Source organism: Agromyces sp. Marseille-P2726 (genome assembly GCF_902809835.1).
In the GTDB taxonomy this organism is placed as follows: Bacteria; Actinomycetota; Actinomycetes; order Actinomycetales; family Microbacteriaceae; genus Agromyces.
This window is the reverse complement of record NZ_CADDWM010000014.1, coordinates 393135-507020: the sequence shown is the minus strand read 5'-3', so window position 1 is coordinate 507020 and position 113886 is coordinate 393135. Positions and strand designations below refer to the sequence as shown.

General features: G+C 69.8%; 112 protein-coding genes (2 of these 112 running past the window's edge). 15 read left to right on the top strand and 97 right to left on the bottom strand.

What is annotated here, in order from left to right:
* From HUS56_RS11930 to sucC, 11 genes are all read right to left on the bottom strand, one after another.
* Positions 1 to 1520, bottom strand: the 5' portion of a protein-coding gene (locus HUS56_RS11930; RefSeq protein ID WP_173923631.1) for an ABC transporter ATP-binding protein. Its footprint begins 289 nt before the window's first position; the window shows 1520 of its 1809 coding nt (coding positions 1-1520); the start codon lies at positions 1518 to 1520; the stop codon falls past the left edge of the window.
* Entirely contained in the window at positions 1517 to 3355 is a 1839-nt protein-coding gene (locus HUS56_RS11925) for an ABC transporter ATP-binding protein (protein ID WP_173923786.1), read from the bottom strand. Before HUS56_RS11925 ends, HUS56_RS11930 begins: the two co-directional genes overlap by 4 nt.
* A 427-nt stretch (positions 3356 to 3782) precedes the next feature.
* Positions 3783 to 4967 (bottom strand): dimethylargininase, encoded by a 1185-nt coding sequence (gene ddaH, locus HUS56_RS11920; protein ID WP_305792490.1) that lies wholly within the window; start codon positions 4965 to 4967, stop codon positions 3783 to 3785.
* 207 nt (positions 4968 to 5174) lie between these two features.
* Positions 5175 to 6269 (bottom strand): Glu/Leu/Phe/Val dehydrogenase family protein, encoded by a 1095-nt coding sequence (locus HUS56_RS11915; RefSeq protein ID WP_173923630.1) that lies wholly within the window; start codon positions 6267 to 6269, stop codon positions 5175 to 5177.
* Between the two features lie 237 nt (positions 6270 to 6506).
* Positions 6507 to 8117, bottom strand: coding sequence for a bifunctional phosphoribosylaminoimidazolecarboxamide formyltransferase/IMP cyclohydrolase (gene purH / locus HUS56_RS11910; protein ID WP_173923629.1), 1611 nt, complete (start codon positions 8115 to 8117; stop codon positions 6507 to 6509).
* A complete protein-coding gene (gene purN, locus HUS56_RS11905; RefSeq protein ID WP_173923628.1) occupies positions 8114 to 8707 on the bottom strand; it encodes a phosphoribosylglycinamide formyltransferase in 594 nt (197 codons plus the stop codon). The genes purH and purN overlap by 4 nt, the downstream gene beginning before the upstream one ends.
* Before the next feature lies 1 nt (position 8708).
* Positions 8709 to 9968, bottom strand: coding sequence for a DUF6350 family protein (locus HUS56_RS11900; protein ID WP_173923627.1), 1260 nt, complete (start codon positions 9966 to 9968; stop codon positions 8709 to 8711).
* A 31-nt stretch (positions 9969 to 9999) separates the two neighbouring features.
* Positions 10000 to 11436 (bottom strand): hypothetical protein, encoded by a 1437-nt coding sequence (locus HUS56_RS11895; RefSeq protein ID WP_173923626.1) that lies wholly within the window; start codon positions 11434 to 11436, stop codon positions 10000 to 10002.
* A 61-nt stretch (positions 11437 to 11497) separates the two neighbouring features.
* Positions 11498 to 12082, bottom strand: coding sequence for a hypothetical protein (locus HUS56_RS11890; protein WP_173923625.1), 585 nt, complete (start codon positions 12080 to 12082; stop codon positions 11498 to 11500).
* A gap of 67 nt (positions 12083 to 12149) precedes the next feature.
* The gene (sucD, locus tag HUS56_RS11885) at positions 12150 to 13052 is read right to left on the bottom strand and encodes a succinate--CoA ligase subunit alpha (RefSeq protein ID WP_173923624.1); all 903 of its coding nucleotides are present in this window, start codon (positions 13050 to 13052) and stop codon (positions 12150 to 12152) included.
* A 15-nt stretch (positions 13053 to 13067) separates the two neighbouring features.
* Positions 13068 to 14234 carry an ADP-forming succinate--CoA ligase subunit beta gene (sucC, locus tag HUS56_RS11880; protein WP_173923623.1) on the bottom strand — a complete coding sequence of 389 codons (1167 nt, stop codon included), beginning with the start codon at positions 14232 to 14234 and terminating at the stop codon, positions 13068 to 13070.
* A 217-nt stretch (positions 14235 to 14451) separates the two neighbouring features.
* Between sucC and HUS56_RS11875 the strand changes: the two genes are divergently transcribed.
* Together HUS56_RS11875 and HUS56_RS11870 are read left to right on the top strand one after the other, a co-directional pair.
* A complete protein-coding gene (locus HUS56_RS11875; RefSeq protein WP_173923622.1) occupies positions 14452 to 15171 on the top strand; it encodes a VIT family protein in 720 nt (239 codons plus the stop codon).
* A gap of 3 nt (positions 15172 to 15174) precedes the next feature.
* Complete coding sequence (locus tag HUS56_RS11870; RefSeq protein WP_173923621.1) at positions 15175 to 15990, top strand: DUF72 domain-containing protein; 816 nt, start codon at positions 15175 to 15177, stop codon at positions 15988 to 15990.
* Positions 15991 to 16030: 40 nt separating this feature from the next.
* Here the strand turns inward: HUS56_RS11870 and HUS56_RS11865 are convergent, their stop codons facing one another.
* Positions 16031 to 18496, bottom strand: coding sequence for an ATP-dependent helicase (locus HUS56_RS11865; protein ID WP_173923620.1), 2466 nt, complete (start codon positions 18494 to 18496; stop codon positions 16031 to 16033).
* A 59-nt stretch (positions 18497 to 18555) separates the two neighbouring features.
* Positions 18556 to 19623, bottom strand: a complete 1068-nt coding sequence (locus tag HUS56_RS11860; protein ID WP_173923619.1) for a glycerophosphodiester phosphodiesterase family protein — start codon at positions 19621 to 19623, stop codon at positions 18556 to 18558.
* A gap of 156 nt (positions 19624 to 19779) precedes the next feature.
* Here HUS56_RS11860 and HUS56_RS11855 point away from each other — a divergent pair, with 156 nt between their 5' ends.
* Complete coding sequence (locus tag HUS56_RS11855; protein ID WP_173923618.1) at positions 19780 to 20592, top strand: Bax inhibitor-1/YccA family protein; 813 nt, start codon at positions 19780 to 19782, stop codon at positions 20590 to 20592.
* Between the two features lie 210 nt (positions 20593 to 20802).
* Here HUS56_RS11855 and HUS56_RS11850 read toward each other — a convergent pair whose 3' ends face one another.
* The 9 genes from HUS56_RS11850 to HUS56_RS11810 form a co-directional block, all read right to left on the bottom strand.
* Entirely contained in the window at positions 20803 to 21651 is an 849-nt protein-coding gene (locus HUS56_RS11850) for a hypothetical protein (RefSeq protein ID WP_173923617.1), read from the bottom strand.
* 232 nt (positions 21652 to 21883) lie between these two features.
* The gene (gene guaA, locus HUS56_RS11845; RefSeq protein ID WP_305792492.1) at positions 21884 to 23482 is read right to left on the bottom strand and encodes a glutamine-hydrolyzing GMP synthase; all 1599 of its coding nucleotides are present in this window, start codon (positions 23480 to 23482) and stop codon (positions 21884 to 21886) included.
* 59 nt (positions 23483 to 23541) lie between these two features.
* Positions 23542 to 23997: a DUF3817 domain-containing protein gene (locus HUS56_RS11840; RefSeq protein WP_173923616.1), complete on the bottom strand. Its 456-nt coding sequence runs from the start codon at positions 23995 to 23997 to the stop codon at positions 23542 to 23544.
* 41 nt (positions 23998 to 24038) lie between these two features.
* The gene (locus HUS56_RS11835; protein WP_371808310.1) at positions 24039 to 24956 is read right to left on the bottom strand and encodes a S1C family serine protease; all 918 of its coding nucleotides are present in this window, start codon (positions 24954 to 24956) and stop codon (positions 24039 to 24041) included.
* Positions 24957 to 25030: 74 nt separating this feature from the next.
* Positions 25031 to 25810 carry an SURF1 family protein gene (locus tag HUS56_RS11830; protein ID WP_173923614.1) on the bottom strand — a complete coding sequence of 260 codons (780 nt, stop codon included), beginning with the start codon at positions 25808 to 25810 and terminating at the stop codon, positions 25031 to 25033.
* Positions 25810 to 26322 (bottom strand): cation:proton antiporter regulatory subunit, encoded by a 513-nt coding sequence (locus HUS56_RS11825; protein ID WP_173923613.1) that lies wholly within the window; start codon positions 26320 to 26322, stop codon positions 25810 to 25812. Before HUS56_RS11825 ends, HUS56_RS11830 begins: the two co-directional genes overlap by 1 nt.
* 54 nt (positions 26323 to 26376) lie before the next feature.
* Positions 26377 to 28107: a glycerol-3-phosphate dehydrogenase/oxidase gene (locus tag HUS56_RS11820; RefSeq protein WP_173923612.1), complete on the bottom strand. Its 1731-nt coding sequence runs from the start codon at positions 28105 to 28107 to the stop codon at positions 26377 to 26379.
* Positions 28108 to 28238: 131 nt separating this feature from the next.
* Positions 28239 to 29363, bottom strand: a complete 1125-nt coding sequence (locus tag HUS56_RS11815; protein ID WP_173923611.1) for a GuaB3 family IMP dehydrogenase-related protein — start codon at positions 29361 to 29363, stop codon at positions 28239 to 28241.
* A 40-nt stretch (positions 29364 to 29403) separates the two neighbouring features.
* Positions 29404 to 31104 carry an ABC-F family ATP-binding cassette domain-containing protein gene (locus HUS56_RS11810; protein ID WP_173923610.1) on the bottom strand — a complete coding sequence of 567 codons (1701 nt, stop codon included), beginning with the start codon at positions 31102 to 31104 and terminating at the stop codon, positions 29404 to 29406.
* A 134-nt stretch (positions 31105 to 31238) separates the two neighbouring features.
* Here HUS56_RS11810 and HUS56_RS11805 point away from each other — a divergent pair, with 134 nt between their 5' ends.
* Positions 31239 to 32390: a MalY/PatB family protein gene (locus tag HUS56_RS11805; protein WP_173923609.1), complete on the top strand. Its 1152-nt coding sequence runs from the start codon at positions 31239 to 31241 to the stop codon at positions 32388 to 32390.
* Positions 32391 to 32552: 162 nt separating this feature from the next.
* Here HUS56_RS11805 and guaB read toward each other — a convergent pair whose 3' ends face one another.
* Positions 32553 to 34055: an IMP dehydrogenase gene (guaB, locus tag HUS56_RS11800; protein WP_173923608.1), complete on the bottom strand. Its 1503-nt coding sequence runs from the start codon at positions 34053 to 34055 to the stop codon at positions 32553 to 32555.
* A 333-nt stretch (positions 34056 to 34388) separates the two neighbouring features.
* Between guaB and HUS56_RS11795 the strand changes: the two genes are divergently transcribed.
* The 4 genes from HUS56_RS11795 to HUS56_RS11780 are packed head-to-tail and all read left to right on the top strand — an operon-like array spanning position 34389 to position 38293.
* Positions 34389 to 35639, top strand: coding sequence for a branched-chain amino acid ABC transporter permease (locus HUS56_RS11795; RefSeq protein WP_173923607.1), 1251 nt, complete (start codon positions 34389 to 34391; stop codon positions 35637 to 35639).
* A gap of 15 nt (positions 35640 to 35654) precedes the next feature.
* Entirely contained in the window at positions 35655 to 36635 is a 981-nt protein-coding gene (locus HUS56_RS11790; RefSeq protein ID WP_173923783.1) for a branched-chain amino acid ABC transporter permease, read from the top strand.
* Complete coding sequence (locus HUS56_RS11785) at positions 36625 to 37539, top strand: ABC transporter ATP-binding protein (protein ID WP_173923606.1); 915 nt, start codon at positions 36625 to 36627, stop codon at positions 37537 to 37539. Before HUS56_RS11790 ends, HUS56_RS11785 begins: the two co-directional genes overlap by 11 nt.
* The gene (locus HUS56_RS11780; RefSeq protein WP_173923605.1) at positions 37526 to 38293 is read left to right on the top strand and encodes an ABC transporter ATP-binding protein; all 768 of its coding nucleotides are present in this window, start codon (positions 37526 to 37528) and stop codon (positions 38291 to 38293) included. Before HUS56_RS11785 ends, HUS56_RS11780 begins: the two co-directional genes overlap by 14 nt.
* Positions 38294 to 38702: 409 nt before the next feature.
* Here HUS56_RS11780 and HUS56_RS11775 read toward each other — a convergent pair whose 3' ends face one another.
* From HUS56_RS11775 to groES, 3 genes are all read right to left on the bottom strand, one after another.
* Positions 38703 to 39995, bottom strand: coding sequence for an ABC transporter substrate-binding protein (locus HUS56_RS11775; protein ID WP_173923604.1), 1293 nt, complete (start codon positions 39993 to 39995; stop codon positions 38703 to 38705).
* A gap of 237 nt (positions 39996 to 40232) precedes the next feature.
* Positions 40233 to 41189, bottom strand: coding sequence for an EamA family transporter RarD (gene rarD, locus HUS56_RS11770; protein ID WP_371808305.1), 957 nt, complete (start codon positions 41187 to 41189; stop codon positions 40233 to 40235).
* 83 nt (positions 41190 to 41272) lie between these two features.
* Complete coding sequence (gene groES / locus HUS56_RS11765) at positions 41273 to 41569, bottom strand: co-chaperone GroES (RefSeq protein WP_017203655.1); 297 nt, start codon at positions 41567 to 41569, stop codon at positions 41273 to 41275.
* A gap of 156 nt (positions 41570 to 41725) precedes the next feature.
* On the opposite strand from groES, the gene HUS56_RS11760 reads away from it, so the two are divergent.
* Positions 41726 to 42916 carry a class I SAM-dependent methyltransferase gene (locus tag HUS56_RS11760; protein WP_173923603.1) on the top strand — a complete coding sequence of 397 codons (1191 nt, stop codon included), beginning with the start codon at positions 41726 to 41728 and terminating at the stop codon, positions 42914 to 42916.
* A 44-nt stretch (positions 42917 to 42960) separates the two neighbouring features.
* Here the strand turns inward: HUS56_RS11760 and HUS56_RS11755 are convergent, their stop codons facing one another.
* The 10 genes from HUS56_RS11755 to glmS all read right to left on the bottom strand — a co-directional run bounded on the left by HUS56_RS11755 (position 42961) and on the right by glmS (position 50789).
* On the bottom strand, positions 42961 to 43485 hold the full coding sequence (locus HUS56_RS11755; RefSeq protein WP_173923602.1) for a DUF4190 domain-containing protein: 525 nt from the start codon (positions 43483 to 43485) through the stop codon (positions 42961 to 42963).
* Positions 43486 to 43492: 7 nt separating this feature from the next.
* On the bottom strand, positions 43493 to 43750 hold the full coding sequence (locus HUS56_RS11750; protein WP_173923601.1) for a hypothetical protein: 258 nt from the start codon (positions 43748 to 43750) through the stop codon (positions 43493 to 43495).
* A 321-nt stretch (positions 43751 to 44071) separates the two neighbouring features.
* The gene (locus HUS56_RS11745) at positions 44072 to 44491 is read right to left on the bottom strand and encodes a DUF4190 domain-containing protein (RefSeq protein WP_173923600.1); all 420 of its coding nucleotides are present in this window, start codon (positions 44489 to 44491) and stop codon (positions 44072 to 44074) included.
* Positions 44492 to 44635: 144 nt separating this feature from the next.
* On the bottom strand, positions 44636 to 45688 hold the full coding sequence (gene tsaD / locus HUS56_RS11740) for a tRNA (adenosine(37)-N6)-threonylcarbamoyltransferase complex transferase subunit TsaD (RefSeq protein WP_173923599.1): 1053 nt from the start codon (positions 45686 to 45688) through the stop codon (positions 44636 to 44638).
* Positions 45685 to 46194, bottom strand: a complete 510-nt coding sequence (gene rimI, locus HUS56_RS11735; RefSeq protein WP_254431415.1) for a ribosomal protein S18-alanine N-acetyltransferase — start codon at positions 46192 to 46194, stop codon at positions 45685 to 45687. Before rimI ends, tsaD begins: the two co-directional genes overlap by 4 nt.
* Positions 46195 to 46231: 37 nt before the next feature.
* Positions 46232 to 46867: a tRNA (adenosine(37)-N6)-threonylcarbamoyltransferase complex dimerization subunit type 1 TsaB gene (gene tsaB / locus HUS56_RS11730; protein WP_173923598.1), complete on the bottom strand. Its 636-nt coding sequence runs from the start codon at positions 46865 to 46867 to the stop codon at positions 46232 to 46234.
* Positions 46868 to 46876: 9 nt separating this feature from the next.
* A complete protein-coding gene (tsaE, locus tag HUS56_RS11725; RefSeq protein WP_173923780.1) occupies positions 46877 to 47353 on the bottom strand; it encodes a tRNA (adenosine(37)-N6)-threonylcarbamoyltransferase complex ATPase subunit type 1 TsaE in 477 nt (158 codons plus the stop codon).
* Between the two features lie 29 nt (positions 47354 to 47382).
* Complete coding sequence (gene alr, locus HUS56_RS11720; RefSeq protein WP_173923779.1) at positions 47383 to 48549, bottom strand: alanine racemase; 1167 nt, start codon at positions 48547 to 48549, stop codon at positions 47383 to 47385.
* 5 nt (positions 48550 to 48554) lie between these two features.
* Positions 48555 to 48920: a holo-ACP synthase gene (locus HUS56_RS11715; RefSeq protein WP_173923597.1), complete on the bottom strand. Its 366-nt coding sequence runs from the start codon at positions 48918 to 48920 to the stop codon at positions 48555 to 48557.
* 18 nt (positions 48921 to 48938) lie between these two features.
* Positions 48939 to 50789 carry a glutamine--fructose-6-phosphate transaminase (isomerizing) gene (glmS, locus tag HUS56_RS11710; protein ID WP_173923596.1) on the bottom strand — a complete coding sequence of 617 codons (1851 nt, stop codon included), beginning with the start codon at positions 50787 to 50789 and terminating at the stop codon, positions 48939 to 48941.
* A gap of 119 nt (positions 50790 to 50908) precedes the next feature.
* Between glmS and coaA the strand changes: the two genes are divergently transcribed.
* Entirely contained in the window at positions 50909 to 51865 is a 957-nt protein-coding gene (coaA, locus tag HUS56_RS11705) for a type I pantothenate kinase (RefSeq protein ID WP_173923595.1), read from the top strand.
* Between the two features lie 105 nt (positions 51866 to 51970).
* On the opposite strand, the gene glmM is transcribed toward coaA, so the two are convergent.
* From glmM to HUS56_RS11625, 16 genes are all read right to left on the bottom strand, one after another.
* Positions 51971 to 53332: a phosphoglucosamine mutase gene (gene glmM, locus HUS56_RS11700; protein WP_173923594.1), complete on the bottom strand. Its 1362-nt coding sequence runs from the start codon at positions 53330 to 53332 to the stop codon at positions 51971 to 51973.
* A 15-nt stretch (positions 53333 to 53347) separates the two neighbouring features.
* Positions 53348 to 53833: a 30S ribosomal protein S9 gene (gene rpsI / locus HUS56_RS11695; protein ID WP_173923593.1), complete on the bottom strand. Its 486-nt coding sequence runs from the start codon at positions 53831 to 53833 to the stop codon at positions 53348 to 53350.
* Positions 53834 to 53877: 44 nt separating this feature from the next.
* A complete protein-coding gene (rplM, locus tag HUS56_RS11690; RefSeq protein WP_173923592.1) occupies positions 53878 to 54324 on the bottom strand; it encodes a 50S ribosomal protein L13 in 447 nt (148 codons plus the stop codon).
* A 158-nt stretch (positions 54325 to 54482) separates the two neighbouring features.
* Entirely contained in the window at positions 54483 to 55406 is a 924-nt protein-coding gene (gene truA, locus HUS56_RS11685) for a tRNA pseudouridine(38-40) synthase TruA (RefSeq protein WP_173923591.1), read from the bottom strand.
* Between the two features lie 84 nt (positions 55407 to 55490).
* Positions 55491 to 56045 (bottom strand): 50S ribosomal protein L17, encoded by a 555-nt coding sequence (gene rplQ, locus HUS56_RS11680; protein WP_173923590.1) that lies wholly within the window; start codon positions 56043 to 56045, stop codon positions 55491 to 55493.
* Positions 56046 to 56091: 46 nt separating this feature from the next.
* On the bottom strand, positions 56092 to 57078 hold the full coding sequence (locus tag HUS56_RS11675; protein ID WP_148733836.1) for a DNA-directed RNA polymerase subunit alpha: 987 nt from the start codon (positions 57076 to 57078) through the stop codon (positions 56092 to 56094).
* Positions 57079 to 57248: 170 nt separating this feature from the next.
* Positions 57249 to 57647, bottom strand: coding sequence for a 30S ribosomal protein S11 (rpsK, locus tag HUS56_RS11670; protein ID WP_173923589.1), 399 nt, complete (start codon positions 57645 to 57647; stop codon positions 57249 to 57251).
* 32 nt (positions 57648 to 57679) lie between these two features.
* Positions 57680 to 58060: a 30S ribosomal protein S13 gene (gene rpsM, locus HUS56_RS11665; protein ID WP_173923588.1), complete on the bottom strand. Its 381-nt coding sequence runs from the start codon at positions 58058 to 58060 to the stop codon at positions 57680 to 57682.
* 250 nt (positions 58061 to 58310) lie between these two features.
* Entirely contained in the window at positions 58311 to 58424 is a 114-nt protein-coding gene (rpmJ, locus tag HUS56_RS11660) for a 50S ribosomal protein L36 (RefSeq protein WP_056734976.1), read from the bottom strand.
* A 68-nt stretch (positions 58425 to 58492) separates the two neighbouring features.
* Complete coding sequence (gene infA / locus HUS56_RS11655; RefSeq protein WP_011186713.1) at positions 58493 to 58714, bottom strand: translation initiation factor IF-1; 222 nt, start codon at positions 58712 to 58714, stop codon at positions 58493 to 58495.
* A gap of 206 nt (positions 58715 to 58920) precedes the next feature.
* The gene (locus HUS56_RS11650; RefSeq protein ID WP_173923587.1) at positions 58921 to 60069 is read right to left on the bottom strand and encodes a mannitol-1-phosphate 5-dehydrogenase; all 1149 of its coding nucleotides are present in this window, start codon (positions 60067 to 60069) and stop codon (positions 58921 to 58923) included.
* On the bottom strand, positions 60066 to 60506 hold the full coding sequence (locus HUS56_RS11645) for a PTS sugar transporter subunit IIA (protein WP_173923586.1): 441 nt from the start codon (positions 60504 to 60506) through the stop codon (positions 60066 to 60068). The genes HUS56_RS11650 and HUS56_RS11645 overlap by 4 nt, the downstream gene beginning before the upstream one ends.
* Positions 60507 to 60643: 137 nt before the next feature.
* Positions 60644 to 62197: a PTS mannitol transporter subunit IICB gene (locus HUS56_RS11640; RefSeq protein WP_173923585.1), complete on the bottom strand. Its 1554-nt coding sequence runs from the start codon at positions 62195 to 62197 to the stop codon at positions 60644 to 60646.
* Positions 62198 to 62221: 24 nt separating this feature from the next.
* Complete coding sequence (gene ptsP, locus HUS56_RS11635) at positions 62222 to 63904, bottom strand: phosphoenolpyruvate--protein phosphotransferase (RefSeq protein ID WP_173923584.1); 1683 nt, start codon at positions 63902 to 63904, stop codon at positions 62222 to 62224.
* A gap of 45 nt (positions 63905 to 63949) precedes the next feature.
* Complete coding sequence (locus HUS56_RS11630; RefSeq protein ID WP_173923583.1) at positions 63950 to 64216, bottom strand: HPr family phosphocarrier protein; 267 nt, start codon at positions 64214 to 64216, stop codon at positions 63950 to 63952.
* Between the two features lie 91 nt (positions 64217 to 64307).
* Positions 64308 to 64622, bottom strand: coding sequence for a PTS sugar transporter subunit IIB (locus tag HUS56_RS11625; protein WP_254431414.1), 315 nt, complete (start codon positions 64620 to 64622; stop codon positions 64308 to 64310).
* 217 nt (positions 64623 to 64839) lie between these two features.
* Between HUS56_RS11625 and HUS56_RS11620 the strand changes: the two genes are divergently transcribed.
* Positions 64840 to 66738 carry a transcription antiterminator gene (locus HUS56_RS11620; protein ID WP_173923582.1) on the top strand — a complete coding sequence of 633 codons (1899 nt, stop codon included), beginning with the start codon at positions 64840 to 64842 and terminating at the stop codon, positions 66736 to 66738.
* Positions 66739 to 66783: 45 nt separating this feature from the next.
* On the opposite strand, the gene map is transcribed toward HUS56_RS11620, so the two are convergent.
* The 23 genes from map to rpsJ form a co-directional block, all read right to left on the bottom strand.
* The gene (gene map / locus HUS56_RS11615) at positions 66784 to 67620 is read right to left on the bottom strand and encodes a type I methionyl aminopeptidase (protein WP_256368807.1); all 837 of its coding nucleotides are present in this window, start codon (positions 67618 to 67620) and stop codon (positions 66784 to 66786) included.
* 7 nt (positions 67621 to 67627) lie between these two features.
* Positions 67628 to 68278: an adenylate kinase gene (locus HUS56_RS11610; protein WP_173923581.1), complete on the bottom strand. Its 651-nt coding sequence runs from the start codon at positions 68276 to 68278 to the stop codon at positions 67628 to 67630.
* Positions 68275 to 69594 (bottom strand): preprotein translocase subunit SecY, encoded by a 1320-nt coding sequence (gene secY / locus HUS56_RS11605; RefSeq protein ID WP_173923580.1) that lies wholly within the window; start codon positions 69592 to 69594, stop codon positions 68275 to 68277. The genes HUS56_RS11610 and secY overlap by 4 nt, the downstream gene beginning before the upstream one ends.
* Positions 69595 to 69727: 133 nt before the next feature.
* Positions 69728 to 70396, bottom strand: coding sequence for a 50S ribosomal protein L15 (gene rplO, locus HUS56_RS17180; protein WP_217424004.1), 669 nt, complete (start codon positions 70394 to 70396; stop codon positions 69728 to 69730).
* Positions 70396 to 70581 (bottom strand): 50S ribosomal protein L30, encoded by a 186-nt coding sequence (gene rpmD / locus HUS56_RS11595; protein ID WP_130353506.1) that lies wholly within the window; start codon positions 70579 to 70581, stop codon positions 70396 to 70398. The genes rplO and rpmD overlap by 1 nt, the downstream gene beginning before the upstream one ends.
* Positions 70581 to 71246, bottom strand: coding sequence for a 30S ribosomal protein S5 (rpsE, locus tag HUS56_RS11590; RefSeq protein WP_256368813.1), 666 nt, complete (start codon positions 71244 to 71246; stop codon positions 70581 to 70583). Before rpsE ends, rpmD begins: the two co-directional genes overlap by 1 nt.
* 32 nt (positions 71247 to 71278) lie before the next feature.
* Positions 71279 to 71638 (bottom strand): 50S ribosomal protein L18, encoded by a 360-nt coding sequence (gene rplR / locus HUS56_RS11585; protein WP_173923578.1) that lies wholly within the window; start codon positions 71636 to 71638, stop codon positions 71279 to 71281.
* A gap of 2 nt (positions 71639 to 71640) precedes the next feature.
* Entirely contained in the window at positions 71641 to 72177 is a 537-nt protein-coding gene (rplF, locus tag HUS56_RS11580) for a 50S ribosomal protein L6 (protein ID WP_173923577.1), read from the bottom strand.
* Positions 72178 to 72181: 4 nt separating this feature from the next.
* Complete coding sequence (gene rpsH, locus HUS56_RS11575; protein ID WP_173923576.1) at positions 72182 to 72580, bottom strand: 30S ribosomal protein S8; 399 nt, start codon at positions 72578 to 72580, stop codon at positions 72182 to 72184.
* A gap of 145 nt (positions 72581 to 72725) precedes the next feature.
* A complete protein-coding gene (rplE, locus tag HUS56_RS11570) occupies positions 72726 to 73316 on the bottom strand; it encodes a 50S ribosomal protein L5 (protein ID WP_173923575.1) in 591 nt (196 codons plus the stop codon).
* Positions 73316 to 73675, bottom strand: coding sequence for a 50S ribosomal protein L24 (gene rplX / locus HUS56_RS11565; RefSeq protein WP_173923574.1), 360 nt, complete (start codon positions 73673 to 73675; stop codon positions 73316 to 73318). The genes rplE and rplX overlap by 1 nt, the downstream gene beginning before the upstream one ends.
* A 3-nt stretch (positions 73676 to 73678) precedes the next feature.
* Complete coding sequence (rplN, locus tag HUS56_RS11560) at positions 73679 to 74047, bottom strand: 50S ribosomal protein L14 (RefSeq protein ID WP_173923573.1); 369 nt, start codon at positions 74045 to 74047, stop codon at positions 73679 to 73681.
* 32 nt (positions 74048 to 74079) lie between these two features.
* On the bottom strand, positions 74080 to 74406 hold the full coding sequence (gene rpsQ / locus HUS56_RS17430; RefSeq protein WP_173923572.1) for a 30S ribosomal protein S17: 327 nt from the start codon (positions 74404 to 74406) through the stop codon (positions 74080 to 74082).
* A gap of 2 nt (positions 74407 to 74408) precedes the next feature.
* Positions 74409 to 74738 (bottom strand): 50S ribosomal protein L29, encoded by a 330-nt coding sequence (rpmC, locus tag HUS56_RS17465; RefSeq protein WP_173923571.1) that lies wholly within the window; start codon positions 74736 to 74738, stop codon positions 74409 to 74411.
* Positions 74738 to 75157 carry a 50S ribosomal protein L16 gene (gene rplP, locus HUS56_RS11545; RefSeq protein WP_173923570.1) on the bottom strand — a complete coding sequence of 140 codons (420 nt, stop codon included), beginning with the start codon at positions 75155 to 75157 and terminating at the stop codon, positions 74738 to 74740. Before rplP ends, rpmC begins: the two co-directional genes overlap by 1 nt.
* Positions 75158 to 75159: 2 nt before the next feature.
* Positions 75160 to 75912 carry a 30S ribosomal protein S3 gene (rpsC, locus tag HUS56_RS11540; protein ID WP_136708474.1) on the bottom strand — a complete coding sequence of 251 codons (753 nt, stop codon included), beginning with the start codon at positions 75910 to 75912 and terminating at the stop codon, positions 75160 to 75162.
* Complete coding sequence (gene rplV / locus HUS56_RS11535) at positions 75912 to 76277, bottom strand: 50S ribosomal protein L22 (protein ID WP_127794246.1); 366 nt, start codon at positions 76275 to 76277, stop codon at positions 75912 to 75914. Before rplV ends, rpsC begins: the two co-directional genes overlap by 1 nt.
* A 26-nt stretch (positions 76278 to 76303) precedes the next feature.
* A complete protein-coding gene (gene rpsS, locus HUS56_RS11530; RefSeq protein WP_136708473.1) occupies positions 76304 to 76585 on the bottom strand; it encodes a 30S ribosomal protein S19 in 282 nt (93 codons plus the stop codon).
* A gap of 15 nt (positions 76586 to 76600) precedes the next feature.
* On the bottom strand, positions 76601 to 77437 hold the full coding sequence (gene rplB / locus HUS56_RS11525) for a 50S ribosomal protein L2 (protein ID WP_173923569.1): 837 nt from the start codon (positions 77435 to 77437) through the stop codon (positions 76601 to 76603).
* Between the two features lie 19 nt (positions 77438 to 77456).
* A complete protein-coding gene (gene rplW, locus HUS56_RS11520; RefSeq protein ID WP_173923568.1) occupies positions 77457 to 77759 on the bottom strand; it encodes a 50S ribosomal protein L23 in 303 nt (100 codons plus the stop codon).
* Entirely contained in the window at positions 77756 to 78433 is a 678-nt protein-coding gene (gene rplD, locus HUS56_RS11515) for a 50S ribosomal protein L4 (protein WP_173923567.1), read from the bottom strand. Before rplD ends, rplW begins: the two co-directional genes overlap by 4 nt.
* A gap of 3 nt (positions 78434 to 78436) precedes the next feature.
* Complete coding sequence (rplC, locus tag HUS56_RS11510) at positions 78437 to 79093, bottom strand: 50S ribosomal protein L3 (RefSeq protein ID WP_173923566.1); 657 nt, start codon at positions 79091 to 79093, stop codon at positions 78437 to 78439.
* Positions 79094 to 79101: 8 nt separating this feature from the next.
* The gene (rpsJ, locus tag HUS56_RS11505; protein ID WP_017201594.1) at positions 79102 to 79410 is read right to left on the bottom strand and encodes a 30S ribosomal protein S10; all 309 of its coding nucleotides are present in this window, start codon (positions 79408 to 79410) and stop codon (positions 79102 to 79104) included.
* A 498-nt stretch (positions 79411 to 79908) separates the two neighbouring features.
* On the opposite strand from rpsJ, the gene HUS56_RS11500 reads away from it, so the two are divergent.
* Positions 79909 to 80385 carry an OsmC family protein gene (locus HUS56_RS11500; protein WP_254431413.1) on the top strand — a complete coding sequence of 159 codons (477 nt, stop codon included), beginning with the start codon at positions 79909 to 79911 and terminating at the stop codon, positions 80383 to 80385.
* 30 nt (positions 80386 to 80415) lie between these two features.
* Here HUS56_RS11500 and HUS56_RS11495 read toward each other — a convergent pair whose 3' ends face one another.
* The 18 genes from HUS56_RS11495 to rpoB form a co-directional block, all read right to left on the bottom strand.
* Positions 80416 to 81648 (bottom strand): acyltransferase, encoded by a 1233-nt coding sequence (locus HUS56_RS11495; protein WP_173923565.1) that lies wholly within the window; start codon positions 81646 to 81648, stop codon positions 80416 to 80418.
* Positions 81649 to 81831: 183 nt separating this feature from the next.
* Entirely contained in the window at positions 81832 to 83025 is a 1194-nt protein-coding gene (tuf, locus tag HUS56_RS11490; protein WP_173923564.1) for an elongation factor Tu, read from the bottom strand.
* A 133-nt stretch (positions 83026 to 83158) separates the two neighbouring features.
* Complete coding sequence (gene fusA / locus HUS56_RS11485) at positions 83159 to 85273, bottom strand: elongation factor G (RefSeq protein WP_173923563.1); 2115 nt, start codon at positions 85271 to 85273, stop codon at positions 83159 to 83161.
* A 123-nt stretch (positions 85274 to 85396) separates the two neighbouring features.
* Entirely contained in the window at positions 85397 to 85867 is a 471-nt protein-coding gene (rpsG, locus tag HUS56_RS11480) for a 30S ribosomal protein S7 (protein WP_092668506.1), read from the bottom strand.
* Positions 85867 to 86241, bottom strand: a complete 375-nt coding sequence (gene rpsL / locus HUS56_RS11475) for a 30S ribosomal protein S12 (RefSeq protein WP_022889720.1) — start codon at positions 86239 to 86241, stop codon at positions 85867 to 85869. Before rpsL ends, rpsG begins: the two co-directional genes overlap by 1 nt.
* 311 nt (positions 86242 to 86552) lie before the next feature.
* Positions 86553 to 87200, bottom strand: a complete 648-nt coding sequence (locus HUS56_RS11470; protein WP_173923562.1) for a spermidine/putrescine ABC transporter substrate-binding protein — start codon at positions 87198 to 87200, stop codon at positions 86553 to 86555.
* Between the two features lie 69 nt (positions 87201 to 87269).
* Positions 87270 to 87749: a DUF6121 family protein gene (locus HUS56_RS11465; RefSeq protein WP_173923561.1), complete on the bottom strand. Its 480-nt coding sequence runs from the start codon at positions 87747 to 87749 to the stop codon at positions 87270 to 87272.
* 61 nt (positions 87750 to 87810) lie between these two features.
* Positions 87811 to 88692, bottom strand: coding sequence for a hypothetical protein (locus tag HUS56_RS11460; protein WP_173923560.1), 882 nt, complete (start codon positions 88690 to 88692; stop codon positions 87811 to 87813).
* On the bottom strand, positions 88689 to 89252 hold the full coding sequence (locus HUS56_RS11455) for a hypothetical protein (protein WP_173923559.1): 564 nt from the start codon (positions 89250 to 89252) through the stop codon (positions 88689 to 88691). Before HUS56_RS11455 ends, HUS56_RS11460 begins: the two co-directional genes overlap by 4 nt.
* Positions 89249 to 89860 (bottom strand): hypothetical protein, encoded by a 612-nt coding sequence (locus HUS56_RS11450; protein ID WP_217424003.1) that lies wholly within the window; start codon positions 89858 to 89860, stop codon positions 89249 to 89251. Before HUS56_RS11450 ends, HUS56_RS11455 begins: the two co-directional genes overlap by 4 nt.
* A gap of 34 nt (positions 89861 to 89894) precedes the next feature.
* Entirely contained in the window at positions 89895 to 91247 is a 1353-nt protein-coding gene (locus HUS56_RS11445; RefSeq protein ID WP_173923557.1) for a hypothetical protein, read from the bottom strand.
* A gap of 13 nt (positions 91248 to 91260) precedes the next feature.
* Positions 91261 to 91587: a hypothetical protein gene (locus HUS56_RS11440; RefSeq protein ID WP_173923556.1), complete on the bottom strand. Its 327-nt coding sequence runs from the start codon at positions 91585 to 91587 to the stop codon at positions 91261 to 91263.
* A gap of 99 nt (positions 91588 to 91686) precedes the next feature.
* Complete coding sequence (locus HUS56_RS11435) at positions 91687 to 91974, bottom strand: WXG100 family type VII secretion target (RefSeq protein ID WP_173923555.1); 288 nt, start codon at positions 91972 to 91974, stop codon at positions 91687 to 91689.
* Between the two features lie 100 nt (positions 91975 to 92074).
* Positions 92075 to 96562, bottom strand: a complete 4488-nt coding sequence (locus HUS56_RS11430; RefSeq protein ID WP_173923554.1) for an FtsK/SpoIIIE domain-containing protein — start codon at positions 96560 to 96562, stop codon at positions 92075 to 92077.
* A complete protein-coding gene (locus HUS56_RS11425) occupies positions 96559 to 97713 on the bottom strand; it encodes an RDD family protein (RefSeq protein WP_173923553.1) in 1155 nt (384 codons plus the stop codon). Before HUS56_RS11425 ends, HUS56_RS11430 begins: the two co-directional genes overlap by 4 nt.
* Before the next feature lie 201 nt (positions 97714 to 97914).
* A complete protein-coding gene (locus HUS56_RS11420) occupies positions 97915 to 98973 on the bottom strand; it encodes a hypothetical protein (protein WP_173923552.1) in 1059 nt (352 codons plus the stop codon).
* Positions 98974 to 99232: 259 nt separating this feature from the next.
* Positions 99233 to 103129, bottom strand: coding sequence for a DNA-directed RNA polymerase subunit beta' (rpoC, locus tag HUS56_RS11415; protein WP_173923551.1), 3897 nt, complete (start codon positions 103127 to 103129; stop codon positions 99233 to 99235).
* Between the two features lie 41 nt (positions 103130 to 103170).
* Positions 103171 to 106662: a DNA-directed RNA polymerase subunit beta gene (gene rpoB, locus HUS56_RS11410; RefSeq protein WP_173923550.1), complete on the bottom strand. Its 3492-nt coding sequence runs from the start codon at positions 106660 to 106662 to the stop codon at positions 103171 to 103173.
* Positions 106663 to 106988: 326 nt separating this feature from the next.
* On the opposite strand from rpoB, the gene HUS56_RS17335 reads away from it, so the two are divergent.
* Both HUS56_RS17335 and HUS56_RS17330 read left to right on the top strand, forming a co-directional pair.
* The gene (locus HUS56_RS17335; RefSeq protein WP_173923549.1) at positions 106989 to 107750 is read left to right on the top strand and encodes a spermidine synthase; all 762 of its coding nucleotides are present in this window, start codon (positions 106989 to 106991) and stop codon (positions 107748 to 107750) included.
* A gap of 173 nt (positions 107751 to 107923) precedes the next feature.
* Positions 107924 to 108784 (top strand): spermidine synthase, encoded by an 861-nt coding sequence (locus HUS56_RS17330; protein ID WP_173923548.1) that lies wholly within the window; start codon positions 107924 to 107926, stop codon positions 108782 to 108784.
* An 89-nt stretch (positions 108785 to 108873) separates the two neighbouring features.
* Here HUS56_RS17330 and HUS56_RS11395 read toward each other — a convergent pair whose 3' ends face one another.
* The 4 genes from HUS56_RS11395 to HUS56_RS11380 form a co-directional block, all read right to left on the bottom strand.
* A complete protein-coding gene (locus HUS56_RS11395) occupies positions 108874 to 110508 on the bottom strand; it encodes a glycoside hydrolase family 10 protein (protein WP_173923547.1) in 1635 nt (544 codons plus the stop codon).
* A 114-nt stretch (positions 110509 to 110622) separates the two neighbouring features.
* A complete protein-coding gene (locus HUS56_RS11390) occupies positions 110623 to 111483 on the bottom strand; it encodes a biotin-dependent carboxyltransferase family protein (RefSeq protein WP_173923546.1) in 861 nt (286 codons plus the stop codon).
* Positions 111480 to 112112, bottom strand: coding sequence for an allophanate hydrolase subunit 1 (locus tag HUS56_RS11385; RefSeq protein WP_173923545.1), 633 nt, complete (start codon positions 112110 to 112112; stop codon positions 111480 to 111482). The genes HUS56_RS11390 and HUS56_RS11385 overlap by 4 nt, the downstream gene beginning before the upstream one ends.
* Positions 112109 to 112870 carry a LamB/YcsF family protein gene (locus HUS56_RS11380; protein ID WP_173923544.1) on the bottom strand — a complete coding sequence of 254 codons (762 nt, stop codon included), beginning with the start codon at positions 112868 to 112870 and terminating at the stop codon, positions 112109 to 112111. The genes HUS56_RS11385 and HUS56_RS11380 overlap by 4 nt, the downstream gene beginning before the upstream one ends.
* 86 nt (positions 112871 to 112956) lie before the next feature.
* Between HUS56_RS11380 and HUS56_RS11375 the strand changes: the two genes are divergently transcribed.
* Positions 112957 to 113886: the 5' portion of a sorbosone dehydrogenase family protein gene (locus HUS56_RS11375; protein ID WP_254431412.1), read on the top strand. It continues 264 nt past the right edge of the window; the window shows 930 of its 1194 coding nt (coding positions 1-930); it begins with the start codon at positions 112957 to 112959; the stop codon falls past the right edge of the window.

The following is a 113886-nucleotide window of genomic DNA, read 5'->3' as shown; positions in this document are numbered from 1 at the left end:
ATGAGCTGCCGCTGCCCCGCGCTCACCCGGCCGCCGCGCTTGTTCACGTCGGTGTCGTACCCGTTGGGCAGCGATTCGATGAACTCGTGCGCGCCGACCGCCTTCGCCGCGGCCACGATCTCGTCGAACGGCGCGTCGGGCCTGCCGAGCGCGATGTTGTCGGCCACCGATCCCGAGAAGAGGTACGCCTCCTGCGTCACCATGACGATCGCGCGCCGAAGGTCCTTCGGGTGCATGGCCCTGAGGTCGACGCCGTCGAGCTCGACCACGCCGTCGCTCGGGTCGTAGAACCGCGCGATCAGCTTGGCGAGCGTCGACTTGCCCGCACCCGTCGAACCGACGAGTGCGACCGTCTGCCCGGCCGGGATGTCGAGGTCGAACCGCGGCAGCACGACCCGATCGGGCGTGTACGCGAACTCGACGTTCTCGAACCGCACGTGGCCGTCGGCGTTCCACAGGTCTACCGGTCGCGCGGGATCGGGGACGCTCGGCTCCTCTTCGAGGACGCCCGAGATCTTCTCGAGCGCGGATGCCGCCGACTGGTACGAGTTGTAGAACATGGCGAGCTCTTCCATCGGGTCGAAGAAGCGCTTCGTGTACAGCAGCGCCGCGAGCAGCACGCCGACCTCGAGCGCACCGTCGACGACGCGGAACCCGCCGACGAGCAGCACCGCAGCGACCGCGGCGTTGCCGATGAACGCGAGCGACGGGTTGTAGACCGCGAACAGTCCGAGCACCCGTGAGTTCACGCCGCGGTAGTCCTCCACGAGTGCGGCGAACTCGCGCTCGTTGCGGCGCTCCTTGCGGAACGCCTGCACGGCTCGGATGCCGGTCATGGTCTCGACGAACTGCACGATCATGTTCGCGCTCGCCACGCGGGAGCGGCGGAACAGCCGCTGCGAACGGACCTGGAACCACCGCGTGAGCACCGCGAGGGGCACGAGGGTGGCCACGAGCACGAGACCCGAGGTCCAGTCCAGCCAGACGAGGGCCACCGCGGTGAACACCATGTACAGCACACCCATGACGAGCTGGTTGATGCCCTCGTCGAGCAGCTCGCGGATGGCGTCGAGATCGCTCGTCTGTCGGGAGATGATGCGCCCCGAGGTGTAGGACTCGTGGAACTCCAGCGACAACTTCTGCGTGTGCAGGAACACGCGGGTGCGCAGGTCGATGAGCACCGCCTGGCTGATCCGCGCCGCCTGCCGGATGTACCACCCGATCAGGAATGCGCCGATCGCACCCGTGCCGAGATACCCGATCCCGGCGAGGCCGAGCGGCATCCAGTCCTGCCGCATGAGCGCCGGCAGGCCCTGGTCGATGCCGTAGGCGATGATGGCCGGTCCGGCGACCTGCGCGGCCGTCGACAGGACGATGATGCCCATCGTGAGCCACAGCTGCGTGCGCAGGGGGTGCAGCAGCGCACCGCGCAGCCGCAGGCTTCGCGCCCGGATGTGGTGGGATTCGGCCTTCGTGTAGTCGTGACGCTCCTCGCCCTGGACGCCGGTGACGGTGCTCATCGGATCGCCTCCTCTCGTGCGGTCTCCTCGGGCGGCCGGGGAGCGGCCGAGGTCGTTGCGCTCGTATCGAGCCCCTCGGCATCGATGCGGTCGGATGCCCCGGCCTTCGCCCGGCGCTCCTCGTCCTCGAGGCTCGAGATGACGAAGCGGTAGTGCTCCGACTCGCGGAGGAGCTCCGAGTGGGTGCCCACCGCGGTGATCCGGCCGTCCTCGAGCAGGGCGACCCGGTCGGCGAGCATGACCGTCGAGGGGCGGTGCGCCACGATGAGCGCCGTCGTCGATGCGAGCACCGTGCGCAGCGCAGCCTCCACCTTCGCCTCGGTCGCGACGTCGAGTGCCGACAACGGGTCGTCGAGCACGAGCACCGCGGGCTTCGCCGCCACCGCCCGTGCGAGCGCGAGTCGCTGGCGCTGCCCGCCCGAGAGGCTCATGCCCTCCTCGCCGACCTTCGTCTCCACGCCGTCGGGGAGGTCGTAGGCGAACCCGGCCTGCGCGATGCCGAGCGCCTCGTCGAGCACGCGATCGGCCTCCTCCCTGGTCGCGGGATCGTCGCCGGCCAGCTCGGGGCGACCGAGCAGCACGTTGTCGCGCACGGACGCCGAGAACAGCGTCGCGTCCTCGAACGCCATGGCGATGTGACGGCGCAGTTCCTCGCGAGTGAGCGCGCGCACGTCGACACCGTCGAGGCTGACCGAGCCCGACGTCACGTCGTAGAGGCGGGTCGTCAGCGCAGTCAGCGTGGTCTTGCCCGAGCCGGTGAGCCCGACGAGCGCCATGGTCTCGCCCGGTTCGAGCACGAGGTCGACCCCGTCGAGCAGGTCGCCGAAGCGCTCGGGGGAATCCTGGTAGCGGAAGCGCACGTCATGGAAGGCGAGCTCCCCACGCGGCCGCTCGAGCGACACGGGTCGCTCGGGGTCGGTGACGGAGTTCTCGGTGTCCATGATGTCGAAGTACCGATCGGTCGCCGTGCGCGCGTCGAGGGTGAAGGCCAGGAGGAACCCGATCGACTCGATCGGCCAGGCGAGCACCGCCGCGGTGGCGAAGAAGGCGACGAGCTGACCGACCGAGAGCTGTCCCTGAGACGCGAGCCAGACGCCGAGCACGAGGCAGATCGCCAGGGCGACCGCGGGCACGAAGAGGATCCACACCCAGATGTTCGCGTCGAGGCGGGCCTTCTCGATCTCGGTGGATCGCAACCGCTCGGCCTGCGCGCGGAACGAACTCAGGGCATGCTTGCCGCGGCCGAAGGCCTTCAGCACACGAATGCCGGGCACCGACTCCTCGACCGCCGTGGCGAGGTCGCCCGACTGGTCCTGGCTGCGCCGCGTGACCTCGGAGTAGCGACCCTCGAAGCGATATCCGACGATCCACAGGGGGATCGAGCAGGCGAGGTAGATGAGCCCGAGCATCCAGCTCATCGAGATGAGGATCGCCGCCCCGATGAGGATGACGACGAGGTTCATGACGAGGAGCACGAGGCCGAATGCGAGCCAGCGGCGGATGAGGCCGAGATCGGTCACCGCACGCGAGAGCAACTGGCCGCTCGGCCAGCGGTCGTGGAAGCTCACCGGCAGGTCCTGCAGCTTGGCGAAGAGCGCGTTTCGCATGCGGGCCTCGACGCGGGTGGTCGGCGTGATCACGAGCCAGCGCCGCAGCGCGAACATCGCGGCCTCACCGGCGCCGAGCCCGAGCACCAGGAGCGAGAGCGGCACGACCGCCTCGCGGTCGCCATCGGCCAGGGGGCCGTCGACGATCGACTCGAGCACCTGCGGGATGGCCAGTGCGATGAGCTGGGCGAGGAGGTAGGCGACCATGCTCGCCGCGATCGGGAGCATCGCGGAACCGACGTACGTGCGAAGCCGCCAGAGCGCGCGCACGGTGCCGACGCGCGCGGTGGAGGGATCGTGGTGGAGCTGGGTGGCGTGCAAGCCGGTTCCTTCCGAGTGGCGCCGAGAGCGCGCTGCACAGGCGATCGGCGGGAAGAGGGCGAATGACGCGGGAGGCGTCGGAGAGCGGCGGAACCGCGAACGGCAGGCGGTGCCTGCGTGGGCGAGCCGGGGAGCTACCCGGCGTCGGCCTCGAACCGGGCGAGGACCTGGCGGGCAGCGCTGTCGACCGCGACCTGGCGGGCGTTGCTGTCTGTCTGCATGGGATCCTCCTGCGTCATCGTCTGCGAAGTACGTCGTGGCCCTGCATGTCACGCGGCGGCCAGCCGTCCAGACTACGGGGGCCCGGATGTCGCGTGCAAGTGTCAGTTGGTCGTCATCGCACGCGCACCGACAGGCAGGTGACGCCCCCCTCGAGCTTCTCGAACTCGCCGATGTCGACGGTGACCACCCGATAGCCCAGGGTCGACAGCATCTGCGCCGTGCGTGGCGCAGACGCCGACATGAGCAGCGACTCGGGAGACAGCTCCACGACGGCAACGCCCCCGGGCTCGGGCACCGGAAGGAACGACGGGAACAGCGTCGGCACGTCGACCAGGTCGGGATCGCCGATGATGGTGCCGTCGGGCAGCGCGGTCAGGGTGCTCTTCAGGTGCAGCGCCTTCGTGACCGGCACCGCGACGACGTCGTATCCGTGCGGGGTGACGAGGGCCCGGAGCTGGCGGATGCCCTCGGCGTTCGTGCGGCTCGACGCTCCGACATAGACCGTGGATCCGACCTTCAGCACGTCGCCCCCGTCGAGGGTGCCGGGCAGTTCGATGCGTGCGAGGGTGAGCCCGCGCACGGCGCGCACCGCGCGCTCGACCGCTTCGGTCTCGGCCCGGCGCGACTCGGCGCCAGGACTCGTGATCACCGCGAGATCCCCGAACAGCACGACCGTGTCCTCGACGAACACGGAATCGGCGAGCTCGGGAGCCGCGTCGACCTCGACCGTCTCCCACCCCTCGGCGACGAGGGCGGCGCAGTAGTTGTCCCACTGGTCGTCGGCGAGCGCCTTGTCGATCCCGCTGCGTTCGAGGTGCGTGAGCTCGCCCTCCTCGAGATTTGACGCGGGAATGCGAACGAGGGCGACTCGCCGGGGCGCCCGGCGCGGCGCGAACGCCAAGATGGCGTCGAACACGCGCGGAGCGAGGAACACCTCCGCCAGGATCACCGTGAGGATGAACACGAGGTTCAGGCTCACGAGCGAGCCGAGCACGAAGAGGAGGAGCGGGGCCGAGAACGGGTTGCCGGCCCCGCTCGCGGTGGCGGTCGTCGCGAGCAGGGCGGCGAGGCAGCCCGAGGTGAAGCCCGTGATGAGTGCGAGGAACCACGCCCTCGTGGCGCCGACGGCGTTCGCCACGCCGACGAGCACGAAGACGATGAGCGCCGCGAGGGCGAAGTGGCCGAAGAGCTGCCCGAAGACCTGCGGCGACTGGCCGTTGCCGATGAAGAACGCGAGCAGCGAGGCGACGAGCGCCGTCCCTGCGACCACCCCGGCCGAGGCCATGACCGCCAGCACGCGCCGACCCGCCGTCGGTGCCGGCCTGAATCGGGCAGGGGCGGGCGAGGACGTGGCGGCGGGTCGGCGCGTGCTGGCGGTCATGGCCTCGGCCGGGGTGGTCGCAGGGACGGCGCTCGTCGCCTCGCTGCTGCCCCTGCCCGATTCAGGCCGGCACCGACGGCGGGGGGCGTCATGACGACGAGCCTATCGGCCCGGCGCCACGCCTCAGCGGGCGTCGTCGAGGCGAGTCCGGGGCAGCCGCCCGGCTGCTGCGAGCGTCGTCGTCCCGTGCTCGGAGGCCGATCGAAGCACGGATGCCACGGTGTCGCCGATCCCCGCGATCCGCGCGTCGAGCGCGGCCTGATCGGCACCCGGCGCGCTGGCGACGTCGAGGTAGATCACGCCGCCCGCGTTGGCCACGAAATCGGGTGCCCACACGATGCGGCGCTCGGTGAGGCGTGCGGCGACGTCGCGTTCGGCGAGCTGGTTGTTCGCGGCGCCGACGACGGCACGAACGCGGAGTGCGTCGACGACCTCGTCGGTGAGCACGCCGCCGAGCCCGCACGGCACGAACACGTCGGCCTCGACGAGGTGTGCCTCGTGGGGCTCGACCCAGGTCGCACCCAGCTCGTCTGCGAGCGCGCGCTTCGTGCCCGCGACATCCGTCACCGTCAGCTTGGCGCCGGCCGCCGCGAGGCTCCGTGCCAGGCGGCCGCCGACCTGGCCGAGGCCGGCGATGACGAGGTGCCGGTTCGAGACGTCGGACGTGCCGAACACGTGCTCGAGCGTCGCGAGGATCGAGGCGTGGACGCCGGCCGCGGTGGCATCCGCAGGTTCGCCGACGCCGCCCTGCTCGGGCGGGAGGCCGCAGACGTGTTCGGTGCGTTCGGCGACGACGGCCATGAGTTCGGCGCTCGTGCCGACGTCTTCGGCGGTCATGTAGGCGCCCCCGAGCGATTCGACGGCATCGCCGAGATCGAGCATCGCGTCGCGCGTGGTCTGCTCGTCGAGGGTCGCGCCGGGAGCGATGCAGATGACCGACTTGCCGCCGCCGCGCGCGAGGCCGGCCGCCGCGTTCTTCATGGTCATGGCCTCCGAGAGCCGCAGGGCGTCGGCGAGCGCGTCCGTCCAGTGGCCGTAACGCCAGAGCCGTGCTCCGCCGAGTGCCTGGCCGAGGCGCGTCGAGTGCACCGCGACGATGATGGTGAGCCCCGACCGAGGTCCGCGGGTGATCAGGACACGCTCGTGTTCGGGGGCCTCGGTGGGAAGTGCTGCGTTGACCTCGGCGGCGGGGGAAGCCGGGGCGTGGATGATCGTCATCGATCGTTCTCCTTGTTTCAGCGTCTTGTGGGCGCGCGGGTGCTGGCGCTTCGTGGGCACCACTTCCTCCAGCCTACCTCCGCCCGGCATCCGCCCGGTCGGGCGACGCCCACCCCTCGGGGTTTGGACGCCCACCCCTCGGGGTTTGTAGGACATCTGGCGATTCCTAGGACGCGAACCGCGGCGAGCGTCCTACATCGCGCCGAAGGTCCTACAAACCCCCGGGTGGTGGGAGACTCAGTGGAAGAAGTGCCGCTCGGCCGTGAAGTACATCGTGATCCCGGCGTCGCGGGCCGCCGCCACGACCTCCTCGTCGCGCACCGACCCCCCGGGCTGCACCACAGCCCGCACGCCGCCGTCGATGAGGATCTGCAGGCCGTCGGCGAAGGGGAAGAAGGCATCGGATGCCGCGACCGACCCGACGGCCCGATTCCCCGCCCGCTCGACCGCGAGCCGGCACGAGTCGACTCGGTTGACCTGTCCCATGCCGACGCCGACCGACGCGCCACCCGACGCCAGCAGGATGGCGTTCGACTTCACCGATCGCACGGCGCGCCAGGCGAACTCGAGGTCGGCGAGGGTCGCCGCATCGGCGGGCTCCCCGGCCGCGAGCGTCCACTCCGCCGTGGGCGCGAACCGCCGGTCGGCCTGTTGCAGCAGCATCCCGCCCGAGATCTGCCGCAGTTCGACGGCGACGGGCGTGAATCCGTCGGGGAGGGTCAGCAGCCGGATGTTCTTCTTCTTCGCCAGGAGCTCGGCCGCCCCGGCCTCGAAGGACGGGGCGATCAGCACCTCGGTGAAGATCTCCGACACGCTGCGCGCCATCTCGAGCGAGACGGGCCGGTTCGCCGCGATCACGCCGCCGAACGCCGACACGGGGTCGCACTCGTGCGCGCGACGGTGCGCGTCGGCGATGGCGTCGGCGGCGCCCGGCGAGGCGACCGCGATGCCGCATGGGTTGGCGTGCTTGATGATCGCCACGGCAGGCTCGTCGAAGTCGAAGGCGGCCCGCACCGCGGCATCCGCGTCGACGTAGTTGTTGTACGACATCTCCTTGCCGTGCGACTGCACGGCCGCGGCGATGCCGGGGCGCCCGCCGTGCGACTCGTACAGCGCCGCCCGCTGATGCGAGTTCTCGCCGTAGCGGAGGTCGGCGCGCTTGGTCCACGACCCGCCCACCCACGCGGGGAACGGGGACTCGTCGATCGGCTGGTCCTGCGCCACCACGCTGCCCATCCACGAGGCGACCGCGATGTCGTACGTCGCGGTGTGCCGGAACGCCTCACGCGCGAGGGCCTTGCGCTGCGCGAGCGTCGTGCCGCCGGCGGCGATCGCCCCGATGATCTCGTCGTACCGGTCGGGCGACACGACGATCGCGACGTTGGCATGGTTCTTCGCCGCGGCACGCACCATCGCCGGTCCGCCGATGTCGATCTGCTCGACCGTGTCGACCTCGGATGCCCCGGCGGCGACCGTGGCGGCGAACGGGTACAGGTTGACGACGACGAGTTCGAAGGGAGCGATGCCGAGACGCTCGAGCTCCTGCTCGTGGTGCTCGAGGCGCAGGTCGCCGAGGAGCCCCGCGTGGATCGACGGATGAAGCGTCTTCACCCGCCCGTCGAGCATCTCGCCGGCGCCGGTGACCGCCGCGGCATCCGTCACGTCGTACCCGGCGTCGCGGATGACCTGCGCCGTCGAGCCGGTCGACACGATCTCGGCGCCGATGCCGGCGAGCGCCGATGCGAGCTCGGCCACCCGGGTCTTGTCGCTGACGGAGATGAGCGCACGGCGCACGGGCACGAGGTCGCGCTCGCGGTAGAGGCTCGGGTCGTGCGAGGGACCGCTCATCGTCGGCTCAGCTCCTTCAGGTCGAGATGCGAATTGGCGATGTCGAGCACCGCCTGGATGAGCAGGCGCCGTTCGACGGGCTTGATGCGCTCGTGCAGGGTCGACTCCGTGTCGCCCGGCAGCACGGGCACCCGCTCCTGCGCGATGATCGGCCCTCCGTCGACCGAGTCGTCGACGACGATGAGGCTCGCGCCGGTCTCGGTCACCCCGGCCGCGAGCGCGTCGCGCACCCCGTGCGGCCCCGGGAACTCGGGCAGGTGGGCCGGGTGCGTGTTGATGAGGAACGGAGAGAACGCGTCGACGACCGCCTTGGGCACGAGACGCATGAGACCCGAGAGCACGACGAGGTCGGGCTGCCAGTGCCGGACCTGCTCGACGAGGACGTCGCCCCACGCCTCGCGATCGGGATACGCCGTGAACGGCACGGTGAAGGTGGGAATGCCGAACTCCTCGCCGAGGGCCAGACCGTCGGCCTCGCGGTCGGCACCGATGGCGACGACGCGCGCCGGGAACTCGGCGTCTTCGGAGGCTTCGAGCAGGGCACGGAGGTTGGATCCCGTGCCCGAGATGAGCACGACGAGCTGCAGCACCTTACGAGCCTACCCGTGCCGCGTGGTGTGCCTCGGTCGGAAGGCGCAGGCGGGCCGCGTACCCGCCGGCGAGGGCGCCGATTCCGATCGTCGCGGCCGCCACCGCGGCGACCGGCAACGGCTCGGGACCGACCTCGGCGAGCCGGCCCGGTCCGGCGGCGCCGCCCGACCACCAGGCGAGCAGCCCGAGCACGAGCGCTGAGGATGCCGCGGCACCGGCGGCGACCGCGAGCGGCACCCACCAGCCGCTCGGACGCAGGGGTCGGTCCCGGACGGGGCCCGCATCCCGGGCGACCGCCCACGCTCCCACGAACCCGAGCAGGACGGGCGCGATGAGCCAGAGCGCGCCGAGGGCCGGTGCCCCGGTGGGAAGGGCACCCAGGATCGGGATGCCCGGCACCGGTCCGAGCAGGGTTCCACCGGTCGAGACCAGCGTGTCGGAGCCGATCGCGAATCCGGGCCCGAGGAGCCACGACGCGGCCCACACGACGATGTTCGGCAGCAGCGCCACTTCGGCCACCGTGAGCGCGATCCCTCCGTCGATCCCGGCATCGAGCGTCTGGTACAGGCCCGCGATCGTCGCGTAGTCGGGCGCGACCAGCACCGCCACGAGCACGGCGGCGAGCCCGAGCACGCCGAGGGCCGCGCCCGCGCCGACCCTCGCCGCGGCGGCCAGGCACCAGCGCAGTGAGGCGGGAATGCGCACGAGCCAACGGCGCACGTGGCTGGTCGCGGCATCCGTCGACGACTCGGTCCGCAGGGAATCGGCGGTTGCGCCCACGACGGCGCCCAGCCCGATCACGAACGCCGGGAGCGCGGCACCCTGCCACACCTCGGCACGCGCGGCATCGGCGCCCGCGGCGAGCGCGAGCGCGGCGCCGATCGCCGCGTAGAGCGCGATCGCGGCGACGACGCCCGTGAACGAGTGGCCGCCGGCGGCGGAGCGGCGTCCGATGCGCCATCCGAAGGCTGCGGTGATGAGTGCGAACCCGAGCAGGGCGATGGTGATGGGGAACGGGTCCCCGGCTCGGGGCAGGCCGATGCGGCCGGCGGTGACGGGATCGACCTGCACCATGAGATCGACACCATGGCCGAGCAGCCACACGTCGGCCGCGGCCCGGAGCAGCACGTCGCCACCGAGCGCGAGTTCGAAGTGCATGGCCCACAGCAGCATGAGGGGCACGACGATCAGGCCGAGTCCGATGAGCGCTGCAATGGATGCCTCGAGGGCGGCCAGCAGGGCGATCGTCGTGCGTCTCATTCCTCCCGGAGCCTATCCCGGGCGGCGTCGCTCAGAGGCCGCGACGTGCTGGGTCGCCCGGACTCGGACCCACGACCTCGGTGAACTGCGCCTCGTCGGGCCCTCGCACCGAGCCGACGCCGTTGCCGTCGGCATCCCCGCCAGCGCGCACCCGCGACGCGGCGACCTCGGTGGCCGGCCGACGCAGGAGCTCGACGAGGGCGACGGCGATGAGGGCGATCACGACGGTCCAGACGACGAGCGACGTCGTCACCGGACGGTTGAACAGGATGACGAGCGAGGCGACGACCGCGATCACGACGTACGCGGCCACGCGCCACCGGTCGAGGGCGACGCCGAACGCGCCCGTCGTCACGCCGTGCGCCGCGGCACTTCGCCGAACGGCCGAGAACCCCGAGTCGGCGAACCCGCGCACCGCTCGTGCCGGCCGCCACGGTCCGGACAGCCACGCGATGACGGCGACGAAGAGGGCGAGCACGAAGATCGCGAGCACCGTCGACAGCATGAGTTCCACCAGCCCGTCGTAGAGCTCCACCGCGGTGGCCTGCGGCATGATCGACGGGCTCACGGCGCCGATGAAGAAGGCCCGCCCGATGCCGACACCGCTCGCGAGGATGATCATGCTGAGCGCCAGGCCGCCCGCGGTCCACACGAGCGCCGTTGCGCGCCGTCGTGCGACCAGCACTCCCGCGACGAGCAGCGCGAGGGTGATCCACGGCAGCCACGTGCCCGCCGCCACCGCGAGGTTGTACACGGTCTGCACCAGCGCGATCGAGTCGCTGGTGGCCACCGCGATGCTCCGGTCGACCACCGGGATGGCGGAGGCGAATCCGACGCCCTGGTCCTCGAGCCGCTGCTTCACCGCCTCGATGATGGGACCGAGTTGAATGGCGATGGTGCCGTCCTCGATCGAGAGCGCGGCGTCGGGGTCGCCCTGGATCGCCGCGACGAACTGCCGGTGGCTGGCTCGGAGCGCCGCGGCCCAGATGTCCGCGAACGCGGGTGACGTCACCACTCGATCCACGATTCCCGAGACGAGCGATTGCAGGCCCTGCGTGGCCGGGCCCTCGAGCAGTCCGAGCGCCTGCTCGGCACGCGGCGGCAGGTCGAGCGCGCGGATGCCGTCGAACAGGTCGGACGTGAGCGTCGGAATGTCGACCTGCTCCTCGATCGCGGCGGTGACCTGGTCGCCGATGTAGTCCTGCACCGCCGGCTCCTCGGCGAGCGGCGCGAACGTCGCCACGAACCGGTCGGTGTCGACCAGTTCGAGTCGCGCCCACGCGCTGATCACTGCGACGGGCGCGAGGAGCAGCCCGACGACGACGAGTGCGATCGCCACGGCGGTGCGCCCCCAGCCCCGCCGCGAGCGGACCGGTTCATCGGATGACCTGACCGAGGCGCCTTCGCGCAGGCGCGTGTTCTCGGCTTCGAGCTCTGCGATCCTGGCCTCGAGTTCGGCACTCGACATGGCGACCACCCCCGCCCCTCTGGAGGAAAACTACCGCGGAGCGGACTCCTGCGCATCACCCTCAATGGATGAACGCCTTCATCAGGATCATCGCGATGCCGAACGCGGCCGTGCCGAGCGACCCGGCGATGCGGCCGAGCCACGACGACCCGCGGCGAGAGAACGCGATCCACCCGAGCACGGCGAGCACGACCACGCCGGCCCACAGGGCCGCCCAGATCGCGACCTGGTCGGGGACCGCGCGGGTGGCTCCGAGCAGGAGGATGAACGACGGGATGAGCGCCGAGGCCAGCAGCCCGAGGGAGCGCCGCAGCGACGCCCGGAATGCGTCGCCCAGGCCGCGGTCGCGCTCGTCGCCGAGGCCGCCGTGGCGGGCCACCGTGCCCGCGTAGACGTGGGCCGCCCAGAACACGATGACGGTGCCGACGACCTTCCAGAACACGGCGAACGAGTTCGACTCGGGCCCGCCCGCCACCACGATCATGCCCGACACGAGGATGACACCGTACACCGACTCCTCGGTGACGAACGTCGTGCGCACGAGCTCCGTCGCGAACGTCGGCTTCGCGCGCTCGCCCTTCTTCGCGACAACGGATGCCGCGTCGGGATCGAACGGGCCCGAGGCATCCGGTGAGGACTCGCCCATGGATTCACCATCTCACGGAAGGAGCCCCGCAGGCATCACCTGCGGGGCTCGTTCCGTGATCGCGCGCCTACAGCGCCTCGTACACCTCGCGCAGCAGCCGTGCCGTCTCGGACGGCGTCTTGCCGACCTTGACGCCGGCGGCCTCGAGCGCCTCCTTCTTCGCCTGCGCGGTGCCGGCCGATCCCGACACGATGGCGCCGGCATGGCCCATCGTCTTGCCCTCGGGTGCGGTGAAGCCGGCGACGTAGCCGACGACCGGCTTGGTCACGTTCGCCTTGATGAAGTCGGCAGCCCGCTCCTCGGCGTCGCCGCCGATCTCGCCGATCATCACGATGGCCTTGGTCTCGGGGTCGGCCTCGAACGCGGCGAGCGCGTCGATGTGCGTGGTGCCGATGATCGGGTCGCCGCCGATGCCGATGGCGGTCGAGAACCCGAGGTCGCGCAGCTCGTACATCATCTGGTAGGTCAGCGTGCCCGACTTCGAGACGAGGCCGATCGGGCCCTTGCCCGTGATGTTCGCCGGGGTGATGCCGACGAGCGACTCCCCGGGGCTGATGATGCCCGGGCAGTTCGGCCCGATGATGCGCGTCTTCTCGCCCTGCTCCTTGGCGTAGGCCCAGAACTCGGCCGAGTCCTGCACGGGCACGCCCTCGGTGATGATGACGAGCAACGGGATCTGGGCGTCGATCGCCTCGATCACGGCATCCTTCGTGTATGCCGGCGGCACGAACACGATGGAGGCATCCGCCCCCGTCTGCTCGATGGCCTCGGTGACGGAGGCGAAGACGGGCAGCTCGACCGCGTTCCCGTCCTTGTCCTTGTGCAGCACCGTGGTGCCGGCCTTGCGGGCGTTCACGCCGCCGACGACCTGAGTGCCCGCGGCGAGCATGCGAGCCGTGTGCTTGGAGCCCTCGCCGCCGGTGATGCCCTGGACGATGACCTTGTTGTCCTTGTTCAGAAAGATGGTCACGGTTCGAATCCTTCTCTACGCGGCGTTCGCCAGCTCGGCGGCCTTGTCGGCGCCCTGGTCCATGTTCTCGGCGAGGGTCACGAGCGGGTGCGCCGCCTCCTCGAGGATTCGGCGGCCCTCTTCGACCTTGTTGCCGTCGAGCCGCACGACGAGGGGCTTGTTCGCCTCCTTGCCGAGCTCGGCGAGCGCGCCCACGATGCCCTTCGCGACCTCGTCGCACGCGGTGATGCCGCCGAAGACGTTGACGAAGACCGATTCCACCTGCGGGTCGCCCAGGATGATCGACAGCCCATTGGCCATGACCTCGGCCGAGGCGCCACCGCCGATGTCGAGGAAGTTCGCGGGCTTCACACCGCCGTGGTTCTCGCCGGCGTAGGCCACGACGTCGAGGGTCGACATGACGAGGCCCGCGCCGTTGCCGATGATGCCGACCTGGCCGTCGAGCTTCACGTAGTTGAGGTCGAGCTCCTTGGCCTTCGCCTCGAGCGGGTCGGCCGCGGCCTTGTCCTCGAGGAGGGCGTGCCCGGCGTGACGGAACTCGGCGTTCTCGTCGAGGGTGACCTTGCCGTCGAGCGCGATGATCTCGCCGTCTTCGGAGAGGATGAGCGGGTTGACCTCGACGAGCGTCGCGTCCTCGGACTTGTAGACGTCGTAGAGCTTCACGAAGACGTCGGCGACCTTGTCGACGAGCTCGGCCGGGAAGTTCGCGGCCTCCGCGATCTCGCGGGCCTTGTCGGGCGTGATGCCGTCGATCGGGTCGACCTCGATGCGCGCGAGCGCCTCGGGCTTCTCGACGGCGAGCTGCTCGATCTCCATGCCGCCCTCGACGCTCGTGAGCGAGAGGTACGAGCGGTTCGCGCGGTCGAGCAGCACCGAGAAGTAGAACTCCTGGGCGATGCGGGCACCACCGGCGACCATGACCCGCTTGACGACGTGGCCCTTGATGTCGAGGCCCAGGATGTCGCGGGCCGCCGCCTCGGCCTCGTCGGGGTTCTTCGCGACCTTGACGCCGCCGGCCTTGCCGCGGCCGCCGGTCTTCACCTGCGCCTTGACCACGACGACGCCGCCGAGCTGCTCGGCCGCGGCGCGGACCTCTTCGGGGGTGTCGGCCACGATGCCCGGAAGCACCGGAACCCCGTAGCGCTCGAACAGGTCTTTGGCCTGGTACTCGTAAAGATCCACGCTCTACTTCCAATCGGTCCGCACGCGCGATCGCGCACAGGGCTGGTGGGTGAGGCCCGGCCTGTCGTGCGAACGCCGACTCTCTCGATGTCGAGACATGCGGGCCGACGACCATCGTACTCCCCCTCATCCACCCCTCCGAGCCGGCCGCGTCACACGGGCAAGGCCCAGCCTCACCATGCTGGTGAACGCTCGGGAGCGGTGCGACACTGGCCAGATGACCGCCACCGGAGAACCGATCCACCGCGCGGACCCGCATGCCGTCTCGGTGCACTCGAAGCTCAACTGGCTTCGCGCGGGCGTGCTCGGCGCGAATGACGGCATCGTCTCGGTGGCGGCCCTGGTGGTCGGCGTCGCTGCTGCGACGACGGATGTCGCGGCCATCCTGATCGCCGGTGTCGCGTCGGTGCTGGCGGGTGCGACCTCGATGGGGCTCGGCGAGTACGTCTCGGTGTCGACCCAGCGCGACACCGAGCGCGCGCTCATCGCGAAGGAGCGTCGGGAGCTCGACACGATGCCGCAGCATGAGCTGGAGGAACTCGAGCAGCTGTACCGCGAGAAGGGCCTGTCGCGCGAGACCGCCCGGGTCGTCGCACGCGAGCTCACCGAGCACGACGCCCTCGCCGCGCACCTCGAGGCGGAGCTGCACATCAACCAGGACGACGTCGTCAGCCCCTGGCACGCGGCCGGGGCATCCGCCCTCTCGTTCCTCATCGGCGCGGTGCTCCCGATGCTCGCCATCCTGCTGCCGCCTCCCGAGTGGCGGATCCCGACGACCTTCGTCGCGGTGATCGTCGCGCTCGCCGTCACGGGCTGGACGAGCGCCTGGATCGGCGGTGCTCCCCGGACACGAGCCGTGCTCCGCGTCACCATCGGCGGGGCCCTCGCACTCGCGGCGACCTGGGCCATCGGAGCGCTGCTCGGCGTGGCCGTCTGATCCATGGCCGAGGCGCGGATCGGCATCTCGGGCTGGCTGTACCGGCCCTGGCGCGGCGTCTTCTATCCGAAGGGCCTGCGCCAGGCCGACGAGCTGGCGTACGCGGCGGAACGGCTGACCTCGATCGAGGTGAACGGCTCCTTCTACTCGCTGCAGCGGCCCTCGAACTGGGCGCGGTGGCGCGACACGTCGCCCGCCGGCTTCGTGTACGCGGTGAAGGGTCCGCGCTTCGTCACGCACATCAAGCGACTCGGCGACATCGACGCGCCGCTCGCGAACTTCTTCGCGTCGGGCGTGCTCGACCTCGGCGCGAAGCTGGGGCCCATCCTGTGGCAGCTCCCGCCGACGCTCCAGTTCGACGAGGGGCTGCTCGACGCGTTCCTCCATCGGCTGCCGCGATCGCGAGCGGATGCCGCGGCGCTGGCGTCCCGGCACGACGAGCGGATGGAGGGGCGATCGTCGTTCTCGGTGGGAGTCGACGCGCCCCTCCGGCACGCGGTCGAGGTGCGGCATCCGAGCTTCGAGACGGACGCCTGGCGCCGGATGCTCGAGCGCCACCGCGCGGCATCCGTCACCGCCGACACCGCGGGCAAGTACCCGCGCATCGACTGGACCACGGCGGACTTCGCGTACGCGCGCCTGCACGGCGAGGAGGAGCTGTACGCCTCGGGCTACGACGACCCGTCGCTCGACCGCTGGGCGGCGTGGTGCCGCGCGCACCTCGACGACGGCCGCGACGTGTACGTGTACTTCGACAACGACATCAAGGTGCGGGCGCCGTTCGACGCCATGGCGCTCATCGCGCGACTCTCCACCTGAGCCCGACGGCGACCCCCGCCTCAGGTCACGGCGACCGGCGCTACAGCTTCTCGATCGGCGCGATCTTGATGAGGAGCTTCTTCTGCCCCGACGTCTCGAAGTTCACATGCGCGACGCGCTTCGTTCCCTCGCCGGTGACCTGCGTGACGCGGCCCTCGCCGAAGTCGACGTGGCGGATGCGGTCGCCGGCCTCGAGGGTGAGATCGCCGTTGTCGCGCACGGTGCCCGTGACCCGGTTGGCCCATTCCGTCTTCGGCTTCTGCGACTTCGTGACGCTGAACCGATCGAGGTCGCGGTCGCGCGTGCCCCACACCCCGCCCTGCCCGGGGCCGCGACGTGCGTTGAGCGCGCGCGGCTGCGTGCCGCCCCGGGAGGTCGCCATGCCCGGGGACTGACGCCAGTCGACGAGGTGCTCGGGGATCTCCTGCAGGTACCTCGAGGGCATCGCCACGGCGACCTCGCCGAACTGCGCCCGGCTCATGGCGAGCGAGAGGTACAGGCGCTTGCGTGCCCGCGTGATGCCGACGTAGAAGAGGCGACGCTCCTCGGCCGGGCCGCCCGGCTCGGTCGCCGACATCTGGTGGGGAAGCAGGCCCTCTTCGAGGCCGGTCAGGAACACGGCGTGGTACTCGAGTCCCTTCGCCGTGTGGAGGGTCATGAGCGACACCGTTCCGGACGCGTCGTCGATCTCGTCGGCGGCCGCGACGAGCGACACCTGGGTGAGGAAGTCGACCAGCGTCGCACCCGGGTTCTCGCGGTCGAAGTCGCGGGTCTGGGCGACGAGCTCCTCGACGTTCTCAGCGCGAGTCTCGTCTTGCGGGTCGCGGCTGGCGCGGAGCGCGGCCAGCAGGCCGGAGCGTTCGACGAGGAACACGAGCACGTCGGAGACCTTCGCCGCCCCCTCGGTGGTACCGGCGGCCACGGCATCGGCGGTCGGCACGAGCATGGCCGCGGCCTCGTCGAGCACCTTCGCGAGCCCAGTGATGGCGCCGGTGACCTTGGGCCCCAGCCCCAACGCGTCGGCGTTGCGCATGGCCTCCCGGAACGAGATGCCGTTCTGCTCGGCGAAGCTCGCGAGCGCGGTCTCGGTCGCCGGGCCGATGCCGCGCTTGGGGGTGTTCAGGATGCGCCGCAGCGCGAGCTCGTCGAGGGGGTTGGCAACCGCGGTGAGGTAGGCCATCGCGTCCTTGATCTCGGCGCGCTCGTAGAACTTGGTGCCTCCGACGACGCGGTACGGCAGCGCGGACCGCACGAAGATCTCTTCGAGCGCACGGGTCTGCGCGTTGGTGCGGTAGAACACGGCGATGTCGCGGTACGCGACACCCGAGCGGTGCAGGGCCTCGATCTCGTCGGCGACGAACTGGGCCTCGTCGTGGGCGGTGTACCCGGTGTAGCCCGTGATCTTCTCGCCGTCGCCGACCGCGGTCCACAGCTTCTTGTCTTTGCGGTCGAAGTTGTGCGAGATGACGGCGTTCGCTGCGCTCAGGATGTTCTGCGTCGAGCGGTAGTTCTGCTCGAGGAGCACGACCTTCGCGCCGGGGAAGTCGCGCTCGAACTCCACGATGTTGCGGATGTCGGCGCCGCGGAAGGCGTAGATCGACTGGTCGGAGTCGCCGACGACGGTGAGGCTGGCCCCGGGGATGCCGCCCGTGGCATCCGTCATCGCCTGCACGTTCACGCCGTGCTGCCCCATCTCGGCGACTCGGTCGGCCGGGATCGGTCGCGTGAGCTCGCGGATGAGCGCGTACTGGGCATGATTCGTGTCTTGGTACTCGTCGACGAGGATGTGCCGGAACCGCCGCTGGTAGAGCGAGGCCACCCTCGGGAACGCGCGGAAGAGGTAGACCGTCTCGGAGATGAGATCGTCGAAGTCGAGGGCGCTCGCCTCGCGCAGGCGCCGCGTGTACTGCCGGAAGATCTCGAGGAACATGACCTCTTGCGGGTCGTTCGTGTTGGCGTTGCGCGCGTACGACTCGACATCGGCGAGCTCGTTCTTCAGCTTCGAGATCTTCGCCTGGGCGCTCGCGGGCGTGAAGCCGAGGGTGTCGGCGTCGAGCTCCTTGATGATGCGCTTCAGGATGGTGCGCTGATCGGCCGAGTCGTAGATGGTGAACGTCGAGCTCAACCCGAGCGCCTGCGCTTCGCGTCGAAGGATTCGAACGCAGGCGGAGTGGAAGGTCGAGATCCACATCCCGCTCGCGCTGTCGCCGAGCAGCGCCTCGACGCGCTCGCGCATCTCGGCGGCCGCCTTGTTCGTGAACGTGATCGCGAGGATCTGGCTCGGCCATGCCTCGCGACTCTCGATGAGGCTCGCGATGCGGTGGGTGAGCACGCGGGTCTTGCCCGACCCGGCGCCGGCGACGATGAGCAGGGCCTGGCCGCGGTACTCGACGGCCTCGCGCTGCTCGGGATTCAGCCCGTCGGTGAGGCGGGAGCCGGTCGCGGATGCTGCGGGCGGCGCCTCGCGCCAGCCGGTCGGCTCGTCGGGGTCGAGGATCAGCGTCATGTCCTCACAAGTCTAGGCGCGGCATCCGACACCCCGCCCGGCCCCGAACGGCGGCGGCTTCACGAGCGGGCGGATGCCGCGGCGCGCGCCTCCAGCCCGAGATCGGGATGATCCACGAAGATGCCGTCGACGCCCGTCGAGATCACCCGCTCGAACTCGCCGAGCCAGTCGCCGAACGCGGCCCGGGCGGTGCCGCGGCGGAACGCGGGCGACAGGAATCGGTTCTCGGGGCGGAGCGTCCACGCGAAGACGCGCAGGCCGGCGGAGTGGGCGGCGTCGACCAGCTCGGAGCCCTCGAGGGGCCTCTGCTGCCGGGCACTGCCCCTGCTCCCCGAAGCGACGCCCTCGGCGGAGGGCAGCAGCCTGGCCTTGTCCACGCTCACGCCGTCGACGCGACCCGCCAGCCGCAGCAGGCCCGCCTCCGTCACGAACTCGTCGAATCTCGGTGCCGCGCGCCCGTGCTCGAGCACGAGGTCGGCGGGCGACCCGGTCGCCTCGATGAGGAAGACCCGAGCCCCATGGATGCCGCGACCGCCCAGCCGGTCGAGCACGTCGAGCTCGAACGCCTCCATGACGAGGCGCGAGTCCCCGCGCCCCCAGCCGGCGTCGTCGAGCTCCGCGGCGAACAGCTCGTCCAGGGGCAGCCCCAGCGAGGCGAAGTGCGTCGCGTGCTTGAACTCGGCGACCATGCCGATGCGTCGGCGCTGCTCGTCGGCCGCGGTGTCGATGAGCTCGAACAGGTCGCGCAGGCGCAGGATCGGGTAGCGTCCGTCGAAGCTCATGCTGGCCTGCCGCAGTGCGCCGAGCCGTTCCCGCGCACGGAGGGTCGACAGCTCGGCCCAGGTGAAGTCCTCGGTGAACCAACCGGTCAGGAGTCGGCCGTCGATGCGGCGCGTCGTGCGCCGCGAGGCGAACTCGGGGCGGCTCGCGACATCCGTCGTGCCTGAGATCTCGTTCTCGTGCCGCAGCACCAGCACGCCGTCGCGCGTGGCCACGATGTCGGGCTCGACCGCCTCGGCGCCGAGCGCGAACGCCAGCTCGTACGCCGAGCGGGTGTGCTCGGGTCGATAGCCCGGCGCGCCGCGATGCCCGATCACGAGCGGACGCGAGCCGATGTCGTGCTGCATGGGCCAAGCGTAGTGACGGGCCGCCGGCATCCTCGGGAATGAGGCGAGAACTCGCGGTGTTCCCACTGGTGAGTCCGGTAAGTTGGAACAACGAGCGGATGCATCGTCCGCGCGATTCCCCCTCTCACCGACGACAGCCGAAAGAGGAATCACAGCATGGCTCTCGACAACCCCGCATTCAAGCGGAACCCCGCCTTCTCGTCGCAGGGTGCCGTCGCCGCCGCCCAAGACGTCTCGGCGCAGCAGCTCCAGGAGATGTACGACCAGCCCGCGACGCTGCCCGACCGCGAGGTCATGACGTACGACGACGCGCTGCAGAAGTCCGCCGTCTCGTTCGGCCTGCTGCTGGTCGGCGCGGCGATCGGCTGGTTCGCCGCCGCTCCGCTGCCGTTCCTGTGGATCGGTGCCGGCATCGTCGGCTTCGTGCTCGCGCTCGTGAACATCTTCAAGAAGGAGCCGTCGCCGGCCCTCGTGCTCGCCTACGCCGGGGTCCAGGGTGTCTTCGTCGGCGGCATCTCGGCGTGGTACGAGATGGCCTTCGGCGGCGGAATCGTCGCCCAGGCGGTCATCGCCACGCTCGTCGTGGTCGGCGTCACCCTCGCGCTCTTCGCCTCGGGCAAGATCCGCGCATCGAAGAAGGCCACGAAGATCTTCCTCATCGCGATGGTCGGCTACCTGGTGTTCTCGCTCGTGAACTTCGGCCTCATCCTGTTCGGCGCGACCGACGACCCGTGGGGTCTCCGCGGCGCCGACATCTTCGGCATCCCGCTGGGCCTGATCATCGGCGTGTTCGTCGTCATCATGGCCGCGTACTCGCTCGTGCTCGACTTCGACTTCATCCAGCAGGGCGTGCGCAACCGCGCCCCGAAGAAGTACTCGTGGACCGGCGCCTTCGGCATCATGGTGACCGTCATCTGGCTGTACCTCGAGATCCTGCGGATGCTCGCGATCATGCAGTCCAGCGACTGACGTCCGCAGCGTCTCCTCTCACGTGAACGGCCGCCCGCGGGCGGCCGTTCCGCATTTCCGTCGACGGATGCCGCGAGCCGAGCCCCCGAGACGGTGGCTCCAGCGGCGCCGGCGGAGGCGGCGGAATCCCACTCGCGCGGCCGAATCCTCACCAGACGTATTCCGCCGCAAGGGGAGGATTCCACCATGACGAGCACACGCGGCTCGTCCTCAGCCGCCGTGCGACGACCGTCTCGCGTCTCCGTTCGAAGCAGCGACGCCAGGCGACGGAGTAGCACCACGCTGGATCGGCTCGGCGCTCGGTCGCCCCTGAAGAGCCATCGCCCGCATCGCGGCCAGCAGGACTGCTGCGCCCCACACCAACACGAGCACGCTCCAGTGGGCCGACGCGGTCGCCACCGGGTACGACTGCGAGACCGCCATCGCCGCACCGATGCAGGTCGCCGTCAGCGCCGTGGCCACCGCCGCGAGCGTGCGCAGGCGGCCCACCGAGGCCGCGAGCACGGCTCCGGCGGGGACCAGCACGCCGGCCGCGACGTGAATCGGCCAATGGTCGATCCCGAGCGTGATGTCCGACGGCGACTGGTCCGCCAATGTCGCCGCGTCTCGCACGAAGATGCCCCAGAGCGGGATCCCGGCAACGGCGAGCACCGCGAACGGAACATCCAGCCCGGGTCGCCAGTGCACGCCGGGGCCGAACTCACCGCCACGCATGCCGACGATGCCGGGGATCGCGATGCCGCCGCCGGTCACCGCAACTGCCGCCGCGAGCCAGAGTCCACTCGTCTCGCCGGTCAAGAGCGACCCGATGCACAGGGCGATCACCACGAGCGCGGACATGACAACGAGGTCGGCCCAGCGGACCGGCCGAACCGCGACCACCACGAACGGCATCGCCACGAAGAAGGTGACCACCGCACCCCAACTTGCCTCGAGCGGAAGGAGCGGCAGGAATTCGACATCCCAGGTCAGCATCACGGACAGGTCGACGATGCCGTACCCGAGCGCCAACCAGATGAACCCGAGCAGTATCGCGAGCACTCGGATGACCCCTGTCACGATCTCTCACCGTCCTCCCGACTCCACGGAGGCATCGGTGACCCCGGACGAATGCGGCGTGCGCACGGACAGTGCAGACGCTCCGGATCCAGGACGGTGAGCCTCGAGATCTCAAACCCGCGAACAAATCCTGTCAGACATCGCGGAGGCTTGCGTCAGTCTTCGTCGAGTACCGCACGAGAGGCGAAGCAGAACCACCATCCGCGGGCGACTGGAGTGATGACGAACCCGCCTACTCCCACTCGATGGTGCCGGGCGGCTTCGACGTGACGTCGAGCACGACCCGGTTCACCTCGCGCACCTCGTTCGTGATGCGGTTCGAGATACGCGCGAGCACGTCGTACGGCAGGCGCGTCCAGTCGGCCGTCATGGCGTCCTCCGACGACACCGGCCGCAGCACGATCGGGTGCCCGTACGTGCGCCCGTCGCCCTGCACACCCACCGATCGCACGTCGGCGAGCAGCACGACCGGACACTGCCAGATCTGCTCGTCGAGTCCGGCCGCGGTCAGCTCGGCGCGCGCGATGGCGTCGGCTTCGCGCAGCACCTCGAGGCGGTCGCGCGTCACCTCACCGACGATTCGGATGCCGAGCCCGGGTCCGGGGAACGGCTGCCGGCCGACGATCGCCTCGGGCAGCCCGAGCTCGCGACCGATGGCGCGCACCTCGTCCTTGAAGAGCGTGCGCAGCGGCTCGACGAGCTCGAACTGCAGGTCTTCGGGCAGGCCGCCGACATTGTGGTGGCTCTTGATGTTCGCGGTGCCGGTGCCGCCCCCCGATTCGACGACGTCGGGATAGAGCGTGCCCTGCACGAGGAAGCGGATCGGCTGCCCGTCGGCGGATGCCTCGGCGACGAGGTCGCGCTCGGCGCGCTCGAAGGCGCGGATGAACTCGCGCCCGATGATCTTGCGCTTCTCCTCGGGATCGGTCACCCCGGCGAGGGCGTCGAGGAAGGTGTCGACCGCATCAACGGTCACGAGCCGGATACCGGTCGCCGCGACGTAGTCCTCCTCGACCTGGCGACGCTCGTCCTTGCGCAGCAGGCCGTGGTCGACGAACACGCACACGAGCTGGTCGCCGACGGCCTCGTGCACGAGCGCGGCGGCGACGGCCGAGTCGACACCACCCGACAGGCCCGCGATGACGCGCGCCGAGCCGACCTGCTCGCGGATGCGCGCCACCTGCTCGGCGATGACGTTGCCGGGGTTCCAGTCGGCGGGGATGCCCGCCGCCCGGTGCAGGAAGTTCTCGATGACGTCCTGTCCGTACGGCGAGTGCCTCACCTCGGGATGCCATTGCACGCCGTAGATGCCCTGCTCATCGCTGGCGAAGGCCGCGACCGGGGTGGTGGCGGTCGATGCCAACACCTCGAAGCCCTGCGGTGCGACCGCGACCGAGTCGCCGTGGCTCATCCACACGGTCTGGTGCTCGGGCTGGCCCCCGAGGAGGGCGTTCTCGTCGTCGGTGCGCACCGTGACCGCGGTCGAGCCGTACTCCCGGTGCCCGGTGTGCGCCACCTCGCCGCCCAGCTGCTGCGCCATCACCTGGAACCCGTAGCAGATGCCGAGGGTCGGCACGCCGAGCCGCAGGATGCCCTCGTCGAGTGCCGGCGCGCCCGGCTCGTACACCGACGACGGCCCGCCGGACAGCACGATGCCCACGGGGTTCTTCGCGCGCACCTCGTCAACGGTGATGGTGTGCGGCACGATCTCGGAATAGACGGATGCCTCGCGCACGCGTCGCGCGATGAGCTGCGCGTACTGCGCGCCGAAGTCGACGACGAGCACGGGGCGCTGCTCGGTCAGCTGCTCCTGCTCGGTGGACTGACCCAGCTCGGTGGACTGACCCAGCTCGGTGGACTGACCCAGATCGGTGGACTGACCCAGATCGCTCACGGCTGAGCCTCCGCTTCGGCCGGCCGAGCCACGTTCGCGACCTCGGCCTCGCGCCGCTCGAGGTAGGCGCGCACCTCGCGCGCGATCCGCACCTCGAGGAAGAACGACAGGAACGGGATGACCCCGCCGAGGGCGATGAGGATGAACCGGCCGAACGGCCAGCGCATCAGGCTCCAGAGACGGAAGTCGCTGAAGAGGTACACGACATAGAACCAGCCGTGCACGATCAGGATGCCGGTCGAGAGGTTCACCGCCGTGACCGTGTCGCTCGGGACGAAGGCGAGGAAGCCCTGCGGACCACCGAGCTCGAGTTCGAGGCCGAACGCGTACTTCATCAGCATCTCGGCGCAGAGCGCGAGCAGCAGTACGCCGGTGATGATCGAGGCGACCTGGTAGAAGCGGAGCGCCCCGCGAATGCGCGGCAGATCGGCGGGTTTCGGCTCGAGGGGCATGCGTCAAGTCTACGTGTCGGCGTGACGGCGAGGGCCCGCGTTCACGCATCGACGAGTTCGCGAGGCACCACGAACACGTCGACGAGCGCGCCATTGCGCCAGACGGTCATCTCGACCTGGCGGTCGATCGCATCCTCGACCATGAGCCGCTGGATCGACGTCGACGTGACCACGTCGTTGCCGTCGAGTGAGACCACGATGTCGCCGCGGTGGATCCCGGCGAGCTCCGCCGGACTGTCGCGTGCGACTCCCGCCACCTGCAGTCCGGTCGGGGATCCGATCCTCGCCGCCAGCTCGGGGGCGAGTTGCACCTTCGCGCCGACGATGCCGAGCCAGGCACGGCGCACGCGGCCGGAGCGCGTGAGCGTGGCGATGATGTCGCGCGTGGCTCGGTTGATGGGTACCGCGAGTCCGAGTCCGATCCCGGCGACGGCGGTGTTGACGCCCACCATCCGGCCCGCGCCGTCGGCGAGCACGCCGCCCGAGTTCCCGGGATTCAGCGCGGCATCCGTCTGGATCACCTCATCGATGACGCGGCCCGACGCGGTCGGCAGCGATCGGCCGAGGTTCGAGACGATGCCGGCGGTCACGCTGCCCGCGAGGCCCATCGGATTGCCGAGCGCCACGACGAGCTGCCCGACCCGAAGGCCGGCCGCGTCGCCGAACAGCACCGGCGGCGGCACCGGCCCCTGTGCCCGGAGGACGGCGAGGTCGGAGAGCACGTCGCGGCCGATCACGTCGACGCTCGCGGAGGTGCCGTCTCCGAACGTCGCCTCGGCCGATCGCGCTCCGGCGACGACGTGCGCGCTCGTCAGCAGCACTCCGTCGTCGGAGATGACGCTCGCACTGCCGGCGCCGCCACCACGTGACGAGCGCACCGCAAGGCTCGCGACACTCGGCAGCACCGTGCTCGCGACCCGCGTGACCACCGTCGAGTAGGCGTCGAGGGGATCCACCACATCGTCCACACCACGATCATGCGCCTGCCGCGCGTGCGTGCGGGCGGGGTTCGCCCCAGGCGGAACGGGTCCGGTCAGCCCTGCGGCGTTCCCGCCGTCTCGGCCTCCGCCTCGTCGCGCTCGCGCTCGACCGCATCACGCACGAGCCGGTACCACAGGAACACCGCGAACCCCGCGAACACGACCCACTCGACGGCGTAGAAGACGTTGAGCCAGTTGAGTTCCACCGATGCCTCGGGCGGTGGTGACGAGATGGCTTCGAGTCCCGCCGCGGGTTCGGTCGACGTGACGTATCCGAAGTACACGGGCCGATCGTCGAAGTCGGCCCAGACGTTGATGAGCTGCGCCACGGCGACCGTCTGCATGGCGAACGGATCGTCGCCCTCGCCGGGCAGCACCGGAGCCTCGCTCGGCAGGAAGCGCCCCACCACGTCGGTCTCGCCGCCCGCGCCGGCGTCGAAGCGGACGGCGGCCTCGCGTGCGGTGTCGGCGTCGCGCGCCCAGCCGAGGGCGACGGGCAGGCCGCCCGGTGCGGCATCCGAGACCTCGAAGTGGGCGACCACCCAGTACCCGGTCTCGCCCTCGTTCAGTCGGCCCTCGACGATGACCGTGTCACCCCGGACGAATGAACCGGCGACCTCGACCCGCTGCCCCGTGGCGGCCTGCGTGGTGAATCCGTCGGGTTGCGCGACCTCGCCGAGCGGCCGCACCTCCTCGGTCGGCCGTTCGTCGACCACCGCCTGCTCGATCGCCCGGTCGAGCTGCCACTGGCCGAGCAGGGCGAACCCGGCCGCAACGGCGAGGGCAAGCAGCAGCGCGAGCACCCACCGGGGGCGCAGCATCATCTTCAGCATCAGGCCCCGGGCTCTTCGGCTTCGGGACCCGGGTGACCAGCGGCACGGAACGCCTCGGCGATGCGGTCGGGCGCCCCCGCGGCGACGAGCATGTCGCCCGCCTGGATGCGGAAGCTGGGCGGGGGCGTCACCTGCACCTCGTCGCCACGCACCACCGCCACGACGGTGACCGCGGAATCGTTGAGCGCCTCGACCGAGCCGAGCTCGCGTCCGTCGATGCGGTCGCCGGGATCGACGGCGACCCAGCCGATCGGCACCCCGGGCATGGCGTCGAGGTCGGCGATCGATTCGGTGATGCGCGTTCCGCCGAGGAGCTCGGCGAGGGTGCGGGCCTCGTCGGGTTCGAGCCGTGCCGTCGTCGCCTTGGCCTCGTCGTCGTCGTCTTCGGGACGCACGATGAGGTCGCTCTGGCCGGTGCGCTGCACGACGACGGAGATCTCGCGGTTGTCGCGGGTCACGAAGGAGTGCAGGACACCGACTCCGGGCAGATCCACCCGGCGGACCTCGATCATGTGCGCGGACTCCTCGGTCTCGAGTGCGTCGCGGTCAAGTCTATCGGCCCCGGTTCAGTCGACCTTGACGATGTCGGGCGCCTCCAGCCGCGCCCGGTCGGCCGATTCGTCGTCGGGCTGCTCCTGCGATGCGCGCTCGGCGGCCACGCGCTGCAGGTACCGTTCGACCTCGAGCGCCTCGCGGTCGGCATCCCAGCCGAGCACACGGCCCATGAGCTTCGCCGCGACGGGTGCCGCGGAGACGCCTCGGTCCCACGCCTCGATCGAGATGCGCGTGCGACGGGCGAGCACGTCGTCGAGGTGCAGCGCTCCCTCGTGGGATGCCGCGTACACGACCTCGGCGGCGAGGTAGTCATCGGCGCCCGGGAGCGGCTCGCCGAGCTCGGGGTCCTCGCGGATCAGGGCGAGGAGCTCATCGGTCATGGTGCCGTAGCGGGTCAGGAGGTGCTCGATGCGCACCTTGTGCACGCCGAACGCGCGGGCGATCTTGCCGCGCTTGTTCCAGGCTGCCTGGTAGCCCTCGGCGCCGAGGAGCGGGATGTCCTGTGTGGTCGACGGGGGAACCTTGCCGTCGAGTGCGTCGGCGGCCGCGTCGATGGCGTCCTTCGCCATCACGCGGTAGGTCGTCCACTTGCCGCCGGCCACGACGACGAGTCCGGGCACCGTGTGCGCGACGATGTGCTCGCGTGACAGCTTCGAGGTCTGGTCGCTCTCACCCGCGAGCAGGGGCCGCAGTCCCGCGAACACGCCCTCGACGTCTTCGCGCGTGAGGGGCACGCGCATGACCGAGTTGACGTGCTCGAGCAGGTAGTCGATGTCGGCGGCGGTCGCGGCCGGATGCGCCTTGTCGAGGTTCCAGTCGGTGTCGGTGGTGCCGATGAGCCAGTGCCGCCCCCACGGGATGATGAAGAGCACGCTCTTCTCGGTGCGGAAGATCATGCCCATGGCCGACTGGATGCGATCGCGCGGCACCACGAGGTGGATGCCCTTCGAGGCACGCACCTTGAACGTGCCGCGCTCGCCCACCATGCGCTGGGTGTCGTCGGTCCAGACGCCGGTCGCGTTCACGACCTGCTTGGCCCGCACCTCGAAGTGCTCGTCGGTCTGCAGGTCGTGGGCCTTCACGCCGACCACCCGCTCGCCCACCTTCAGGAAGCCCTCGACCTTGACGCGGCTCGCGACGTGCGCACCGTAGAAGCTCGCGGTGCGCGCGAGGCTCGCGACGTACCTGGCGTCGTCGACCTGCGCGTCGTAGTACGTGGCGCCGCCGACGAGCGCGTCGGGCGAGAGCGACGGGATGGCCCGTAGCACCTGCCGCTTCGACAGGTGACGGTGGTGCGGCACGCCGGGCGGGCGGCCGCCCGTGTAGCTGAAGATGTCGTAGAGCAGCATGCCGGCGCCGATGTAGAGGCGCTCGAAGAACCGCTTCTTCAGGGGGTAGAGGAACCGCACGGGCTTCACGAGGTGCGGTGCGATGCGCTGGAGCAGCAGCCCTCGCTCGATGAGCGCCTCGCGCACGAGGCGGAAGTCGAGCTGTTCCAGGTACCGGATGCCGCCGTGCACGAGTTTCGAGGATCGGCTCGACGTGCCCGACGCCCAGTCGCGGGCCTCGAGCAGCCCGGTCGACAGGCCGCGCGTGACGGCATCGAGCGCGGCGCCGGTGCCGACGATGCCGCCGCCCACCACGACGATGTCGAGCTCCTTCTCCTTGAGACGAGCGATCGCGGCCGCTCGTTCCTCGGATCCGAGCTTCGTCGAACGCGTCACCGACCTCTGCTTGGCCATCGTCGTAACCCCGTTTCCGCGGCCACTGGGCATGGCCGCGCGATCGCCTTCAACGCTACCCGACCTCCGATCGCTCGCGGGCTGCTGCGCTCGGTTCGGAGGTGATCGGGAGGCTCGGCCTCCGGTCGGTGCTACGCGCCGGGGTAGGGCGCGACGACGACCTCGACGCGCTGGAACTCCTTCAGGTCGGAGTACCCGGTGGTCGCCATCGAGCGTCGCAGGGCGCCGACGAGGTTCGCAGTCCCGTCGGCGGCGGGGGCCGGCCCGTACAGCACCTCCTCGAGCGAGGCGACCTGCCCGACCTGCACGCGCTGCCCGCGAGGGAGCTTCGAGTGATGCGCCTCGGGGCCCCAGTGGTAGCCACCGCCGGGAGCGTCCGTCGCGCGTGCCAGCGCGGCGCCCAGCATGACCGCGTCGGCGCCGCAGGCGATCGCCTTGACGATGTCGCCCGACTTGCCCACGCCGCCGTCGGCGATGACATGCACGTAGCGACCCCCCGACTCGTCGAGGTAGTCACGGCGCGCTCCAGCGACATCCGCCACCGCCGTGGCCATCGCGGCGTGGATGCCCAGGGTCGGGCGAGTGGTCGATGCAGCCCCTCCGCCGAAGCCGACGAGCACGCCCGCAGCTCCGGTGCGCATGAGGTGCAGCGCCGCCGTGTACGTCGCCGCGCCGCCGACGATGACCGGCACGTCGAGCTCGTAGATGAACTTCTTGAGGTTCAGCGGCTCCTGGTTCTTCGAGACGTGCTCGGCAGAGACCGTGGTGCCGCGGATGACGAACAGGTCGACGCCCGCCGCGACCACGGTCTCGTAGAGCTCCTGCGTGCGCTGCGGCGAGAGGGCCCCCGCCACGGTGACGCCCGCGGCGCGGATCTCGGCGAGTCGAGCCGTTACGAGGTCGGGCTTGACCGGCTCCGAGTAGAGCTGCTGCATACGCTCGGTCGCCCGGTCGGACGAGAGGTTGCGGATCTCGGCGAGCACCGGCTCGGGGTCTTCATAGCGGGTCCAGAGCCCCTCGAGATCGAGCACGCCGACACCGCCGAGTCGGCCCATCATGATGGCCGTCTGCGGCGAGACGACCGAGTCCATGGGCGCGGCCAGGAAGGGGATGTCGAACTGGTACGCATCGATCGACCAGGCGATCGAGACGTCTTCGGGGTCGCGGGTGCGACGGCTCGGAACGATGGCGATGTCGTCGAAGGCATAGACGCGCTGGCCCCGCTTCGAGCGGCCGATCTCGATCTCCTGGGTCACCCGTCAACCCTACCGAACCGTGCCCTCCACGGACTGCGACTCAGCGAGCGCGGACGACGCGTGCCTCGTCCCAGACGGGCGCGTCGGTCTCGACGACCTCGCCGTTGGAGCGGAACACGAGGAACCGGTCGAAGCTGCGCGTGAACCAGCGGTCGTGCGTGACCGCGAGCACCGTGCCGTCGAACCGTTCGAGCGCGTCCTCGAGCGCCTCGGCCGAGACGAGGTCGAGATTGTCGGTGGGCTCGTCGAGCAGCAGCAGCGTCGCGCCCGAGAGCTCGAGCAGCAGGATCTGCAGCCGCGCCTGCTGGCCGCCCGACAGCGATTCGAAGCGCTGCAGCGCGGAGCCCGCGAGCCCGTACCGGTCGAGCGCCGAGCTCGCCGCCTCGCGCGCCATGCCCTCGCGATCTGCATCGCCCCGATGCAGGATGTCGAGGAGTGTGCGTCCGACGAACTCGGGGTGCTCGTGGTTCTGCGCGAACCATCCCGGCACGACGCGCGCACCCAGCACGGCTCGGCCCTCGTGCGGCACGCGGGCGAGGGTCTCGCCGACGGTGGTCACATGCCCGAGCAGGCGATCGGGTTCCGTGCCGCCGCCGGCGAGCAGCCGCAGGAAGTGCGACTTGCCCGAGCCGTTCGACCCGAGCACCGCCACGCGGTCGCCGTACCAGACCTCGAGGTCGAACGGGCGCATGAGACCGGTGAGCTCGAGCCGCTCGCACACCACGGCGCGCTTGCCCGTGCGCGATCCGCGCAGTCGCATGGACACGGCCTTGTCGGGCGGGCGCTCCTCGGGCGGCCCCGCATCCTCGAACCTGCGCAGGCGCGTCACGGCAGCTTGGTATCGGGATGCCATGCCGTCGTTGTACGTCGCCTTCACCTTCAGGGTCGCGACGAGCGTCTTCAGCGCGGCGTGCTGCTCGTCCCAGCGGCGGCGCAGCTCGTCGAGCCGGGCGAAGCGCGCCTCGCGAGCCTCGTGGTAGCCCTCGAAGCTGCCGCCGTGCACCCACGCGGTGTTGCCCGCGGCCCCGAGCTCGAGCGTCACGATGCGGTCGGCGGCTCGGGCGAGCAGTTCGCGGTCGTGCGACACGAGCAGCACGGTCTTGGGCGTCGCCCGGAGCTGCGCCTCGAGCCAGCGCTTGCCCGGCACGTCCAGCGAGTTGTCGGGCTCGTCGAGCAGCAGCACCTGCTCGGGCCCGCGCAGCAGCGCCTCGAGGGCGAGGCGCTTCTGCTCGCCACCCGAAAGGCTGGCGAGGTCGCGCCACTTCGCGCGCTCGAACGGGATGCCGAGGGCTGTGACGGTGCAGTGGTCCCACACCACCTCCTGCTCGTAGCCGCCGGCTTCCGCGTACTCGGCGAGCGCCGACGCGTACCGCATCTGGGTCTCGTTGTCATCGCGCTCGATGAGTGCGTTCTCGGATGCCTCGAGCTCGAGCGCCGCCTCTCGGATGCGCCTCGGCGCCACCGACACGAGCAGCCCCGCCACCGTCTCCTCCGCCACGGGAGCCGTGCGCCCGGTGCCGACGAACTGGTCCATGACCCCGAGGCCGCCCTCGACCTGCACGCTGCCCTCGTCGGGGCGGAGGTCGCCCCGGATGATCCGGAGCAGGGTCGACTTGCCCGCGCCATTCGCGCCGATGAGCGCGGTCGTCTTCCCCTCCGTCACGCGGAAGGCGAGGTCGGCGAGCAGCGGGCGCCCGTCGGGCAGGGAGAAGGAGACGCCGTTGACGTCGATGAAGCCCATGGTGGATCCGTTCGATTCGCGACATCCGCCGCGGCGCGCTGAGGCAGCCGTTCAGACTACCGCTGCGGGGGATCCGTCGCCACCTCGCATCCTGCGGTGTTCGGGGTCCTGTCGACGGAGGGCAAGCTGGAGGCATGCAACGCATCGCCGCAGACCCGATCGACGTCCTCCGCACTCGCACCAGCGCGAAGTGGCGGGCGTTCCCGCCCGACGTGCTACCGCTACCCGTCGCCGAGATGGACTACCCGCTCGCGGAGCCCATCGCGCACGCGCTGCACGCGGCGATCGAGCGATCCGACACCGGGTATGCGGCCGGCGGGCACCACGTCGCCGAGTCGTTCCAGGCGTTCGCCGCCGCACGCCTCGGGTGGGATGTCGACCCGGCCCGCACCACGTGCACGGCCGACGTGAGCATGGGCATCGTCGAGGTGCTGCGGCGCGTCACGGATCCCGGCGACGGCATCGTCATCACACCGCCCGTCTATCCGCCGTTCTCCGCCCTGGTCGCGGAGGCCGGCGGCACCGTCGTCGAGGTGCCCATGCGCGGGGGCATCGACGAGGGCTGGTCGCTCGACCTCGCGGGCCTGGAGGCCGCCTTCGCGGCCGGTGCCCGCGCCATGGTGCTCTGCAACCCGCACAACCCCATCGGCATCAATCCGACGCCGGTCGAGCTCGCCGCGCTCGCCGATCTTGCCGCGCGCTTCGGCGTCACGATCGTCGCCGACGAGGTCCACGGCCCGCTCGCGCGACCGGCGAGCCCGTACACGCCGTTCCTCACGGTGTCGGATGCCGCGCGCGAGTGGGGCGTCGCCGTCACCGCGGCGACCAAGGCGTTCAACATCGCCGGACTGAAGGCCGCGCTCATCGTCACGGCGAGTGCCCGCGGGGATGCGGTACGTGCGGCGATGCCCGAGGAGGTCTCGTGGCGCATGAGCCAGTTCGGCGCCATTGCCACGGTCGCTGCGTTCCGCGAGAGCGGCCACTGGCTCGACGGCGTGCTCGCGAGCCTCGACGACAACCGTCGCCTACTCGCCGACCTCCTCGCCGACGAGCTGCCGGGCGTCCGCTATCGGATGCCGGATGCCACCTACCTCGCGTGGCTCGACCTGTCAGCGCTGGGCTGGGGTGACGACCCCGCGGTCTACGCGCTCGAGCACGCGAGGGTCGCGCTCACGAGCGGACCCGACTTCGGGGCATCCGTCGGCCGGGGACACGCGAGACTCAACTTCGCCTGCACGCCGGAGGTGCTGGCGGAGGCGGTGATGCGGCTCGCGGAGGCGCGCTGACCCACCCGGTCGTCGCGGAGCGCCGCGCGCCCACCGGTCGTCGAGGAGCGCCGCGCGCAGCGCGACGACCCGGTCGTCGAGTAGCGCCGCGAGCAGCGCGACGCGTATCGAGACGCGGCATCAGCCGCGTGCACCCGGGGCTGCTCCTCGCTCGGCGCCCGATCAGCGGGTGTAGTTCGGTGCCTCGACGACGAACTGCACGTCGTGCGGGTGCGACTCCTTGAGTCCGGCCGGCGTGATCCGCACGAACCTGCCCTTCTCCTTCAACTCGGAGATCGTGCGTGCGCCGACGTAGAACATCGACTGGCGAAGACCACCGACGAGCTGGTACGCCACCGCGGCGACCGGGCCTCGGAACGGCACCTGCCCCTCGATCCCCTCGGGGATGAGCTTCTCGTCGGACGGGACGTCGGCCTGGAAGTACCGGTCCTTCGAGTACGACGTCTTCTGGCCGCGCGTCTGCAGGGCTCCGAGCGAACCCATTCCGCGATACGTCTTGAACTGCTTGCCGTTCTGGAACACCAGCTCACCCGGGCTCTCGGCCGTGCCGGCGAGCAGGGAACCGAGCATCACGGTGTCGGCGCCTGCGACGAGCGCCTTGGCGATGTCGCCCGAGTACTGCAGGCCGCCGTCGGCGATGAGCGGCACTCCGGCCGGCTTCGTGGCCTTCGACGCCTCGTACACGGCGGTGATCTGGGGGACGCCGACGCCCGCGACGACGCGCGTGGTGCAGATCGAGCCCGGTCCGACGCCGACCTTGACGGCGTCGGCGCCCGCGTCGACGAGCGCCTGCGCGCCCTCGCGGGTCGCGACGTTGCCGCCGATCACATCGACGTGGGCGAACGTCGGGTCGGCCTTCAGGCGTCGGATGATGTCGAGCACACCGGCGCTCTCACCATTGGCGGTGTCGACGACGAGCACGTCGACGCCGGCGTCACGGAGTGCCTCTGCGCGCTCCCAGGCGTCACCGAAGAATCCCATCGCCGCACCGACGCGGAGACGCCCCTCGGCGTCTTTCGTGGCGTTCGGGTACTGCTCGGACTTGTCGAAGTCCTTCACGGTGATGAGTCCGGTGAGCCGGCCCGCCCCATCGACGAGCGGAAGCTTCTCGATCTTCTTCTCGGCGAAGATGGCGATCGCCTCGTCGAGGTCCATGCCGACGTGGCCGGTGATGAGCGGCATCCTCGTCATGACGTCGCGCACGTACGTCGAGCGCTTCTCGAAATCGGAGACGAACCGCATGTCCCGGTTGGTGATGATGCCGACGAGGACGCCCTCGCCGTCGACGACGGGCAGGCCGCTGACGCGGTAGGTCGCGCAGAGCTGGTCGACTTCGGCGACGGTGGCATCGGGGGTGGTCGTCACGGGGTTCGAGATCATGCCCGACTCGCTGCGCTTCACCCGGTCGACCATGTCGGCCTGCTCCTGGATGGAGAGATTGCGATGCAGGATGCCGATACCGCCCTGCCTGGCCATGGCGATCGCCATTCGCGCCTCGGTGACGGTGTCCATCGCGGCCGAGAGCAGCGGAGTCGAGACCTCGATCCGACGAGTCAGGCGCGAGGTCGTATCCGCCTCGCTCGGGATCACGTCGGTGTGGCCTGGCAGCAGCAGGACGTCGTCGTAGGTCAGTCCTGTGAGTCCGAACGGATCCGCGTGATCCATGTCTCCCCTTCGTTCCGAATCGTGGGTGCGACCAGCGAGTGAGAGGTTCGCCGGGCCTACCAAATGTTAAGCGAGTTTGCGTGTCGGGCATTCCCCGGATAACAATCGAGGGCCGTTGTGCGCAGGTGCGAAACACATGAGACATAATCGGCACGTACTGTCGACGACGTCGTCGAGAGAAACCCGGACCGGAGGCCATCAGCCGCCGCGGCCCTTGGAGGTGCAGTGGAACCCACTCAAACAGTCGCCCGACGGTCACCCGGGAGGTGGCTCATACTCCTCGGAATCCTGTTGTCCGCACTCACCCTGTCCGGCATCGCAGCGTCCCCTGCGATGGCGGAGGAAGTGAGTCCGGCCCCGGCAGCAGAGCAGACCGAGGAGCCGACAGCGCCTGCTGAGGAGGAGGAGTTCGAGAACTTCTTCACCGGCAACGTCACCTTCGAGGACGAACCGCTCGAGGGCGTTCGCATCACCGTCGAGGGCAACGGCTTCGAGGCAGAGACCGAGACCGACGCAGAGGGCAAGTGGCGCATCGGAGTGCCCGAGAGGGCCACGTACGAGGTCACGCTCGACGAGGACACCCTGCCCGAGGGTGTCGCCGTCACCGAGGGCGGCGCCACCGTGGAGGCGGAGTTCGGGCTCACCGGCATCAAGGCGGTCAACTTCTTCATCGGCGAGGGTGAACGCCAGACGACCGGGCTGTTCGCCCAGGTGCTCATCCGGCTCGTCAACGGGCTGAACTTCGGCCTGCTTCTTGCGCTCGCCGCGATCGGGCTGTCCCTCATCTTCGGCACGACCGGACTCTCGAACTTCGCGCACGCCGAGATGGTCACGTTCGGCGCCCTCATGGTGCTGACCTTCGGGGTGGACCTCGCCCTGCCGATCTGGATCGCGATCGCCATCGCCATCGTGCTGAGCGCACTCCTCGGCTGGGTGCTCGACGCGGGGCTCTGGAAACCGCTGCGCCGTCGAGGCGTCGGCCTCATCCCCCTCATGATCGTGAGCATCGGCCTCTCGCTGGCCCTTCGGTACACGTACCAGTTCATCTACGGCGGTGGCACCCAGCAGCTGCCCGGTGCCACCGCTCCGTCCGACATCCAGCTCGGACCCATCTCCCTGTCGTGGATCGACATCGCGAGCATGACGACGAGCATCGTCGTGCTCGTCGCGGTCGCCTACTTCCTGCTGCGCACCCGCATCGGCAAGGCGACGCGCGCAGTCGCCGACAACGCCAGCCTCGCCGCCGCCAGCGGCATCGACGTCGACCGGGTCATCCGGATCGTCTGGGTCTCGGGTGCGGCGCTCGCCGGCCTCGCCGGCGTCCTCTGGGCGTACTTCCGCCCGGGTGTGAGCTGGGACATGGGCTTCCAGATCCTGCTGCTGATCTTCGCGGCGGTGGTGCTCGGCGGACTCGGCACGGCGTTCGGCGCGCTCGTGGGCTCACTCATCGTGGGCCTGTTCATCGAGATGTCGACCCTCTGGATCCCGTCCGACATGAAGTACGTGGGGGCGCTCGTCGTGCTCATCGTCGTGCTGCTGTTCCGACCGCAGGGCATCCTCGGTCGCCGCGAGAGAATCGGCTAAGGAGGACCGACCATGATCGACTGGATTACGATCTTCTCCAACGCGGCACAGGAGCTCATCAGCCCCACGACCGCCGCGTATGCGCTGGCCGCACTCGGCCTGGCCATCCACTTCGGCTACACGGGCCTCCTGAACTTCGGTCAGGCGGGCTTCATGGCGCTCGGTGCGTACGGATACGCCATCTCCACCCTGAGCTTCGGGTTCCCGGTGTGGGCGGCCGTGCTCGTCGCGATCGGGGCATCCGTGATCTTCGCCCTGATCCTCGGTATCCCGACCCTGCGTCTGCGAGCCGACTACCTGGCGATCGTGACGATCGCCGCGGCCGAGATCCTGCGGCTCATCTTCACGACGAACACGTTCGACGCGATCACCGGGTCGGCGACGGGCCTCCAGGGCTACAAGACCGGTCTCGCCGCCCTCAACCCGATCCCACCGGGCACCTACGGGTTCGGGCCCTTCACCTACAACGCGTTCGACTGGTGGATCCGCATCGTCGGCTGGACGCTCGTGGTGCTGTTCGCACTGCTCACGTGGCTCATCATGCGCAGCCCCTGGGGGCGCGTCATCAAGGGCATCCGCGAGGACGAGGACGCGGTGCGCGCATTGGGCAAGAACGTCTATTCCTACAAGATGCAGAGCCTCATCCTCGGTGGGGTCTACGGCACGTTCGCGGGTATGATCTTCATCATGCCGCGCGCGGTCGTGCCGGCGAACTACCAGACGTCGCTCACGTTCTTCATCTACGCGATCCTGCTGCTCGGCGGGGCCGCCACGATCTTCGGACCCATCGTGGGATCGATGATCTTCTGGGTGCTGCTGTCCTTCTTCTCGGGCTTCGTCGCCCGAGCGGTCGAGGTGGGTTGGTTCCCGTTCATGACGCAGGTGCAGGCCGGTCAGCTCCGGTTCATCCTCGTCGGCATCGCGATCATGTTGATCGTCATATTCAGGCCTCAGGGCATCTTCGGGAACAAGAAGGAGCTGGCCTTTGTCAAGTAACGTCACTCCCACGGCCAAGCCGGTCAAGAGCACCGGCCTCCACGTCGGCGAAGCCGAGCCGGGCGTCCGCAAGGTCGACCCGATCCTCACCGCCGACGGCGTCAAGCGCACCTTCGGGGGGCTCACGGCGGTCGATGTCGACCACGTCGAGATCCCGCGTGGCGCCATCACCGCCCTCATCGGCCCGAACGGTGCCGGCAAGACCACGTTCTTCAACCTGCTCACGGGGTTCGACAAGCCCGACGAGGGCAAGTGGGAGTTCGACGGTCGATCGCTCGCCCACGTGCCTGCCTATCGGGTCGCCAGGATGGGGCTCATCCGCACCTTCCAGCTCACGAAGGCGCTCGGCCTGCTCACCGTCATGGACAACATGAAGCTGGGTGCCAAGGGGCAGACCGGTGAGAGCCTGTTCCGTTCGATCCTGCCGTTCGTCTGGCGCAAGCAGGAGGACGAGATCGAGGCCAAGGCCGAGGAACTCCTCGTGCGTTTCAAGCTCGACGCCAAGAAGGAGGATTACGCGGCGAGCCTCTCGGGCGGACAGCGCAAGCTCCTCGAGATGGCCCGAGCGCTCATGAGCGACCCGACCCTCGTCATGCTCGACGAGCCGATGGCGGGCGTGAACCCCGCCCTCACGCAGTCGCTCCTCGATCACATCCTCGATCTCAAGTCGCAGGGCATGACGGTGCTCTTCGTCGAGCACGACATGCACATGGTGCGCCACATCGCCGACTGGGTGATCGTGATGGCCGAGGGCAGGATCGTCGCAGAGGGCGATCCGCACACGGTCATGGAGGACCCGGCCGTGATCGACGCGTACCTCGGTGCGCATCACGACACCGACCTCGGCGCGACCGACACGGAGAACGTCGAGGTGTTGAAGGAGCTCATCGATGACGAACAGTGAACCCACCGCCAGCGCGGTGCTCGAAGCCGAGACCGACACGGTCGTCGAGGTCGACACCGTCACAGCGGGCTACCTGCCAGGCGTGAACATCCTGAACTCGTGCTCGCTCGTGGCGAGGCAGGGTGAGCTGATCGGCATCATCGGCCCCAACGGTGCCGGCAAGTCGACCCTCCTGAAGGCGATCTTCGGGCTCGTGAAGGTGCGCGAGGGGAAGATCCGCCTCAACGGCGAGGAGATCACGAACCTCAAGGCGAACAAGCTCGTCGCCAAGGGCGTCGGATTCGTCCCCCAGACGAACAACGTGTTCCCCTCGCTGACCATCCAGGAGAACCTCGAGATGGGCCTCTTCCAGAAGCCCAAGGGGCTCAAGGAGCGGCTCGCGTTCGTCGTCGACATCTTCCCCGAGCTCGGCAAGCGACTCACCCAGCGCGCCGGCTCACTGTCGGGCGGTGAGCGGCAGATGGTCGCGATGTCGCGAGCGCTCATGATGGGCCCCCACGTGCTGCTGCTCGACGAGCCGTCGGCCGGACTCTCACCGGTCCGCCAGGACGAGGCGTTCCTGCGCGTCAAGGAGATCAACCGAGCGGGCGTGACGACCATCATGGTGGAGCAGAACGCCCGTCGCTGCCTGCAGATCTGCGACCGCGGCTACGTGCTCGACCAGGGCCGTGATGCCTACACCGGAACGGGTCGCGACCTGCTGAACGACCCGAAGGTCATCGGCCTGTACCTGGGCACGCTCGGCCAGGACTGAGCAACCCGGTCCACGAAGGGGCGGATGCCGCGGCATCCGCCCTTCGTCATTCCATCCGGCTTCGCCCGCGACCGTTCAGGAGCCTTCGCACGTCGGCTCGCGCGTGGCGATTGCCGTGCCGGTTCCCCGAGTGTGCTCGAAACGACGTCTCCGGCCGCTGGCGACCGGCGCGGCGGCGACGTTTCGGGCACCCTCGACGATGTGGCGAGGGTCCCGGGGACCGGGGGACGGCGACGGAGAGGGACGGGCGACGGGGGACGGAGACCGGGCACGCGAAAGGGCCCCGGCCGGAGACCGGGCATGCGAAAGGGCCCCGGCCGGAGCCGGGCACGCGAAAGGGCCCCGGCCGGAGACCGGGCATGCGAAAGGGCCCCGGCCGGAGCCGGGGCCCTTCCAGGCGAGGTGCGTACTAGTTGATACGCGAGAACGTGTTGTCCTCTGCGTACTCGTAGACACCGATGCTCGCCTCGGTGGGGTCGCCGGCCTCGTCGAGCGTGATCGGGCCCGAGGGGCCGTCCCAGTCGATCTGCTGGCCCTCAGCGAGGAGCGCGGCGGCGTCGGCGAAGGTGGAGACCTTCTCGCCGTCGCCGGTGCCACCCGAGACCTGCCGGATGTACGGAGCGAAGTCAGCGGGGTCTGCGCTGTTCGCCGCGTACGCGGCTAGGGCGATGAGCATGACCGCGTCGTACGACTCGGGGCCGTAGGCGAACTCGGTCAGTGCCGGGTCGACCGCGAGCAGGCGGTCGCGGAAGTCGTCTTCCAGCTTCGGCCCGGGCAGGGTGCCCTTCGACCCGGTGATCAGGCCGGGTGCGAAGTCCGCGGTGTAGTTGAACAGGTTTCCGTCGACGAAGTAGAGCGAGTCACCAGGCTGGCCCGCGCCCACGAGGGCCGGGACGATGACCCTCGACTCGTCGAAGGTGATGACCGCGACGGCGTCGGGGTTGGCCGCGGTGATCGCGGCCACCTGTGCGTCGAAGTTCGAGTCACCGGTGTTGTAGAGCTCTTCGGCGACCACTTCGCCGCCGGCCGCCTCGAACGCCGCCTTGGTCGCTTCGGCCAGGCCGGTGCCGTAGGGGTCGTTGATGACGATGAGACCGAGGGTCGATGCGCCATCGGAGGCGATCTGGTTGCCCAGCACCTCACCCTGCAGGAGGTCGGACGGAGCGGTACGGAAGTACAGATCGTTGTCGTCGTAATCGGTGAAGTCGGGCGACGTGTTCGCCGGCGAGAACTGCACCACACCAGCCGCGGTGATCTGGTCGATGACCGTGAAGGAGACACCCGACGAGGCCGCCCCGACGATCGCCGCGACATCCTGCGAGAGGAGGTCGGTGGTCGAGACGGTCGCGATGTCGGTGGTGGTGTCACCCGAGTCGCGGTAGACGGCTTCGACGGTGATTCCCTGGGCGGCATCGTTGACGTCCTCGACGGCGGCCGCAACACCTGCCTCCTCGGGCGGTCCGAGGAACGCGAGGTTGCCGCTCTGCGGAAGCAGGGTGCCGATCTTGAGGGTGAGGTCACGTTCGCCGGCCTCGATCGGCAGGGCGTCGCCGGCGGCCTCGGTCGGTTCATCCGATTCGGCGGGGGCCGGGGCGCCCGTGCTGCACGCGGTGAGGAGGAGGGCACTGACGCCGGCGAGGGCGACCCCCGTCCATGCTGCGCGAGCCGAGCGCGAGGCCGTGGCCTTCGCGAATACGCTCATGTTGCTCCTTGGGACTGAAGGACTGGTACACAAAATCAGCGTCTGGTGACGCCGTGTGTTTGACAGTATTGCCCGCCCCAATCGGAAACAAGTCGCTGCGGTCACAACCGTGTAACACCGCACGAATCGTTACCTCTCCGACACCGTTGTGCCAGCCGACGCACAGAATCAGCGCACATGCGGGTCATCGCAGCAGATGATTGCGTGGCCCTCGTTCGGGGGCGCCATGCCGACTTCTCAGATCGGCTCCGCCGCCGCGGCCCTTCGAGACGTCCGCATGCCGCGAACGAGATCGAACGTGAGCACCAGCAGGGCCACCCAGACCAGGCCGAACCCGATCCATCGCTCGAGCGGCATGGGCTCCTGCAGCACCACCACGCCCACCAAGAACTGGATGAACGGCGCGAAGTACTGGATGAACCCCATGTAGACGAGCGGAAGGCGACGGGATGCCGCGGCGAACAGCAGCAGCGGCACGGCCGTGACGGCACCGGCGAGCAGCAGGAGCGTCGTGTGCCACGGGCTCACCGTGCCCATCGTGAGGCCCGTGGTCATCGCGACGAACACCAACTGCGCGACCGCGAGTGGAGCCAGCCATGCCGTCTCGAGCGTGAGGCCGGCGACGGCGTCGACCCGCGGACCGACCCGCTTCTTGATGAGGCCGTAGAAACCGAACGAGAACGCCAGGATGAGCGCGATCCACGGCAGCTGCCCGTACCCGACGCCGAGCACGATGACGGCGACGATGGAGATGCCGACCGCCGTCCACTGGGTGGCGTTGAGACGCTCCCGCAGCACCAGCACCCCGAGGAAGACGGTGACGATCGGGTTGATGAAGTACCCGAGGGCGGCCTCGACCACCTGCCCCGTGAGCGCCGCGAACACGTAGGTCTGCCAGTTGATGAAGATGAGCGCCCCGGCCAGCCCCATGATGAGCACGATCCGCCGATCACGGAGGAGGAGCGCGAACGGACGCCAGGCGCGAGTCGCCGCGATGAGGATCGCGCAGAAGACGAGGGAGAGGAGCACCCGCCATGCGACGATCTCGATCGGGCCGGCGGGTTCGAGCGCGATGAAGTAGATCGGCAGGAATCCCCAGAGGCCGTACGCGCTGACCGCGAATGCGAGGCCCGAGCGGCTCAGCGCGTGTCGGGGCCCGGCCGAGGGCAGGTCGGTTTCGGAACGCGATGACACCGGTTCAGACTACGCCCCGCACGAGACGCGACGAGGCCCGGATGCCGCATGGGCGTCCGGGCCTCGGAACGATGTCGTGTCGACTAGCGGACGACGACCGCGAGCACGTCGCGCGCGGAGAGGACGAGGAACTCGTCTGCGCCGAACTTCACCTCGGTGCCGCCGTACTTGGAGTACAGGACCCGGTCGCCGACGGCCACGTCGAGCGGAACGCGGTTGCCGTTGTCGTCGATGCGGCCGGGGCCGACCGCCACGACCTCACCTTCCTGCGGCTTCTCCTTGGCGGTGTCGGGGATCACGAGACCCGACGCGGTGGTCTGCTCTGCCTCGACCTGCTTGATGACGATGCGATCCTCGAGCGGCTTGATGGAAACCGACACGTTTGACCTCTTTCTTGATGAAGACTGATTAGCACCCTCACTGTGAGAGTGCTAAATCGAGTCTAGGGGCGATTTGGCACTCGTGCAACGTGAGTGCCAGCCCTGGAAGGCTCGGCTTCCGGCCGACCGCCATCGGGCCGATGCTAGCGTTGCCGGGTGGACCGCGCCGAGCTCGTCGAACTCCTCTCGCCCGAGGGACTCCGACTCCTCGACAGCCTCCCCGCATGGGATACCACGGCCGACGTGGTGAAGACCGTGGCAGACCTGCGCCGTCAGGGGCATCCGCCCGGCCTCGTCGCGACCGTGCTCAGCCAGTCGAAGCTGCGGGCGCGAGCGGCGGCGAAGTTCGGCGAGTTCGCCTCGCGCATGCTCTTCACCGAGGCGGGGCTCGAGCAGGCCACCCGCCGGCGGGTCGCGGCGCTGCATGCGGGCCGTTACGCGAGAGCCGGGATCGAGCACGTCGCCGACCTCGGGTGCGGCATCGGGGGTGACGCCCTCGCCCTCGCGGCGATCGACCTCGAGGTCACGGCGGTCGAGGCCGACGAGATCACCGCGGCCATCGCCGCCTACAACCTCACGCCCTTCCCTCGCGTCCGAGTGCTGCACGCACGAGCCGAGGACGTCTCGCTCAGCGGCATCGGCGGCGCCTTCCTCGATCCGGCGCGCCGCACGACCGCGGGCGGCACGACACGTCGCATCGCGGACGCCGCCGAGTACTCCCCCAGCCTCGACTTCGCATTCGGGCTGGCCGATCGCCTGCCCGTCGGCGTGAAGCTCGGTCCCGGCACCGATCGCCGCGTCATCCCGGCGGGGGCCGAGGCCCAGTGGATCTCGGTCGACGGAGACGTCCTGGAGCTGGGCGTCTGGCAGGGCGCGGTGGCCCGGCCCGGTGTCGGTCGTGCCGCGCTCGTCGTGCGCGGCGAGAGCGCGGCCGAGCTCACGGCGCCGGCCGACAGCGAAGATGCCCCCGTCGGCCCGATCGGCGACTACATCTACGAACCCGACGGTGCCGTCATCCGAGCTCGCCTCATCGGCGACCTCGCGCGGGCGAACGGCGCATGGATGCTCAGCCCGGGCATCGCATACCTGACCACCGACACGGAGTTCGAATCACCCTTCGCACGCGGGTTCCGCGTGCTCGAGCACCTGCCGGCCGACGAACGGCAGTTGCGCCAGGCCCTCCATGCCCGGGGGGTCGGCACGCTCGAGATCAAGAAGCGCGGCGTCGACGTCGATCCGGCGGCCCTCCGAACCCGCCTCAAGCTGCGCGGCGATGAGAGCGCCACGATCGTCCTGACGCGCGAATCGGGCCGGCACGTGGCGCTCCTCGTCGAGCGACTGGGATAGCGGCCCGTTCGGCCCCGGCCCCGGCACGGTGCGACCCCCTCGAGTCAGCGCGGGAGCGCGTCGAAGACGATCGCGTAGTAGCCGATCCACACGGCCGAGAAGACGAGACCGGTGATTCCCGTGCCGATCCCGACGAAGGCGAGCATGCGTCCCTCCTCCTCGCGTCGCAGCCCGAGCACGCCGAAGACGATCGCCGCGATCGACAGCGGCAGCATCCACCCGACGAAGAGCGACGCGATGGCGCCGATGGTGCCGACGATGGCGGCGACCCAGCTGTAGATGCGTCGCTGCGTGTCCTCCTCCTCGGCGTCGGCTGCCGCGCCCGCCTGGTCGGGCCGGTGCACGATGAGGAGCTGGCCGGTCGGCAGCCGGTGCAGCTCGCCCGTGTCGAAGGGGACGTCGAACTCGCGGGCCGACGGATCGACGTCGGCGGAAGCATCTCGCGGCTGAGGCAGCTGCGTGCCGGGCTGCGCCGTCGGCTGCGTCGGCGGGATCCCCGGTGCGGGATCTGCACCGGGGGAACGGTCGGGGGCCTCGCCGTCGGGCGAGACCCCCTCGCGGTCGGACATCGATCCCCTAGAACGTCGGGTCGGTGGAGAACGGGATGTTGGCGAAGGCGATGCTCCAGAAGATGATCGAGAGCACGGCGATGGCGAGGCCGACGAAGCCCAGGATGATGCCCGTGAGCCACATGCCCTTCGCGGCCGGTTCACGCTTGCGGCCGATGAAGCCGAGGACCACCGCGGCTGCCGGGATGATGAGCTGCATGACGCCGCCCACGATCGGGATGAACACCACGAAGAACCCGACGAGTCCGACGATGCCCGCGATCAACGAGATCAGGCTGAAGACGGGGGTCGGCCGCGCCGGTGCCGACGTGCCGTACGCCGGAGCGACGTATCCCGGTTCACCGTACCCGGGCTGGCGGGGGGCGCCGTAGGTGGGTCGGTCGGATACGCGGGACCGGGCTCGGGCTGGCTCGGGAAGGTCGGCTCTGGCTCCGACGGCACCGTCGGCTCCTCTGGTGCCGGCGGCACGACGGGCCGGTCGGGCTCGGTCGGAATGGTGGGCTCCTCGGGCACCCTCGGCTCGTCGGGGTTCCTGGGATCACTCATGGCGTTCGCCTTTCGTGTGAGAGGGGTCGACAGTCAGTGCTCAGTACGTGGTCGTGAAGTCGGTGTTCGCGAGCAGCGCGCCGAAGACGGCGAAGAAGATGATCGTGCCGATGATCGCGAGCGCAATGCCGACATACCCGAGGATGAGGCCGGCGAGGGCCATGCCGCGGCCCTGTTCGCCGGTCTTCTTGATCTGACTCAGCGAGATGTGGCCGCAGATGACACCGACGATGGGGCCGACGAACGGCAGGATCACGAAGCCCGAGATGGACGCGACGAGCGAGACGATGGCGAGCACGTTGGTCTTCGTGCCGGTGGGCTGCCCGTAGCCCGGCGCGGTCTGCCCGTAGCCCGGCGCGGTCTGCCCGTAGGCCGGTGCGGCGTTGGGCGCGCTGTACCCCGGTGCCGACGGAGGCGGCACGGGCGTGCCCGGCTGGTCGGGGCGATTGGGATCGGTCACGGTCGTTCTCCCTCGATGCTGTGGATGGGATGCTCCGTCGCGTCAGGCGGCGGGTGGTACGGATGCGCTTCTGAGCGACATCCGGCTCTTCGTGCTCACACTATCGCGGTGCGTATCACGTGCACAGCCTTCGAAGCGGCCGTGTCACCCTTGGACGTCGGTGACCGGAAGCGTCGAGTCCGCGCCGAATCCCAGGTCGGACGGCCCGTGGCCGGCCATGATCAGCTGGGCGCCGAGCGCGGCGATCATCGCGCCGTTGTCGGTGCAGAGCGACAGCGGCGGAACCCGCAGGGCGATGCCGGCGGCATCCGCTCGCTCCTCGGCCACCTCACGCAGCCGGGCGTTCGCCACCACGCCACCCCCGAGCAGGAGCCGCGGCACGCCGAGGTCGACGCACGCGCCGACGGCCTTCGACACCAGCACGTCGACGACGGCCTCGCGGAAGCTCGCGGCGACATCCGCCAGGGGGATCGGCTCGCCGGCCGCCTCCCGTTGCTCGACCCAGCGTGCGACGGCCGTCTTCAGTCCCGAGAAGCTGAAGTCGTAACGGTGCGCGGCCAGGTCCTTCGGCTGGGTGAGACCGCGGGGGAAGCGGATCGCGTCGGGATCGCCGCCGAGCGCTGCCCGGTCGATCTCGGGTCCGCCGGGGTAGGGCAGGCCGAGCAGCCTGGCCACCTTGTCGAACGCCTCGCCCGCCGCATCGTCGATCGTCTCGCCGAGCAGTTCCACGTCGGCCACGAGGTCGCGCACGAGCAGCAGCGACGTGTGCCCGCCCGAGACGAGCAGCGCGACGGTCGGCGTCTCGAGCGGTGCCTCGTCGTCGAGGAGGTCGGCGCCGACATGCCCGACGAGATGGTTCACGGCGTAGATCGGCCGGTCGAGCGCGAGCGCCAGCGCCTTGGCCGCACCCACGCCCACCATGAGCGCGCCCGCGAGTCCGGGCCCGCTGGTCACCGCGACGGCATCGACGTCGGGAAGTTCGATCTCGGCGTCGGCGAGGGCCGCGGCGATCGTCGGGCCCAGGGCCTCGAGGTGGGCGCGTGCGGCGACCTCGGGCACGACCCCTCCGAACCGGGCGTGCTCTTCCATCGACGACGCGATGACGTTCGCGAGCAGCTCGGTGCCGCGCACGATGCCCACGCCGGTCTCATCGCAGGAGGTCTCGATGCCGAGCACGAGGGGCGCAGCGCGGTTCATGCGCCGCCTCCATCGGATGCCGCGGGCCGGGTCATGGCCGCCGGCACCTCGAGCCGCATCAGCACGGCGTCGATGCCGCCCCGGTAGTACCGCGGACGCATCCCGATCTGTTCGAAGCCGAGCGACTCGTAGAGCGCGCGCGCGATGGGATTGTCGGAGCGCACCTCGAGGAACAGCTCGGCGACGCCCCGACGGCGGGCCTGCGTGATGAGCGCGTGCATGAGGCCACGGCCGAGACCCATGCCCCTGGCGAACGGCGCGACGGCGATGGTCTGGATGTCGCCCTGACCGCTGTCCTTCGGTGCGAGCAGGCCGGCGTACCCGAGCAGGCGCTCATCGGGATCGTCGGCGTCGTCGTCGACCGCGACGAGGTAGTAGCCGTGCGGATTCTCGATCTCGCGCCGCATCGCGTTCTCGGGCCATGCGTCGTCGACGAACGTCTCGCGTTCGAGGCGCATGATGGCGGTGAGGTCTTCGACCTTCGCCCGCCGCATCAGGACGCTCACCGTGTGCGCTCCGTACTCGCTGCGCTCGCCGTGGCCTTCACCGCAGGACCCGCTTGCGCTCGGCGAGCGTCACGTCGGGAGCCCTGAGGTAGATGGGCGCGTCGTCGGCGAGCGGCAACCGGCCCGCCGCGAACGCCAGCTCGGCGAGCATGCCGACGGCGCTCGCCGGCACGAGGGCGGCATCCACGCGGATGCCCCGGGCGGGCGGGACGTCGTCGCGGGGCGCGAGCCCTGGGCCGGTGCGCCGCACGGGAAGCCGGTCGGCGTCGAGGCCGTCGTACTCGGAGACCGCGACCTCACGACGACGCGCATCGGTGACGACCTGGAGCGCGCCTTCGCCGCCGTCGGCGTACCAGGACCACGCGACGGCATCGTGGCTGACCACGGGGACGAACGGGCGGCCGATTCCCAGCGCGAACGCATGCGCCGCCGCGATCCCGACCCGCAGGCCGGTGAACGGGCCGGGCCCCATGCCGGCCGCAACGCCCGACAGCTGCGCCGGCCGCACGTCGGCGGTGGCGAGCGCATCGCGGATGAAGCCGCCGATCACCTCGGCGTGGCGCATCGTGTCGTCGGTTCCGGTCTCGGCCAGGCAGCGTACCCCACCGCCGGCGCCGTCGTGATCGACGATTGAGACACTCGTGCCCGTCGACGTGTCGATCGCGAGGAGCATGGATCAAGCCTACTGGGGTGCGTCGTACACGCTTCCGGCCCAGCGCGGCCCGTAGCCGCGAACCTCGAGCGTGCGCGGCTCGTCGCCGCCGAGGTCGTCCGCGGCCGCGGCATCCGCCATCGCCTCGAGGTGCTCGCCCCTCGGTCGCTCGATGACGATCTCGAGCCGCGAATCGCTGACGTCGTCGACGAGGCCGGCGCCCCACTCGACGACCACCACGGAGCGGTCGAAGTCGAGGTCGAGGTCGTCGAGGAGCATCGCATCGCCGAGCCGGTATGCGTCGACGTGCACGAGCGGCGGGCCGTCGGCGAGACTCGGGTGCGTTCGCGCGAGCACGAACGTGGGGCTCTGCACGGGGCCACGCACCCGCATGCCCGCGCCGATCCCGCGTGTCAGCGTGGTCTTGCCCGCACCCAGCGGGCCGGTGAGCACGACCAGGTCGCCGGCGCGCAGCTGCGAGCCCAGCTCCCGGCCGAACGCCTCCATCTCGGCCGTGCCGGGGACGTCGAGCCGGATCACCCGTCGCCGCCGACGTACGTGCGCGGCACCCGAGGGCCGATGCGCGTGACGATCTCGTAGCCGATGGTGTCGGCGGCCGCGCCCCAGTCGTCGGCGGTCGGTGCGCCGGTCGCCGGGTCGCCGAAGAGCACGACCTCGTCTCCCACGGCCACGGCGGCATCACCCACGTCGACGAGGAACTGGTCCATCGCGATGCGGCCCACGACGCGACGGCGCGCGCCGGCGAGCCAGACCTCGGCACGGTCCGAGGCCTGCCGCGGCACGCCGTCGGCGTAGCCGAGGGGCACGAGCGCCAGCGTCGTCGGACGATCGGCCCGCCAGGCGTGTCCGTACGAGACCCCGGTGCCGGGGGCGATCCGACGCACGGCCGCCACTCGTGCGCGCAGGGTCATCGCGGGCCGGAGGCCGAGGTCGACCGCGGTCGTGCCGTCGCCGAACGGCGAGACGCCGTAGCATCCGATGCCGAGGCGAACGAGGTCGAGGCGCGCCTCGGGGTGGCGCACGGCCGCGGCGGTCGACGCGACGTGGCGCACCTCGGGGTTCAGTCCGGCCGCCGTGGCCGCCGCGAACGCGCGCGTGAACGCCGCGAGCTGCGCGGCGTCCTCCTCATCGGAGGTGTTCGCGAGGTGCGTGAACACGCCGCGCACGATCAGGTGCCCATCGCGCTCGAACCGCGCTGCCGCACTGACGGCGTCGGGCCAGTCCTCGGGAGGGACCCCGTTACGGCTGAGCCCGGTGTCGATCTTGAGGTGCACGGTGGCCCGACGGCCGACGGATGCCGCGGCATCCGCGACCGAGCGCAGCTGGCCGACCGAGGAGACGCCGAGCTCGACCTCGCGGGAGATCGCCCGGGCGAAGGCGGCCTCGGGATCGTGCAGCCACGCGAGGATCGGTGCCTCGATGCCCGCATCGCGAAGCGCCACCGCCTCGTCGAGGTCGGCGACGCCGAGCCATGCGGCGCCACCGGCGAGCGCAGCGCGGGCGACCGGCCCCGCTCCGTGGCCGTAGGCGTCGGCCTTCACGACCGCCATGGTGCGCGCCGGTGCCACCTGCTGGGTGAGCGCCGCGACGTTCTCGCGGATGGCGTCGAGGTCGATGACGGCCTCTCGGAACGGCCGGGATGCCGCGTGGCCGGCGTCTACCCGGGCGCCCTGCGGCGCCACGTCGTTCACGTCGGCGTCCGTTCGGTCTCGAGCACCACGAAGGCACTCGCGATGCCGGCGTCGTGGCTCATCGAGAGGTGCACGTGGCGGATGCCGAGCCGGAGAACGTGCTCGGCGAGCCCGCCCGACAGCTCGAAGTCGGGGTTGCCCTCGGCGTCCTGCACCACCTGCATCTCATGCCACCGGATGATCGCGTGACCGCCGAGCGCCTTGATGAGCGACTCCTTCGCGGCGAAGCGGGCCGCGAGCGACCGGGCCGGCCTGCCGCGTTCGCTCTCAGCGAACAACCGCTCGACGAGGGCCGGCGTCCGGGCGATGGAACGCTCGAAGCGCCGGATGTCGACCACGTCGATGCCGATCCCCACGATCACGACGTCGCCCGCCCCTCGTCACTCGACCGTCACGGACTTGGCGAGGTTGCGCGGCTGGTCGACGTCGAGGCCCTTCGCCTGGGCGAGCTCCATCGCGAACACCTGCAAGGGCACCACCGCGAGCAGGGGCTCGAAGAGGGGTGCCGCGAGCGGGATCCGGATGACCTCGTCGGCGAAGGGCAGCACGGCCGCGTCTCCGGCCTCGGCGATCGCGATGACCCGGGCGCCGCGCGCACGGATCTCCTGGATGTTGGAGACGACCTTCGGGTGGAGGTTCGCCGAGCCGCGAGGGCTGGGGACGACGACGAACACGGGCTGGCCGGGCTCGATGAGCGCGATCGGGCCGTGCTTCAGCTCACCGGCGGCGAAGCCCTCGGCATGGATGTACGCGAGCTCCTTGAGCTTCAGGGCGCCCTCCATCGCGATGGGGAAGCCGACGTGGCGACCGAGGAAGAGCACCGCTCGCGTGTCGGCCATCCAGTGCGCGAGCTGCCCGACGCGGTCGGCCTGCTCCAGCACGGTCGAGAGCTTCTCGGGCACCGCCTGCAGCTCGGCGAGCTGATCGGCCAGCTGCTCGGCATCGAGCGTGCCACGGACCCGTGCCAGGTGCAGGCCGAACAGGTAGAGGGCGGCGATCTGCGCGACGAACGCCTTCGTCGACGCCACGGCGACCTCGGGGCCGGCGTGCGTGTAGACCACGGCATCGGATTCGCGCGGGATGGTCGCGCCCTGGGTGTTGCAGATCGAGATCGTGCGTGCGCCGTTCTCGCGTGCGTACTTGACCGCCATGAGCGTGTCCATGGTCTCGCCGGACTGGCTGATCGAGATGACGAGGGTGTCGTCGCCGAGCACGGGCTCGCGATAGCGGAACTCGTGGCTGAGCTCGACCTCGACGGGCACGCGCGCCCACTGCTCGATGGCGTACTTCGCGACCATGCCGGCGTAGGCCGCCGTACCGCAGGCCACCACGGTGATGCGACGGATGCCGCGGAGCTCGTCGTCTCCGAATGCGGCGAGCTCGGGGATCACGACCTGGTTGTCGGCCACGCGGCCGAGCAGGGTGTTCGCCACGGCCTCGGGCTGCTCCGAGACCTCCTTGCGCATGAACGAGGACCAGCCGCCCTTCTCGGCGGCCGAGGCGTCCCACGCGACCTCGAACGGCTCGACCTCGACCGGGCGACCCGCGAAGTCGGTCACCGCGACGTCGTCGGCCGTGATCGTCACGATCTGGTCCTGCCCGATCGCCACGGCCCGCTTCGTGTACTCGACGAACGCCGCGACATCCGACCCGAGGAAGTTCTCGCCGTCGCCGAGTCCGATGACGAGCGGCGAGTTGCGACGCGCCCCGACGACGAGGCCCGGCTGGTCACGATGCACGGCGAGCAGGGTGAACGCGCCGTCGAGCCGCGACACCGTGTCGCGGAACGCCTCGGGCAGGTCGCCGGTCCGGCGGTACTCGCGACCGAGGAGCACCGCCGCCACCTCGGTGTCGGTCTCGCTCTCGAACTCGTAGCCCTCGGCGAGCAGTTCGTCCTTCAGCTCGGCGAAGTTCTCGATGATGCCGTTGTGGATGAGGGCCAGGCGGCCTTCGTCACCCAGGTGGGGGTGGGCATTGCGGTCGGTGGGTCCGCCGTGCGTCGCCCAGCGGGTGTGTCCGATGCCGGTCGTGCCGGTGTGCAGCGGAGATGCATCCAGGTCATCGGCGAGCACCTGGAGCTTGCCGGCGCGCTTCGCCGTCTCGATGACGCCGTCGTCGTCGACGATCGCGACTCCGGCCGAGTCGTATCCGCGATATTCGAGGCGCCGCAGGCCGCCCATGAGCACGTCGAGGCTGTTGCGCTCACCGACGTATCCGACAATTCCACACATGGAGGCGATTCTAGTGTCGCCCGACTGGGCGACTGCCGCATGCGCCGGCGCCCCCGGGCCCGCCCGGGGAGCACTGCGCTCCCCGCGGGCCCGCCCAGGCGGAACACTAGACTGACACGGTGCTGGATCCGCAGAGCCCGTCGTCGCACGTCGCGCAGATCTCGCCGTTCATCGAACTCAGCCGGGCGAACTGGGCTGCCCTCGCCCCCTCCATGGAGGCGCCGCTCCGCGAGACCGAGATCGTGCAGCTGCGGGGCCTCGGCGAGCCGCTCGACCTCCAGGAGGTCGCCGAGGTGTACCTGCCGCTGAGCCGTCTCCTGAACCTCTACGTCGGCGGCACCAAGGCGCTGCGCACCGTGACGAGCGAGTTCCTGCGCGAACGGTTCGAGCCCACGCCGTTCGTGATCGGCGTCGCCGGATCGGTCGCGGTCGGCAAGTCCACCATCGCGCGCCTGCTTCGCGAGCTCCTCGCCAGGTGGGAGCACACGCCTCGGGTCGAGCTCGTCACGACCGACGGGTTCCTGTTCCCCAATGCCGAGCTCGAGCGACGCGGTCTCATGGAGCGCAAGGGCTTCCCCGAGTCGTACGACCGCCGGTCGCTGCTGCGGTTCGTCAGCGAGGTGAAGGCGGGCGCTGCCGAGGTTCGGGCGCCGTTCTACTCCCACCTCGCCTACGACATCGTGCCCGATGCCCAGATCACGGTCCGTCGGCCCGACGTGCTCATCCTCGAGGGACTCAACGTGCTGCAGCCGCCCGGCCCCGGTCACCGCCTCGCGGTGAGCGACCTGTTCGACTTCTCGATCTACGTCGACGCGCGAACGAGCGACATCGCCCGGTGGTACGAGGAGCGGTTCCTGAAGCTGCAGCGCGGGGCCTTCTCGAACCCGCGCTCGTACTTCCACCGCTACGCGAGCCTCACCGAGGACGAGGCGCGTCAGCGCGCGCGCCAGATCTGGCACGCCATCAACGAGCCGAACCTGCTGCAGAACATCCGGCCGACGCGCTCGCGTGCCTCCCTCGTGCTGCGAAAGGGCGCCGACCACACGGTGTCGAGCGTGCTGCTGCGCAAGCTCTGAGCTCGCGTCGCCCGCCGTCGAGCACCGCAACTCGGTGCACCGCGGCATCCGTCGCTCAGGTCATCGAGTCGCCCGATCCTCGGCAGGATCGGGTGACTCGGATCGTCAGCGCGCGAGCCGTTCGCGTACGACGGCGGCCAGCGCCTGAGCGTGCCGTTCCGCGATGGCCTGCTCGGATGCCTCGACCATGACCCGCACCATCGGCTCGGTGCCCGAGGGGCGAAGCAGCACACGGCCCGAATCACCGAGTTCGGCCTCGACCCTCGACACGGCCGCGGCGATCTCGGCATCGTCACCGAGGGCATGGTGGTCGATGTCACGCACGTTCACGAGCACCTGCGGATAGACCGTCATCACTGACGCGAGCTCGGCGAGCGTCTTGCCCGTGCGAGCCATCTCGGCCGCCAGGTGCAGGCCCGTGAGCACCCCGTCACCCGTCGTCGCGAACTCCGTCATGATGACGTGCCCCGACTGCTCGCCGCCGAGGGCGAGGCCGTTGGCCGAGAGCGCCTCGAGCACGTAGCGGTCACCCACCTTCGTCTCGATCACGCGGATGCCGCGCTCGGCCATGGCGCGACGCAGGCCGAGGTTCGACATCACGGTGACGACGAGCGTGTCGTCGGTGAGCGTGCCGCGCTCGTGCATCGACACGGCGAGGATGGCCATGATCTTGTCGCCATCGACCACGTTGCCGTCGGCATCCACCGCGAGGCAGCGGTCGGCGTCGCCGTCATGGGCGATGCCGAGGTCGGCGCCGTGCTCGACGACGGCGGCCTGCAGCCGCTCGAGGTGCGTCGACCCGACGCCGTCGTTGATGTTGAGGCCGTCGGGATCGGCACCGATGACCGTCACCTCGGCGCCGGCGTTGCGGAACGTCTCGGGCGACACACCGGCCGCGGCGCCGTGGGCGCAGTCGAGCACGACGTGCAGACCGTCGAGCAGGTACGGCAGCGTGCTCAGCAGGTGCACGACGTAGCGGTCCTCGGCGTCGGAGAAGCGACGGATGCGCCCGACGCCGCCGCCGATCGGCGCGAGCTTCTCGCCGGCCAGGTGCGCCTCGATGCGATCTTCGACGACATCGGGCAGCTTCGTGCCGCCGAACGAGAAGAACTTGATGCCGTTGTCGGGTGCGGGATTGTGCGACGCCGAGATCATGACGCCGAAGTCGGCGCCGATGGAGTCGATGAGGAACGCGGTCGCGGGCGTCGGAAGCACTCCCGCGTCGAGGACGTCGACGCCGGAGCTGGCGAGACCCGCCGAGACGGCCGCGGTGAGGAACTCACCGGACACGCGGGGATCGCGCGCGACCACCGCCGTCGGGCGGCGTCCTGCCGCCCGGAGCTCGTCGGCGTGACGCCCCTGGGTGAGGACGGCAGCCGCTGCTTGGGCGAGGCCCAGGGCCAGGTCAGCCGTGAGTTCACGGTTGGCCAGGCCCCGGACCCCGTCGGTTCCGAAGAGCCGAGGCATGTGAGACGCTCGCGCTTAGCGCTTCGAGAACTGGGGCGCCTTGCGGGCCTTCTTGAGGCCGGCCTTCTTGCGCTCGATCACGCGTGCGTCGCGCGTCAGGAACCCGGCCTTCTTGAGGGTCGGACGGTTGTTCTCGCGGTCGATCTCGTTGAGTGCACGGGCGACGGCGAGGCGCAGCGCGCCTGCCTGGCCCGACGGCCCGCCGCCGGTGATGCGGGCGATCACGTCGTACGAACCCGCGAGCTCGAGCACGGTGAGCGGGTCGGTGATGAGCTGCTGGTGCAGCTTGTTCGGGAAGTAGTCCGCGAACTCGCGTCCGTTCACCGTGATGGTGCCGGCGCCGGGGACGACGCGCACGCGGGCGATGGCCTGCTTGCGGCGGCCGACGGCCGAGCCCGACACGTTGAGCACCGGACGGGGAGTGGCGGGAGCCGCCGCGGGCGCGCTCTCGGTCGTGTAGCTCTCAGGAGCCTGGTCGATCTGGTCTGCGATCTTCGCCATGGTGGTTGTGAATCCTTAGTTCGAGAAGGTCGAGTGCGCCGGGCTTACTGGGCGACCTGGGTGAGGGTGTACGGCTTCGGCTGCTGCGCGGCGTGCGGGTGCTCGGGGCCGGCGTAGACCTTCAGCTTCTTCAGCTGCTGGCGCCCGAGCGAGTTCTTCGGGAGCATGCCGCGGATCGCCTTCTCGACGGCGCGGACGGGGTTCTTCTCGAGGAGCTCGGCGTAGCCCACGGCCTTCAGCCCACCCGGGTAGCCCGAGTGACGGTACGCCTTCTTCTTCTCGAGCTTCTGGCCGGTGAGGGCCACCTTGTCGGCGTTCACGATGATCACGAAGTCGCCGGTGTCGACGTGGTTCGCGAAGATCGGCTTGTGCTTGCCGCGCAGCAGGGCTGCGGAGTGGCTCGCGAGACGACCGAGGACGATGTCGGTCGCGTCGATGACGACCCAGTCGCGCTGGATCTCGTTCGACTTGGGAGTGTAGGTGCGCGTCACGGAAGTGCTGCTTTCTGATCGAGTGAGGGGTTCGTGAATCCCGCTCCGGTGGGGTGTTCGCCCGCGATGCGTTCGAACGCCCCGGTGGAGGGCTCATCTTCGGGTGCCATCGTTCGGCCGGCTCGCAAGAGCAGCACTGGCGGCACCAAAGAGGTAGCTTAGCCGACGATGCCTTCGGCGTGCAATTCTCGGCGGGCCCGCGTCTGGGCGGCCCGAGCCTCGAGTTCATGGTCGTCGGGGTACCCGACCTCGGTGAGCACGAGTCCCTTGGCGGGCATCACCTTGAATGCGCTGGTGCGCTGCCCGGCGTGCAGCAGTGCCTCGGGGTCGCCGACACCGAGTCGCCCCTCCCCCACCGCGACGCAGGCACCGACGAGGGCCCGCACCATCGAGTGACAGAAGGCGTCGGCTTGCAGGGTCGCGACGAGCACCCCGTCGTCGTCACGGGTCCACCGGTACGCCTGCAGGGTTCGGATGGTGGTGGCGCCTTCGCGTGGCCGGCAGTACGCGGCGAAGTCGTGCAGACCCACGACCGACACGGCCGCGGCATCCATCGCCGTGTCGTCGAGGTGCCTGGGATAGGCGACGGTGCGACGGCGTTCGAGGGGATCACGCACGGCGGATGCATCGGCGACCCGGTACTCGTAGCGACGCCAGCTCGCGGAGAATCTCGCATCGAAGCCCGCCGGCGCGCGCTCCGCGTGGGTGACGACCACGTCGGCGTCGGCACCGAGGATGCCCGTGAGTCGACGCGCCAAGGCCGCCTCGCGCGTGGGGTCGGGGTCCTGCCCGCGGCGCGGGCGCGCGACCGCAGCGAGGGCGTGCTCGTCGACATCGACGTGCGCCACCTGGCCCAGGGCGTGGACGCCGGCGTCGGTGCGACCCGCCACCGTGAGCCGAGGGGAGGTGCCGGTGCGCCGGAAGAGCGTGGCGAGCGCGTCCTCGAGCACGCCCTGCACGGTGCGGAGCCCCGGCTGGCGGCTCCAGCCGCTGAAGTCGGTGCCGTCGTAGGCGATGCCGAGCCGGATTCGAACGACGGATGCCGCGGCATCCGTGTCGGTGGAGGGCTCGGTTCCTGGCATGCGACCAGCCTACGGCCGGGCACCGCCTGGGACGCAGGAGGGCCGCACTGCAGATGCAGCGCGGCCCTCGCGGAGTCCTTGCGGCTACTTGGCCTCGGCAGGCTCCTCGACCGGAGCCTCGGCCGACTCCTCCGACGCCTCGGCGCCGACGGCCTCGTCGACCGTGGCCTCGCCCTCGGTGACGACCTCTTCGGGCGTCTCCTCGGCCACGGGCTCCGCTGCAGGGGCCTCGTCGGCGGCGGGAGCGGCGGCCGGCTTGGCTGCGCGCTGCTTCGGGGTCACGGGCTCGAGCACGAGCTCGATGACCGCCATGGGCGCGTTGTCGCCCTTGCGGTTGCCGATCTTCGTGATGCGGGTGTACCCGCCCTCACGGTCGGCCACCTGCGGCGCGATCTCGGTGAACAGCTTGTGCACGACCGACTTGTCGCCGATCACCGACAGCACGCGACGGCGGGCGTGCAGGTCGCCGCGCTTCGCGAACGTGATCAGGCGCTCGGCGAGGGGCCGCAGGCGCTTGGCCTTCGTCTCGGTGGTGGTGATCCGCTCGTGCGTGTAGAGCGCGGCGGCGAGGTTGGCGAGCAGGAGCCGCTCGTGCGCGGGACCGCCTCCGAGGCGGGGACCCTTGTTGGGCTTCGGCATGGTTCGTTATCTCCAGTGGTGGGGGGTCGGTGTGGCGGGCGAGCGCCTAGTTCTCGTCGTCGAAGCCCGTGTAGAAGTGGGCGCCGTCGAATCCGGGCACGGAGTCCTTCAGGGAGAGACCCATCTCGGTGAGCTTGTCCTTGACCTCATCCACCGACTTCTGCCCGAAGTTCCGGATGTTCATGAGCTGCGATTCCGAGAGGGCGACGAGCTCGGAGACCGTGTTGATGCCCTCGCGCTTCAGGCAGTTGTAGCTGCGAACCGAAAGGTCGAGGTCTTCGATCGGGATGGACAGCTCGCTGGAGAGCACGGCGTCGACCGGCGCGGGGCCGATCTCGATGCCCTCGGCCGCGACGTTGAGCTCGCGCGCGAGCCCGAACAGCTCGGTCAGCGTGCGACCCGCCGAGGCGATGGCGTCGCGCGGGGAGATGGCGGGCTTCGTCTCGACGTCCACCACGAGGCGGTCGAAGTCGGTGCGCTCACCGGCACGAGTGGCCTCGACGCGGTACGTGACCTTGAGCACGGGCGAGTAGATCGAGTCGACCGGGATCTGACCGGCCTCGGAGTACTCGTTGCGGTTCTGGCTGGCCGACACGTAGCCGCGGCCGCGCTCGATCGTGAGCTCGAGCTCGAACTTCGCGGAGTCGTTGAGCGTCGCGATGACGAGTTCGGGGTTGTGCACCTCGACTCCGGCCGGTGCGGAGATGTCGGCCGCGGTGACCTCACCGGCGCCCTGCTTGCGCAGATAGGCCGTGATCGGCTCGTCGTGCTCGCTCGAGACGACGAGGTTCTTGATGTTGAGGATGATCTCGGTCACGTCCTCCTTCACGCCCGGGACGGTCGAGAACTCGTGCAGCACGCCGTCGATGCGGATGCTCGTCACGGCGGCGCCGGGGATGGAGGAGAGGAGGGTGCGACGGAGGGAGTTGCCCAGGGTGTAACCGAAGCCCGGCTCGAGGGGCTCGATCACGAAACGCGAACGGAACTCCGAGATGTTCTCTTCGGTGAGCGTCGGGCGCTGTGCGATCAGCACTGTTGATTCCTTTCGGCAGGGTGTCCGCTATATGACACCTGCGAGGTACGAGGATCTTGAGTTGTGAGAGAACGTGGCGCCGGTGGTCGAGTAGCGCCCGGCGTAGCCGGACGCGTATCGAGACCGAACTCGATACGGCCTTCGGCCTACTCGATCACCGGAACGGAGGACTAGACGCGGCGGCGCTTGGGCGGGCGGCAGCCGTTGTGCGCCTGGGGCGTCACGTCGTTGATGCTGCCGACCTCGAGGCCCGCGGCCTGGAGGGAGCGGATCGCGGTCTCACGGCCCGAACCGGGGCCCTTGACGAAGACGTCGACCTTCTTCATGCCGTGCTCCTGCGCCTGGCGCGCAGCGGACTCGGCGGCGAGCTGCGCGGCGAACGGCGTCGACTTGCGCGAACCCTTGAAGCCGACGCCCCCCGAGGAGGCCCAGCTGATCACGGCACCGTTGGTGTCGGTGATCGAGACGATCGTGTTGTTGAACGTCGACTTGATGTGGGCCTGGCCCACGGCGACGTTCTTCTTCTCCTTCTTGCGCGGCTTGCGAGTAGCCGACTTGGGTGCTGCCATGTGTGAAATCTCCTAGATCTGGCGACAAGCGGTTACTTGCGGCCGGCCTTCTTCTTGCCGGCGACGGTGCGCTTCGGGCCCTTGCGGGTACGAGCATTGGTCTTGGTGCGCTGACCACGGACCGGGAGGCCGCGACGGTGGCGCAGGCCCTCGTACGATCCGATCTCAACCTTGCGGCGGATGTCGGCGGCCACCTCGCGGCGGAGGTCACCCTCGACCTTGAAGTTGGCCTCGATGTAGTCGCGGAGGGCGACGAGCTGCTCGTCGCTCAGATCTCTCACGCGGATGTTGCCGTCGATGCCGGTCTCGGCGAGCGTGATGAGCGCTCGCGTGCGGCCGACGCCGTAGATGTAGGTCAGTGCGATCTCCACGCGCTTCTCGCGCGGGATGTCGACTCCTGCCAGACGTGCCATGTGTGGCTTCTCCTGATTCGAAGTGGAGGTGTGGAGCAACGCCGGTGCCCGGGCCTCCGACCCGAGGTGTCCCTCTCTGCGGGTCGAGGAGCGACGAAGTCGCGTCTCGAGACCGGTGAAGAGTTCTGACGTTGCCGATGCGGTGTTCAGTTGTGTGTGCGACTCGGATCTCGATACGCGTCGCGCTTCGCGCGGCGCTACTCGACCCTGAACCTGCGGATGAGCCTGCTTCGCAGCCTCATCCTCCGGTTCAGCCCTGACGCTGCTTGTGACGCGGGTTCTCGCAGATCACCATGACGCGGCCGTGGCGGCGGATGACCTTGCACTTGTCGCAGATGCGCTTGACGGAGGGGTTGACCTTCACAGTTGTTCCTTGGTTCTCGCTGTCCTCGTACCCACGGGATGCCGCGGGCCGTTACTTTCCAGCAGGCCTCACTTGTAGCGGTAGACGATGCGGCCGCGCGTCAGGTCGTACGGGCTCAACTCGACGATCACGCGGTCCTCGGGGAGGATGCGGATGTAGTGCTGGCGCATCTTGCCTGAGATGTGCGCGAGGACCTTGTGCCCGTTCGTGAGCTCCACCCGGAACATCGCGTTCGGGAGTGCCTCGATGACCGAGCCTTCGATCTCGATGACGCCGTCTTTCTTGGCCATAGCCTCACTATCGCTTGCGGTTTGGGATGCTGGTCGTGCGATGATGTTGCGCACGACGACGGATCCGTCTGGCGGGGCCATCGGGCATGCCGAAGCGGGCGTGCAGAAACACCAAGGGTCAACTATAGGCGATTCGGGCGCGATTCGCCAGTCGAGACGCGGATGCCGCCGGTCGGCCACGCACGAGCGGCGCGGCCGCGCGACGCTCAGTCGCCGACCTGTCTCGCCGCGACGACCTCGACCAGTCGGTCGGCGAGCGGATGCCCCGCCGAGATGCCCGTCACGTCGTCGACGAACGTCGGCGCGTCACGGCTCCGGAGCAGCTCCTGCAGCTCGACGCTCTCGGGATCCGACGGGACGTCGAACCGCAGCGCAGCCCCGATGGCGCCGAGGAGCCCGTCGACGGCGAGCCCGCGCGCCGCCAGCTCGGCTGCGGGCCCCACGAACCGCTCATGACGGCCGAGCTTGCGCAGCGGCTGGCGTCCGACCCGCTCGACCGTGTCGGGCAGCTCGGGATTGTGGAACCGCTCGAGGATCGTCGCGCGGTACTGCCGTTGTTCCGACTCGGTGAAGTCGTGCTTGGCCACGATGAGCGCGGAGGTCTCGCCAAGCGCACGCTCGACGGCCTCGGCGACCGTCGGATCGGCAAGGGCGTCGGCGATCCGCTCGTGCCCGGCGACGAAGCCGAAGTAGGCGGTCGCGGCGTGCCCGGTGTTCACGGTGAAGAGCTTCCGCTCGATGTACGGGGCGAGGTCGGCGACGAAGTGCGCGCCTGGGATCTGCGGCACGCGCGACCCGAACGGCGCCTCCTCGATCGCCCATTCGAAGAACGTCTCGACGGTGACGTCGAGCCCCGCCTCGGCCTGTCCGGGGACGATCCGATCGACGGCGGTGTTGGCGAACACCGCTCGGGAGGCGAGCGTCGGCCACTCCTCGGGACTCGACAGCGACGCCATCTCGTCACGGAGCCGGTCGGTCGCGTTGATCGCGTTCTCGCACGCCATGATGGCGAGCGGCGGGGCATCCGCGAGGCGCTCGCGCAGGGCCATGACGAGGTGCGGCGCAATGAACCGCAGGATCGTCGGGCCGACGGCCGTGGTGACGACATCGGCGGTCTTCAGCTCGTCGAGGAGCGCCGCGGCATCCGTGCTGCTGTCGATGGCGCGGTATCCGTCGACGACCCGGTCGCGGGCGCCCTCCCCCACCTCGTGGACCGTGTACCGGCCGGATGCCGCGAGCGCATCGATGAGCTCGGCGTCGACGTCGGCGAACACCACCTCGTAGCCGGCTTCGTGGAGCAGGAGCCCCACGAAGCCGCGGCCGATGTTGCCCGCGCCGAAATGGACGGCCTTCACGCGTCGTTCACCCCGGAGAGGAGGGCGTGGAGCTCGTCGCTCGAACCGGCGGCGAGCAGCGTGTTCACCTGGTCCTCGTCCGAGAACACGATGGCGATCTTCGACAGGATCTCGAGATGCTCGTCGCCGAGGCCCGCGATGCCGACGACGAACCGCGTCGGCTCGCCGCCCCAGTCGATCGGCTGCTCGTACCGCAGCAGCGAGAGCGCGGACTTCCTGATGAGGTCCTTCGCCTCGTTGGTTCCATGCGGGATCGCCAGCCAGTTCCCCATGTAGGTCGAGACGGTGGATTCGCGTTCCAGCATGGAGTCGACGTACGACGGCTCGACGGCGCCCGCCTCGACGAGCACGCGCCCCGCCTCGCGGATCGCCTCGTCGCGGGTGGCGCCGCCCGGCACGATCAGGACGTTCTCGGGTGCCAGGATCTGGTCGGTCATGGGTGATGCTCCTTCTTCGTCGGCCGTGCTGGATTCGGGTCGGGTGGGGGTGAGCGGATGACGCGACCGCCCGGGCCGCGGACGTCGCAGCGAGTGCGGTGTCGCGACCCGGGCGGCGGGTCATCCGGTGGCGATCGTCAGCGGTCCTCCCTCTGCGCCTCGATCAACTCGACGACCTCGTCGTACCGCGGCGAGTTCATGAAGTTGTCGACCGAGATGTGGACGGCGTCGGGCGTCTGGTGACGTGCCCGTTCCGTCAGCTGGTTCTGCGTGATCACGAGATCGGCCGACGAGTCGAGGTTCGCGATCGCCTTGTTGACGACCGTGACATCCTCGATGCCCGCCTTGTTGATCTTGTTGCGCAGGACGCTCGCGCCCATCGCGGATGATCCCATGCCGGCGTCGCAGGCGAACACGACGTTCTTGATCTCCCTCATCGTGCCGGTCGCGGGACCGCCGCCTCCTCCCGCCTGGGTCGCGGCGCCGCCGCGCAGGTTCGAAAGGGCATCGGAGGTCTTGCCCTTGGCCGCCTCCGTCTGGGTGATCGCGGCGCCGAAGGCGTCATCCGTGACGGCCATCGCCTCGAGGTCGCGCTTCCGTGACGCGCGGAGGATGACCGCCGAGATGGCGAACGTCACCGCCGCCGAGAGGACGACCGAGAGGATGACCGCCAAGTACGCCCCCGGCGCGGTCTGCGCGATCACCGCGATGATACTGCCCGGCGCAGCGGGTGCACGGAGGGCGCCGCCGAGGAGCATGTTCGTGGTGACCCCGGTCATGCCGCCCGCGATGAGCGCCACGATCAGGATCGGCTTCATCAGGGCGAACGGGAAGTACACCTCGTGGATGCCGCCGAAGAACTGGATCACGGCCGCCCCGGGTGCCGACGCCCTCGCCGCGCCGATGCCGAAGAACGTGAACGCCAGCAGCAGGCCGACGCCGGGGCCGGGGTTCGCCTCGAGCAGGAACAGGATCGACGAGCCGTCCTGGGCCGCCTCCGAGAGACCCAGCGGGGTGAGCACGCCGTGATTGATCGCATTGTTCAGGAACAGCACCTTGGCCGGCTCGATGATGACGCTGGTCAGTGGCAGCAGGTTCGTCTCGACGAGCCAGTTCACGGCGCCCGAGAGGGCGTTCATGATGCCGTTCACGAGCCACGCGACCGGGTAGAACCCGACGATGGCCATGACGAAGCCCCAGATGCCGGCCGAGAACATGTTCACGAGCATCTCGAAGCCCGCCCGGACCTTGCCCTCCCAGATCGAGTCGATCCGCTTCATAGTCCACGCCGCGAGCGGGCCGAGGATCATCGCCCCGATGAACATGTGGATCTGGCCGAGCTGGTTGTCCTCGGGCAGGGTCGCGTTCACCTGGGCGATCAGCAGGTCGGATCCGGCGATCGCACCGAAGGTCGCGATGCTGCCGACCACGCCGCCGCGGATGCCGTAGACCATCGAGCCGCCCGTGTAGCCGATCAGGATCGGCAGCAGGTAGTGGATGAACGGACCGACGATGGTCGCGAGGTCCGCGTTCGGCGTCCACCCGACGGCGATGAAGAACGCGGTGAAGATGCCCCACGCGATGAGCGCGGGAATGTTCGGCATGATCATGCCGCTGAGGAAGGTTCCGAATCTCTGGACGTGGACTCGGGCTCCCCCGGGTCGCTTGGCCTCAGCTGACGTCGTCGTCATGGCTGCCTCCTGTGCTGGTGTGGGTCACGACACCGTGGTGCCGCTGGCGGTGGGTGCGGATTCGGCGGCCCGACGGGCCGCCTGCTTCGCCTCGGCCGCGCCGTCGGCGGCGAGGGCTGACTCGGCGATCGCCTTCGCGTCGCCGAGGGTGTAGCGCGCGAGTGATGCGCGCACGTCCGCGAGGGCGGACGGGGACATCGACAGGCTCGTGGCGCCGAGGCCGACGAGCACGACGGCGAGCAGCGGATCGGCCGCAGCCTCGCCGCAGATGCCCACCGGCTTGCCGAGCTCCGCGCCGGCTGCGCCGACCTCGCCGATGAGGCGGAGCACGGCCGGATGCCACGAATCCTGCAGGTTCGCGACGGTGCCGAGCAGCCGGTCGGCGGCCATCGTGTACTGCGTCAGGTCGTTGGTGCCGATCGACGCGAAGTCGCAGGCGCCGAGGATACGGTCGGCGATGAGCGCCGCGGACGGGGTCTCCACCATCACGCCCGCGACCTTGATGCCGAGCTCCCTCGCGAGCGTGGTGAAGTAGCGGGTCTCGTCGACCGTCGCGACCATGGGGGCCATGACCCACAGCTCGGCGTCGGTCGCGGCATCCGCGGCCGCGAGGGCCGTCAGCTGCTCGCGCAGGATCACCTCGGAGTGCCGAAGGGCGCGGATGCCGCGGAGCCCGAGCGCCGGGTTGTCCTCGGGGGCGTCGTTCAGGAACGAGAGGGGCTTGTCGGCACCGGCATCGAGCACGCGCACGACCACCTTCCTGCCGGGGAACGCCGTGAGCAGGCGCGTGTAGTGCTCCTGCTGCTCTCGCACGCTGGGCGCGGTGTTCGCGTCGAGGAAGAGGAACTCGGTGCGGAACAGGCCCACGCCCTCGGCGCCGAGCCTGACCGCCTCGGCGGCGGCGTCAGCCGAGCCCAGGTTCGCAAGGAGCGGCACGGGCGTGCCGTCGGCCAGCGCGCCGGGCGTCACCGGCGCCGCCTCCATGGCCGCCCGCTCGGCGATGCGTGCCTCGGCGTCGGCGACCTGCGCGTCGCTCGGCCGGGCGATCACGAGGTCGTTGGCCGCGTCGACCACGACGATGTCGCCGTCGGCGAGGCTCGCGGCATCCGTCGCCCCGACCACCGCGACGATCGACTTCTCGCGGGCGAGGATCGCGGTGTGCGAGGTCGGCCCGCCGTCGACCGTCACCAGCCCGAGCACCTGGTCGAGGTCGAGCATCGCCGTGTCGGCCGGTGCCAGGTCGCGTGCGACGAGCACGAACGGGTACCCCGGGTTCGGCACGCCGGGGGCCGGCAGCTTCTGGAGGTGCGCGATGACGCGCTGCGAGATGTCGTCGAGGTCGGCGGCGCGCTCGCCCATGTACCCGCCCATGCCTGCCAGCAGGTCGCGGTACGCGGCGAAGGCCTCGTAGACGGCCCGCTCGGCGGTCTTGCCGGTTGCGAGCAGCTTCGTCACCTCGTCGATGAGGCTGGGATCCTCGGCCATCATCGCCTGCGCCTCGAGCACGTCCTGCGCCGCGCCGCCCGCCTTCGCCCCCCGATCGGCGAGCTCCGCCGCGACGACCGACATCGAGGCTCTCGCGCGCTCGGCCTCACGCTCGGGGTCGAGATGGCTCGGTCGGTCGACGGGCTCCGGCAACGGCGCGGCCATGCGCACGACCGGCCCGACGGCGACACCCTGTCCGATGCCCGTTCCCCTGATCTCCATCACTCGCCCTCCCGATTCGGTCGACTGGGTGACGGATGCCGCGAGCTACTCGTCGTGGTCGGTGCTGAGCAGCTCGACGAGGCGATCGAGCACCGCCTGCTCGTCGCCGCCGTCGACGACGAGCGTGACCTCGTCGCCGTGGTCGATGCCCTGCGCGATGACCGCGAGGATGCTCGCCGCGTTGACGGGCGAACCACCGGTCTTCTCGATGGTGACCGACGACCCCGATGCGGCGACCGCCTGGGTGAAGAGCTTGGCCGGGCGTGCGTGCAGGCCGTGGGTCGATCCGATCCGAACAGTGCGTTCCACCATGATTCCGGTTCCCGTCGCTGGCTTCCGTTCCCGAGTTCACCGTAGCCCACCGGCTCACCCGTCGATCGGGCGGCACGCGGCGCGTTCGGGCTCATGACACCGCTCCCGCGAACCCGAGGGCGATGTCGAGGGCCTCCTCGCCGTCGCCGGCCGAGGCGGCCGATTCGCTCAGTATCGCGACCGGCACGGATGCCGCAGCAGCCTGCTCGCGCAGACCGTCGAGCCGATCATTCAGGTGGGCACCGACGAGGAGCACGTCGGCATCGGCGAGCGCCCGCTCGAGCCCCGCCTCGCTCGTCGCGGTGGCGCGGACGTCGACGCCTCGAAGTGACGCGGCGCGGCGGATGCGGTGGGCGACGAACGTGCTCGACGCGCCCGCACCGCAGACCACGATGATGCGCACCACGATTCCTCCTCGGCGGGCGTCGCCCGGTCTTCATCGATCGTCCGACCGCGGCCCCCGCCGCGTTCGAGTCGATTCTGCTGGTCCCGTGCGCTCCGGCTCCACCCGAATCCGTTCCGCACCCCCGGAAACGCGCCCGCGCGATCATCCCGGCGTCCACCGATGGTTGACTGGGCTGCGACCGCACGGCGTCGCGTGGCGCCGCGAGAGCTGGAGCTGCATGACCGAGAAGTGGGAGCGACTCGTCGAATCGCTCGCGCGCGGCGACGGGTGGACCACCGCGTCGGAACTCGCAGCCCGACTCGGAGTGACCCCGCGCACGATCCGCAACTACGCGACCCGGGCGAATGCCGATGGCACGATCATCGAGTCCGGACCGAACGGCTACCGTCTCGATCGTGCCGCGTGGGCGGCGCGCCGAGCGTCGCCGCGTCGGTCGACCTCGCCTGCCGCACGGACCGTCCGCATCATCCGGTCGCTCATCGACGCCGAAGAGGGGCTCGACGTGCACGAGGAGGCCGAGGCACTCCACGTGAGCGACTCGACCTTCGAGGCCGACCTCACCCGCGTACGCGAGCGCCTGCAGGGCACCGGATTGGCACTCACCCGGCATGGCTCCCGCGTCACGCTGCGGGGTCCCGAGACGGCGCGTCGGCGGCTCCTCGGCGCACTGTTCCGCGAGGAGTCCTCGCGTGGGATGGTCGAGATCGACACCCTTCGCGACGCGTTCCCCCGGGTCGACGGCTTCCGCGAGGCCCTCGTCGCCGGACTCGCCGAAACCGGCTACGCCCCGAACGAGTACGGGCTCAACGACGTGCTCCTGCACATCGCGATCGCACTCGACCGCGTGTCGGCCGACCATCCGCTCGGGCCGACGATGCCGGCTCCGGCGGCGGCGCCCGAGCCCGATCGCGGCCCGCTCGCCGAGCTCCTCGCGCGGCTCGTGGCCGAGCACTTCGGCACCGCGATCGCATCCGCCGATCTCGCGCACCTCACTCGGCTCCTCGAGACGCGCGCCGCGACCCGCACTCGCGACGCGGCCGAGTCGGATGCCGCCGGCGGCACGGCCTCGCCGAGTGCGCCGCTCGTGCGCCGGATCGTGGCGAGCGCGTCATCCGCGTACCTCATCGACCTCGACGACGACGACTTCATCGATCGGCTCGCCCTCCATGTCGACAACCTGGTGGCCCGGGCGAGCGAGTCGAGCTTCTCGCGGAATCCGCTCACGAGCTCGATCAAGGCGGCCTACCCCCTCATCTACGAGCTGGCGGTCTACATCGCCGGCGAACTCGCGCGCACCGAGGACATCGGCATGAACGACGACGAGATCGCGTACATCGCGATGCACGTTGGCGCGTTCCTCGACAGGCGACGCTCACGCGGTGAGGTCGTGCGCCTGGCCGTCTCGGTGCCGGCCTACCACGACGTCCACACGACCTTCGCCGCGCGGGTCCGGTCGGCGGTCGACGACGAGGTCGTGGTGATCGAGCACGGCGACGGAACCGACGCCCACGACGTCGACGTCGTGGTCGCGGTCGTGCCGCCGTCGTCACCCGTCGGCCGGCTCATCGTCGTCCCGCCGTTTCCGTCGGAGGCCGACCTCGAGCGCATCCGCGTCGAGGTCGAGAACGTGCGGCGGGCGCGACGGCGGGCGCGGCTCGCGACCTCCCTCGCCGGGTACATCGCTCCCGAGCTGTTCGTCCGGGGCCTTCGCGGGCTCGATCGGGATGCGGCGATCCGGATGCTGGGCGACCGGATGATCGCCGCGGGCGTCATCGATCGCACCTACGTCGACGGCGCCCTCGAACGAGAGCGGCTCTCGTCGACCGCCTTCACCGAATACCTCGCGGTGCCGCATGCCATGACGATGACGGCACGGCGCACCGCGATCGCGATCGCCGTCGACGAGGTGCCCATCGACTGGGGTGGCTCCCCGGTGAACGTCGTGGCGCTCATCGCCTTCGCCGAGAGCGGGCGCGGCGAGTTCCAGGAGATCTTCGACCAGTTCGTCGAGACGTTCTCGGAGCGCGAGAACGTGCAGCGACTCGTAGATGGGGCAACGGACTACCCGGGTCTTCTCGCGGAGCTCGCTCGCCTCATGGAGCCGCACGCAACGTGAGCGTGGCGCGAGCCGGTGGGTCGCGGCGGAGGGATCGGGGAAGGATCAGGGAATCGGCACCGGTACCACGCCCAGGGGCTCCAGCCCTGCGGCCCCGCCGTCCTCGGCCGTCAGCACCCAGATGCCGTCGTCGTGCACCGCGACGGAGTGCTCCCAGTGGGCCGCGTCGGCGCCGTCGGCGGTGGTGACCGTCCAGTCGTCGTCGCGCACGAAGGTGTCGATCGAGCCCGCGACGATCATCGGCTCGATGGCGACGACGAGGCCGGGGCGCACGGCCGGCCCCTTCCGGTCGACCCGGAAGTTGAACACGGGCGGCTCCTCGTGCATGCTGCGTCCGATGCCGTGCCCGACGTAGTCGGTGAGGATGCCGTACGTCGTCGTGTCGCCGTGGGCTTCGACGAAGTCCTCGATGGCGGCACCGACCTCGTTCAGGTGCCGCGCACCGGCGAGGGCCGCGATCCCGTGCCAGAGGGCCTGCTCGGTGACGTTCGACAGCGCCTCCCGCGCGAGGACGACGCCGGGCCGATCGGGATCGGGGAGGACGACGGTGAACGCCGCGTCACCGTTCCACCCGCCGACCTCGGCCCCACCGTCGACCGAGACGATGTCGCCCGGGCGGAACGCCCGGTCGCCCGGGATGCCGTGCACGACGTCGTCGTCGACGGAGACGCACAACGTATTCCGATACCCCGGGACGAGCTGGAAGTTCGGCTGTCCGCCGAGGTTGCGGATGACGCGTTCGGCAGCGGCATCGAGCTCCAGCGGCGTCACCCCGGGGGCGACCAGCCGGCGGGCCTCGGCGAGCGCCGCCGCCGTCGCGGCCCCGGCGGCGCGCATCGAGCGAAGCTCGGCCGGGGTCTTGTAGAGGGACCGACGGAACACGCGGGCGTCAGGCTGCAGCGCCGTTGTCGCCGTTGTCGTGCTCGCGTGGACGCAGGCCACGTGCTGCGAGCGCGACGAAGATGCGTTCGGTGACCTCGTCGAGCGTTCCGACGCCGTCGATCTCGACCACGAGGCCCGACGTCCGGTAGAGGTCGAGGATCGGTGCCGTCTCGCGCTCGTAGATCGCGAGGCGGTTGGAGATGACCTCTTCGGTGTCATCCGTGCGGCCCTGCTCGATGGCCCGCTGACGCAGGCGCTCGATGCTGACCTCGCGCGGGACGTTCAGCTCGATCACGGCGTCGAGCGACTCCCCGCGGCGCGAGAGGAACGCGTCGAGGTCGTCGGCCTGGCCGCGATTGCGCGGGTATCCATCGAGGAGGAAGCCATCCGCGGCATCGGGCTGGCTCAACCGGTCGCGCACGAGCTCACTGGTGAGCTCATCGGACACGAGCTCACCCGACTCGATGATCGCCTGGACCCGCTTGCCGAGCTCGGTGCCGCCGGCAACGTTCGCACGGAAGATGTCGCCCGTGGCGATCTGCGGCACGCCGAACGCCTCGGCGACGAGCACACCCTGGGTGCCCTTGCCGGAGCCCTGTGGCCCGACGATGAGGAACCGGGCGGAGCGGGCGTCGCCCTGCGGCTCACCGTGCGTCATCGGAGCAGGCCTTCGTAGTGTCGCTGCTGGAGCTGTGCGTCGATCTGCTTGACCGTCTCGAGGCCGACGCCCACGATGATGAGGATCGAGGCGCCGCCGAACGGGAAGTTCTGGTCGGCGCCGACCCACACGAAGGCGATCAGCGGGATCAGCGCGACGAGGCCGAGGTAGAGCGAGCCGGGCAGCGTGACCCTGGTCAGCACGTAGTCGAGGTACTCGGCCGTGGGGCGGCCGGCTCGGATGCCGGGGATGAACCCGCCGTACTTCTTCATGTTCTCGGACACCTCGTCGGGGTTGAAGGTGATCGCGACGTAGAAGTAGGTGAAGCCCACGATGAGCAGGAAGTACAGCAGCCCGTAGAGCGGGCTGTCGCCCTGCGTGAGGTTGTTGGTGACCCACACGACCCACGGCTGCGGCTCCTCACCGGCGGCCGGCTGGTTGAACTGCGCGATGAGCGCGGGCAGATAGAGCAGGGAAGAGGCGAAGATCACCGGGATCACGCCGGCCATGTTGACCTTGATCGGGATGTAGGTGTTGTTCCCGCCGTAGGTGCGCCGCCCGACCATTCGCTTGGCGTACTGCACCGGGATGCGCCGCTGCGACTGCTCGACGAAGACCACCGCGAGCACGATGAGGAGGCCGATGGCGACGACGATCGCGAGGATGTCCCAGCCGCGGGCCAGGCCGATCGCCCAGAGCGACCCGGGGAAGGTCGCCGCGATGGACGTGAAGATGAGCAGGGACATGCCATTGCCGATGCCGCGCTCGGTGATGAGCTCGCCCATCCACATGATGACACCGGTTCCCGCGGTCATGGTGACGACCATGAGGAGGATGGCGTACCAGGCGTCGTTCGAGATGAGCTGGGAGCACGCGGGGTCGGCCGACGGGAAGAGCGCGCCCGACCGGGCGACCGTGATGAGCGTCGTCGACTGCAGCACGCCGAGCGCGATGGTGAGGTAGCGCGTGTACTGCGTGAGCTGGCTCTGTCCGGCCTGGCCCTCTTTGTAGAGGGCCTCGAAGTGCGGGATCACGACGCGAAGCAGCTGCACGATGATCGACGCCGTGATGTAGGGCATGATGCCGAGGGCGAAGATCGAGAGCTGGAGCAGCGCGCCGCCCGAGAACAGGTTCACGAGCTGGTAGAGGCCGGTTGCGCTCTGGCTCGCCGCGAGGCACGTCTGCACGTTGGCGAAATCGACGAACGGCGCCGGAATGAATGATCCCAGCCGGAACAGGGCCACGATACCCAGCGTGAAACCGATCTTGCGGCGAAGATCGGGGGTGCGGAAGATCCGCCCGATGGCGTTGAACACTCGTCCTCCTGTGGCTCCTGTGGGAGCGGGTCGTGCTGCTTCGACTCAGTCCGTATGCGGCTCGAGCCTGTCGGGACCCCCGTGAATCATACGCGAGGTCCCGACAGGCTCGTACAAGCGGTGGGCTTCCGGCCTACTTGACCGAGCCGCCGGCGGCGACGATCTTCTGCTCGGCGGAACCCGAGACCTTGTCGACCGCGACGTTGAGCTTCACCTGGATGTCCCCGTCGCCGAGCACCTTGACGCGCTCGTTCTTGCGCACGGCACCCTTCTCGACGAGGTCGGCGACGGTGACGTCGCCACCCTGCGGATAGAGCTCGGCCAGCTTGCCCAGGTTGACCACCTGGTACTCGACCCGGAACGGGTTCTTGAAGCCGCGCAGCTTGGGTGCACGCATGTGGTACGGAAGCTGGCCACCCTCGAAACCGGGACGGATCGTGTTGCGGGCCTTCGAGCCCTTCGTGCCGCGACCGGCGGTCTTGCCCTTCGAACCCTCACCGCGTCCGACGCGGGTCTTGTCCTTCTTGGCGCCGGGCGCCGGACGAAGGTGGTGCACCTTCAGCACAGGCTCGCGCTTGGCGACATCCTGCTCGGCCTTCTTCGCCGGTGCCCGCTTGGCGGGGGCCTTCTCGGCCTTCGCGTCGTCGGCCGTGGGCGCCGAAGCCTTGGCAGGGGCCTTCTTCGCCGGAGCCTTCTTCGCGGGAGCCTTCTCCGCCTTCTCGGCGGCCGGCTTCGCGGCAGCCTTCTTCGGAGCCTTCTCGGGCTCCGCGGCCTCAGCCGCCTTCTTCTCGTTCTCAGCCATTAGTCGATCTCCTCAACCTTCACGAGGTGGGCGACGGTCTTGACGTACCCACGGTTCTGCGGGGTGTCGTCGCGAACGACCGAGTCGCCGATGCGCTTCAGCCCGAGGCTGCGGAGCGTGTCGCGCTGGTACTGCTTCTCGCTGACCTTGGACTTGATCTGGGTCACCTTGAGCTGCTTGGCCATCAGGCACCTGCCTTCGCTGCCGCTGCGGCATCCGCCGCCTGGGCCTCGGCGCGCAGCAGACGGGCCGGGGCGACCTCGTCGTAGTCGAGACCACGACGTGCGGCGACCGCACGCGGCTCCTCGAGCTGCGAGAGGGCTTCGACCGTGGCGCGCACGATGTTGATGGTGTTCGACGAGCCGAGCGACTTGCTCAGCACGTCGTGGATGCCGGCGCACTCGAGCACCGCACGAACCGGGCCGCCGGCGATGACGCCGGTACCGGGGGATGCCGGGCGGAGCAGCACGACTCCGGCCGCGGCCTCACCCTGCACGGGGTGCGGGATGGTCGCGCCGACACGAGGCACGCGGAAGAAGTTCTTCTTCGCCTCCTCGACGCCCTTCGAGATGGCGGTCGGGACCTCGCGCGCCTTGCCGTAGCCGACGCCGACGAGCCCGTTGCCGTCGCCCACGACGACGAGCGCCGTGAAGCTGAATCGGCGGCCGCCCTTGACGACCTTCGACACACGGTTGATGGTCACGACGCGCTCGAGGAACTGGCTCTTCTCGGCGTCACGGCCACCGCGGTCGCGGCTCGGGCCACGGTCGCGGCTGCCACGACGGGCCTCGCGCGGCTCGTTCTGGGGAGGCGCGCTCGAAGCGGCGGTCTCCACGGGTGCCTCTGCCACTGCAGCCACCTCGTTCTCCTTCTTGTTGTCAGTCACAGGCTCAGCCCCGCCTCTCGGGCGCCATCGGCGATGGCGGCGACTCGCCCGGCGTACTTGTTGCCACCGCGGTCGAAGACGACCGACTCGATGCCGGCCTGCTTCGCGCGCTCGGCGACGAGCTCGCCGACCTTGCGGGCCTTGGCGGTCTTGTCGCCGTCGAACGCGCGGAGGTCGGCCTCCATGGTCGACGCGGAGGCCACCGTGCGGCCCTTGCTGTCGTCGACGACCTGCACGAAGACGTGGCGCGTCGAACGGGTCACCACGAGCCGGGGACGCTGCTCGGTGCCGACGATCTTCTTGCGGAGGCGGATGTGGCGGCGCGAACGCGCAGCCGACTTGCTCTTCACGGCCATGATTACTTACCAGCCTTTCCGGCCTTGCGACGCACGACCTCGCCGGCGTAGCGGATGCCCTTGCCCTTGTACGGCTCGGGCCTCTTGATCTTGCGGATGTTGGCGGCGGTCTCGCCGACGGCCTGCTTGTCGATGCCGGCGACCGTGAGCCGGTTGTTGCCCTCGACGGTCAGCGTGATGCCCGCCGGCGGCTCGACGGTCACGGGGTGCGAGAAGCCGAGTGCGAACTCGACCGAGGAGCCGCGCTGGGCGACGCGATACCCGGTGCCGACGATCTCGAGCGCCTTGGAGTAGCCCTGCGTGACGCCGATGATCTGGTTGGCGATGAGCGAACGGGTCAGGCCGTGACGCGAACGCGAGTCGCGCTCGTCGTCGGGACGGGTGACGAGCACCTGGCCGTCTTCGACCTTCACCTCGATGGGCGAGGGCACCGTCAGCGACAGCTCGCCCTTGGGCCCCTTGACGACGACGGCGGAGCCGTTGACATTGACGTCGACTCCGGCGGGGATGTCGATGGGAAGTCGTCCGATTCGTGACATGGAACTACCACACGTAGGCGAGGACTTCCCCACCCACGCCCTTCTTCTCGGCCTGGCGGTCGGTGAGCAGACCGCTGGAAGTGGACAGGATCGCGACGCCGAGGCCGCCGAGCACCTTGGGGATCTCGGTCGACCGCGCGTACACGCGGAGGCCGGGCTTCGAGACGCGCTTGATGCCCGCGATCGAGCGCTCGCGGTTGGGACCGAACTTGAGCTGCAGGGTGAGCGTCTTGCCCACGCGAGCGTCGGTGACCTCGAAACCGGCGATGTAGCCCTCGTTCCTGAGGATCTCGGCGATGTGCGCCTTGAGCTTCGAGTTCGGCATCGACACGGTGTCGTGGTACGCCGAGTTCGCGTTGCGCAGGCGGGTCAGCATGTCAGCGACCGGGTCGGTCATCGTCATGACGGATGTTTCCTAACGTTCACCAGGTTTCAGCACCCGTTCCACGAGTGATGACCTGTGGTGGAGGGCCCGGGCGGATGCCCGGACCTTGGTGGATGCCGCGAAGGTCCTTCGACGAGCGCAGGGCCGAGCGGCATCGGGAGATTCAGTTGTTCGCGTTCGCCCGGAACGGGAAGCCCAGCTGCCTCAGCAGCGCACGGCCCTCGTCGTCGTCTTTGGCGGTGGTCACCACGGTGATGTCCATGCCGCGGACGCGGTCGATCTTGTCCTGGTCGATCTCGTGGAACACGGACTGCTCCACGAGGCCGAAGGTGTAGTTGCCGCTGCCGTCGAACTGCTGGTCCGACAGCCCGCGGAAGTCGCGGATGCGGGGCAGCGCCAGCGACAGCAGGCGGTCGAGGAACTCCCACATGCGGTCACCGCGCAGCGTGACGTGCGCGCCGATCGGCTGGCCCTCGCGCAGCTTGAACTGCGCGATGGACTTGCGAGCCTTCGTGACCTGCGGCTTCTGGCCGGTGATCCGGGTCAGGTCGGCGATGGCGCCGTCGATGACCTTGCCGTCGCGGGCCGCCTCGCCGACGCCCATGTTCACGACGATCTTCACGAGGCCGGGCACCTGGTGCGGGTTGGTGTATCCGCGCTCCTCGGTGAGGGTCTTCGCGATCTCGTTCTTGTACTTCTGCTTGAGGCGCGGCTGGATCTTGCCAGCCGGCGCGGCAGTCGCGGTGTCGGTCATTACAGGTCCTTACCTGACTTCTTGGCGTAGCGGACGCGGACGGTCTTCTCGACGCCGTCCTTCGTCACGGTCTCGGTGCGGAAGCCGACACGGGTCGGCTTCTTGGTCTCGGGGTCGACGAGCGCGACGTTCGACACGTGGATGGGCGCCTCGTGCGTCTCGATGCCGCCCGTCTTCGTGCCGCGCTGCGTCTGGCCGACGCGCACGTGCTTGGTGACGAAGTTCACGCCCTGCACGACCACGCGATTCTGGTCGACGAGGACCTCGATGACCTTGCCCTGCTTGCCGCGGTCGCCACCGCGGGCCTGGCTGCGGCCCGAGATCACCTGGACGAGATCGCCCTTCTTGATGTTCGCCATGGCTTAGATAACCTCCGGTGCGAGCGAGATGATCTTCATGAACTTGCGGTCGCGCAGCTCGCGACCGACCGGCCCGAAGATGCGCGTGCCGCGCGGGTCGCCGTCGTTCTTGAGGATCACCGCGGCGTTCTCGTCGAACTTGATGTACGAGCCGTCGGGTCGACGGGTCTCCTTGACGGTGCGGACGATGACCGCCTTGACGACGTCGCCCTTCTTGACGTTGCCGCCGGGGATGGCGTCCTTGACGGTCGCGACGATGGTGTCGCCGAGGCCGGCGTAGCGGCGCTTCGAACCCCCGAGGACGCGGATCGTGAGCAGCTCCTTGGCGCCGGTGTTGTCGGCGACCTTGACTCGTGATTCCTGCTGAAGCATTGTGAACTCCTTCTACCGAGCAAGCCGGGGGCTTACTTGGCCTTCTCCGCGATCTCGACGAGGCGCCACCGCTTGGTCGCGCTCAGCGGGCGGGTCTCGGCGATCACGACGAGGTCGCCGATGCCGGCGGTGTTCTGCTCGTCGTGCGCCTTCACCTTCGAGGTGCGGCGGATGACCTTGCCGTAGAGCGGGTGCTTCACGCGGTCCTCGACCTCGACGACGATGGTCTTCTGCATCTTGTCGCTCACGACGTACCCGCGACGCACCTTGCGGTACGGGCGCTGCGAGGCCGTCTCGGCGACCTCGGGCGTTGCAGCCTTGGTTTCGGCAGGCTCAACCTGGCGGTCGGTCTCAGCCATGATCAGGCCTCCTTCGTCTCTGCTTCGGCAGCGGCATCCGTCTCGGGAGCCTCGGCCTTGGCCTTCTTCGTCTTCTTCTCGGCCTTGGCCGGAGCCTCGACCGGTGCGGGCGTGGCACGGATGCCGAGCTCACGCTCACGGATGACCGTGTAGATGCGGGCGATGTCGCGCTTGACCGCACGAAGGCGGCCGTGGCTCTCGAGCTGGCCGGTGGCCGACTGGAAGCGCAGGTTGAACAGCTCCTCCTTGGCCTTCTTCAGCTCGTCGATCAGTCGCTCGTCTTCGAAGGTGTCGAGCTCGACGGTCTCGAGCCCCTTGGTTCCGACGGCCATTATGCGTCGCCCTCCTCGCGCTTGATGATGCGTGCCTTGAGGGGCAGCTTGTGGATGGCACGGGTCATCGCCTCACGAGCGAGTTCCTCGGAGACACCCGAGACCTCGAAGAGGACGCGACCCGGCTTGACGTTGGCGACCCACCACTCGGGCGAGCCCTTTCCGGAACCCATGCGGGTCTCGGCGGGCTTCTTCGTGAGCGGACGGTCGGGGTAGATGTTGATCCACACCTTGCCGCCTCGCTTGATGTGACGGGTCATCGCGATACGAGCGGACTCGATCTGGCGGTTGGTCACGTAGGCGGGCGTCAGGGCCTGGATGCCGAACTCGCCGAAGGTGACCTTCGTGCCGCCGGAGGCCTGGCCGGAACGGCCGGGGTGGTGCTGCTTGCGGTACTTGACTCGACGGGGAATCAACATGGTTATGCCTCAACTCCTGCTGCCACCGGCTCCTGCGCCTTGGGCGCACGGCGGGGACGGTCACTGCGGTCGCCGCGCGACGGCTTCTGCGAAGCCTGCTCGCGGGCGAGCTCCTTGTTGGTGATGTCGCCCTTGTAGATCCAGACCTTCACTCCGATGCGGCCGAAGGTGGTCTTCGCCTCGTAGAACCCGTAGTCGATGTTCGCGCGGAGCGTGTGCAGCGGCACCCGACCCTCGCGGTAGAACTCGGAGCGGCTCATCTCGGCGCCGCCGAGGCGGCCCGACACCTGGATCCGGACGCCCTTGGCGCCGGCGCGCTGCGCGCCCTGCAGGCCCTTGCGCATGGCGCGGCGGAACGCCACACGTGCGGAGAGCTGCTCGGCGATGCCCTGAGCGACGAGCTGGGCGTCGGCCTCGGGGTTCTTCACCTCGAGGATGTTGAGCTGGATCTGCTTGCCGGTGAGCTTCTCGAGGTCGGCGCGGATGCGCTCGGCCTCGGCGCCGCGGCGGCCGATCACGATTCCGGGGCGCGCCGTGTGGATGTCGACGCGGACGCGGTCGCGGGTGCGCTCGATCTCGATGCGGCTCACGCCGGCGCGGTCGAGCGACGTCTGGAGCAGGCGACGGATCTTGACATCCTCGGCGAGGTAGTCTGCGTAGCGCTGTCCGGGCTTCGTCGAGTCGGAGAACCACCGCGACACGTGGTCGGTGGTGATGCCGAGACGGAAGCCGTACGGGTTGACCTTCTGACCCATTACTTCGTACCCTCCTCGGGCGTGGCGAGCACGACGGTGATGTGGCTCGTTCGCTTGTTGATGCGGAAGGCACGACCCTGCGCGCGCGGCTGGAATCGCTTGAGGGTGGTGCCCTCGTCGACGAATGCGCGGCTGATGTAGAGGTCCTGCTCGTCCAGGTAGGTGTTCGTGGCGTCGGCCTTGACGCGAGCGTTCGCGATGGCCGAGGCGACGAGCTTGTACACGGGCTCGCTCGCACCCTGGGGCGCGAACTTCAGGATGGCGAGCGCCTCCTGCGCCTGCTTGCCGCGGATCAGGTTGACGACGCGACGAGCCTTCTGGGGGGTGACGCGGATGTGTCGCACGCGTGCGATCGACTCCACCATTTCTTCTCCTCCTTCACGTCACCGCGTCAGCGGCGACGGCCCTTCTTGTCGTCCTTCACGTGTCCACGGAAGGTGCGGGTGGGGGCGAACTCTCCGAGCTTGTGGCCCACCATGGTCTCGGTGACGAACACCGGGATGTGCTTGCGGCCGTCGTGCACGGCGATCGTGTGACCCAGCATGGCGGGGACGATCATCGAGCGACGCGACCACGTCTTGATGACGTTCTTGGAACCGGCCTCGTTCTGCGTGACGACCTTGCGAAGCAGGTGGTCGTCGACGAAGGGGCCCTTCTTGAGACTGCGCGGCATCTTCTCTTACTCCTACTAGCGCTTCTTGCCGACGGTGCGACGACGGACGATGAGCTTGTCGCTCTCCTTGTTGGGGCGACGCGTGCGTCCCTCGGCCTGGCCCCAGGGGCTGACCGGGTGGCGACCGCCCGAGGTCTTGCCCTCGCCACCACCGTGCGGGTGGTCGACCGGGTTCATCGCGACACCGCGGACGGTCGGGCGGACGCCCTTCCAGCGCTTGCGGCCGGCCTTGCCCCAGCTGATGTTCGCCTGCTCGGCGTTGCCCACCTCGCCGACGGTCGCGCGGCAGCGGGCGTCGACGTTGCGGATCTCGCCCGAGGGCAGGCGCAGCTGTGCGTAGGGGCCGTCCTTCGCCACGAGGCGGACGGAGGCACCGGCGGAGCGGGCCAGCTTCGCGCCGCCGCCGGGGCGGAGCTCGATGGCGTGCACCACGGTACCGGTGGGGATGTTGCGCAGCGGCAGGTTGTTGCCGGGCTTGATGTCGGCGCTCGGGCCCGACTCGACGGCGTCGCCCTGCTTGAGCTTCTCAGGCGCCAGGATGTAGCGCTTGGTGCCGTCCACGAAGTGCAGCAGCGCGATGCGCGCGGTGCGGTTCGGGTCGTACTCGATGTGCGCGACCTTGGCGGGCACGCCGTCCTTGTCGTTGCGACGGAAGTCGATCACGCGGTACTGGCGCTTGTGGCCGCCACCGACATGACGCGTGGTGATGCGGCCCTGGTTGTTGCGGCCGCCCGACTTCGACAGCGGGCGGAGCAGCGACTTCTCGGGCGTCGAGCGCGTGATCTCGGCGAAGTCGGCGACCGACGAACCGCGACGACCCGGGGTCGTGGGCTTGTACTTGCGAATAGCCATGGTGAGTTACCTCTGCTCCCTAGCCGACAGCCGTGAAGATGTCGATCGAGCCGGACTTGAGGGTGACGATCGCGCGCTTCGTGTCGTTGCGCTTTCCGATGCCGAACCGCGTGCGTCGGGTCTTGCCCTGGCGGTTGAGCGTGTTGATGGATGCGACCTTCACGTTGAAGATCTTCTCGATGGCGAGCTTGATCTCGGTCTTGTTCGAGCGGGGGTCCACGATGAACGTGTACTTGCCCTCGTCGATCAGGCCGTAGCTCTTCTCCGAGACGACGGGCGCGAAGATGATGTCGCGCGGGTCCTTGTTCTGCGCGGCGCTCATGCGGAGACCTCTTCCTTCACTGCGTTGCCGGCCTTGGGCGACTTCGCGGCGACGAATGCCTCGAGCGCGGCCGTGCTGAAGACGATGTCGTCGGCGACGAGCACGTCGTAGGCGTTGAGCTGGTCGACCGGCAGCACGTGCACGGTCGGGATGTTGCGCACCGCGAGCTCGCTGAGCTCCTCGTCGCGGGTGAGCACCACGAGGAAGTGCTTCGCCGGGGCGATCGCACCGAGCAGGGCGACCGCGTCGCGGGTCTTCGGTGCGTCACCGGCGACGAACGACTCGACGGCGTGGATGCGGCCGCCGCGAGCGCGGTCGGAGAGCGCGCCGAGCAGTGCGGCGGCGATCATCTTCTTGGGAGTGCGCTGCGAGTAGTCGCGCGGCTGCGGACCGTGGACGATGCCACCGCCGGTCATCTGCGGCGCGCGGATCGAACCCTGGCGGGCGCGACCCGTGCCCTTCTGCTTGAAGGGCTTGCGGCCGGCGCCGGAGACCTCTGCGCGGGTCTTGGTCTTGTGCGTGCCCTGGCGCGCGGCAGCGAGCTGGGCGACGACCACCTGGTGGATCAGCGGCACGTTGGTCTGCACGTCGAAGAGCTCGGCGGGCAGCTCGACGGTGCCGGTCTTCTTGCCGGTGACGTCGAGGGTGTCGATGGTGTTGGTCGCGGTAGCCATGGACTACGCCCCCTTCACTGCGTTGCGGACGAATACGAGACGGCCGCGCGTGCCGGGAACGGCGCCCTTGACGAGCAGCAGGCCCTTCTCGGCGTCGACGGCGTGCACGCGGAGGTTCAGCACGGTCACGCGCTCGCCACCCATGCGACCGGCCATGCGCATGCCCTTGAAGACACGGCTGGGGGTCGACGAAGCACCGATCGAACCGGGCTTGCGGTGGTTGCGGTGGGCACCGTGCGAAGCGGAGACGCCCTTGAAGTTGTGGCGCTTCATGACACCCGCGAAGCCCTTGCCCTTGCTCGTGCCGACGACGTCGACGAGCTGGCCGGCCTCGAAGGTGCCGTCGACCGTGAGCTCCTGGCCGAGCTCGTAGCTCGCGGCATCCGCGGTGCGAACCTCGGCGAGATGACGACGCGGCGTCACGCCGGCGGCCTTGAAGTGCCCGGACGCGGGCTGGTTGACCTTGCGCGGGTCGATCGCACCGGCGGCGATCTGCACGGCCTCGTACCCGTCCTTCTCGGCGGTGCGGAGCTGAGTGACCACGTTGGGGGCGATCTCGATGACGGTGACCGGGATGAGCTTGTTGTTCTCGTCCCAGACCTGGGTCATGCCGAGCTTGGTGCCGAGCAGACCCTTCACGTTCTTGGTAGCGGTGGACATCAGGTACCTCAGAGCTTGATCTCGATGTTGACGTCGGCTGGCAGGTCGAGGCGCATGAGCGAGTCGACGGCCTTGGGCGTCGGGTCCACGATGTCGATCAGGCGCTTGTGGGTGCGCATCTCGAAGTGCTCGCGGCTGTCCTTGTACTTGTGGGGCGAACGGATGACGCACACCACGTTCTTCTCCGTCGGAAGCGGCACGGGGCCGACGACCGTGGCACCCGCGCGGGTCACCGTGTCGACGATCTTGCGCGCCGAGGTGTCGATGACCTCGTGGTCGTACGACTTCAGTCGAATGCGGATCTTCTGTCCCGCCATCTCGAACTCTCTCTCTGTCAAGGCGTCGTACCCCTTCCGAGGGCATTGGACGCCGCGTAGCTACTCCGTGTGAAGCACCACTGTTCTTCTGTCAAAGGCCGGTGATCGAGCCTGTCGAACCCACCCCGCGGACGCGGTGACCTCGACACGCTCGACCTTCGAGCCCAGCCGACCCCCGCGCCCGGGCGTGTCGCCCGCACGAAACGGGCATGGTGGACCCATGCTCGAAGTGGTGGTCGGTTGTGCGTTCTGCTGCCCGCGGCCTAGCCTGACCCGTGGAGCTTCGAAACCCGGCGGATGTCGAAAGCTGCGGTGGCTATGCACTGCCTGGCAGTGATTCGAACGGCACGCAGCATGGCACGCCGTTCGAAATGTTGAACTCAACGAGTTTGCCACAGTCGGGACGCTCGTGCAACCCGGGCGTGTCGCGCCGCCGAAGGTTCACAGCAGGATCGCAGCCGGCTCCCGAAGGGCGCCGAACGTGGTGGAATCGAAGGCGTGACGACGACAGACGAGCCGACCGCCGAGCACGCGCACCAGGTCAGTGACCGCCTCGGACCGGGGAGCGTCTCGGTCACCCGAGTCGGCCCGCGCATGTACGAGGGACTCAACGAACGCGGGGCCACGCTGCGGGTCGGCGGTCCCGAGCTCGAGGGGGTGCACTTCACCCCGGGCGAACTCCTGAAGCTGGCGCTCATCTCGTGCTCGGGCCTCAGCGCCGACCGAGTCGCCGCGCGTCGCCTCGGCGATGACTTCGCGCTCACCGTGTGGGCGCACGGTCACTCCGAGCGCGAGACGAATCGCTACCACCGCATCGACGAGGAGTTCCTCCTCGACCTCTCATCCTTGGATCCCGCCGAGCGCGATCAGCTGATCGCCATCATGGAGAAGGCCATCCGGAGGGGATGCACCGTGGCTCGAACGATCGAGGGCGTCGTCGAGCTTCCGACCACCATCGACGGGGACGAGGTCTGACCGGCTCCGATCAGTTCTCGTGGCCGCCGCTCATTCGCGGTCGTCCGACCGCTGGCAGGCCACGCCGTGCGGCTCCTCGATCGCATAGCCCGCCACGCCCGACGTGAGCAGCACCACGGCCGAGATGGCCGCGACGGATGCCACGGCTGCGCGCCGTGCGCGGGGCATCCGGAGCCGCTCGCGGGGCACGGAACGGCGGAACGGATCCTCGATCCAGCGCTTCGAGGCGGCGGAGACGACGATCGACAGCACCAGGAGCAGGACCATGACCGGCGCGTGGCTCGGCTGCCCCGTGATGTACGGGGTGAACATGATGATGGGCCAGTGCCAGAGGTAGAGCGAGTACGAGAGGTCGCCGAACCACTGCACGGGCCGGAGCTCGGCCACCGGCGCGAGTGAGAGCGCGGCCCGCGGCATCCCGGCCCAGATGACTGCCGCAGTGCCGAGCACCGGAACGAGGGCGATCGCCCCGGGGAAGAGCGCATGGTCGGTGAACGTCCGGGCCGCCACCGCGACCGCGGCGAGGCCCACCCACGCCGCCAGCGCCCGTGTCCGCCGCAGGCGCTCCCCCGCCATCGCCGGCACGAGCGCGAGCAGGCCGCCGACCCCGAACTCCCACGCCCGAGCGAAGGTCGAGAAGTAGGCGAGGTTGTGATCCTGTGCGGTCAGGAGCACGCAGTGCACGAAGGAGGCGAGCGTCGCTGCGCCGAGCACGGCACCCGCCATGGCGGGACGCGTGCGGCCGAACCGGGCCGCCAACCACACGGCGCCGATGATGAGGAGCGGCCAGAGCAGGTAGAACTGCTCCTCGACCGACAGCGACCAGAAATGCTGCACGGGGGTCGACTCGAGATCGGCGCTGCCTGGGATCTGGGAGTCGCGCGCCAGGTGCCAGTTCTGCACGTACAGCGCGCTCGAGAGCACCTGTTGCAGGAACGGCCGCCACTCGATGCGCGGCACGAACAGCAGCGTCGCGATGCCGCACGCCGTCAGCACCACCATTGCGGCGGGCAGGATGCGGCGGATGCGCCGAACGTAGAACTCGCGCAGGCGCACGCGCCCGAAGCGTTCGGCGTCGCGGAGCAGGAGCCCGGTGATCAGGAACCCCGACACGACGAAGAACACGTCGACGCCGACGAAACCGGCCGGCAGCGCCGCCGGCCAGAAGTGGTACAGCACGACGCACCCGATCGCCACGGCACGGAGCGCCTGGATTTCGGGGCGCACGGCGGCACGCGGTGCGGCGGCGGAAGATGAGGACATCTCCAAGAGGGTACGCAGACCGGGGTCCGCCGCGGAAAACGATGGCGGGGGTTGACAGCAGATTGCCGGGCGGGCGAAACCTGGCGTCACATCCGTCAGCCTCGGGCGCCGCAGGCGTGCGAAACGGGGCCGGACCCGAAGGTCCGACCCCGTGTCGGTTCCGCGCCGAAAGCGCGAAGAGTGTTACTTGATGATCTTCGTCACCGTACCGGCGCCGACGGTGCGACCACCCTCGCGGATGGCGAAGCCGAGGCCCTCCTCCATGGCGATCGGCTGGATGAGCTCGACCGTCATGTCGGTGGTGTCGCCGGGCATGACCATCTCGGTGCCGTCGGGCAGCGTGATGACGCCGGTGACGTCGGTGGTGCGGAAGTAGAACTGCGGACGGTAGTTCGCGTAGAACGGGTTGTGACGCCCGCCCTCCTCCTTGGAGAGGATGTACGCGGTGCCCTCGAAGTTCGTGTGCGGGGTGACCGAGCCGGGCTGCACGACGACCTGGCCGCGCTCGACGTCCTCGCGCTTGGTGCCGCGGAGCAGGAGACCGCAGTTCTCGCCGGCCCAGGCCTCGTCGAGCTGCTTGTGGAACATCTCGATGCCCGTGACGGTGGTCTTCTGCGTCGGGCGGATGCCGACGATCTCGACCTCGGAGTTGATCTTCAGCGTGCCGCGCTCAGCGCGGCCCGTGACGACCGTGCCACGACCGGTGATGGTGAAGACGTCCTCGATGGGCATGAGGAACGGCTTGTCCTTGTCGCGCACCGGGTCGGGGATCGACTCGTCGACCGCCTCCATGAGCTCGAGAACGGAGTTGACCCACTTCTCGTCGCCCTCGAGCGCCTTGAGGCCCGAGACGCGAACCACCGGTGCGTCGTCGCCGGGGAAGCCCTGGCTCGAGAGCAGCTCGCGCACCTCGAGCTCGACGAGCTCGAGGATCTCCTCGTCGTCGACCATGTCGGCCTTGTTCAGCGCGACGAGCAGGTAGGGCACGCCGACCTGCTTGGCGAGCAGGACGTGCTCACGCGTCTGCGCCATGGGGCCGTCGGTCGCCGCGACCACGAGGATCGCACCGTCCATCTGGGCCGCGCCCGTGATCATGTTCTTGATGTAGTCGGCGTGACCCGGGGCGTCGACGTGCGCGTAGTGGCGCTTCGGCGTCTCGTACTCGACGTGCGAGATGTTGATCGTGATGCCGCGCTGGCGCTCCTCGGGAGCGGAGTCGATCGACGCGAAGTCGCGCTGCACGTTGGTGGCCGACGGGTACTTGTCGGCGAGCACCTTCGAGATGGCGGCGGTGAGCGTCGTCTTGCCGTGGTCGACGTGACCGATCGTGCCGATGTTGACGTGCGGCTTGGTCCGCTCGAACTTGGCCTTAGCCACTGTGGGTCCTCCTCAGGACTCGTGTAGGAACTCCGGGCGCTGGATTGCGACCGGTGTGCTACGGGGTTGTGTTGTTATGTTACGCGACCCGGGCGGGCCGTGCGGGCAGGGCCGGAGCACCCACGAGGGGAGCTCACTCGCCCTTGTTCTTCTGGACGATCTCGTCGGCGACTGCCTTCGGGACCTCCGCGTAGCTCTCGAATTCCATCGAGTACACCGCGCGGCCCGAGGTCTTCGACCGCAGGTCGCCGATGTATCCGAACATCTCCGAGAGCGGGACGTGCGCACGCACGACCTTCACGCCGGCGGCATCCTCCATCGACTGGATCTGACCGCGACGTGAGTTCAAGTCGCCGATGACGTCGCCCATGTATTCCTCAGGGGTACGCACCTCGACGGACATGAGCGGTTCGAGCAGGACCGGGTTGGCCTTGCGAGCGGCCTCCTTGAAGCCCATCGAACCGGCGATCTTGAACGCCATCTCCGAGGAGTCGACGTCGTGGGCCGCGCCGTCGAGCAGGATGCCCTTGACGCCGACCATCGGGTAGCCGGCCAGGATGCCGTACTGCATCGCGTCCTGGAAGCCGGCGTCGACCGAGGGGATGTACTCGCGCGGAACGCGGCCACCCGTGACCTTGTTCTCGAACTCGTACGTCTTCTCGCTCGTGATCTCGAGGGGCTCGATCGCGAACTGGATCTTCGCGTACTGGCCCGAACCACCCGTCTGCTTCTTGTGGGTGTAGTCGTGGCGCTCGACGGGACGCTTGATGGTCTCGCGGTACGCCACCTGCGGCTTGCCGACGTTGGCCTCGACCTTGAACTCCCGCTTCATGCGGTCGACGAGGATGTCGAGGTGCAGCTCGCCCATGCCCTTGATGACCGTCTGGCCGGTCTCCTGGTTGAGCTCGGTGCGGAAGGTGGGGTCCTCCTCGGCGAGCTTCTGGATGGCGGTGCCGAGCTTCTCCTGGTCGGCCTTCGTCTTCGGCTCGATGGCCACCTCGATGACGGGCTCGGGGAAGGTCATCGACTCGAGCACGACCGGGTTGTCGGGGTCGCACAGGGTGTCGCCCGTGGTCGTGTCCTTCAGGCCGATGACCGCGTAGATGTTGCCCGCGGTGACCGAGTCGACCGGGTTCTCCTTGTTCGCGTGCATCTGGAAGATCTTGCCGATGCGCTCCTTCTTGCCCTTGGTCGAGTTGATGACCTGGGCGCCCGAGTCGAGGTGACCCGAGTAGACGCGCACGTAGGTGAGGCGCCCGAAGAACGGGTGCACGGCGACCTTGAAGGCGAGCGCTGCGAAGGGGTCGTTCGCGTCGGGGTGACGCTCGATGACCTTGTCCTCGTCGCGCGGGTCGCGGCCCGCGATGGCGGGGACGTCGAGCGGCGACGGGAGGTAGTCGACGACCGCGTCGAGCATGGGCTGCACGCCGCGGTTCTTGAACGCCGACCCGCAGAGCACCGGGTAGATCTCGGAGTTCACGACCAGCTTGCGGATCGCGCCCTTGATCTCGGCGACCGTCAGCTCCTCGCCCCCGAAGTACTTCTCGAGCAGCTCGTCGCTCGTCTCGGCGACGGTCTCGAGCAGCGTGTTGCGGTACTCCTCGGCCTTCTCCTTGAGGTCGGCCGGGATCTCCTGCACCTCGTACTTGGCGCCCATGGTCACGTCGCCCTTGGCGTCGCCGGGCCACACGAGGGCGCGCATCTCGATGAGGTCGACCACGCCGATGAAGTCGTTCTCGGCGCCGATCGGCAGCTGCAGCACCAGCGGCTTCGCACCGAGGCGGCTGACGATGGTGTCGACCGTGAAGTAGAAGTCGGCACCGAGCTTGTCCATCTTGTTGACGAAGCAGATGCGCGGCACGTTGTACTTGTCGGCCTGGCGCCACACCGTCTCGGACTGGGGCTCGACGCCCTCCTTGCCGTCGAAGACGGCGACGGCACCATCGAGCACGCGGAGCGAACGCTCCACCTCGACGGTGAAGTCGACGTGTCCGGGGGTGTCGATGATGTTGATCTGGTTCTTGTTCCAGAAGCAGGTCACCGCGGCCGACGTGATGGTGATGCCGCGCTCCTTCTCCTGCTCCATCCAGTCGGTCGTCGAGGCGCCGTCGTGCGTCTCGCCGAGCTTGTGGTTGACGCCCGTGTAGAACAGGATGCGCTCGGTGGTGGTGGTCTTGCCGGCATCGATGTGCGCCATGATGCCGATGTTGCGGACCTTGTTCAGGTCGGTGAGCACGTCAAGTGCCACGGGGTTCCTCCGGGGGAGTTCAGGTTCGGATGTGTTCGGTGATCGAGTAGGCCGCGTGAGCGGCCGTATCGAGATCCAGTGGGCCTCGATACGCGGCTGCGCCGCTACTCGACCACCGGCTTGCTACCAGCGGTAGTGGGCGAAGGCGCGGTTCGACTCGGCCATCTTGTGCGTGTCCTCGCGGCGCTTGACCGCGGCACCGAGTCCGTTCGATGCGTCGAGGATCTCGTTGGTGAGACGCTCGGTCATCGTCTTCTCGCGACGGGCCTTCGCGTAGCTCGTGAGCCAGCGGAGGGCGAGGGTGTTGGCGCGGTGCGGCTTGACCTCGACGGGGACCTGGTAGGTCGAACCGCCGACGCGGCGGGAGCGCACCTCGAGCGTGGGACGCACGTTGTCGAGCGCCTTCTTCAGGGTGGCGACGGCGTCCTGGCCGGACTTGTTCGCGACGTTCTCGAGCGCCTCGTAGACGATGCGCTGCGCGAGGTCCTTCTTGCCGTCGATCAGGATCTTGTTGACGAGCTGGCTGACGACCGGCGAGCCGTAGACGGGGTCGGCGACCACAGGGCGCTTCGGAGCGGGTCCCTTGCGAGGCATTACTTCTTCTCCATCTTCGCGCCGTAGCGGCTACGAGCCTGCTTGCGGTTCTTCACGGCCTGCGTGTCGAGCGCGCCGCGGATGATCTTGTAGCGCACGCCGGGGAGGTCCTTCACACGACCGCCGCGCACGAGCACCATCGAGTGCTCCTGCAGGTTGTGCCCCTCGCCGGGGATGTAGGCGGTCACCTCGGTGCCGTTCGAGAGCTTCACACGGGCGACCTTGCGGAGCGCGGAGTTCGGCTTCTTCGGGGTGGTGGTGTACACACGCGTGCACACCCCGCGCTGCTGGGGGTTGGCCTTCAGGGCGGGAGCCTTGGTCTTGGTGACCTTCGGCGAGCGACCCTTGCGGACCAACTGCTGAATGGTTGGCACTGCTTCTCCTTGTTGATGCTGCACGGTGACAGCGTTGATGGATTTCACATCACGACCCACCGGCACCGCAGAACTGCGGAACCATCGGTGGTGGGTATGCCGTGGGGGCTACCGTCGGCGCCCTTGGAGTGTGCGATCGGTGCGAACCGGAGATGTGACATGCTTGGGAACGGATCTCGCGATCTTTCCGGCAGGCACGGTTCAAGCGCGCGTCAACGCGCACACCCGATCAATGGTAATGCTGCGTAACCTCGCGGTCAAATGACGTCGGATGCCGCGGGCCGCATGTTCTCGCAGGGCGGACGCGTTCGTCAACCCGGCCATCCCGGGGCGTCGAGCTCGCGATCGAGATCGGCGAGCAGCTCCTCGACGAGCGGCTCGACGTAGACGCCGACCGCGTGGCCGATGCGGTCGCGGTGCTGCGCCAGCTCGACGCAGATCCGGCGGCCCAGCTGCTTCGCGAACTCGTCGGCGAGACGCACCTCGTCGCGCAGCGCCTCCTTCTCCTCGAACGTGAACGGGCGGGGCGCCGGCTCGTTCGCTTCCGCGGCCGCATCCGCCTCGAGCCCGCTCAGGGTGAAGAGGAACGGCTGGTCGGGCGCGGGCTCGGGATCGAGGTCGAGACCGCGGAACTCGGGGTCGAGCCCCTCGCCCGCGCGGTACGGCCGGCGCGCCTTGCGCTCCTCCGCCAGCCGGATCTCGGTGTGCAGCATGGGGAGATTCCGCGCCGTGTAGTCGTCGACCGCAGCATCGATGATGCCCTTCATGCGCATCGAGAACGCATGCTGCACCGGGTGCGGCACGTCGACGTCGAGCCCCGCCGCCGCAAGGATCGGCGAGCCGAAGCAGCGCGTGCAGAGTCGGACGCGGGCGCGGTGGGTGCCCGGCCGCCACCGCGGCAGCCAGCCCAGCCAGCGATCGACCTCGTGGCTGACGCGCGCCTCGATCGAACCCTCCACGCGGTTCACGATACTGTGCGCCGCGTCGGCACCGCCCAGACCGTGGTCGACTGGCGCGTCGCGCCGCGCTCACACCTCGTCGTCGCGCTCCCACGGCCAACGTGGCCGCTGCGCCCCGCCGACCTGCGCCCGTGCGACGCTCGCGGCGAACCAGGCGACCAGGGCGGCGAGGGCGGGTATGAGCAGCCCGAACCAGCTCACGCCGAAGCCGAGTCCGAACAGCAGCGCGGAGAGGGCGGTCCCGGTCGCGAGCGCGTAGCCGACGACCGCCACCACCACGGCGGCGACCCACGTCCACACGGCCGCGAGCAGGACGATCCGCAGGGTTCGATGGGGCGAACGCAGCGCTCGGGCGAGATGCAGCAGCAGGGCGACCACGGCCGCACCGACGATCGCCGGCCCCACCAGGAGCCCGGCATCGGCCCGCGGGATCACCTCCGCGTCGGTGAGGAGGCTCACGAAGCCGTAGGCGAACACGACGAGCGCGAGGTAGAGCGCCGCCGCGAATGCGGCGACGACCCAGGCGGGGCGGCGCGGCTGGTCGTCCATGCTCCGAGCGTACGCCCGCGGTATCCGACCGCCCGTGGTCGACCCGGTCGAAGCCGGGCCCTCAGAGCGCGACCGCGTAGCGGAGCTGTCCGCTGTCGGCGCGGCGCAGTTCCCGCAGCACGGCGGGTTCGAGGAGCTGGCGCCGGCCGAGCGCCGAGACGCCCTGAGCCGTGGCGACGCGGAGCTGGTCGCGCTGGGCCACGGTCAGCCCGCCGAGGAGCGCCCACGACTCGGCGCGTGCCGATTCGATCGCGGAGGCGAGCTCGGCCTCGAGGTCGGCCCGCAGCTCGCGCTCGGCATCGCGTGCAGCGCGACGTGCCGCCGCCTCGGCCCGCGCCTCGCGCGACGCCGCCACGAACAGCACGCCGCACGCCGCCGCGGCGAGGAGCGCGACCGCGCACGCCGTCACGATGCCGGCGGTGAGCCGCCCGTCGGCGCGCCACACGACGAGCGACCCGACCGCCACCGAAGCCAGCGCGGAGAGCAGCACGAGGTGACGCGAGGATGCGACGCTCGAACCCGTGCGCCGAGCACGCGCCGCGCCCACGGCATGGACGACAGCTGCGGCGGCGACGAGCGAGGTGCTCACCACGACGATCGCGCCGACCGGCAGCGCTCTCGTCACGCCACCCGCGAGGAGCAGCGGCGCGGCCACGAGTGCGAGCAGGAACCCCGTCATGTCCCAGCCCGTCGCGGGCTGCCGCACCGGCTCGTCGGCGACATGCTCGTGTCGGCGTGCCAGCTCCTGCCGCAGCCGGCTCACGGTGCGATCGAAACGCCGGTCGAGGTCGACGAACCGCCGGGCGGTCTCGGCGTCGATCCGCGCGAACGCCGCGTCCTCGAGGGAGCGGATGACGGCGGCCGGCGGGTCGACCGGGGTGAGCGGCATCGAGCGCGCCCGCTCGGACGCCGCCGTGGCGGCATCCGTCATCGCCCCGCTCACGCCGCCTCGACGCGGATGCCGCGCACGAGCTCGTCGAGGAAGGGCGCCATCAGTCCCGCGTCGCGTGCGCTGTCGGTGGTGCCGTTCACGGCGACCACCACGGCGCCGGTATCGAAGACGTAGTTCAGGCGGCCCGCCGCGATGCTCGGGTCGCTCGATGGCAGCACGATGGCGGCGCGCCGCCCCATGCCCAGGTGATCGGACGAGAACTCGATGACGGTCGGAGGCAGGAGCGCCCGCTCGTCGTCGGCCGACTCGTGGTCGAGGTCGACGGGGCCGCCGTCGTGCTCGCCGATGAAGATCTGCACCACCCCGAGGCTCGGCACGCTGCGCGGGCAGAACAGCAGGCACTCGGTGGCGAGCGGCGTGCGCTGGGCTCGCGCGAGCAGAGCGAACTCGCGCACCGCCGCCCTCGCGTCGTCGTCGAGCGCGCCGAGGTCGACCTCGAACTCGTCGACGAGCGCATCGGCCCAGGATGTCTCGTCGGGCCACTCCTCGGTCGGGAACTGCGCGGGCGCCGGGAACCAGATGCCCTCGTCGTAGGGGATCTCGTATCTCACGCTTCGTTCGACTCCCACGCGAAGGTGCTGACGATGGTGTCGCTGAGGAGGCACAGCTCGTCGATGAACTCGTCGCGGAACCCGTCGTCCTCCTCGGTCGGATACGGGATGGTCGTGGTGAACAGCAGTGCAGTGCGACGCCCCGTGCCCGGAACCGCGATGAGGTAGTTGAGCACCCGCGCCGCCGTGCCCTCGAGCTCGCCCCCCGCAGTGGTGTCGGCCTCCCACCGGACGATGGCACGATCGTCGCGCAGGAACTGCGCACCCCGTTCGCGGAACAGGTCGGTCACCTGGCGGTCGAGCGTACCGCCGAGCTGCCCGTCGGCGACGGCCGCCGTGATGGACAGCGGGAGGATGCGCTCCTCGGGAACATCGGTCTGCAGGTACATCGCGAACACGCGGCCCTGCTTCATCTTGCGCGCCGCGGTCTGCAGGAGCCGGCGGAACTGGGCGTCGAGGTCGGGCCGGTGCGCCGACCGGAAGACCTCGCTCGACCGTTCGACGAGGGAGCGCACCGCGGCATCGTCGGCGGCGACCTCCTCCCAGCCCGCAGGGAGCATGAGGCGGAACGGGGGCACGGGGAAGGTCGCGGCCGTGGCCATCGTCATCACCATAGTCGCTCGTGTTCCGTGCTCACCGGCGTCAGGGGGTGGCCAGCTGCACGCGCCAGGCGTCGACCGGGCTGTCGGAGGTCATGGCCTGGATGTCGTTGACACGGCCGTCGACCATGCGCCCGCGCTTCACGAGGAACTCGCTCACGTTGAAGATCGCCTCGCTCGTGGCGACCGGCTTGGCCCCGCCGCTGATCACGTCGGCGAGCGCTCCGAGGTGCGGCGTCACGACGCGCTGGTGATGCGCCGAGAGGCTCGCGAAGTTGTCGGCGAGCGCCATGGAGTAGCCGCGGCTCGACCCACCGATGATGCGGTTCAGGATGTTGCGGGGCCCGGCCCCCTGGAAGTACGAGAAGTCGCGGCCGAGCCGCGATGCGAGGCCGCTCGCCGCTCGCTGGCCGAGCCCTCCGCCGGCGCGGAGGTTGGCCGGGTTGGTGAGGCCCCGGAGCGCGGTCATGCGGCGAAGCGGTGTCGCGATCTCGAGGTACGGGCCGCCGAGGAACTCCTTCAGCCCGGTGAGCCGCTTGCCGGACTGGAACAGCTTGCCGAGCTTGCCGAACGGCAGGACGCCGACGACGGCCCACACGACGTCACCGAGACCGCGGCGACCCTTGGCCCAGAGGAAGGCCGTGCCGAGCAGGGCGATCACGCCCACGACCGCCGCGATGAGGGCGATGAATGGGCCGCCGATGATGAGCCCCGCGATCGCCAGCACGACTCCCGCCCAGGTCAGCACCTCGAGCACGACCTCGACGACGCCCGCGATGTTGTCGCTCCAGTTGTCGCTGACATTGCCTTCGGTGGCATCGTTGATGCCGCGCAGCGCCGCCTCGTACGCGTCGTCCCACAGGTCGTACTGGGTGTCGAAGAGCTCGTACTGGGCGGTGAGGGCGTCCTCCGCCGCGCCGACCGCGCTCTGCGCCGTGGCGGCGGCCTCCTGCAGCTGCTGGTTGCGCTGAACCGCGGCGGCATCGGCCGGGTCGGCGTCGGGCGCGTTCCGAGCGGTGGATGCCGCGGTGGCGGCCGCGGATCGCTTCTGGTCGAGGGTCGACTTGGCATCGACCGCGTCCTGCACGATGGTGCGCATCGCCGCCTGCACATCGGCGAGCTTCTGGCCGTACGTCTTCATGACCGTGCCGGTCGGCTTGTAGCGGTCGCCCGCCTTGCGAAGCTCCTCGTGCGCGTCACCGACCTCGGAACGGATGCGCTCGATGGAACGTCCCTGCTCCTCGGATGCCCCGTTGCCGACCTCGCGCAGGATGTCGGCCGCGCCGATCATCTGCTCGCCCAGGTCTTCGATCTCGGTGCCACGATCGATGATCCCCCGGGCGTCGCCCTCGAGCACCTCGACCCGGCGGCCCTTGTGCGTGTGCAGCTGCGTCATGTCATCGCCCCGTTCAGCGAACCGGCAGGTTCGCGCCGTCGTTCTCCTGCAGCTTCAGGCTCTCCGCCGCCTCGAGGTCGAAGTCCTGCCACCCCTGGCACGTGCTCTCGACGGCCGCCTGGATGCCCGTGAGCTTCTGGATGAGGGCGTTGCGCCGGTCATCCCAGCCACCCTCGAACTCATGGGTGCGATCACGCAGCCCCGACCGGCCGTCGGGGCGGCCGATCATGTCCTGCAGCGCGTCCGTGCGCTTCGCGGCGTCGTGGAACTCCACGAGGATCTGCTTGAGGGAGCCGTTCAACCTGTTGAGGTGATCGACCTTCACGTACACGTCGGGCATGGCGATTCCTGTCCACCGGGTTCAGCTTCGTGATCGGCCTCGCGGGCCGGAACGAGGGAGGGCGCGCAACGCGCCCTCCCTCGGAGATGTCGGTCCTGCCTACTGGCCGGCGAGCGCGGCGTCGGTGTCCTTGATGGCCTGCATCATCTTGCGGAGCGACTCGCCCATATCGCGGATGCCGTCGATCGCGGTCTCGAGGCCGGTCGTGAGCTCGGTGTAGCCCTCGCCGAACTTGCCCGACGCGTGCTCGGTCTTGAAGTCGTCGCCGAGGAGCGTGTCGACGCCCTGCTTCAGCTGGCGAAGGATGTCGGCGATGTCCTCTCGGCCCTGCTCGAGCTTGCCGGCCATCGATTCCATCTCACCGTACGAAGCCTTGAAGTCAGCCATGTCGGCCATTCCTTTCCGTTTCGGCCCCCTGCGGACCGCTCATCGACTACGGTATGCAACCCCCGAACAACAGCCAATGGGGAGGACTCCCCACCCTCGGTCAACGGGCGACGAGCGGCATCTGCACCGCGACGGCCCGGCCGTTCTCGACGAACAGCCCTCGCCCCTCGGGGAACTCGTGTCGAGCGACGCGAGGGAACGGCACCTTGAACAGGGAGTCGCCGTCGTAGGTGTCGGGCTTCAGGACGATCCCGCGCCGGCCGCCCTTGAAGTCCCCGATGAACCCGTACCCCGAGCCGAGCTGGCTCACGTCGCCGTCACCCATGAGGAAGTGGTCGCTGCGGTTGATCGCCTGGAACAGCTCCTTGAGCGGCCGTTCGGCGTCGGAGTCGGCGAACTCGGTGACGTTCTCGACGACGACCACGATCCGGCCCGGGATGGTCTCGTCGCCCACGATCCCGGTGAGCTCCTTCGCCAGCGCCCGAGCATCGTCGACGTTCGAGGCCGACGCGGTCCACGACCGGTCGCCTCGGAGCACCGCCCGGCGGCCGCCGAAGTGGAAGAACTCGGCCTCGGGATCGAAGCGCGAGATCGAGGTCATGAGGGCGCGCAGCGCGTTCGACTTGCCGCTGCGAGGAGGTCCGGCGACGACGAACGTGCCGACCGGCTCGAATCCCTTGGGGCCGAGGATGTCCTCGGAGATGCCGATGACCGGCTGGCCGTCGACGGACTCGGGCAGCTGTTCGATGGCCAGTTCGGTGGGCAGCGAGCCGATCTCGCCGACCTCGGTCGCACCTGTTGCGCGGAGCTCCTCGGCGAACGCGGTGAGCTCGGCCGTCTGCCGGGCGACGTTCGCGGTCCCGCCCATGACGGCCAGCTGCGTCTCGAATCCGTCGACGATCGCTCGCCCCGGGACGCTCCGCTCGTTCAGCACGTCCTTGGGTGCGCCGAGGATCGAATACGCCCCCTCGTCGGACATTCGCAACACGACCCGGCGACTCACGTTCGCACTCACGGCGGTCGGCACCGCGCCGTAGCGGTCGGCGGTCGCCACGGCGTGGATGCCGAGCGGGCGCCCCTCGCCGAGGATGCGCATGAAGATGTTGTAGAACGGCGAACGAGCCGACGTCGCCTCCCACTCCTGCTTGAACGTGCCGAACCCGTCGATGAGCAGGAGCACGCGCGGCTCATGGTCACCTGTCAACTCGCGATACTCCGTGAGGTTCCCGGCATTCACCGCTGAGAGGCGCTTGGCGCGATCGTCGAGCAGTCCCCGCAGCGTGCGGAGCAGGCGCTGGATGCGCTCGGCATCGTCGCCGGGCACGATCGACCCGACGTGCGGCAGCACCTCGATCGATCGGAGGGACCCGGTGCCGAAGTCGAGTCCGTAGACCTCGGCTCCGCCCAGATCCGGTCGCGCACCGACGGCGGTCGCGATCGTGCGCAGCGCCGCCGTCTTGCCGGCGCCGCTCGTGCCGTAGACGAGCAGGTGACCATCGGTATCGGGGTCGAAGAACACCGGAACCTGGGCCTGCCGCTCGGGGATGTCGGCGAGGCCCAGCGGGATGCGCGCGTCGCCCTCGAGCGGGAGTCGTCGCAGGTCGACCGTCGAGGTGAGATCGTCGAGCCACGGGCGCCGTGGTGCCGGGATCCCGGCGAGCCGGGCCGCCTCGACGAGGTTCGTGACCATCCGCTTCTGGTCGTTCGGGCCGAGGTCTTCCTCGTGCGTGTCGCCCTCGTCCTTCGCGTCGGACTCCCACACGACCGCGCCGCCGAATCGCAGCTCCGCGACACGCACCTGGGCGACATCCGGTGCGTCGCTCGTCCACCCGCCGGCGTACCCCGACTGGAACGGCACGAGACGCCCGGGCCCGGTCTTCGCGATGCCGCGACCCGGGATCGTCGGGTCGAACGTGCCCGCGACCGGGTCGCCGACGACGTCGTTCGAGTCCGACTCATCCGCCATGCGGAGTGCCACACGAAGGTTCGTGTTGGCACGCAGGTTGTCCTTGATGACGCCGGCAGGTCGCTGCGTGGCCATGATCAGGTGGATGCCGAGCGAGCGACCGCGCTGGGCGATGTCGACCACCCCGTCGACGAACTCGGGAACCTCGCCCGCGAGCGCCGCGAACTCGTCGATGACGAGGACGAGCGCCGGAGGCGTCTCGGGGTCTTGGCGCTTCTCGAGTTCGAGCAGGTCCTTCGCCTTCTTGCGGTTGAACAGGTGCTCGCGGTGATGGAGCTCGGCGCGCAGGCTCGTGAGCGCCCGCCGAACGAGGTGAGGGCTCAGGTCGGTGACGAGTCCCACGCAGTGGGGCAGCTCCACGCAGTCGGCGAAGGCCGAGCCGCCCTTGTAGTCGACGAAGAGGAACGTGACCCGGTCGGGGCTGTACTCGGCGGCCATCCCAAGCACCCACGCCTGCAGGAACTCCGACTTGCCCGATCCGGTCGTGCCTCCGACCAGGGCGTGCGGCCCCTGCGTGCGCAGGTCGAGCGACATGGCGTCGGGGCTGCCCTGTCCGATGAAGGCCTTCAGGGTTCCGGCCCGCTTCAAGCGCGGCCGCGGCCCCCGGGAACGGTCGAGGATCGAGTTGTTCTGCCGCCACCGTTCGATCGCGGCCGTCGGCTGCGCGGCGAGGTCGGTGCCGAGGAGCTTGAGCAACGACACGCTGCGCGGCAGGTCACTGGAGTCCGCCGTCACCGAGCTCGAGTCCACGACGGGCGCCAGGCGCTTGGCGAAGACCTCCGCGTATCGGTTCGAGACGCCTTCGACTCTCACGGCCTCGAACTGCTCCCCGGCGCGGACGAGCCCGACGCGTGCTCGCTCGAGGCCCTCGGTCGCATCGATGAACGTTCGGCAGGCCGCAGGCAACGACTCGACCGTCGGCGCGAGGAAGATCGTGAAGATGCCGGCGTCGGCACCCCGCTCGATGACCTGCGTGAGCCGCGGGCGGTCGACCGGCGCATCGTTCGACGCGATGAGCACGAGCGCGAGATCGCCGTCGAGCGTGCCGGCTCGATCGACGGCTTCACCCACGCGGGCGCCGAGCGCCATCGCGGTGTCGGTGTCGCGGAGGGGCCCGCGGCGGCTCGGGGTGCCGGACAGGCGGCCGAGGATCGTTTCCTCCAGTCCGTTCAGCAGGGCCGTGCCCGCCGACTGGCTGTCGGCCAGCGCGAGGTCGGCGAACGGCGAGCGCGGACTCGTCGTGTGCGGGAGCCACTTCATCCACTCGAGCTCGCGGGCCCACGCGGGATCGACGATCGCGGCGGTGATCACCTCGTTCGGCGCGTGCAGGCCGAACAGCTGCACCCCCAGCCCCCGGAGCACGTCGGCCGCGAGATGGCGCGGACCCGCGATGCCGATCGCACCCGACTGCGGCAGCGCCTCGACGAGCGGAACGTCGTCGATGAACTCGTGCCGGGCCCGTAGCGTGTCGACCTGCCGCGCGTAGCGGGCGATGCCCTTCTGCTCGTTCGACTGCTGAACCGTGTTTCGGCTCTTCGCGCGCCCCACGCCGAGTCGAAGGGCCAGGAAGTTCCAGTGCTCGGGCCGTCGGGTCCAGAGCATCCCGCCGAGCCGCATCGCCTCCTCGTACACCGTGGCCACGGCCGGCGCCTCGGCGTGCCGACGCGCGCGCTCGACGACGGTCTCGCGAGCGAGCGTCTCCTCGAGCTCCTCGACCTGCGTCTCGAAGGTGTCGATCTCGAGTCGCAGCTTCTTGCCCTGCTGGGTGCGTTGGCCGATGAAGTTGCCGAGCATCATGAGCGGCGACATCGCGACGATGGACAGCGAGTAGGGGTTCTTGGTGATGAAGAACATCGACAGGCCGAGGAGCATGGGCGCGACGATCATGGGCCACGGGAAGAGCCGCGGGTCGGCCTCGGTCGGAATCACCGGATGCCGGTGCTCGGTGCCCGGGTAGCGCACCTCGACGCGCGGCGAGCGGTTGAACATCAGCGCGCCGCCGCGCTCGAGCACAGGGTCGACCGCGTCATCGGTGCCGGCGACGAGCGAGAACGAGACGTCGGTCTCGCCGATCGTGATGACCTGGCCGGGAATGACGCGCACGCGCTGCACGAGGCCACCGTCGACGAGCAGCCCGTTCGCCGAGTTGAGGTCGACGAGCTCGATGGCCTGGTCGACCTCGACCCGCGCGTGCCGCTTCGACACGAGCGCGTCGGCCAGCACGACGTCGACGCCCGCGGCTCGGCCGATGGTGCTGTGCCCGCGACGCAGCGGCACCTCGCGACCCGCTTCCGGACCGTTGAGGATGCGCATGACCGCGGCGACCGCAGTGTCTGTGCCGACCTTCGTCGGGGCGTGCGCGACGACCGCGACGTTGAAGCCCGACCCGAGCGGAGCGTCGCCGACGAGGAGGTGAGGTTCGAGCACGACCGGCTCGGTCGAGGTCGGCGGGGCGACGGCGAGCGTGAGCGTCGACGACGAACCCCGGTCGCGGAGCGGCGAGGCGGGATCCGACTCCGCGACCGCACGCGCCAGGTCTTCGACCGTGGCCGTGGAATCCGCCGTCACGACGATGTCGACCGGCGACCCCGCCTGACGGCGGAGTCCGAGCTTGAGCTTCATGCGGGCCTTCCGGCGACGACGACGAAGCTGCGGCCGCCGAGCGTCACTCGCGAGCCCGCTGGCACTGCGGTGCGGACGCCGGGGGCCAGGCGCAACGCCTCGCCGTCGGGCGGATGCACGGTGGTGCCGTTCTTCGAGGACCGGTCGGCCATCCAGAAGCCCGCGGCGTCGACGCCGAACGCCGCGTGCGTCTTCGAGATGCGCATGCTGTCGTCGACGAGCGCGAGGAGCTGCGCCCTGGGCTCGTCGGGCGCCGCCGAGGGATTCCTGCCGAGAAGCCCGGTGGTGGATGCCGCGACCCGCGTCCCATCGTCGAACTCGAGCACGAATGCACCCGCGGCCGTCGCCGGTGCCGCTTGCGGCGCGGAGGCGGACGGCGCCAACCCGGGTGGAACCCATGCCCCGGCTTCCTCGGGCGCCGGCGACACGACGCCCGAGCTCGAGCGCGCCGAGGGGATGAACGTACGCTCATCGGGTGCGCGATCCGTCGCGAGCGATGGCAGCTTCACTGGCTCAGCGGCCGGCGGCGCCGCGAGCGCACGACGTGCGTGGCGCATCGCCTTGGAGTCGAAGGGATCGATGCCCCGCCGGGCATCGACGACGTAGCATCCGCCGATCCGGTCCAGCCAGCTGCGGCCCCGCGACTCGGGGTCCCAACTGGAGGAGGCGAACAGCACTCCCGGACCGACGAGCGGCACGACCGCTTGGGCGCCCCACAGCACGAGTGCGCGAAGGGTCACGCGCCAGAAGCCCGGCCGACGGAAGCTCGCGACGTTGACCGAGCGGAGGCCCATCGAAGCCTTGCCGAGGGTGACCCCCCGCCGACCGTGCAGGATGAGCTGCACGAGTCCGAACACCGTGAGCAACGCCTGGCTCACGACGACGAGGACGAGCGGGAGTGTCGCTGAACCCGGCGCGAGGGCGCTGGCAACGAAGCCCGCCGCCGCGAGCTCGGAGGCGAGGATCGCCGCACCCACCGCCCCGGGCACGGCGAGCACGGCCCAGGCGCCGGCGTCGAGCGCGAACGCGGCCGACCGTCGGTCGCCGGGTGCCGGCACGAGCCCGAGGCGGGCTGCATAGACGGGGTCGGGTCGGCCGTCGACGTCGAGGCCCGGGATCCGCTCGTCGTCGACGTCGAGGGTGACGCTCACTGTGCTCCTCCTGTCGCACCGCCGCTCCTGCGGCGCGACGCTCATTGCGTGGGAAAGGCTGCCTCTCGACACCCGATCATGCGCGGGTGCTGGGTGTCGATGGGGAGGAGTCACCATCCCCGACACAGCAGCCTAACCGCAGCACGCGATGACCCCGCGCCGCCGGCGGGCGGGCGGGGTCATCGGAGGGCACTGATGCGCTCAGTTCGTGTACTGCGGCTGCGGCCCCGCCGCGAGTTCGCGATCGTCCGCCCCCCGCGCGAGCCGGTTGCGTTCCCCCGCGGCCCGCCCGCGGGGGGCGATCCCCCCGCCGAGCCAGACGGGGATCTCCCGGGCGATGATGAAGGCCACGATCGCGAGCGGGTCGAACCAGCGGTCGCCGATGAAGCCCTGCACCTCGTCGATGGGACGCGTCCACGCCTGCACGGTCGCGAGCGCACCCCCGAGGTACGCCAGGTACACGAGCACGGCGACGATGAGGCCGAACACCGCGTAGTACCACCACGGGCCCCGGTTCACGATCACCGCGAGCAGGGCGAAGCCGATGAAGAACACGACGACGGGCGTCCAGAAGGCGAACGACATGAGGAACTGCACGAGCGCATCGGCGGCCTCGCCCGCGTCACGCTGCGACAGGAACAGCAGGTAGGAGACGCCCGCGTACAGGAGTCCGAACAGCACCGTGCCGATGAGCGCGACGAGGATGCCGAACCCCCGGTTGCTGCGCATCCTCGGCGGCGTGGGGGCCTGCACGTAGATGGTCTGCACGCCGGGCTGCGGCGCCACGAACAGCTCATCGCGCTCGTCATCGCGCGCCAGGGTCGCGGCGCCGGACGCGCCGGCGGCTGCGGCCGTGGATGCGGGCACGTAGGTCTCGCGGCGCACCGAATCTGCCGCGACGGGCGCGGGCATCTCGGCGTCGGAGTCGGCCGCGGGAAGCGTGCTCGCGCGTCCGAGCGCCGCGTCCAGACGCGCGGTGTCGTCGGCCCGCTCGGGCTCGCGTGCCGGCTCTTCCTCGCGCTCGGCCACCGGCTCGGCCTCGCGCTCGGCCACCGGTTCCGCTGGGATGGGCTCGGCCGCGACGGGCTCGGCGGGCGCGCGGCGGTCGGATGCCTCGGCCTCGGGCCCTTCACCCGAGCCGGCCGGCGGCGGTGCGTCGGCCTGTGCGTCGGCGTGGCGATCGAGATCGTCAGGGTCGCGGTGGACGTCGTCGGCGTCCCGCGGAGCCTCGGGGTCGGATCCGGGAGTCGTGCTGCTCATCATCGCGCTCCTTCCGGGCGCCCTCGCACCCGCGATGGGGCAACTGTAGCAACGGGCACGTACCGTTCCGGGGAGCGGCGCGGCGCTTCCGGCAGCCGAAGATCGCAGCCCCGACGTCGCGGGCGTGGCCGGGGCCTCCGGCGTCCGACGCCACGCCGAGCAGGGCCGCCGCCCCGAGACGCCGAAGGGCCCCGGAGTCGGTCTCCGGGGCCCTTCGGTCTCGATCAGGCGCTCCGCGCCGCCGCGACCACTGCTCGGGTCAGCTGTAGCTGCCCGGCGTGTAGTCGTCGCTCGAGAACGCGTCGAAGTCGACGAAGCTGAGGTCGCCTTCGGCGAACGCCGCGTCGTCGGCGAAGATGCGGTTCGGGTAGCGCTCCGCCTTCGCCTCCTCGGTGGGCTCGACCACGACGTTCCGGTACTTGGCCAGGCCGGTACCCGCGGGGATCAGCTTTCCGATGATCACGTTCTCCTTGAGGCCGACCAGCGGGTCGCTCTTGCCCTCCATGGCGGCCTGCGTGAGCACGCGGGTCGTCTCCTGGAAGGACGCGGCCGACAGCCACGACTCCGTCGCGAGCGAGGCCTTCGTGATGCCCATGACCTCCTGACGCGCGGACGCCGTGCGCTTGCCCTCGGTGAGCGCAGCACGGTTGATCTCGTTGTACCGCGAACGGTCGACGAGCTCGCCGGGCAGCAGCTCGGTGTCGCCGTGGTCCACCACGGTGACCTTGCGGAGCATCTGGCGGACGATGACCTCGATGTGCTTGTCGTGGATCGGCACGCCCTGCGAGCGGTACACATCCTGCACGCCCTCGACCAGGTGCTTCTGCACCTCGCGCACGCCCTTGACCCGGAGGACCTCCTTCGGGTCGACCGTGCCGACGATCAGCTGCTGGCCGAGCTCGACGTGCTGCCCGTCTTCTACCAGCAGCGTCGAACGCTTGAGCACGTTGTACGCGATCGGCTCGTCGCCGTTGTCGGGCGTGAGGATGACCTTGCGCTGACGCTCGGTCTCGTCGATCGTGATGCGACCGGCGGCCTCGACGATGGGCGACGCACCCTTGGGGGTCCGGGCCTCGAAGAGCTCCTGCACGCGGGGAAGACCCTGCGTGATGTCGTCGGCCGAGGCCGAACCACCGGTGTGGAAGGTGCGCATCGTCAGCTGGGTACCCGGCTCACCGATCGACTGGGCCGCGATGATGCCCACGGCCTCGCCGATGTCGACGAGCTTGCCGGTCGCGAGCGAGCGACCGTAGCACTTCGCGCAGACGCCGACGGCGGACTCGCAGGTGAGGACCGAGCGGACCTTGATCGACTCGACACCCGCGGCGATGAGCTCGTTGATGAGCACGTCGCCGACGTCGGAGCCGGCCTCGGCCACGACCTCGCCCTTCGCGTCGACCGCGTCCGCGGCCAGCGAGCGGGCGAACACCGAGTTCTCGACGTTGGGGTCGCGGACGAGGTTGCCCGAGGCATCCGTCGTCGCGATCGGCAGGTCGAGGCCCTTGGTCGTGCCGCAGTCGTCCTCGCGGATGATGACATCCTGCGAGACGTCGACCAGACGACGGGTCAGGTACCCCGAGTCGGCCGTGCGGAGCGCGGTGTCGGCGAGGCCCTTGCGGGCACCGTGCGTGGCGATGAAGTACTCCGCCACGCTCAGCCCCTCGCGGTACGAGGAGATGATCGGACGCGGGATGATCTCGCCCTTCGGGTTGTTCACGAGGCCTCGCATGCCGGCGATGTTGCGCACCTGCAGCCAGTTACCGCGAGCACCCGAGGTCACCATGCGGTTGATGGTGTTGTCGGTCGGGAAGTTCTCCTGCATGGCCTTGGCGACCTCGTCGGTGGCCTTGGTCCAGATCTGGATGAGCTCCTGACGGCGCTCGAGGTCGGTCGTGAGACCCTTCTCGAACTGCGACTGCACCTTGGCGGCCTGCTTCTCGTACTTCGAGACGATCTCGCCCTTGGTCGGCGGGGTCACGATGTCCGAGAGCGCAACCGTCACGCCGGAGCGGGTCGCCCAGCGGAAGCCGGCGTCCTTGATGCGGTCGAGCGTCGCCGCGACCTCCGTCTTCGGGTAGCGCTCGGCGAGGTCGTTGACGATCGACGAGATCTGGCCCTTGCCGGCCTGCGCGTTGAAGTACGGGTAGTCCTCGGGCAGCGCCTCGTTGAAGAGCGCACGACCGAGCGTCGTCTCGAGCAGGAACGGCTTGCCTGCCTCGAAGCCCTCGGGCTCCTCGCCCTCGGCGAAGGTCAGCCCTTCGAGGCGGATCTTCACCTTGGCGTTGAGGTCGAGCGCGATGTCGCCCGGGCGGTTCTGGTCGAACGCGAGGATCGCCTCGGCGATCGACGAGAACGCACGACCCTCACCCGGTGCGCCGTCCTTCTGCGTCGTCAGGTGGTGCAGGCCGATGATCATGTCCTGCGAGGGCAGGGTCACCGGACGGCCGTCCGACGGCTTCAGGATGTTGTTCGACGCGAGCATGAGGATGCGGGCCTCGGCCTGCGCCTCGACGGAGAGCGGCAGGTGCACGGCCATCTGGTCGCCGTCGAAGTCCGCGTTGAATGCGGCACACACGAGCGGGTGAAGCTGGATGGCCTTGCCCTCGACGAGCTGCGGCTCGAACGCCTGGATGCCGAGGCGGTGCAGGGTGGGCGCACGGTTCAGCAGCACGGGGCGCTCGCGGATGATCTCCTCGAGCACGTCCCACACCTGCGGACGCGAGCGCTCGACCATGCGCTTGGCAGCCTTGATGTTCTGCGCGTGGCTGAGGTCGATGAGGCGCTTGATGACGAACGGCTTGAACAGCTCCAGCGCCATCTGCTTCGGCAGGCCGCACTGGTGCAGCTTCAGCTGCGGGCCGACCACGATGACCGAACGGCCCGAGTAGTCGACGCGCTTGCCGAGCAGGTTCTGGCGGAAGCGGCCCTGCTTGCCCTTGAGCATGTCGCTCAGGGACTTGAGGGCGCGGTTGCCGGTTCCCGTGACGGGGCGACCACGACGACCGTTGTCGAACAGCGCGTCGACGGCCTCCTGCAGCATCCGCTTCTCGTTGTTCACGATGATCTCGGGAGCACCGAGGTCGAGCAGGCGACGGAGGCGGTTGTTGCGGTTGATCACACGACGGTAGAGGTCGTTGAGGTCGGATGTCGCGAAGCGACCACCGTCGAGCTGCACCATGGGGCGCAGCTCGGGCGGGATCACCGGCACGACATCGAGCACCATCGCGGCGGGCGAGTTGCCCGTCGAGAGGAACGAGTTCACGACACGCAGTCGCTTGATGGCGCGGATCTTCTTCTGGCCCTTGCCCTCGGCGATCTGCAGGTGCAGGTCGTCGGCCTCGGCCTGGAGGTCGAACGCCTCGAGCCGCTTCTTGATGGCCTCGGCGCCCATGTAGGCATCGAAGTACATGCCGAAGCGGTCCTGGAGCTCGTGGAAGACCGAGTCCTCGGGCTTCAGGTCGCCGACCTTGAGGGTGCGGAAGTCCTCCCACACGCGCTCGAGGTGCGCGATCTGCTCGTCGGCGGCCTTGCGGACGCCGGCCATCTCCTTGTCGGCCGCGGCCTCGGCGCGCTTGCGCTGGTCGCTCTTGGCGCCTTCGGCCTCGAGCTCGGCGAGCTCGGCCTCCTTGCGGCTCATGAGCTCGGCGATGCGCGCGTCGCGCTGGTCGCCGATCGTCTTGATCTCGAGCCGGATCTCGTTCTCGAGACCGGGAAGGTCGGCGTGCCGGCCCTCCTCGTCGACGTCGATCACCATGTACGCGGCGAAGTAGATGACCTTCTCCAGGTCCTTCGGCGCCATGTCGAGCAGGTAGCCGAGGCGCGACGGGACGCCCTTGAAGTACCAGATGTGGGTGACGGGGGCGGCGAGCTCGATGTGGCCCATCCGCTCACGGCGCACCGAGGACTTCGTGACCTCGACGCCGCAGCGCTCGCACACGATGCCCTTGAAGCGCACGCGCTTGTACTTGCCGCACGCGCACTCCCAGTCGCGGCTGGGTCCGAAGATCTGCTCGCCGAAGAGGCCGTCCTTCTCGGGCTTGAGCGTGCGGTAGTTGATGGTCTCGGGCTTCTTGACCTCGCCATAGGACCAACGACGGATGTCGTCGGCGGTGGCCAGACCGATGCGAAGCTCGTCAAAAGTGGTTGCGTCGAGCAATTTCTCTCCTAGAAAGTCTCTGTCGTCGTTCTGGCCGTGGATCAGATCTCGTCGATGTTCGACGACTCGAAGCGCGCGGAGATGTTGATGCCGAGCTCCTCCGCAGCGCGGAATGCCTCGTCATCGGTGTCGCGCAGGCTCACCGCCGTGCCGTCGGCCGAGAGGACCTCGACGTTCAGGCAGAGCGACTGCATCTCCTTCATGAGCACCTTGAAGGACTCGGGGATCCCGGGCTCCTGGATGTTCTCGCCCTTGACGATCGCCTCGTACACCTTGACGCGGCCGAGGATGTCGTCGGACTTGATCGTGAGGAGCTCCTGCAGCGCGTACGCGGCGCCGTAGGCCTCGAGGGCCCACACCTCCATCTCGCCGAAGCGCTGGCCGCCGAACTGCGCCTTCCCACCGAGCGGCTGCTGGGTGATCATCGAGTAGGGACCCGTGGAGCGGGCGTGGATCTTGTCGTCCACGAGGTGGTGCAGCTTCAGGATGTACATGTAGCCGACCGACACCGGGTACGGGAAGGGCTCACCCGAGCGGCCGTCGAACAGCTGCGTCTTGCCGCTCGAGTCGATGAGGCGCTCGCCGTCGCGGTTGGGGAGCGTCGAGTCGAGCAGACCCGCGATCTCCTCTTCGAGCGCACCGTCGAACACAGGGGTCGCGACCTTCGTGCCCGGCTCGGCCTCGTGCGCCGCCTCGGGCAGGCGCTTGGCCCATGCCGGGCTGCCGTCGACCTTCCAGCCCTGCTTGGCGACCCAGCCGAGGTGGGTCTCGAGCACCTGGCCGAAGTTCATGCGACCGGGGATGCCGAGCGGGTTCAGGATGACGTCGACCGGGGTTCCGTCGGCGAGGAACGGCATGTCCTCGACCGGCAGGATCTTCGAGATGACGCCCTTGTTGCCGTGGCGGCCGGCGAGCTTGTCGCCCTCGGTGATCTTGCGCTTCTGGGCGATGTAGACCACCACGCGCTGGTTCACGCCCGAGCCGAGCTCGTCGTCTCCGTCCTGCGCGTCGAACACCTTCACGCCGATGATCGTGCCCTGCTCACCGTGCGGCACCTTCAGCGACGTGTCGCGGACCTCGCGGCTCTTCTCGTTGAAGATCGCGCGGAGCAGACGCTCCTCGGCCGAGAGCTCGGTCTCGCCCTTGGGCGTGACCTTTCCGACGAGGATGTCGCCGGGACGCACCTCGGCGCCGATGCGGATGATGCCGCGCTCGTCGAGGTCGGCGAGCAGGTCGGGGCTCACGTTCGGGAGATCACGCGTGATCTCCTCCTTGCCGAGCTTGGTGTCGCGCGCATCGACCTCGTACTCCTCGATGTGGATCGACGAGAGCACGTCGTCCTTCACGAGGTTCTGGCTGAGGATGATCGCGTCCTCGAAGTTGTGGCCCTCCCATGGCATGAACGCGACGAGCAGGTTCTTGCCCAGCGCGAGCTCGCCGTTGTCGGTCGCGGGACCGTCGGCGATGACCTCGCCGACCTCGACACGGTCACCCGTCGAGACCACCACGCGGTTGTTGTACGACGTGCCCTGGTTGGAACGGTCGAACTTGCGCAGGTAGTAGGTCTGCGTGCCGCCCTCGTCGAGCTGCACGGTGACCGAGTCGGCCGAGACCTCGGTGACCACGCCGGCCGCGTCGGCGGTGATCACGTCACCGGCGTCGATCGCGGCGTAGCCCTCCATGCCGGTGCCGACGAACGGCGCGTCGCTGCGGAGCAGCGGCACCGCCTGGCGCTGCATGTTCGCACCCATGAGGGCGCGGTTGGCGTCGTCGTGCTCGAGGAACGGGATGAGCGACGTCGCCACCGACACCATCTGGCGCGGCGAGACATCCATGTACCCGATCTCGTCGGCGGGGAAGAGGTCGACCTCGCCGCCCTTCTTGCGGGCGAGCACGCGGTCTTCCACGAAGTGCCCGTCGGCCTTCAACGGCGCGTTGGCCTGGGCGACGATGTAGTCGTCCTCCTCCATCGCCGTGAGGTAGTCGATCTGGTCGGTGACCTTGCCGTTCACGACCTTGCGGTACGGCGTCTCGATGAAGCCGAACGAGTTGATGCGCGCGAAGGACGCGAGCGAGCCGATGAGGCCGATGTTCGGGCCTTCGGGCGTCTCGATCGGGCACATGCGGCCGTAGTGCGAGGGGTGGACGTCACGGACCTCGACGCCGGCGCGGTCACGCGAGAGACCGCCGGGGCCGAGCGCCGACAGGCGGCGCTTGTGCGTGAGGCCGGCCAGGGGGTTGTTCTGGTCCATGAACTGCGACAGCTGCGACGTGCCGAAGAACTCCTTGATCGCGGCGACGACGGGTCGCACGTTGATCAGGGTCTGCGGGGTGATCGCCTCGATGTCCTGCGTCGTCATGCGCTCGCGCACGACGCGCTCCATGCGGCTGAGGCCGGTGCGCACCTGGTTCTGGATCAGCTCGCCCACGGCGCGGATGCGGCGGTTTCCGAAGTTGTCGATGTCGTCGACGTCGAGACGGATCTCGACGTCCTTGCCACCGCGGCGGCCGGGGATGGTCGTGCGCTCGTCGTGCAGGGCGACGAGGTACTTGATCGTGGCCACGATGTCCTGCACCGTCAGCACCGAGTCGGTGAGCGGCGCCTCGAGGCCGAGCTTGTTGTTGATCTTGTACCGGCCGACCTTGGCGAGGTCGTAGCGCTTCGGGTTGAAGTAGAAGTTGTCGAGCAGCGCTCGCGCGGCCTCGGCGGCGACCTGCTCACCCGGACGCAGCTTGCGGTAGATGTCCTTGAGCGCCTCCTCCTTGGTGAGGATGTTGTCCTTCTCGAGGGTGAGCGCGATCGACTCGTACCCGGCGAACTCCTCGAGGATCTCCTCGCTCGTGAGGCCGAGGGCCTTCAGGAAGACGGTCACCGACTGCTTGCGCTTGCGGTCGATGCGCACACCGACCTGGTCGCGCTTGTCGATCTCGAACTCGAGCCAGGCACCGCGGCTCGGGATGACGCGAGCCGAGTAGATGTCCTTGTCGCTCGTCTTCTCGGGCGTGCGCTCGAAGTAGACGCCGGGCGACCGCACGAGCTGCGACACGACGACGCGCTCGGTGCCGTTGATGACGAAGGTGCCCTTCGGGGTCATGAGCGGGAAGTCGCCCATGAACACGGTCTGGGTCTTGATCTCACCGGTGAGGTGGTTCATGAACTCGGCGTTCACGTACAGCGGAGCCGAGAAGGTCTTGCCCTTCTCCTTGCACTCGTCGATCGTGTACTTCGGCGGCTCGAGCTCGGGGTTGGTGAACGAGAGCTGCATGGTCTCGCCGAGGTCTTCGATGGGAGAGATCTCCTCGAAGATCTCCTCGAGACCACTGGTCTCGGGCAGGTCCTGGCGGCCGGCCTCGATCGCCGCCTCGACGCGCGCCTTCCACGCGTCACTGCCGACGAGCCAATCGAAGCTCTCGGTCTGGAGGGCGAGCAGATCAGGTACGGTGAGGGTGTCGGTGACCTTTGCGAACGAGAGGCGGCTTGCACCGCGTCCGTTCTTGGGGGTGGGCGTGGTGGCGTTGCGCGCAGCAGCCAAGTGAATAACCTCCAACGGCCCCGTCGGGCCGGTTCACTGTCGGTAGCGGAGAGTAGTACCCCTCAGACGTTGCGAGCGCTCGAGGTCATGAACCCCGGCGCGCAGGAGCCGACCGCAATATGAAGGCATGGTGGGTCTGGGAGCGCAAAGGTTAACTATATGCGGATCGGCGCGTCGTGTCCAGTCGATTCTTGATTTGTGCGCCAAACTCGGGTATAACCCGCGAGGTCCCCGCCGGTTCGGGTTCTGCGGGGGCCTCGCGGCGCTCGTTGCCGACCGGCCCGCGCCTGCGGTGATCCCCCAGCGCTCCGTGACACGATGCAGGCATGGCTCCGCCCCGGATCGAGTTCGAGCCCGACGTGTTCTCGAAGTCGGGTCTCACCCTGCTCGTCGAGGGAACCGCGCAGTCGCACGTCGACGTCGATGACCCCGCGCACCTGTTCTTCGAGTACGTGCGCCGCATCGGCCACGTGCTCGACACGGTGCGCGGCCCCGGCGAGCCGATCAGGGCGCTGCATCTCGGGGGCGGCGCGCTGACCCTGCCCCGCTACGTGGCGGCGACGCGCTCGGGCTCCTCGCAGGTCGTCGTCGAGCACGACGCCGAGCTCGTCGAGACGGTGCTCGACCGCCTCCCGCTGCCCGCCGGCGCCGAGATCGAGGTGCACGTCGCCGACGCGCGCTCGGCACTCGGGCAGCTGACCGCCGAGGCGCCGTTCGACGCGGTGGTGGTCGACCTCTACACGCGCCTGGATGCTCCGGCCTTCGTCGACCAGCCGTCGTTCATGGGCGGATGCCTCGAGCTCGCCGCTGCCGACGGACTCGTCGTCGTCAACGTGGCCGACGCCCCCGGCCTCACCCGCCTTCGGGCCCAGACGCGCGCGCTCGCTCAAGCCGACCCCGACGCGGAGCTCCTCGTCGCCGGAGACCCGTCGGTGCTCTCCGGCGTGGAGGAGGGCAACGCCATCCTCGTGGCGGCCCACGGCGGCATCCCCGACCGGGTGGCCGCCCGTCTCGCCGCGGGCGGTCCGTTCCCGGTGGAGGTGCTCACCGGGCACCGCCTCGACGCCGCACTCTGGGGGGCGTCCTGAGCCGAACCCGCACGTCACGTGTTGCCGGATTCGGGGATCCTGCGAGGACTCGGCGAGTCGAGAGCGCCGATGCGGCGTGTCGCGGGGATCCCCGAATCCGGCAACACGGCACGTGGGCGGGGTGGCCCTCGACGAGCGGATGCCGGCCGGGAAGCACGGGTAGCGTGGCATCCGTGCCAGACCTCGAACGCCGCCTCGCCGTGAGCGGCCACCTCGCCCGCCTCGAGGAGTCCCGGAGCGTTCCCGGGTCGTGGACGCTCTACGTCGACGGCACACCGCAGTCGCACGTCGAGCTCGACAAGCCCGAGTGGCTCGGGTTCGAGTACGTCCGCCGTATCGGCCACGCCGTCGACCTCGTGCGGCCGCAGCACGAGCCCATCACTGCGGTGCACCTCGGCGGCGGCGCGCTCACCCTCCCCAGGTACGTCGCCGCCACCAGGCCGGGATCGCGCCAGCAGGTCGTCGAGCTCGAGTCCGAGCTGGTCGACCTCGTGCGCGAGCACCTGCCGCTGCCGCGCGGGGCCCAGGTGCGCGTGCGGCACGGCGACGCCCGCGAGGTGCTCGCCAAGCTGCCTTCGGGGCTCGACGGCGTGGTCGACGTCGTCGTCGTCGACATCTTCTCGGGAGCCCGCACACCCGCACATGTCACGAGCACGGAGTTCTACTCGCTCATGGCACCGCGCCTGGCGCCCGGCGGCATCGTCGCGGTGAACGTCGCCGACGGCGCCGGTCTCGCCTTCGCTCGGTCGCAGGCGGCCACGCTGGCGCACGTGTACCGGCACGTGGCGATCGCCGCCGACCCGACCATGCTGAAGGGCCGGCGCTTCGGCAACGTCGTCATGTACGCCTCGCACGACGAGCTGCCGTTCGCAGGCCTCCCGCGTCGGCTCGCGAGCGATCCGGCGCCGGCGAAGCTGGTCGACGGCGACGAGCTCCGCCGGTTCATCGCGGGTGCCCCGGTGGTGACGGATGCCACGGCGATCCCGTCGCCGCCGCCGGCCCGCGCGGTGTTCCTCGCCAAGCCCGGCGCCTGAGCTCGTTCTCGCTGCGCGTCCGCACGGAGCGCGAACGCCGCGGAGCGCGACGAACGAGCGGCCCGATCCGATCCCGAGCCGACCGCAGGTCAGCCCGAGGTACGCACCCGGCTCGGCGCCGACTCGTTCCAGACGCGGTCGAGCGCGGTCACCGCATACGTGTACTCCGCGCCCGCCGCCGCCGAGGTGTCGACGAAGCGCTGCACCACCCCGTGCTGCGCGCGCACCGTGGCGACGAGGTTCCCGGCATCCTCGACGTCGATGTCCGAGACGCGACCGTCGGCACGGTAGACGGCGAACGACGTCGCCCGCACGCTCGGCGGCGCGGCATCCGCCCACTGCAGTGCGACGCCGCCTTCGACCACCTTCGCCTCGGCGAGCACCGGTGGTCGCACGGCCGTCGCCGGCAGCCACCCCATGGCCGGCACGATCGCCGGCCGCGAGTAGTGGTCGGCCAGCACGCGTGACATGGCGCCCTTCGGGTCGGCGGGCACGTGGTTGGCGGAGAAGTACACGTTGCCGTGCACCGGGGTGCCGGCGGCATCGAGCTCGCGGTCGAAGGTGAGGTGGTTCGAGAGCTCGGCCGGGTCGGTGAACACGCCCGAGGTCACCTTGTAGAGCGCCTCGCCGATGTAGAGATGGGTGCCGGATGTCGCGGCGACCTCGGCCCACCACGGCACGAGCTTCAGGTAGTCGGCCACGGCGAGCCCGAACTGCCAGTAGATCTGCGGGTTGATGTAGTCGAGCCAGCCCTCGAGCACCCACTTGCGCGTGTCGGCGAACTGCAGGTCGTACGACTGCGAGCCGCCGGTCTCGGAACCGAGCGGGTCGGTCGCGCGGTTGCGCCAGATGCCGAACGGGCTGATCCCGAACTTCACCCACGGCTTCATCGCCTTGATGCGCTGCGAGATCGAGTGCACGAACGTGTCGACGTTGTTGCGCCGCCAGGCGGCGACGTCGTCGAAGCCCGCACCGTGGGCGGCGAAGGTCGCGTCATCCGGAATCACCTGACCGGCGACGGCATAGGGGTAGAAGTAGTCGTCGAAGTGCACGCCGTCGAGGTCGTAGTGCTCGACCGAGTGCAGGATGGCCTGCTGGATGTGCTCCTGCACCTGGGGCAGACCCGGGTCGAAGTAGAGCTTGCCGCCGTAGGCCCAGATCCAGTCGGGGTGCACGCGGGCCGGATGCTCTGGCACGAGCTTCGAGGGGTCGGCCTGCATGGAGACCCGATAGGGGTTGTACCAGGCGTGCAGCTCGAGGTTGCGGCGGTGCGCCTGCTCGACGATGAACGCGAGGGGGTCGTAGCCCGGGTCCTGCCCCTGCACGCCCGTGAGGTACTGCGACCACGGCTCGAGCGGGCTGGGCCAGAACGCGTCCGCCGTCGGGCGCACCTGCACGAACACCGCGTTCAGGTTGAACTGCTCGGCCACGTCGAGCCAGTGCAGGAACTCGGCGCGCTGCTCGTCGGCGCTGAGGCCGGTTCGGCTCGGCCAGTCGATGTTCACGACCGACGAGATCCACATGGCTCGCAGCTCGCGCTTGCGGGGGCCGCAGGCGGTGGTGGCCGCTGCCGCCTCCGCGCCGAAGGCGGGCGCCGGCGACATGGCGCCGACGGTGACGGTGAAGGCGGATGCCGCGGCGCCGGCCACCGCCAGCGTGAGGAAGCCACGGCGATCGAGGCCGAGGCCGGCGGGGTGGTCTGCGGGCGGGTGGTCGAGGGGCATCGTCGGTCCTCCGTTGGTCGCTGGCATTGGCGGTACGGAAGATACTTCCAGAGGCGACGCAGTCTGTGAAGAGTTGCTTCCAAACGCTCCGACCCGAGGCGAGCCCTCCCGACCTCAGGCGTGGCGGAAGCGCACGCCCTGCCCCGGACGCAGCTGGGCGACCGCGTCGAGCGAGCTCCGCGCGACGATGGCGATGACGGGATACCCGCCCGTCACGGGCCGATCGGCGAGGAGGATGGTCGGCTGTCCCCCGCTCGTGACCTGGATGGACCCCGCCACGGTGCCCTCGCTCTCGAGCTCGCCCGCACGCTGCCGATCGAGGACCGGTCCGACGAGGCGTGCCCCGATGCGATCGGCCTGCTCCGAGAAGCGCCACACGGTCTCGAAGAGCGCCGTGTGCGCGTCCTCCGTGAACCAATCGGCCCGCGGCCCGGCGTGCAACTCGAGGGTCACGGCATCCTTGGGCGGCGGGAATGCCGCGTCCTGATCGACGATGGGCAGGGATGCCGCAGGCTCGGGTCCGATGTCGATGACCTGCCCGGGCACGACGGGGTCGGGTCCGAGTCCCGCGAGCGTGTCCCGCGAACGCGATCCGAGCACGGCGGGAACGTCGAGGCCGCCACGAACGGCGAGCAGGTAGCGGATGCCGCGTTCGGCCGGTCCGATGTCGAGCACGGCTCCATCGCGGGCAGGGGCCGCCGTGTACGGCGCGATCGTGCGCCCGCCGAGGCGGATGCTCCCCCACGCACCCGTGACCGCGAACCACGCCTCGCCCTCGAATCGCGCGCGGAACCCGCCGACGAGCAGCTCGAGTGCCGCCTCGCCGTCGGGGTTGCCCACGAGCCGGTTCGCGAGGGTCAACGCAGCGCGGTCGAGCGCGCCGGATGCCGCGACCCCGAGATGCGCGAGGCCTGGGCGCCCGAGGTCCTGCACGAGCGCGAGGGCGCCCGGCTGCTCGATCCGCAGGCGGGTCATGGCGAGCCGATCGCCTCGAAGCGGATGCGTCGGCCGGGCGCGAGCAGCACGGGCTGTTCGGACTCGGGATCCCACAGCGACACGTCGGTGCGCCCGATGAGGCGCCAGCCGCCCGGGCTCTGCCGCGGATAGACGCCTCCGAAGACTCCCGCGAGCGCCACGGCGCCGGCGGGCACCCGGGTGCGCGGCGAATCGAGCCGCGGCACCTCGAACGGCCAGTCGTCACTCACGAGGTACCCGAAGCCGGGGGCGAAGCCGACGAACGCGACCCGCCACTCCGCTTCGGTGTGCCGGGCGACGAGCGCCTCGGGCGAGATGGCGAGCAGCGCCGCCGTTGCGGCGAGGTCGTCGCCGTCGTAGGCGACCGGGATGGTCACGGGCTCCGATCGTGCGCCGACCGCGCGCGAGCGGGGCTCGGCCGGGATGCGTCGGACCCAGGTCGCCACCGACTCGAGCGGGATGACGGCGGGGTCGATCGCGACCAGGATCGAGCGTGCGGCGGGGACGAGCTCGACGACGCCGCGCGGAGGCTCGGCCTCGAGTGCGTCGTGCAGGGCGAGCACCTCCTCGAGGCTGTCGCACTCGACGAGGAGCGCGGCCTCGCCGCTCGGCAGCAGGCGCCGGCTCATGCGAACGACCGGATCTCGACGCCGGCCCCCTCGAGCGCGGTCCGAACCGCGCGCGCCATCACGACCGCGCCCGGAGTGTCGCCGTGCAGGCACAGCGAATCGGGGGCGAGGGCGACGCGGCTGCCGTCGTCGGCCGTGATCGCACCGGTCTCCGCCAGTTCGATCGCGCGCTCGGCCGCGGCCGACGGGTCGTCGACGACGGCGCCGAGCTCACCACGCGGCACGAGCGAGCCGTCGGCGACGTAGCCGCGGTCGACGAAGGCCTCGCGGGCGAATCGCAGGCCCGCGGCATCCGCAGCTCGCTCGATCGCGCTCATCGGCGGACCCAGGATCGGCAGGGTGGGATCGAACCGGGCCAGCGCCTCGGCGAAGGCGTGGGCTGCGGCCTCGTCGGCGGCGAGGCGATGGTAGAGGGCACCATGGGCCTTCACGTAGCGCACGCGGATGCCGCCGGCCCGCGCGATGGCGTCGAGGGCCCCGACCTGGGCGAGCAGTTCGGCCGCGATCTCGGCGGGACTCGTGTCGAGCGCCCGGCGCCCGAAGCCGACGCGATCGCGGTACCCGGGGTGGGCGCCGAGCGCGACCCCGTTCCGGACGGCGAGCGCGACGCTCTCGGCCATGGTGCGCGGATCGCCGGCGTGGTAGCCGCAGGCGACGTTCGCGCTCGAGACCAGCCCGAACATCGCCTCGTCATCGCCGACTCGCCATGCTCCGAACGATTCGCCGAGGTCGCTGTTCAGGTCGATCGGTTGCGCCACGCTCCCATTCTGCCTGCGGAGCGAGCACACTGGGACCGGGAGGCGGCATGCGGCAGACCAGGCGTGACCGGCGGGGAATCCGCCGCGTGCGCTCCCCGAGTCCGTCGCGGCGGCCCGTCAGCCCGACGACCCGACCGCGTCACGTGCTCGCTGCAGCCGTCGTGGTGCTCACGCTCACGGCCTGCACAGCGCCCGCCGGGTCCGGCCCCAGCGAGGTGCGGTCGACCCCGCCCCTCGGGACCCCGACCTTCACGCCGACGACGCCTGCGCCGCCGCCGCCCGTGCTCCAACCCGCGGGCGGGGCCGAGGTGATCGCCGAGGGCCTCGAGGCCCCGTGGTCGATCCTGCGCCTTCCCGACGGCGGCGTGCTGGTGAGCGAACGCGATTCCGCCCGCATCATCGAGGTGCTGGGCGACGGCCCGCTGCGCACGGCCGCCACGGTCGACGGTGTCGTGCCGGGCGGCGAGGGCGGCCTCATGGGCCTCGCGCACCTGCCCGGCACGGGCGACCGCGCGGCGTACGTCTACGCGTACTTCACCGCGGCATCCGACAACCGGATCGTGCGGATGCCGCTCACGGGCGCTCCCGGCGCACTCGCCCTCGGGCCCGCCGAGGACGTGCTCACGGGCATCCCGAAGGCCGGCAACCACAACGGCGGGCGGCTCGCATTCGGTCCCGACGGCTTCCTGTACGCGACATCCGGCGACGCCGGCGATCGTGATGCGGCCCAGGACCCGGCTTCGCTTTCGGGCAAGATCCTGCGGATGACGCCCGAGGGGCAGCCGGCGCCGGGGAACCCGTTCGGCAACCACACGTGGTCGTTCGGCCACCGCAACCCGCAGGGCATCGCGTGGGATGCGACCGGCGCGATGTGGGCGTCGGAGTTCGGCCAGAACACGTGGGACGAGCTGAACCGCATCGAGCGCGGAGCGAACTACGGCTGGCCGATCGTCGAGGGACAGGCGGGCGATGCGCGCTTCATCGATCCCGTGATGCAGTGGTCGACCGCCGAGGCG

Bases quoted from the DNA above. Each gene is read 5' to 3' on its own strand.
- HUS56_RS11925 (WP_173923786.1), bottom strand. From the start codon at position 3,355: ATGCTCCCGATCGCGGCGAGCATGGTCGCCTACCTCCTCGCCCAGCTC.
- HUS56_RS11915 (WP_173923630.1), bottom strand. From the start codon at position 6,269: ATGACGATCATCCACGCCCCGGCTTCCCCCGCCGCCGAGGTCAACGCA.
- purH (WP_173923629.1), bottom strand. From the start codon at position 8,117: ATGAGCGGTCCCTCGCACGACCCGAGCCTCTACCGCGAGCGCGACCTC.
- HUS56_RS11900 (WP_173923627.1), bottom strand. From the start codon at position 9,968: ATGAGACGCACGACGATCGCCCTGCTGGCCGCCCTCGAGGCATCCATT.
- HUS56_RS11895 (WP_173923626.1), bottom strand. From the start codon at position 11,436: ATGTCGAGTGCCGAACTCGAGGCCAGGATCGCAGAGCTCGAAGCCGAG.
- HUS56_RS11890 (WP_173923625.1), bottom strand. From the start codon at position 12,082: ATGGGCGAGTCCTCACCGGATGCCTCGGGCCCGTTCGATCCCGACGCG.
- HUS56_RS11875 (WP_173923622.1), top strand. From the start codon at position 14,452: ATGACCGCCACCGGAGAACCGATCCACCGCGCGGACCCGCATGCCGTC.
- HUS56_RS11870 (WP_173923621.1), top strand. From the start codon at position 15,175: ATGGCCGAGGCGCGGATCGGCATCTCGGGCTGGCTGTACCGGCCCTGG.
- HUS56_RS11865 (WP_173923620.1), bottom strand. From the start codon at position 18,496: ATGACGCTGATCCTCGACCCCGACGAGCCGACCGGCTGGCGCGAGGCG.
- HUS56_RS11860 (WP_173923619.1), bottom strand. From the start codon at position 19,623: ATGCAGCACGACATCGGCTCGCGTCCGCTCGTGATCGGGCATCGCGGC.
- HUS56_RS11855 (WP_173923618.1), top strand. From the start codon at position 19,780: ATGGCTCTCGACAACCCCGCATTCAAGCGGAACCCCGCCTTCTCGTCG.
- HUS56_RS11840 (WP_173923616.1), bottom strand. From the start codon at position 23,997: ATGCCCCTCGAGCCGAAACCCGCCGATCTGCCGCGCATTCGCGGGGCG.
- HUS56_RS11830 (WP_173923614.1), bottom strand. From the start codon at position 25,810: ATGCTGAAGATGATGCTGCGCCCCCGGTGGGTGCTCGCGCTGCTGCTT.
- HUS56_RS11825 (WP_173923613.1), bottom strand. From the start codon at position 26,322: ATGATCGAGGTCCGCCGGGTGGATCTGCCCGGAGTCGGTGTCCTGCAC.
- HUS56_RS11820 (WP_173923612.1), bottom strand. From the start codon at position 28,107: ATGGCCAAGCAGAGGTCGGTGACGCGTTCGACGAAGCTCGGATCCGAG.
- HUS56_RS11810 (WP_173923610.1), bottom strand. From the start codon at position 31,104: ATGGGCTTCATCGACGTCAACGGCGTCTCCTTCTCCCTGCCCGACGGG.
- HUS56_RS11805 (WP_173923609.1), top strand. From the start codon at position 31,239: ATGCAACGCATCGCCGCAGACCCGATCGACGTCCTCCGCACTCGCACC.
- guaB (WP_173923608.1), bottom strand. From the start codon at position 34,055: ATGGATCACGCGGATCCGTTCGGACTCACAGGACTGACCTACGACGAC.
- HUS56_RS11795 (WP_173923607.1), top strand. From the start codon at position 34,389: ATGGCGGAGGAAGTGAGTCCGGCCCCGGCAGCAGAGCAGACCGAGGAG.
- HUS56_RS11780 (WP_173923605.1), top strand. From the start codon at position 37,526: ATGACGAACAGTGAACCCACCGCCAGCGCGGTGCTCGAAGCCGAGACC.
- HUS56_RS11775 (WP_173923604.1), bottom strand. From the start codon at position 39,995: ATGAGCGTATTCGCGAAGGCCACGGCCTCGCGCTCGGCTCGCGCAGCA.
- HUS56_RS11755 (WP_173923602.1), bottom strand. From the start codon at position 43,485: ATGTCCGACCGCGAGGGGGTCTCGCCCGACGGCGAGGCCCCCGACCGT.
- tsaD (WP_173923599.1), bottom strand. From the start codon at position 45,688: ATGAACCGCGCTGCGCCCCTCGTGCTCGGCATCGAGACCTCCTGCGAT.
- tsaB (WP_173923598.1), bottom strand. From the start codon at position 46,867: ATGCTCCTCGCGATCGACACGTCGACGGGCACGAGTGTCTCAATCGTC.
- tsaE (WP_173923780.1), bottom strand. From the start codon at position 47,353: ATGGAGGCGTTCGGCCGGGAGCTGGGCTCGCAGCTGCGCGCCGGCGAC.
- glmS (WP_173923596.1), bottom strand. From the start codon at position 50,789: ATGTGTGGAATTGTCGGATACGTCGGTGAGCGCAACAGCCTCGACGTG.
- glmM (WP_173923594.1), bottom strand. From the start codon at position 53,332: ATGCCTCGGCTCTTCGGAACCGACGGGGTCCGGGGCCTGGCCAACCGT.
- rpsI (WP_173923593.1), bottom strand. From the start codon at position 53,833: ATGGCGAAGATCGCAGACCAGATCGACCAGGCTCCTGAGAGCTACACG.
- truA (WP_173923591.1), bottom strand. From the start codon at position 55,406: ATGCCAGGAACCGAGCCCTCCACCGACACGGATGCCGCGGCATCCGTC.
- rplQ (WP_173923590.1), bottom strand. From the start codon at position 56,045: ATGCCGAAGCCCAACAAGGGTCCCCGCCTCGGAGGCGGTCCCGCGCAC.
- rpsK (WP_173923589.1), bottom strand. From the start codon at position 57,647: ATGGCAGCACCCAAGTCGGCTACTCGCAAGCCGCGCAAGAAGGAGAAG.
- rpsM (WP_173923588.1), bottom strand. From the start codon at position 58,060: ATGGCACGTCTGGCAGGAGTCGACATCCCGCGCGAGAAGCGCGTGGAG.
- infA (WP_011186713.1), bottom strand. From the start codon at position 58,714: ATGGCCAAGAAAGACGGCGTCATCGAGATCGAAGGCTCGGTCATCGAG.
- HUS56_RS11645 (WP_173923586.1), bottom strand. From the start codon at position 60,506: ATGACCGACCAGATCCTGGCACCCGAGAACGTCCTGATCGTGCCGGGC.
- HUS56_RS11640 (WP_173923585.1), bottom strand. From the start codon at position 62,197: ATGACGACGACGTCAGCTGAGGCCAAGCGACCCGGGGGAGCCCGAGTC.
- ptsP (WP_173923584.1), bottom strand. From the start codon at position 63,904: ATGGAGATCAGGGGAACGGGCATCGGACAGGGTGTCGCCGTCGGGCCG.
- HUS56_RS11630 (WP_173923583.1), bottom strand. From the start codon at position 64,216: ATGGTGGAACGCACTGTTCGGATCGGATCGACCCACGGCCTGCACGCA.
- HUS56_RS11620 (WP_173923582.1), top strand. From the start codon at position 64,840: ATGACCGAGAAGTGGGAGCGACTCGTCGAATCGCTCGCGCGCGGCGAC.
- HUS56_RS11610 (WP_173923581.1), bottom strand. From the start codon at position 68,278: ATGACGCACGGTGAGCCGCAGGGCGACGCCCGCTCCGCCCGGTTCCTC.
- rplO (WP_217424004.1), bottom strand. From the start codon at position 70,396: ATGGCTGAGAACGAGAAGAAGGCGGCTGAGGCCGCGGAGCCCGAGAAG.
- rpmD (WP_130353506.1), bottom strand. From the start codon at position 70,581: ATGGCCAAGCAGCTCAAGGTGACCCAGATCAAGTCCAAGGTCAGCGAG.
- rplR (WP_173923578.1), bottom strand. From the start codon at position 71,638: ATGGCCGTGAAGAGCAAGTCGGCTGCGCGTTCGCGCCGCCACATCCGC.
- rplF (WP_173923577.1), bottom strand. From the start codon at position 72,177: ATGTCACGAATCGGACGACTTCCCATCGACATCCCCGCCGGAGTCGAC.
- rpsH (WP_173923576.1), bottom strand. From the start codon at position 72,580: ATGACGATGACCGACCCGGTCGCTGACATGCTGACCCGCCTGCGCAAC.
- rplE (WP_173923575.1), bottom strand. From the start codon at position 73,316: ATGACCGACACCGCGACTGCCGCGCCGGCTGGCAAGATCCAGCCGCGC.
- rplX (WP_173923574.1), bottom strand. From the start codon at position 73,675: ATGGCGAACATCAAGAAGGGCGATCTCGTCCAGGTGATCTCGGGCCGC.
- rplN (WP_173923573.1), bottom strand. From the start codon at position 74,047: ATGCTTCAGCAGGAATCACGAGTCAAGGTCGCCGACAACACCGGCGCC.
- rpsQ (WP_173923572.1), bottom strand. From the start codon at position 74,406: ATGGCTGAGACCGACCGCCAGGTTGAGCCTGCCGAAACCAAGGCTGCA.
- rpmC (WP_173923571.1), bottom strand. From the start codon at position 74,738: ATGGCCGTCGGAACCAAGGGGCTCGAGACCGTCGAGCTCGACACCTTC.
- rplP (WP_173923570.1), bottom strand. From the start codon at position 75,157: ATGTTGATTCCCCGTCGAGTCAAGTACCGCAAGCAGCACCACCCCGGC.
- rpsC (WP_136708474.1), bottom strand. From the start codon at position 75,912: ATGGGTCAGAAGGTCAACCCGTACGGCTTCCGTCTCGGCATCACCACC.
- rplV (WP_127794246.1), bottom strand. From the start codon at position 76,277: ATGGTGGAGTCGATCGCACGCGTGCGACACATCCGCGTCACCCCCCAG.
- rpsS (WP_136708473.1), bottom strand. From the start codon at position 76,585: ATGCCGCGCAGTCTCAAGAAGGGCCCCTTCGTCGACGACCACCTGCTT.
- rplB (WP_173923569.1), bottom strand. From the start codon at position 77,437: ATGGCTATTCGCAAGTACAAGCCCACGACCCCGGGTCGTCGCGGTTCG.
- rplW (WP_173923568.1), bottom strand. From the start codon at position 77,759: ATGAGCGCCGCGCAGAACAAGGACCCGCGCGACATCATCTTCGCGCCC.
- rplD (WP_173923567.1), bottom strand. From the start codon at position 78,433: ATGGCTACCGCGACCAACACCATCGACACCCTCGACGTCACCGGCAAG.
- rplC (WP_173923566.1), bottom strand. From the start codon at position 79,093: ATGTCCACCGCTACCAAGAACGTGAAGGGTCTGCTCGGCACCAAGCTC.
- rpsJ (WP_017201594.1), bottom strand. From the start codon at position 79,410: ATGGCGGGACAGAAGATCCGCATTCGACTGAAGTCGTACGACCACGAG.
- HUS56_RS11495 (WP_173923565.1), bottom strand. From the start codon at position 81,648: ATGTCCTCATCTTCCGCCGCCGCACCGCGTGCCGCCGTGCGCCCCGAA.
- rpsG (WP_092668506.1), bottom strand. From the start codon at position 85,867: ATGCCTCGCAAGGGACCCGCTCCGAAGCGCCCTGTGGTCGCCGACCCC.
- HUS56_RS11465 (WP_173923561.1), bottom strand. From the start codon at position 87,749: ATGGACGACCAGCCGCGCCGCCCCGCCTGGGTCGTCGCCGCATTCGCG.
- HUS56_RS11450 (WP_217424003.1), bottom strand. From the start codon at position 89,860: ATGACGATGGCCACGGCCGCGACCTTCCCCGTGCCCCCGTTCCGCCTC.
- HUS56_RS11445 (WP_173923557.1), bottom strand. From the start codon at position 91,247: ATGACGCAGCTGCACACGCACAAGGGCCGCCGGGTCGAGGTGCTCGAG.
- HUS56_RS11440 (WP_173923556.1), bottom strand. From the start codon at position 91,587: ATGCCCGACGTGTACGTGAAGGTCGATCACCTCAACAGGTTGAACGGC.
- HUS56_RS11435 (WP_173923555.1), bottom strand. From the start codon at position 91,974: ATGGCTGACTTCAAGGCTTCGTACGGTGAGATGGAATCGATGGCCGGC.
- HUS56_RS11430 (WP_173923554.1), bottom strand. From the start codon at position 96,562: ATGAAGCTCAAGCTCGGACTCCGCCGTCAGGCGGGGTCGCCGGTCGAC.
- HUS56_RS11420 (WP_173923552.1), bottom strand. From the start codon at position 98,973: ATGAGCAGCACGACTCCCGGATCCGACCCCGAGGCTCCGCGGGACGCC.
- HUS56_RS17335 (WP_173923549.1), top strand. From the start codon at position 106,989: ATGGCTCCGCCCCGGATCGAGTTCGAGCCCGACGTGTTCTCGAAGTCG.
- HUS56_RS11395 (WP_173923547.1), bottom strand. From the start codon at position 110,508: ATGCCCCTCGACCACCCGCCCGCAGACCACCCCGCCGGCCTCGGCCTC.
- HUS56_RS11390 (WP_173923546.1), bottom strand. From the start codon at position 111,483: ATGACCCGCCTGCGGATCGAGCAGCCGGGCGCCCTCGCGCTCGTGCAG.
- HUS56_RS11385 (WP_173923545.1), bottom strand. From the start codon at position 112,112: ATGAGCCGGCGCCTGCTGCCGAGCGGCGAGGCCGCGCTCCTCGTCGAG.